Here is a 115,343-nt window from a genome sequence, read left to right on the forward strand (position 1 = left end):
CACCGTGGTCGCTCTGGGCGAGCGCGACTGCTCTCTGCAACGCCGCAACCAGAAAGTGGTAGAAGAAACGCCCGCTCCCTGTTTGCCCGCTGCAACCCGCGATGCGCTGCTCGCCTCGGCAGTCCGGTTGGGCGAGGTGGTCAATTACCGCAGCGCGGGCACCGTCGAATACATTTACGATGCGCAGCAGGACGCCTTCTATTTCCTGGAGGTCAATACCCGCCTGCAGGTTGAACATCCGGTCACCGAATGCGTCACGGGTCTTGACCTGGTCGAGTGCATGTTGCGCGTGGCTGCCGATGAAGCGATCGACTGGCCGCGCCTGCAGCAGGCACCTCAGGGCGCCTCGATCGAAGTCCGGCTCTACGCTGAAGATCCGCTTAAACATTTTCAGCCTTGTCCCGGTGTCTTAACCCATGTGCACTTTCCCGAGGATGTGCGCGTCGATAGTGGAATCAGCACCGGTAGCGACGTATCGAGCTACTACGATCCCATGATCGCCAAGCTGATCGTTCATGCTGAAACCCGGGACGCCGCGCTGACCAAACTGCAACGCGCGCTTAATGCCACTCAACTGCACGGCATCGCAACCAATCTTGATTACCTGCGGCAGGTCATCGCCACCGACGCCTTCCAGAGCGGCAACGTCTGGACTGGTTTTCTGGATGATTTCACACCGTCGGCCGCGGTGGTGGAAGTTCTGCAGCCCGGCACCTTTAGCTCCGTGCAGGACGTTCCGGGCCGCCTTGGCTACTGGGATATCGGCGTACCGCCCTCCGGCCCCATGGACGACTATGCTTTCCGGCTGGCTAACCGTATCGTCGGCAATCATGAGGCCGCAGCAGGACTGGAATTTACCTTACAGGGCCCGACGCTGCGTTTTCATTGTGCGACGACAATTGCCCTGACCGGCGCTGACTGCGCCGCCATGCTGGATGGTGAACCCGTTGCAAACTGGCAGCCTGTCACGGTCAATGCGGGACAAACGCTCACGCTGGGCCGCGCGCTGCAAGGCTGTCGCTGTTACCTGGCCATCCGTAATGGGTTTGACGTACCGGAATACCTCGGCAGCCGCTCCACTTTCTCGCTCGGTCAGTTTGGCGGGCACGCGGGGCGGACGCTGCGGGTTGCCGATATGCTGCCGGTTTCCCAGCCGCTGCTGGCCGCCTGCACCACACCGGCCCCGATCAGCGCGCCCCAGGCGCTCAGCCCGGCGCTGATACCGACCTACACGAACGAATGGCACATTGGCGTGCTGTACGGGCCGCACGGCGCACCTGACTTCTTCACCCAGGCCGCCATCGACGACTTTTTTGCCAGCGACTGGCAGGTACACTACAACTCAAACCGCCTTGGCGTACGCCTGGTCGGGCCAAAACCGAGCTGGGCTCGCGCTAACGGCGGTGAGGCCGGTCTGCATCCTTCCAACGTACATGACTGCGAGTATGCTATCGGCGCAGTCAACTTTACCGGTGATTTCCCGGTGATCCTCACCCACGACGGCCCCAGCCTTGGCGGCTTTGTCTGCCCGGTAACGATAGCCAAAGCCGAGCTGTGGAAAGTCGGTCAGGTTAAACCTGGTGACAGCATCCGTTTTCACCCCATCAGCGTAGAGGAAGCGACCGCGCGGGAACAGGCTCAGAAGCAGGTGATTGCCACACTGCGGCCCCACTCTGCGCCCGCGTTTGACGTCCCCTCGCTGGCTGAAAACCGCTTTGGTTCCGGCACCCTGCTCGCCGCTGTCGCCGCCACGGAAACCTCCCCCAGGGCGGTCTATCGCCAGGCCGGTGATAAATACATCCTCATCGAATATGGCGACAACGTCCTCGATCTGGCATTGCGTCTGCGTGTGCATTTGTTAATGGAGTCGCTGCGTGCTCAGCCTGTTACCGGGATCGAAGAGCTCTCTCCCGGCGTACGCTCGCTGCAAATTCGCTACGACAGCCTGGTCCTGAGCCAGTCGCAGTTAATGAACGTGCTGCTGGAACGGGAAGCGATGCTCGGCAATGTCAGTCACCTGAAAGTTCCGTCACGCATCGTCTGGCTGCCGATGGCCTTTGAAGACAGCGCGACGCTCGGTGCGGTGGAACGCTATAAAGAAACCGTGCGTGCCAGCGCGCCCTGGCTGCCAAATAATGTCGATTTTATTCAGCGCATTAACGGATTAACCAGCCGCGACCAGGTCCGCGACACGATCTTTGAGGCCAGCTATCTGATTTTAGGGCTGGGGGATGTGTACCTTGGCGCGCCCTGCGCCGTGCCTGTCGATCCCCGTCACCGCCTGCTGAGTTCCAAATACAGCCCGGCCCGTACCTTTACGGCAGAAGGCACCGTCGGCATCGGCGGGATGTATATGTGCATTTACGGCATGGACTCGCCCGGCGGCTATCAGCTGGTGGGCCGTACCTTACCTATCTGGAACAAGTTCCTCAAAAATGCGCAGTTTACTGCAGGCGAACCCTGGCTGCTGCGCTTCTTCGATCAGGTGCGCTTTTATCCCGTAACGGAAGAGGCGCTGACGCAGTTACGTGACGATTTCCGCGAAGGTCGCGCCGCGCTGCGTATTGACGAAACTGAATTTGACTTTGCCGCTCACCAACAATTCCTGGCGGATAACGCTCAGGACATCACGGCGTTTCGCCAGCGTCAGGCAGCGGCTTTCGAGCAGGAAGTCACACGCTGGTCGCAGGAGGAACAGGAGATCGCCTCTCCGCCAGATATCACGCCTCATACCGCCGCTGAAGATGACAGCGCGCACGCGGTGCAGGCAGATATGAACGGCAATATCTGGAAAGTGCTGGTACAGCCCGGGGATGACGTCAGCGCGGGTCAGACGCTGGTGATTGTTGAGGCAATGAAAATGGAGCTGGCGATTGCAGCCCCCTGCGCCGGTCGGGTGAAACGCATCGCCTGTCAGGCAGGGCGCGCCGTCAGCCCTGGCGATACGCTGCTGTGGCTGGAATAAGGAGAGCCGATGACAACCCGTTTACCCCGTAATAAAGCGCGTCCGGAAGCCCTGGCGGAACGTGTTTACCAGACGCTGAAAAACGACATTTTTGAGTTTCGCCTGATGCCCGGTGACCGCTTCAGCGAGAGTGAAATTGCTGAACGTATGGCGGTCAGCCGCACGCCAGTCCGGCAGGCACTGTTCTGGCTGGAGCGTGAAGGCTATGTCGATGTGTGGTTTCGCAGCGGATGGCAGGTCAAAACCTTCGATTTTGCCTATTTCGAAGAGCTGTACGATCTGCGCACGGTACTGGAGTGCGAAGCCGTGAAGCGTCTGTGCGAACTGCCCTCGGCGCAGTGCGCCGCCCGGCTGCGCGAGCTTTATCAGTTCTGGTGTGAGGCCGCCCGGCTGGATGACGGCAAGAAAGTGTCGCAGCACGATGAGGCCTTTCATATGACGCTGGTCGCCGCCGCAGGCAACAGTGAGATCGCGCGTATTCACGCTGAACTGACCGAGAAGATCCGCATTATTCGTCGTCTCGATTTTACCCGCGAAGACAGGATCGCGGCGACGTATCGCGAGCACGCGCAAATTTTACAGGCCATTTTTTTGCAGCAGACCGGCAAAGCCCAGCAGATGCTGAGCGAACACATTGCCGCCAGTAAGGCTGAGGTCAGGAAGATCACGATCCATATGTTACAGCAGGCCAGGCTCCAACCCATCGAATAACGCATCCATCTAACCAGGGGTTTAACATTGATGAAAAGACGTTCATTGCTCAAGGCTTTTGCACTCTCCGCTACCGTTGCAGGTATGGGATTCTCATGGAACGCCCAGGCGGCTGACACCATCAAAGTGGGTATTATGCACTCGCTTTCCGGCACTATGGCGATTTCCGAAACGCCACTGAAAGATGTCGCCCTGATGACCATTGATGAAATCAATGCGAAAGGTGGCGTGCTGGGTAAAAAGCTCGAACCGGTGGTGGTGGATCCCGCCTCAAACTGGCCGCTCTTTGCCGAAAAGGCGCGCCAGCTGCTGACCCAGGACAAAACTGCGGTGGTGTTTGGCTGCTGGACCTCGGTATCACGAAAATCCGTGCTGCCGGTCTTCGAAGAGCTGAACGGCCTGCTCTTCTACCCGGTACAGTATGAAGGTGAAGAGATGTCACCGAACGTCTTCTACACCGGGGCAGCCCCTAATCAGCAGGCTATTCCGGCAGTGGAATACCTGATGAGCCAGGATGGCGGCGGCGCGAAACGCTTCTTCCTGTTGGGAACAGATTATGTGTATCCCCGCACGACCAACAAAATTTTGCGGGCTTTCCTGCACACCAAAGGCGTACAGGATAAAGACATCGAAGAAGTTTATACCCCGTTCGGCTACAGCGATTACCAGACCATCGTGTCCAATATCAAGAAGTTCGCCGCAGGCGGGAAAACCGCGGTGGTCTCCACCATCAACGGGGATTCCAACGTGCCGTTTTACAAAGAGCTGGCGAATCAGGGCATCAAAGCCACCGATATACCGGTGGTGGCGTTCTCAGTGGGCGAAGAAGAACTCCGTGGAATTGATACCAAACCGCTGGTCGGCCAGCTCGCCGCCTGGAACTACTTCGAATCGCTGGATAACCCGACCAACGCCAAATTTGTCGCCGATTACCGTGCTTATGCCAAAGCCCATAACCTGCCGAATGCCAGCAGCGTTGTGACGAACGATCCGATGGAGGCGACCTACGTAGGGATCCATATGTGGGCGCAGGCCGTCGAAAAAGCGGGCACCACCGACGTGGATAAGGTGCGCGCCGCAATGGCCGGTCAGACCTTTAAAGCGCCGGATGGCTTTACCCTGACGATGGATCAGACTAACCACCATCTGCATAAACCCGTGATGATTGGCGAAGTGGAAGAAAACGGTCAGTTCAACGTGGTCTGGCAAACCGACAAACCGGTACGCGCCCAACCCTGGAGCCCGTATATCCCCGGTAATGACAAAAAACCCGATCACCCGATGAAAACGTCTCAGTAAGACAGGTGCCGCCCCTGATCCCTCTGTGGGGCGGCAGTAAGGACTTCCTATGATCGCCTATTTGATGAGGCTCTCCCATGACGCTTCGCCTGTGTTTCTTTAGTTTTTTGCTGCTCCTGCCGCTGTTTGCCAGCGCCGGACCGGCGGCCGACTTCGCCGCGGCGAGCCGCGCTCAGCAGGCGGAATTGCTGCAACAGTGGGCCGCTGCGCCAGATGTCAGCCGGTTGCCGCTGCTTCAGGCGCTGAAAGCCGAAACCGTGGTCACGGATCAGGATCGTCATCCTTTTAGCCAAACCGGTAATGGGCTCCAGCCGCTGGATACGTCATCACAGCCGAAGGGCGCGCTAAAAAAACTGTTTATGAATAACCGGTTGCGCGTGCTGGTCGCCAGTGCGCTCGCCGCACATCAACTGGTGAGCAGCGACGCCAGCGTACGCCTGAGTGCGGCACAGCAGTTACAAAATGACGCCGCCGCCGATCTTCTCCCGCTGATTACGCAACGCCTGAGCCTCGAAAAGGATGCGCGCGTGCATGCCGCGCTGGCGATGGCGGCGGCCAGCCTGCAACTGTCCAGCCCTCAACCCATGGTTCGGCTGCGGGCGGTGAAACTGCTGGGCGAGTCCGGCGATCCTAACACCCAGGCCAGCCTGCAACGGCTGACCCAGCCCACAGTGGAGCCCGATGAAACCGTACGCGAGGCGGCAAAAGAAAGCCTGCAACAGATTAAAAGCCGCCTGATGTGGGGCGATCTGTTGGGCCAGGCGTTTAGCGGCCTGTCGCTGGGTTCGATACTGCTGCTTGCCGCCCTGGGCCTGGCGATTACCTACGGCCTGCTGGGCGTGATCAATATGGCGCACGGGGAAATGTTGATGCTGGGTGCCTACGCGACCTGGATGGTGCAAAACCTGTTTCAGCAGTTCGCGCCGCATTACATCGGCTGGTATCCGCTGCTGGCGCTCCCGGTCGCCTTTGGGTTAACGGCGGTTATCGGTATGGCGCTGGAGCGCACCATTATCCGTCACCTGTATGGCCGTCCACTGGAAACCCTGTTAGCCACCTGGGGCATCAGCCTGATGCTGATTCAGCTGGTGCGGATGCTGTTTGGCGCGCAGAACCTTGAGGTTGCGAACCCCGCCTGGCTGTCCGGCGGATTGCAGGTGCTGCCGAATCTGGTTCTGCCCTGGAACCGTATTGCGGTCATTCTGTTCGTGGTGTTTGTGCTGATCCTGACCTGGCTGCTGCTGAACCGCACGCGGCTGGGGATGAACGTGCGGGCGGTAACGCAAAACCGGGCCATGGCCGACTGCTGCGGCGTGCCAACAGGCCGAGTCGATATGCTGGCTTTTGGCCTGGGCTCCGGCATCGCCGGGCTGGGCGGCGTGGCCCTGTCCCAGTTGGGAAATGTCGGACCGGAACTGGGCCAGGGCTACATTATTGACTCTTTCCTGGTGGTGGTGCTCGGCGGTGTGGGGCAACTGGCCGGCACCGTCGTGGCTGCGCTGGGGCTGGGCATTCTCAATAAAGTGCTGGAGCCGCAAATCGGCGCGGTGCTGGGGAAAATCCTGATTCTGGTCATGATCGTGCTGTTTATTCAAAAACGTCCGCAAGGGTTATTTGCGGTGAAAGGAAGGGTGACTGACTAATGACGCAACCCATCTCCTTACGTCTGGCTCGTCAGGCCCCGCGCCTGACGCTGGGTATTGGCGCACTGGTTACGCTGATGCTGCTGATCATGCCATTTCTGGCGCTGCTGCCGGCCACCCATCCGCTGGCGATATCGACCTATACCTTAACCCTGGTGGGTAAAATTCTGTGCTATGCGGTGGTCGCGGTGGCGCTGGATCTGGTCTGGGGTTATGCCGGTTTACTCTCTCTGGGACACGGCCTGTTTTTTGCTCTGGGCGGCTATGCGATGGGCATGTACCTGATGCGCCAGGCGGCGGGCGACGGCGTACCGGCCTTTATGGCCTTTCTCTCCTGGGATCGGCTGCCGTGGTTTTGGGCGGGCACCCAGCATTTTGCCTGGGCGCTGTGCCTGATTGTACTGGTTCCCGGCCTGCTGGCGCTGGTCTTTGGTTTTTTCGCCTTCCGCTCGAAAATCAAAGGGGTTTATTTCTCCATCATGACCCAGGCGCTGACCTATGCCGGCATGCTGCTGTTTTTCCGCAATGAAACCGGCTTTGGTGGCAACAACGGCTTTACCGGCTTCACCACCCTGCTGGGTTTTAATGTTACCGCCACGGGCACGCGCATCGGCCTGTTTGTCGCGACGGTGATATTGCTGTTAGTCAGTTTAGGCCTGGGTTTTGTCCTGGCACGCAGTAAATTCGGCCGGGTGCTGACGGCGGTCCGCGACGCGGAAAACCGTCTGATGTTCTGCGGTTACGATCCCCGTGGCTTTAAGCTGTTCGTCTGGACGCTGTCCGCCGTGTTATGCGGCATGGCGGGCGCACTTTATGTGCCTCAGGTCGGCATTATTAATCCTGGTGAAATGTCCCCCACCAACTCCATCGAAGCCGCTATCTGGGTCGCACTGGGTGGACGCGGCACCTTAATTGGCCCGCTGCTGGGCGCCGCGATTGTTAACGGCGCGAAGAGCCTGTTTACCGTTGCCTTCCCCGAGTACTGGCTGTTCTTTCTGGGGATGATGTTTATTCTGGTCACGCTGTTTCTGCCGCGTGGCGTGATTGGCTTACTCCGCCGGAGAAAAGATGACTGAGCACCCGTATACCCAATCATTTCCCGCCGATCGTCATCGTGTTCAGCGCGATCCGGTGCTGCAACTGGAAGCCGTCACCGTCTCTTTTGATGGCTTTCGCGCCCTGTCCGATCTGTCCTTACAGATAGGCGTGGGCGAACTGCGCTGTGTGATCGGCCCTAACGGCGCTGGAAAAACCACGCTAATGGATGTGATTACCGGTAAAACACGACCGGATAAGGGCCGGGTCATTTACGATCAGGATAATGACCTGACCAGCCACTCCCCCGTTGAGATTGCCCGTCGCGGTATCGGACGCAAATTTCAGAAACCCACGGTGTTTGAAGCGCTGACGGTGTTTGAAAATCTGGAAATTGCCCTGAAAACCACCAAAACCGTTTGGGCCAGCCTGCGCGCACGGCTTAACAGCGAGCAGCGGGATCGGATTGACGAGGTCCTCGTCCTGTTGCGGCTTACGGGTTCGCGTCACCGCCAGGCGGGCCTGTTGTCGCATGGACAGAAACAGTTTCTTGAGATCGGCATGCTGCTGGTGCAGGAGCCGCACCTGCTTCTGCTGGATGAACCTGCGGCCGGCATGACCGATGCGGAAACCGACTATACCGCCGAGCTGTTCCGTAGCCTGGCAGGGAAACACTCACTCATGGTGGTTGAACACGACATGGGCTTTGTGGAAACCATTGCCGACTACGTCACGGTTTTGCATCAAGGCAAGGTGCTGGCGGAAGGTTCGCTGCGCGAGGTTCAGGCCAACGAGCAGGTCATCGACGTTTATTTGGGGCGCTAAATGTTACAGGTATCTGAACTGCATCAGTATTACGGTGGCAGCCATATTCTACGCGGCCTGTCTTTTGAGGTAAAAACAGGCGAAATCACCTGCCTGCTGGGCCGTAACGGCGTGGGCAAAACCACGCTGCTGAAATGCCTGATGGGATTGATTCCGGCCAAATCGGGTGAGGTACGCTGGCAGGACAAGCCGATCGGGACGCGCAAGCCGCATCAGCGCGTGCAGTCCGGCATCGCTTACGTGCCACAGGGCCGCGAAATTTTCCCCCGTCTCACGGTTGAGGAGAATCTGCTAATGGGCCTGTCCCGCTTCTCCGCCTCACAGGCCAAACAGGTGCCTGATGAGATCTATCAGCTGTTTCCCGTGCTGTTCGACATGAAGTCGCGGCGCGGAGGCGACCTGTCCGGGGGACAACAGCAGCAGTTAGCGATTGGTCGCGCGCTGGCAAGTCGTCCGCAGTTGCTGATCCTCGACGAGCCGACGGAAGGGATCCAGCCGTCGGTGATCAAAGAGATTGGCATGGTGATCCGTCAGTTGGCGCAGCGCGGCGATATGGCGATTCTGCTGGTTGAGCAATTCTATGATTTCGCCGCTGAGTTGGCCGACAGCTATCTGGTGATGTCGCGCGGCGAGATTATCCAGCGCGGTCGTGGCAGTGACATGGAGGCGGATAACGTGCGCGGTCTGGTTGCCATCTGACATCTCCTCCCCGGCAGGCCAGATCGCCTGGCCTGCCTTCACGTTGTACGTGAAGCGTGTTGAATGTTTCTCCCTCGCCCCGCCCGATACAACCTGCCCGAAAAGGCTTCCCTGACGCACGTTCCACGCGTGTTTACCCCGTTAGCCTGCAATTTCTTTAACAATAACGCAGTAGACATCTTGTAATGATTAACAGTAAAGGCAATAATTCTCATTTGCATTCAATGTAAATAACCTGTTCTTAACACCAATTTTCGCTCCTTTCTTCTGTCGGGAGCGGCGTATCTACCATTTGTAAGGGATAAACAATGAGAATGCCTTTCTGCCGGAAACGGTTAGCGTTGCTGTGTTCCATCGCCATTGCCACACCTGCAGTGACCTTTGCCGCCAACACGCTGGTGGTCACAGCAAAGCCCGAAGAAACGTCGACAACCCCGACAGAAGGCTATACGGCGACCGTCAGTAAAGGCGCAACCAAGACCGATCGTCCGCTGATCACCACCGGGCAGTCAGTCTCGGTGATCACGCGCCAGCAAATGGACGATCAGGGTGCGATGGATGTGAATCAGGCGCTGAATTACACCGCGGGCGCCTTTACGAACTTCGCCGGTGCGGCCACCCGCTACGATACGGTATCGTTGCGCGGTTTCCACGGCGGCGACGTGGATAATATTTTCCTGGACGGCCTGCGGCTGATGAGCGATCCGGGCAGCTACAACGTGCTGCAGGTTGATCCCTGGTTCCTGGAACGCATTGACGTGATCAAAGGCCCCTCTTCTGCCCTGTATGGCCAAACCGTTCCCGGTGGCTTAGTGATGGAGACCTCTAAGCGTCCTCAATACGCGCCTGAAGGACATTTCCGTCTGTCCACCGGCACCCATAACACCAACAGCGCCGCATTTGATTACACCAACGCGATCAACGATCAGTGGGCTTTTCGTCTGACCGGCATCACGCGCAACAGCGATACGCAGTACGATCATACCCGCGAAGAAAAATATGCGATTTCGCCCTCGCTGCTGTGGCAACCGGATGAAGATACGTCACTGCTGTTACGCGCCTATCTGCAGAAGGATCCTTCCGGTGGCTATCACAGCGCCGTGCCGGGTGATGGCAGCATAACCGAGCATAACGGACGTAAGCTCAGCACCGGTTTTTATGACGGCGACAGCACACTGGATCAGTTCAAACGTCGCGAGCAAATTTACAGCGCGGAGTTCGCTCACCGCTTTAATGAAACCTGGGCCTTCCGCTCCAATGCCAGCTATTCCCACTCTAATGTCGATTTGGATCAGGTTTATCAGGCTGGCTGGGATTCACCGCAGTCTGAACTGCTTAATCGCTACTATTCCGGTTCACGTTCTTCACTGAATGCGTACGCGATCGATAATCAACTGGAAGCCGATTTTGCCACGGGTCCGGTAGATCATAAGGTCGTACTGGGCGCGGAATATCATCAGTACACCAATGATTTGCGTGATGCCAGTGGCTTAGCTAGTCAGCTTAATGCGCTGACAGGCAAGGCCGTGGGGACGAATCCGGCTTACGTATTCCAGAACTCACAGCGCCGTTACTACCAAACCGGTATGTATCTGCAGGATGAGATGAAATGGGACAAGTGGCATCTGGATCTCTCCGGCCGCTACGATCGGATCGTGTCTGAAAACAGACAGTACAGCACGGATACGCAATATCGTCGTCAAGACGATCACGTCAGCGGTCGCGCGGCGCTGCTCTATGCATTTGATAACGGTATCTCTCCGTATGCCAGCTACAGTCAGGCCATTACGCCGCAATCGCTTTCCGGACAGGACGGCAACCTGCTGAAGCCGACCACGTCTGAGCAGTACGAGGCCGGGATTAAATACCAGCCCGTGGGCACGTCCGATCTCTACTCAGCAGCCGTGTACGACCTGACGCAAAACGATGTGGGTAACCGCGTGGTGGTAGGCTCTTATTACGAACCGGCCGGGAAAGTGCACTCTCAGGGCCTCGAACTGGAAGCCCATAATCAGCTCACTCCGCGCCTGAGCACGCTGGCGAGCTTTACGCTCAACCACGTGCGCTTCAAAGATTCTATCGACGGTAACAACGGTCATACGCCTTACGTGACGCCCAACTCGATGGCTTCCGCGTGGGCGAAATACCAGTTTGATGCCGGGATCAGCGTAGGTGCAGGCGTCCGTTACATTGGTCGGCAGTGGGCAGACAATGAAAACACCACTCGTCTGCCTTCCGCCACGCTGTTTGATGCCTCGGTACGTGCCGATTTAGGCGTCTGGAACCGCAGCCTGAAAGGGGCTTTTGTGCAGGTTAACGCAAATAACCTGACCGATCGCGACTATGTCTCCGCCTGCTATGGCACCGGCTTCTGCTACTGGGGGGCTGAACGCACCATCGTTGCCACCGTCGGCTACGATTTCTGATCCTTCCCACAGGCGGCACCTGGCCGCCTGTCTCACCTCAGGCCGTTACGGTGCTGTGTCGCCGCTGTTTTTCGCGCAGAAACGACCGCACCAGTGCCAGCCATAACAGCCCGCACAGCAGATTAATCAGGCTGAACCAGGCCGTTCCGCCTCCGAAGTACGCCGCTTTCACCGCCTCAATGCCCAGCGCAAACACCACCATACTGACCATCCCTAACATCGCCGCGACGCTGCCCTTGCCCGCCCGGCTGGAGAACAATGTCAGTCGGTACAGCCCGGCATTCACCATTCCGGTGCCGAATCCGTAAAGGCTCAGGCCCGCCGTCAGCCATGCCGCGTTGCCTGCATTGATAAAGGTGCCAACAGCGGCCACCGTCAAACCCGCCATAATCGGCCAGGCCCCCAGCCGCAGCGGCTGTTCAACCGGCAGACGGCTGGCAAGCCGCCCCAGCAGCAGATTTCCGGCGATCATCGCCAGAAAGACCGGTAACTGGAGCAGCGCATAATCCATGCGGCTCAGTCCCAGATCGTGAATCAGGATAACGGGAGAAAGCGCTACCCAGGCCAGACAGGGAATCGTCACCAGGCCGATGGCCAGTGAACCGCACATCACCTGGCGATCTTTTAACAAGGCGTAATAGCCGGCAGCCAGGGACTTCAGCGACACGGAGGTGTTTCTGTCGCCCGCCGTTTCCGGCATCGAGAGCCACAGGCCCGTCAATGCCAGAGCAGACAGGGCGGCAAAAAACAGAAACAGCGTGCGCCAGTCCGCAACAGCCAGAAACGCCGTGCCCGCCAGCGGCCCGGCCAGCGGTGCCAGCAGCGCCACGTTAGCCATCAGCGCCATCATCTTTACGCTGAGCGCTTCGTCAAATGCCTCCTGAATGGCGGCATAACCGACTGCACCGATGAAACACAGGCTGATGCCCTGAAGAAAGCGCAGCAGGATAAACTGCCCAATGCTCTGCACCCAGTGGGTTGCGAGGCAGGTCAGCATGAAAAAGGCAACGCCTGCCAGCAGCACCGGACGTCGTCCCAGCTTGTCGGATAGCGGGCCCAACAGCCACTGCAGCAGCATGCCGCCCATCAGGTAAGCGGTCAGTGACGTGGAGACCCACTCCGGACCCACGTGAAATGCCTGCGTGACCAGCAGCATGCCTGGCTGAATCATGTCGTGCGCCAGATAGGTGGCAAACTCAAATAACACCAGCGATAAGGGGAACAGGAAATGTCGACGCGTGAGGCGCGAGACCGGTTGAAAAAGAGCCATCGTGTAGAATGTCCAGAAAAACGATAAAAAACGCGGTCGCCTGAGCGACCGCGCTGATGTGAAAGGAGGTCATTATCCCGTTACCGCCATTTGGCGATGGGATTCTCCAGCGTACCGGCAAACTTGAGGTTTTCTGCAGGATCGGACAGGTTAATCATCTGCTGATTGTTCGCCAGTTGCAGGCGATTCAGGCAAGAGCGGGTGAATTCGGGCGCAAACATATCGTAGCGGGCGAACTTACTGGCAAGCTGCGGATGGGCCTGCTGATAGTCCTTGACGCACTGCGCCACCCGCTGCCAGAACTGGGTTTCCGACAAGGTATCAGACTGATGCAAAATCGCGCTGATAAAGCGGAAAATGCAGTCGAAGACGTCGGTAAAAATCGACAGCAGCTTCAGATGTTCAGGCACGTCCACCGCCAGCCGCTGCACCTTTTCAGGCAGAACCGCATCCGGATTCATCACCGCAATCTCCTCGCCGATGTCCTTCATGTAGGCGCTGACCGGCACATTGTTTTCCAGCAGCAGAATAAGGTTCTCACCGTGAGGCATAAACACCAGATCGTGTTGATAAAAGCAATGCAGCAGCGGGCTGAGATAACAGTTCAGGTAACGGTCAATCCACTGTTCCGCTGGCAGCCCCGAATCGGCGATCAGCGCCGGTAATAACGGCTGCTGCTGATGATCGACATGCAGAAACGCCGCCATGGTCATTAAACGCTGGCCAGGCTGCAGGTCAGTGACCGGATTATCACGCCACAGGGCCGCAAACATTTTCTTGTAGGCAGAGTCGCCTTTGATCGCGCGTTCGTAATGTCGGTTGTGATAGCCCACTGCGGCCACTTCACGCAGGATGCGGAAATCACAGCGCTGGAGCCAGCTATCGTTTGCCACCAGCGTTTCCAGCCATTCGTTAATCGCGGGCGTGGTCGCCATATAGTAAGGCGAAAGACCGCGCATAAAGCCCATGTTCAGCACCGACAGCGCCGTTTTCACATAGCGTTTCTGCGGCTGGCTGCGGTTAAAGAAGGTGCGAATCGACTGTTGAGCCTGATAGTGGTCCTCACCGATTCCGAGATAAATAATGTCCTGGTTAGCAATATCCGCAGCAAACACCGTCAGCAGTTTATTCTGCCACTGCCAGGGATGGACCGGCATCAGGATATAGTCTTCGGCGACGACGTCTTTGCTCGCCAGTTGAGCGGCGAACTGGTCGAGGGCAGCCTGTCCTAACTCCTCCTGCAACAGCCGCGCATAGCTCAGTTCACTGATGCTGGAGAAGTGAGCATTACGTCGATGCACGGCGACCCAGATCAATCTCACCGGCGTCGCCGCCTCAGGCGCATAAGCGAGATAATCGCGTGCATCAAAACCAATACGGCCGTTATTGGCGACAAAGCAGGGATGCCCTTCCGTCATCGACGACTCCAGGGTCTGGAAGTCCGCCTTCACCAGCGCCTGGCTGTCTGGATTGTTCTTCTGCAGTTTAAACACGCTACTGCACAACGTGCTGCTGATCTCTTCCATATAGGTCGCCAACAGCGCCTGAGGGATGCCGATTTGGGCATTGAACTCTTCAATAAACTGCAGCGCATCCAGCGGTAAACGCTGGCCGTTTTCCTGTTTTTGCAGGGAAGCCACATCGATTTCCCAGTGGTCCAGCGCCAGCCGTTGTGCGGAAAAAACATAGTCTGATTCGCCATTCGGCACGGCCAGCTGGTAACGGCCACTGCCGACATCAACAGGGGTGATCAGCTTCTCGTGCGCGAATTCGGCAATGGCTTTGCGAATCAGTAAACGGTTGGCCTGCAGCCAGTCTTGTCCGGTGAGGTGTGAACCGTTCAACAGCGGTGTGGTGTTATTCATAAGTGAATCCTGCAGTAGGGCCTGCTGATAATCATCGCGCTGGCAGAAAGCCAACCAGGCCGTTTTATGTCCCATATCAATGGTGTGCTGATAGCGAAAACCCGCACGTTTATTCAGGCGATGGATTTTGTCATTGCGCACGTCCGGCTCGACCACCACGCGGTTAACCTCGGGGCGGCTGAACATGTAGTCCATGACCGTGCTGAACACCTGCCAGCTAAACTGGCTGACCGGTGTCACCGCGGGCGCGATCAGAATATGCATGCCGTAGTCGTCTGGCTGGGCGGGATAATGCCTGCCGACCTCATCCTCACTGGCACGATAACATTCGATAAGAAACGCCGGTTCGCCATCGCAGCAGCCGATTAACGCCGCATGGGGATCTTTTGCCGTCAGCTGTTGATAGAATTCGGCGACCTGCTCTGGCGCGTGATCCTGCATTCCCCAGAAGCGGGCGTAGTCGCGCGTGACCCAGCGGTGAATAAGCCTCACATCAGCGGGCAGCAGGGGACGAAGGGTAAACTGACCCGCTGGACGGGCCGCAGTGAAAAGTGTGGACTGTGACATATTAGTGTTCCGTTTGGGCCGGGAAAGTCTGGAAGGCGATTTGACGCTCAACGGGATAAACTTCCCGCCCGGTGAGTTCACGCAGGAGCACCGAGTTGCGATAGCAGGCCATGCCAAGATCCGGCGTCACAAAACCATGCGTATGCAGCTCCGCGTTCTGGACGAAGACCTGGTTGTGCAGGTCGATACTGTAATTGCGCTGGACGTCGTAACGGCCCTTTTCATCCCAGCGCAGACGCTGGCTGATGCCTTCGATAAACATCGGCGGGCGATACTGATAACCCGTTGCCATGACCAGGCCCTGAGTACGACGCGTGTAAGCACAATCCTGTTCCTGATGATGCAGCGCGAGTTCACATTCACCGCCTGGCAACCAGCGCATACCGGTAAGTTCAGAATGGGTGAACAGGTTAACGTCTAGCGCGCCATCCAGTTGCTTGACGTACATCAGGTCGTAGATGTCGTTGATTAACGTGCTGTTAATGCCTTTGTAGAGATTTTTGTGGCGCGCGTTCAGCGCATCGCGCTTCTCGCCCGGCAGCGCGTGGAAGTAGTCGACCCATTCTGGCGAAGTCATCTCCAGGGTCAGTTTGGTGTATTCCAGCGGATAAAAACGCGGTGCGCGGGTGATCCAGTTCAGCTGATAGCCAAACCGATCGATGTCCGTCAGCAGATCGTAATAGATCTCTGCAGCGCTCTGCCCGCTTCCCAGCACGGTGAGGGTGCTTTTTTTCTGCAATTCCGCTTTGTCTGCCAGATACTGGCTGGAATGGGTGAAACGCGACTGGTGCGGTCGGCTGCACGCCGGCAGCCAGGCGGTGGGTCCGGTGCCCAGCACCAGCTTACGGGCCAGCCACTCTTGCTGCTGACCCGTGAGCGTATCCACCGAGCGAACGCAGTAGCACTGTCGGGCATCGTCGTAGCTTACATAGTCTACGCGCGTGTTCCAGCGTAAATTACTCAGCTGTGAACAGGCCCACTGACAGTACTGGTTGTACTCTTTTCGCATCAGGAAGAAGTCTTCGCGAATGTAAAACGAATAAATTTTCCCTTTCTGTTTCATATAATTGAGCAGGCTGTAGGGATTGGTGGGATCGGCCAGCGTCACCAGGTCAGCCATAAAGGGCGTTTGCAGATGCGCACTCTCCAGCATCATGCCGGTGTGCCAGTCGAATCCCGAATTTTGATCCAGAAAAATCCCCTTCAGCCCCTCAACCGGTTCGCTCAGACAGGCCAGGCTGAGATTAAAAGGACCGATACCAATACCGATAAAGTCATACATCTGGTTGTTCATTGCACCGTTCTCACTGGTTAGCCACGGGTAATGTCACGTCACGCGCCTGTTCTCGACCGTAATGGGCGATCAGGGCGATCACATCTTCAATGTCAGCCACCGAGGTGGTGGGATTCAGCAGAGTAAATTTCAGGTACTGCCGCCCCTCCACTTTGGTCCCGGCAATCACCGCATTACCGGATCGGAACAGCGCCTTGCGGATACCGGCGTTGATGGCATCCAGCTGTGCGGGATTCATGCCAGGGCGTGGCACGAAGCGGAAGATTTGGGTGGTCAGTTCAGGCGCATGCAGAACCTCAATCGCCGGATGGGCGTTCAGCCGCTGATGGGTTGCCTGAGTCAGCGTCAGAATGGTATCTAATGCCTCACCCAGTGCAGACGGCCCCATAATGCGTAAGGTCAGCCACATTTTCAGCGCGTCAAACCGACGCGTGGTCTGAATACTTTTATTGACCAGGTTTGGCGTCCCTTCCTGCTGGGCGCTAAGCGGATTGAGGTAATCAGCATGGTGCGTCACATGGCTAAGGTGCTGTTTCTCGCGCACAAAGAACGCGCCACAGCTTACGGTCTGGAAGAATGACTTGTGGTAATCCACCGTCACCGAGTCGGCTTTTTCAATGCCGTTGAGGCGCTGGCGATGCTGTTCGGAAACCAGGAGGCCGCAGCCGTATGCCGCGTCGACGTGCATCCAGATGCCGTGCTGCTGACAAAGTTTCGCGATGCTTTCCAGCGGATCGATACTGCCGAAATCGGTGGTGCCGCTGGTGGCAACGACGGCGATGGGGATCAGGCCCTGCTCATGACAGCGCTGAATCTCCTGCTCAAGCTGCACGCTGTCCATGCGGTAATGGTCGTCATACGCTACCGGGATGACCGCATCGTAGCCCAGGCCGAGAATGGCCATCGATTTCTGGATGCTGAAGTGGCTCAGTCTGGAGGTCAACACGCGCCATTTTGCCGCATCGGCAGGCAGGCCCTGATGTTTGATCAGGTGGCCCGGATGATGTGCGGCGCACCAGCTGTCGCGCGCCAGCAGCATCGCCATCAGGTTCGACTGCGTCCCGCCGCTGGTAAAGATGCCGTCTGCGCTCGCAGGCAGACCGATGCGGCCCAGCGTCCAGTCAATCACCTTCTGTTCTATCAGCGTTCCGCCCGCACTCTGGTCCCACGTATCCACGGAGCTGTTGACTGCCGCCATGATCTGCTCGGCCAGCAGAGACGGCAGTACAACCGGGCAGTTAAGGTGCGCCACGTATTTGGGATGGTGGAACCAGACGGCATCGCGCAGATAAAGCGTCCGCAGCTCTTCCAGCGCGGCCTCGTTATTTCCCAGCGGCTGGTCAAGATCGACAGCGCTGAAAGCCGGAGCCAGCTCGTGGGGCAGAATACCGCTGAAGGGCTTTTCAACGCGCTGAACGGTGCTGGAGATCAGCGCCAGCGCCTCTTGCGTTTGCTGATGCCACGCAGGGATTTGCGCGTCGTTAAAGATAAAGTCCTGAGCAGTCAGGACCTCATCAGGCAGATGTCGGCGAGGCACCGACAGATTTTGCTTACGTAACACCATATCCTGTTCCTTTGTTAAAGACGTAGGCCGCCCGGCCACCGTGAAAACAGGGCAGCAGCATGCGCCAGACCGCGCGAGTCAGTTCAGATTCAGTAACCTTTAGCCGAGCTGGCTAACCCATGAGATCAAGAAAATTAAGAATTTATGTTTAAAAAAATCATTAAAAACTACATTTTATGTGGTTAATTTGCATTAAATATGCGCTTTTTAACGATAATGACAACATTAATAATAATCATTATCATTCAACTTTTAAAAGGGTAAGCATTCTCATAAAGGTGGCTAATGTCTTTTTATGTGATCTTGATCACATAAAACAGCTTATATTCGGCGCTGGAAGAGGAAGAGATGGCGAAAATCACCTCCATCGGTGCGAAAACAAAAGAAGAAGGGCTCTCAGCCGGGCAAAAAACAGGAGGCGTGACGGCGGGGTTCTGATATGACGCGGCATATCGGTGTGTTTATCCGGTCTGAAGAGGCTGGCTTCAGTAAGAAGCCAGCGCGAACGAAGATACCGACAGGCTTATCCAGCGCGTTTCGCCACAGGGATTATCCGGGGCGCATGACGCTCCCGGAATCCCTGGGGAAAAAGACGATGCGGTAACAACAGCCTGTTTCACCCGGTAAGGTTGCGACCCTGAAGCGTCGCCTTACGGGTTTTACAGCAGACCGGTTTCGACCTGAAAATGGCGCTGCTCGCCGGGCATCAGCACGATTAACGTTCCGGCGCGCGTTGCCGCAGCAAAGCCTTCGGGACGGCAGGTGGCAGGCAGCACATGGGCAGCAACCTGTTGATCCGCGTTATGCAGTATCCAGCGCGTGGCATGTGGGAACTGCGCAGTAGAAAAGCGGGTCATCAGGGCGTAACCGTCCGGAGAATGGAGTTCAAACTGAACGTTCTCACCGTACTGCGCCAGATGATCGGCAAAGAAGACAATCTCTGGATCGTACATCTCGGGTTGATCCAACCGGCGTAAAGCTGCGGGATCGCTGGCAAGGGAAGCGGTAAAAGCGGTCCATTGCGGCGTGGGCCGCACATGTGCCGGTAGGGAGCGGCGCAGCTGAAATGCCTCATCCGGTATCGTCTGCCTGAACTGCCCCTGCGCCACCCACGCGCTGTTGATGTGGCACATGTACTGCAACGGCATCGGCGCGCCAGCCAGGTTGGTGACGCTCATCTCCAGCACCAGTCGTGCCTGACTGGCCCCTAATCTTACCGCCGGAGCCGCCCGATAGTGGTGACCAAACCCCTTGATGTATTCGGTTTCGCCCTCCACCGAAAGTCTGTCGCCCTCCAGCACAATCCATGCTGTATCCATGCGTGCGCAGGCCATTTCGCCGTGCAGCGCGTGCGTGTCTTCCGCTGCAGGGCAGCCATTCGCCAGCAGGCCAGAGTGAAAGGCAAAGCAGCCATAGGTATCGATAATCGAATCACCCGGCAGCGGCTGTTTAAAGCGATGTCCCATGGTTAATGCGCGGCCGTCAAAATTCACGTCCCACACCATCTGGCCCAGAAACGGCAACACAATTACCGTGCCCCGTCGGTTGTGAATGCGAATGGCTTCAATGCCCGCAGGATAACGAAACAGCTCGACGCTGAAGTCCTCGCTCTCCAGCAGCAGGCAAGGCGTGTAGGTGAACTGTTCGCGACAAAGCGGTAAACGGGTTTTCATCGCCCCTCCTCCGCCAGGTTTCCGCTAAGGCGAGGCTGCTTTTTGTGGCGCAGCTCGCCCCAAAAATAGAACCCAACCCATGCGAAACACAGCAGCGATACGCCGAATGCCAGCTGCATCGATCCCAGGTGATCGGAAACAAAGCCCTGCAGCGCGGGCACAAAGGCCGCACCCACAATGGACATCACAATAAATGCTCCCGCGACTTCGGTGTATTTACTGTCAACGGTCGCGAGCGTCCCGGCATAGATCGTCGCCCAGCACGGGCCAAACAGCACGCTGACAAACACCGCGGCGTAGACTGCTGTGAAATTGGGCACCAGCATCACGTAGCCCAGCGTTGCGATGCCAAGGAGTGAAAAGGCGATAAGCACTTTCTCTGGCCGGAAACGCGTCATTAAAATGTTGGCGACAAACTTGCCAATAAAGAAACAGATAAAGCTGTAAATCATAAAGCTGGATGCCTCGCGCTCATTGGCAGCTCCCAACGTAAGCGCCAGACGGATGGTAAAGGACCACACCGCCACCTGCATACCGACGTACAAAAACTGCGCCAGAATACCGCGTTTAAAATGGCGATTTTTAGCCAGATAGCGAAAGGTTTCCCCCAGCGTTGGCAGCGATTTTTCGTTGCTTTGCGGCTTGCAGCGTGGATAGCGGGTGAACATAAACAGCAGCATGACAACCACCAGCACCATCACCAGATATTTATAGGGTTCCAGGGTATGTTCCAGCATGGACAGGCGGAAAGCATGCGCCTGCGCCGCCGTCATGTTTGCCATTTGCGTTTCCAGGCTTTCTCCATCCTGAAACACCAGATATTTTCCCAGCACAATGCCCATCAGCGCCCCCACCGGATAAAACGTCTGACTGATGTTAAGACGCAGCGTGGCATGCTGACGCTGTCCGATCATTGAGCTGTAGGTGTTCGCCGCCGTCTCCAGAAAGCTTAACCCAATGGCAATGGCAAAAATCGCCGCCAGAAACATGGTGTAGGTTGCCATATGCGAGGCGGGATAAAACAGCAGGCAGCCCAGGATGTACAACGCCAGACCGGCTAATATAGCCAGCTTGTAACTGGTTTTACGGATCACCAGCGAGGCAGGAATCGCAATCAGAAAATAGCCGCCGTAAAAGGCGCTCTGCACCAGGGCGCTGGCAAAATCGCTCAGGGCGAAAACGCTTTTAAACTGCGTAATCAGAATGTCATTCAGGCTTGCCGCACAGCCCCACAAGGGGAACAGGCAGGAAAGCAGAATGAACTGGAACAGCGGAGTCTTATTTAGATAACCGTCATTTTGCTGAACAATGTTCTGGTGCATGGCTGTACCTCACTGAAGGTCAAGAAAGCGCTGAAATTCCGCTGTATCAGGATAAGAACGTTGTGTGCCGCGCGCCGTCACGCTACAGGCCGCGTAGGCGGAGGCTTTGGCCATCGCCGCAGGAATATCGCCCGTTTTCACCAGTTCATGAGCGAAGCAGCCGATAAACGCATCACCCGCACCGCTGGTATCCACTGCCTTAACCGGCACAGGCGCAACCTGGTGCTGTGTCTCTCCGGTCATCCACAACGATCCGCGACTGCCCAGCGTAACGATCAGGTTTTTCAGGCCACGTTTCAGCAAGGATGCACCGGCCAGCCTGACGTCATCATCCGTCCCCACCGGCATCCCGGTAAGAATTTCCAGCTCCGTCTCATTGGGCATAAAAAAGTCGCACTGGCAGGCATAGCGGATATCCAGGTCTGCCACGGCGGGCGCAGGGTTGAGGATGACGCGAATATCATGCTGACGGGCAAAATCGATAGCGTAGTACACCGTTTCCAGCGGAATTTCGAGCTGAAGAATGATCAACCGACAGCGTTTCAACGCATCACCCGCAGCATCAATATCCGCCGGCTTGAGGTGCTGATTCGCGCCTTTGATAATTAAAATGCGGTTTTGCGACTGATCATCAACAAAAATGGGGGCCACGCCGCTGGAAACCCCTTTTTCGGTTGTGACATAACGCGTATCCACGCCCTGCTGTTGCAAATTAGCCAACGTGGTGGGCGCAAACAGGTCATCGCCGACTTTACTGACCAGCATCACCTCGCCACCCAGTTTTGCTGCCGCCACAGCCTGATTGGCCCCTTTTCCCCCACAGCCAATCGCAAAATCGGGTGCCTCAAGCGTCTCTCCAGCTTTAGGAAAGCTGTTGGTATAGGTGATTAAATCCACCATGTTTGAACCAATAACGGCGATATCCATTTTTCCCCCGGTAATGAACAGCTAAAATGTTATAAAAATAACACTATCAATTCAACGGCGTTTAATATGTGATAAATTTCACATTTAACGTGACAAGATTCCGCGATATATCGGATTTCTCGCCCTCAAGATGTTACTATTATAACAAAGCAAGCTATCTGAACGGCGCGTTATTCTTAGCTTTAGTGCAGGTTTGCGGGGTAATAACATTGCGGGTAAGATGAAAAATCTTACCCGGTGAGCACGCAACACCTTATATTTTTTGAAATTTGTCACAGCCTCAATAAAACCACGGCGATTTCAGGTAAATTTAATTGCGCGATAACAATGTGACAGGCACTGACGTATGACGTCTTCTTCAAGGAATACAGGTTCAGAAATGACAATGGAAACCCGCCGCGACGAACGCATTCGCAAACTGGCTCTGGCACTTAAGCGCACCGATAAATTACATCTGAAAGATGCCGCACAGCTGCTGGACGTCTCCGAAATGACCGTGCGTCGGGACTTAAGTGAACCGACATCGAGCGTGGTATTGTTGGGCGGTTATATTGTGAGCGATCCCCGAAACCACGCCGGACACTATTTCATCTCCGATCAACATGGCCAAAATGCGGCCCGCAAGCAGCGGCTCGCTCAGGCAGCAGCCAGCCTGATTAGTGAAAACGACACGGTGTTTTTCGACTGCGGCACCACCCTGCCCTATGTCGTGGATGCGATTCCGGATGAGCTGCCCTTTACCGCCATCTGCTGTGCCATGAATACCTTTCTGGCGCTGAAAGAAAAACCCGCCTGCAACGTGATCCTGAGCGGCGGGGAATTTCATGCAGACAATGCCTTATTCACGCCCGTCGGCGGCCATTCCATTCTGGATGACCTGTGTCCCAGCCTGGCGTTTATCTCTGCGGCTGGCGTAGATCGGGATCAGGGAGCGACCTGCTACAACCTCAACGAGCTGCCGATGAAACACCATGCCATGCTGCGCGCCCGCCAACGTATTTTGGTTGCCGACAGCAGCAAATATGGCAAAGTGCTGCCCGCGCGCATTGGCGAGCTCGCCCGCTTTGATTTACTGGTCAGCGACAGCGCGCCCGAACCCGCCCTGCGTGAGTGGTTAACCCAACAGCACATTCCCGTCCGCCTTCCCTGACGCTTTTCTGTCACGCGGCGGCAACAGGCTGTTGCTAAATTCTCGTCGCGGACAGCAGACGCGCTGCGCTAAGGCGGCCGTTTGCTGCTCCGTCTGACAGCGGACACAAATCAAACAGTTACGCCCGACTGCGCGACTGCGCGGAATTATCCCGGCCCATCGGCTGTGAATAGGCGGCGAAAAAGGCTAAACTTCGACATCATCCAAACGACAAACAGACCCAGAGGCTCAATACAACGTGGCTCAATTCGTCTATAGCATGCATCGCGTCGGCAAAGTAGTTCCGCCCAAGCGACATATTCTCAAGAACATCTCCCTTAGCTTTTTCCCCGGCGCGAAAATTGGCGTACTCGGCCTGAACGGTGCGGGTAAATCTACGCTGCTGCGCATCATGGCCGGTATTGATAAAGATATCGAAGGTGAAGCTCGCCCACAGCCCGGTATTAAAATCGGCTACCTGCCACAGGAACCGCAGCTTAACCTTGAGCACACCGTGCGCGAGTCCGTTGAAGAAGCCCTGTCCGAAGTGGTCGGTGCGCTGAAACGTCTTGATGAGGTTTATGCCTTATACGCTGAAGAAGATGCGGATTTCGATAAGCTGGCTGCCGAGCAGGGACGTCTGGAAGAGATCATTCAGGCACATGATGGCCATAACCTGAACACGCAGCTGGAACGCGCCGCCGATGCCCTGCGCCTGCCGGACTGGGACGCAAAAGTCGCAAACCTGTCTGGTGGTGAACGTCGCCGTGTCGCGCTGTGCCGCCTGCTGTTGGAAAAGCCCGACATGCTGCTGCTGGACGAACCGACGAACCACCTGGATGCCGAATCTGTCGCCTGGCTGGAGCGCTTCCTGCACGACTTCGAAGGGACCGTGGTAGCGATTACGCACGACCGCTACTTCCTGGATAACGTTGCTGGCTGGATTCTGGAACTGGACCGCGGCGAAGGTATTCCGTGGGAAGGTAACTACTCCTCATGGCTGGAGCAGAAAGATGCCCGTCTGGCACAGGAAGCCTCTTCCGAAGCCGCACGTCGTAAATCCATCGAGAAAGAGCTGGAGTGGGTACGTAAAGGGCCAAAAGGCCAGCAGTCTAAAGGCAAAGCCCGTCTGGCTCGCTTTGAAGAACTGAACAACACCGACTACCAGAAACGTAACGAAACCAACGAGCTGTTTATTCCGCCGGGTGCCCGCCTGGGTGACAAAGTGCTGGAAGTCAGCAACCTGCGTAAATCCTACGGTGACCGCGTCCTGATTGACGGCCTGTCGTTCTCCGTACCGAAAGGCGCCATCGTCGGCATCATCGGCCCGAACGGCGCCGGTAAATCAACGCTGTTCCGCATGATGTCCGGTCAGGAACAGCCGGACTCCGGCGAGATTGTGCTGGGTGAAACCGTGAAGCTGGCTTCTGTCGATCAGTTCCGTGACAGCATGGATAATGCCAAAACCGTATGGGAAGAAGTCTCCGGCGGTCAGGACATTATGCGCATCGGCAACACTGAAATGCCAAGCCGTGCCTATGTCGGACGCTTTAACTTTAAAGGCGTGGATCAGGGCAAACGTGTCGGCGAGCTGTCCGGTGGTGAGCGTGGTCGTCTGCATCTGGCAAAACTGCTGCAGGTTGGCGGCAACATGCTGCTGCTCGATGAGCCAACCAACGACCTGGACATTGAAACCCTGCGCGCGCTGGAAAACGCCCTGCTTGAGTTCCCTGGCTGCGCCATGGTGATCTCGCATGACCGTTGGTTCCTTGACCGTATCGCGACCCACATTCTGGATTACCAGGATGAAGGCAAGATCGAGTTCTTCGAAGGTAACTTTACCGAATACGAAGAGTACAAGAAACGCACGCTGGGCGCGGATGCGCTGGAGCCGAAGCGTATTAAGTACAAGCGTATTATTAAGTAACACAGGGGCGGCAGCGATGCCGCCCTTCTCTTTTCTTCAGTGGTAGAATTCGCGAAACACTGGCGACTGCAACGCAAATTCAATGTACTTCATCAGCGCAGGTGAGTTCAGTTTTCGGCTGGGATACACCAGCCACAGTTCATTCCCCTCCATTTCCCATTCCGGCAAGACCTGCACCAGGCGCGCATCATGCATCTCTCCGTCGATTAAAAAGCGCGGCAGAAGCGTAATACCGGCAGTGCCTAACGCCGATTCGCGTGCGTACAGTAAATTGTCGGTGAGGTGTGCAGGCGGGAGCAGCCAACGGTGATACTGATCGTGCCGTTTTAGCACCCACTCGTTCCAGGCCCGGTGCGCAATGCAACGGTGCGCGGCCAACTGCTGAGGATGGGTCACCGGAGGATGCTGATCGAGATAGGCTTGCGCGGCCACCAGCGAGCGCTGGCAGTAGCCAACGCGCCGACCAATCAGAGACGACTCCTGCGGCTGGCCGGTGCGCAAGGCCAGATCAAAACCGTCCTGCACCAGATCGCGGATATCATCCGAAATGGAAATATCCAGCGTCACATCCGGATAGCGCCGTAAAAACGCGGCGTTGCAGCGGGCCAGTAAGGTTGCGCCAATACCCGCCGGGCTGGTAATGCGCAGGCGACCGCTGGGATTTTCCCGCAGACTGGCAATAGCCTGCTCAGCACGTTCGCTGGCCTGCATCATCTCCTGGCAATGCAGCAGGTAGCGTTCGCCCGCAAACGTCAGGTTTAACTGGCGCGTGGTGCGGTTTAACAGGCGAATGCCCAGCCGCTGTTCAAGCTGGCTGATGCGCTGACTGACGCTGGATTTGGGTAAGCCCGCCCGTTCTGCCGCGGCGGTAAAACTGCCACACTCTGCCACTAACGCAAACAGCGCCATATCCTGCCACTGACGAAACGCCATTGTTCACCTCAGACGAACACGCTAATAACGATTGTCCATCTTATCAGTATCGCCTCAGGGTTCTACACTTGAGAAAACACTACAGGAGATAAACCATGTCTGTTCGCGCGATTGCCGTCGATCCCGAAAACCCAAAAAACTTCGTCGAAATTTTTCCAGAAACCCTCACGCCTGGCGAATATGACCTGCGCGTCCAGGTGAAAGCCGCCTCGGTCAACCCGGTGGATACCAAAGTCCACAAAGGGGCGATCAAAAATGGTTTACAGGTGCCGCGTATTCTTGGCTGGGATGCCAGCGGTGTGGTACTGGAAACCGGCAGCAAAGTCAGCGGCTTTAAGCCAGGCGATGAGGTTTACTACGCGGGCGATATTACCCGCCCGGGCAGCAACAGTACGGAGCAGTTGGTCGATTCACGCATCACCGGCCACAAACCGAAAACCCTCGACTGGGCGGCTTCTGCCGCTATTCCCCTGACGGCGCTGACCGCATGGGAAGGCCTGTTTGAACGGCTGGATATGGCCGCCGCACGTGAAGATCAAACACTGCTTGTCGTGGGCGGCGCTGGCGGCGTCGGTTCGCTGGCCATTCCGCTGGCAAAAATGCGCAGCAAAGCCAAAGTGATTGCCACCGCCTCACGGGAAGATTCCGCCCAGTGGTGCCGCGATCGCGGGGCAGACCTTGTCATTAACTACAAAGACATGGTTGGGGAGCTGGAAAAGCACGGTATCAAACAGGTCGATTATATTTTCTGCCTTAACGACACCGACGGCCATTGGGAAACCATGAGCCAGCTCATCGCCCCTCAGGGCCATATCTGCACCATCGTCGAGAATGAACATCCGCTGTCGATGGATCAACTGAAGTTAAAAAGCGCCGCACTGCATTTTGAGTTCATGTATACGCGCAGCATGTACAACACGCCAGACATGGCGCAGCAGGGTGAAATCCTCAATACCGTCGCCAGCCTGCTGGACGAAGGCAAGCTGCAAAGTACACTCAACGAAACGCTTCATGGCCTGAGTGTGGAAACGCTTGAGACCGCTCACCAGCGCGTGCTGGAAGGCCATATGCGCGGCAAGGTTGTCATGGTTTACTGATCACTCGCGGGTGCCAGACAATAGGGGCACCCGCGTACGGTTATTTTACGGGGAAGCCGAAGCCTGGCTCAACGTTGCCGTGAAAACCTGAGGATTCCCCTGATCGTCCAGCGCGGTAAAGTTAAGGCTGCCCTCACCTGTGGCTAAAGGCGGCGCATCACCCATGAGGGGATACGCTTTATGGGTGAAAGGTGCCAGCGTTTTATCCCCGTCCAGATAAACGGGATAACGTTTCCCCCCTGCCGTCACCGTCATTTTTCCCGGCGTAAAAAAGTAACGGCTATGATTCATGGCCTGAATAAAAAACTGTCCCTGCTTTTTTCTTACCTGAAAGGTGACCGCGTTTACCCGTGCCGCAAAGGGCGTAATGTCCGTGAACGGCCGGTTAATCACTTTAAGCTGAGTGTTCAGCGCCATGCTGATCTTGTCGTTGCCCGCCCGTAGCGTGCTTTTTTTCACTGCGCTGATCTCGTAAAGATTGAGCCAGTACAGGGATTCCCGATCCTTTGGCAGCTGTGCGGCCAGCTCGGTGCGCAGAACCGCAATCTGCTTTTTTTCATCTTTATTCAGCGTAAAAACGCCGGGAAGCGCAACAAAGGGAAAGGCTTTACTGCCGGGTGATCGTTCCGGTGAACCGCCGTCTATCCAGGTCTGGATCAGTACAGGCGCGTCACCACTGTTGACCAACAGCAACGGAATTTGTACCTCGCCAGGATGAAAGATGAGCCGGCTTTGCTGTGGAATCACTGCGGCATGGGCATGAATCGCGACAGACATAACTAACCAAAAAAACGTTTTCATGTTATTGCAGCCGAATAAGGATGGATGCGGTCGCATCAACACGGCCCGCCGTCACTGTTTGACCGGGAATCTTTGCAAGACGGGCACTGAACGTACGCTGGTACAGCTTTTCGTCACTCTGCTGGCCACCGCTGATGACCTGCGCATCCTCCAGTACCGGCCGCCAGCCCGCATTACTGCTGAAGCTGCTCCAGCTCAAAAAGGAGACAGGCTGACCACTGGACGTCTGTAACTGAATGCCGACGCCTTTTGCCAGTGAAGGATCGCTGTCATAGCGATCGGACACCAGGTAGCGCGAAAGCCCGTCTCCCGTCGTCAAACTCAGTTGCTCGGCCTGCAGCCAAGCCGCGTAACTTGGCTGGAAGCCCAGAGAGAGCTGGCCTGAGTTAATACCCGAGATGTTCTCGGTCCCGTTTGCACAGGCCAGGGTAATGCTGAGCGGCGCTGTCACGGCCTGGCCTTCATTAAGCCCGTTGATGCTGATGCCAGGGAAAATGACGTTTGCGGTATAATTTTCCACCCGGCAGCCCTGGGTCATATTTTGCGTCAGGGTGGCGACCGGCGCGGTATTCATCCCAAAGGCCATGTAACGTCCGGAACCCCAGGTTTCAAAATGGTTCCAGCTGTCCTGACCCGCTTCGGGCACATTCATTCCCGGCCCCATAAACACCACATAGCCATTGGGCTGATTACAACTGTATGCGCCGGTATAATTATCGGCTGCCGCCCAGGGGCAGCCCCATGACGCGTAACCGGGCGTGCGGTTGTTGCTGTCGGTACGAATGAGCTCCGCGCTGATGGGGCTGAAATCGCGCCCCCTGATCTTGATTTTGTTCCCGTCTATCTCATACTGCGTGAGCGGCACTTTTTGCCAGATACGGGTAAAAGGCTTACCACTGCGCACGTGAACCAGCTTTAATGCGGTAAAAGGAAAATAGGTCTGGAAATAGTTGTTCCCCATGTCCCAGGCACCGCCAACGTTGCTGTCACCGTTGGTGGCGAAGACTTCAAACAGTTGGTCTTTATCAGCAAGGTCACACTCGTACAACACGCGATCGGGATTATTGTTAGCCACAGACGGCACCACCCGAAACACCGAACGGGCCAGCACGGTGCCGGCGGGCTGATAGCGAAGATTCATTAACCCGATATTGCCGAAATTCAGGGGCGCACCACAGGCATCACAGCCTTGATCGACCGGCTGTATACGCGTGCAGGTCGCGTGAGCCGGGAGCCACACCGTCCAAAAAAATACTGTTATTACCGCTAAAATGCGCTTCATCATTTATACCTCAGATTCTAAAACGACAGACGGCATCCGCGTAGGTGATCACCGCGTCGGGCTTGGGTTTCGGGATGCGGTAATCAATTAAACAGGTTGACTGTGCGCCCTCTCCCCAGACGGCCTTCAGTTGCCCCTGAGTTTTAGCCACCCGCAACCAGGCATTGCCGCCCTGACCAAATGTCCCCACCCGATTGCCCGACTCGTCCAGCAGATCTGCGCCCATCGGCACCGTGTTATCGCGATTGGTGCGGGTCTTTAACATGAGCGGATAACCGCGTAAGGTTCTGAACGACACCTTCACCATCGCACCGGCATAGGGCGCGACGATTTTCTCGCTGTCCTGTATCTCAACATGGCTATCGCTGCCGCCGGCTCCCAACGAAATCCGGTTGTAGTGATAGGGGTTAAGCGACGGCACCAGGGCATAGCCGAAGCGGTCGATCTCGGTACCCTGGCTGTTGAGAACGTGGGCGTTCCTGGCGCCTTTCGCTTCGACAAGGGCGAAGGTGTCGCCGAGATAATTGCCCAGCGTCACGCCGCCGCTGTGGATCACTGCTGCGCCCATCGCGTTAACGGACATCTGGTTAAACCGCGAAGAGGTCGATGCGGTACCGGTCACGCTGGCTTCTGAAAACTTTTTGCCCAGGCTGCCACTTAACGTCGTATCACGTTGCTGCTGATCGCGATTCACATTCACGCTATAGCTGGTGCCGCTCTCGCCGCTCAGTCCGCTGAGCGACGCGTTGTAGTTACTGCCGTTCTGGCTTCCCCGCGTGCCGCCCAGAGCCAGATAGGGTGAGGTGGCGTCCGAGCCCAACGGCACAGAGAGGCTGACCTGCAACTGGGTATCTTTATAAAAGGTATCGTCTGCATGCTGGGCCATCACCGCCATGCGCGGATCGGTTGAGTAGGCTCTGCGCGAATACTGGCGGGAGAGCGAAATATTCAGCGCGATATTTTTGGGCAGCACCGTGCCATAGCCGACCTGAAACTGCGTCGTCCGGGAGCGTCCATCATAGTAATTTTGCTTCGAGCCAGAGAGATAGACATTGCCCCACTGCCCCAGCGTTTGATTAAGGGTCATTTGCAGGCGGTTACGCTGCATATATTCGCTGTTGATAAGGTTGCGGCCAGGCGTTTCTGCATTATTCAGTGCAATCACGTCGTTAAGGTCCCGGTAACCCTGAGTGGAATACTGGTATCCGGCAAAGGTCAGTGTGGTATTGGTAGGCTGAAAGGTTCGACTGTAACTCAGTGCGTAACGCCATCCCTGGGTCGACTCACCGCCGTTCAGATCGGCTTCAGAATACGCGCTGTTAAATCCCACTGCGCCGATGTCAGAGGCCCAGACGCCGCCGGCCAGCAAAGCATGATAGCGTTGGCCCAGCCGTACGCCGCCATTAAGGGTGATGGCGTTGGTCAGTCCGTGCTTAACGGTTAATTCGGTAAAGGCGTTGTATTTACTGTAATCCCTGACTTTACCGGCAGCAAAGTTGTAGTCCGTCCGGCCAGGACGCAGCGACTGCGGTAACACCGCATAAGGCACGCTAAATCGATGAAGGCTGCCGTCAGACTCCTGAACCTCAACGCTGAGATCGCCGCCATAGCTCACCGGACTCAGGTCATTGATGATATACGGACCCGGCGGCACGGTTGTCTGGTATATCCGCTGCTTGCCCTGCCAGATTGTTACCCGTGCATTACTGTTTGCCACGCCGCGCACCACCGGGGCATAACCCCGAACAGAATCCGGCAGCATACGATCGTCAGAGTCCAGACTGACGCCGTTAAAACTGACAGCAGTAAATAAGTCACCGTTACTGAAAAGTTCCCCTATCCCCGCCTCACTTCGTAAAGTGGGCAGCGCACGTTGCACCCAGGCCCGGGCGCTTTGCCAGCGATTGCCGAACTCGTCATGGGTGAAATTCCCCTGCTGACGGAAACGCCACATCCCGACGTTCATACCACTGTTAATGCCCAGATAGGTGGATTCAAAACGCTGCGCATTTTTATAATCGGAATAAAACTGGTTAAGGTTGTAATTCACGAAAGCCATGGTATCGCCCGCCGTCAGGTTTTCGGGCGCGATATAGCCTACGGGCCGCTGGACCAGCATCGCCTGAGGAATGGTCACATCCACGCGTAAGCTTGCCGTATTCACGTTGACGGTCGCGCCGGGCAAAAATGCCTCAGGCCGTGCGCAGTCTTCCGCCTTCAGGGCTGACAGATAAGGGGTTTTGACGCCAAACGCCCGATAAAACGGCGAGGTAAGACACACGGAGAGCGGCCCCTCGGCGCGCACGATTTGCAGAGCCGTGGATTGCTGGAACTTACCATTGAGGTAAAGATCGACATCGTAACGGCCAGGCTGAAACCAGGCATCCTGTGAATCAACGGGCATCGCAACCTGTCCCGGCATCATTTCACGGATTAAAGCAGGATCAAACGTATAGTCATTTTGCGCATCAGCCGCCTGACTTGCCCAGGCTGCAATCAGGCTTGAAGCGAAGAATAACAATAATGTGGCTTTATTCATTTCTGCTATTTTTCGTTTACGTTGATTTTTTCGTCGGCGCCAAAATCATTAATCAGGACGGCATTAAGCGCATATCCAGAGAGGGGTGAATGGCTTTTCAGCGTAATGCGCTGTTCACTAAAAGGTGCCAGCGTGACGGCATCGTCCCAGGGAAGCGTGTGATTACCTTTTACCAGGACAAACGAGCGAATATTGGCGTAAAAGGGAGACGCATTTTTAAGGAGGATTGTGTGCCCCTGGATACGCCAGGAAAGTGCCTGTCTGACTTTATCCACAGAGAAATCGAGATCCCCGGGACGAACGATGACTTTCACCCTGTTCTTGATAATCAGATAAAGTTTATTTTTATCTTCATCGCCCTTTTTAACAGAGGGGAGCTCCGTGTAGTCCAGATAAAACAGCGACTCTCTGTCCTGCGGCAAATTTTTTTCAGTGACGTTGACTTTCACCGTTTGACCGGCGACCGGTGCTATACGAAAAATTTGCGGCAGCGCCACAAAGGGCGGCGTTGAATTTGCATCAGGATTCACTGCCTGAATTTGAATAAGCGCAGGCTGATCGCCTGCGTTAGTAAACTGGATGGTCTTTTCATTTTTCGAACCATCAATAATTATCCGGGTGCCGTTTAGTACCACACTCGCCTGACACAGAGTGGCTGACAGCATCAGCAACAAAATAACGCTAGATTTAAACACAGGTTTCTCCTGCCCTCTTAAATAAAGAGGGCCTGATAGTTATGGATAGCTGACAGAATATTGGACGCTACTCAAAACTGTACCTGCACCAGCGCTTCCAGAGTCGCTGTAATATTCGACCGAAAAATTTTGTGATGCACTGGTACTTCCGCTCGCCAGCGTCATGCCGCTGACCGTCGCCGCACCGCCAGATAAATCGATCGCTTTATCACTACTATCCAGCAAACGCAGTGCCACGTTTTTCGCTGTTCCGGTATTCAGTAAATCACCAGTCGATGAAATATTGTTGCCGACCAGATTGATATTAATTGCCTGCGTTGATCCTGATGCCGGTGCAACACAACCGGTTAAGTTAATGGTAAAAGGCGTTTTTCCGGCGGTTGATTTTGCCGTACTCAGCGCGGTAGTGGAAACCGTTGGCAGCAGAATAATCGGGCTACCGGTTGCATCATTGACATTAACGTTACAGGTTTGTGCATTGACCTCGCCCTGAAAGCGAATGGTATTTTGTGATGCGGAAAAAGCATTAAAAGAAATAAAACTTGCACCGCATAAGGCAATTGTCATGCCGAGTGATAAAGACCTGGCTTTCATTGGTTCCCTCTTGTGATTCTGATTAATAAACATGCTCATTGGCGGCGAGAATCATAAGGGGCATGGGAGAGAAACTGTGTGTGAAGTGTTCTGACCTTATGTGAAGAAGGCTTTAGAAAACAAAAAATATATTTAAATTCAATATGATAATGTTAACCCTGTGTTGCTAAAAAGAGACATTTCATAAGATAACAACAGGCCAGGCCGTGCGCGCGACGACAGCGAACGCCACATTGACGACATCACTTTTCGCAAAGGTAAAGCGGTACCGGCCCAGAATAGAATACCCACGTCTGCAGGCCTATCCTTTTAATGACAAACGGAAATGTCGCCCCGACGGTAATGAAAAATGCCGGCAGCCACTTTTGTTGCTCCTCTAAAGACATTTGATTATCCGGTGAGGGTTCTATTAATGTTGATCGCGCAAGATACAGATCACCCTCGCGCTGATAAGTAAAACGGATAATTTTACTCAGGCTGATAACCTTATGCGCGCTATCGGTGAGTCGGCCCGTAATCGCAATAATACCCTGACCGTTTCGCATATCGTGAGAGGCGATCACTGAAAATGTCTCACCGCCTCTGATGTAATTAATGTTTGCTATACAATGGACAGAATCCTGTCGAAACATAAATACGACAATGCCTGCTGCTGTCATCACGATTACAGCTAACAGAAAGGTTAACTTCACCACTGACTCCTTATATAATAATACGAAACACAGTCCGGGGAGCCGAAAAGTGAAAGGGTATTTTTACACTGTAAAACTGAAATTCTTTCACCATTGGTGAACGCTGTAATAAAAATTTTTCGTCGCTCCGTACAACCGACTTTAATATCGACAGCGACTCGTGCCACCAGACTGTTATCCGCTTTTTCATTGCCATATATTTCGCATCCATTCATATCAAAGCGTTTAACAAAATCCATTTCCTGGCGGTAAAGTGAAAAGACCATGATGGCAAAACCACAAATCAGTATCGTCAACCCCGTCAGCCCTGTCACAAACAGATGACGGGGGGAAATCGCATAGCGATTTGCGCTTTTTCTGAGTGTTAATATAGCAGATTCAGGATCGCCGATCGGTTTTTTTGATTTTGGTTCAGAATGCGGCATGTCATTAATGAGGTTTTCTGAAATATTCTCATCATCCTGAATAACGGGCTGCGTCGTATTTGGCAAAACCTCATCTTCACTGGCCGAAGGTGAGAGCGGAATGCGCTGTTCTTCTTCCTGGGCACATTTACCAGCCACTGCTTCCTCATCAGAAATACGCTTTTCAGGCGCAGTCGTCGATTCCTCAATGAGGATTGCGTTTGAAAGCATAAAGCCGCGACGCGGAATTGTTCTGATCACGTCCTGGCGGATATCGCATGCCAGCAGCGCTTTTCTGATCAGGGAAATACTTTGATATAAGGCATTGGCACTGACTTCCATACCGAACCGGCGCCAGGCATATTGATAAAATGCTTCATGATCGACAATTTCGCCCTGGCGCGCGATCAGCAATTCAAAACAATAGGAGGCCGATGAGTGCAACTTCACCGTCTGATCATGACTAATAATTTCCCTTTTCCCAGGATAAAAAACCACATCGCTACCAATACCAATCTTTTTCATCTTATTACATCCGGGTATATCATTATTTCTATCTTAAGAACATTCCCTCAATATAAACCAGTTAAAAATATTGAACTTACATTTAACAGCAACACACAGAAGAAATGAAATAATATCAGTTTTTAAATACGTAATAATGTTACCTGAGAATTCAAAATCTCTTTTTTTGTTTTCTAATGTTACGCGCGTTATTTGGCTGCACGTGGTTTTTCACGAGCCATTATTTCTCATGTTCAGGTTAGAGAGGGCGCAAATAATATGAATAAAAAATAGCCATTAAAGGGGCGACGTCTTGTTCCTTCCCCGCCCTGGTATGAAGGTAAAAGCCTTAGAGCGGGCTCTGTTCGCCCAGCATTCCTTTCACAAGTTCAATACAGCGCAGGAAACGCGTATCGTAGTCTTCTTCCTGCACATGAACGAAATCGATGTGGTTTTCACCCAGCATCGAGATCAGCATGCTCTGGAACTCACGGCGATCCACAGAGCTGCCCAGGCTGCGCAATCCGTCCGCCACCCAGGGCACGTTATTCTCCAGCAAAATGACCAGGTCAAAGCGATACTCATCAATCATTGCCTGAACAAAAGGATGCTCGCGTCCCTCATACTTTTTGCAAAAGGCCTGGGTGGTGACAAAGTCGGTATCGATAAACGCCACTTTATTGGCATATTTCACCGCAAAATCGATGTACTGTGCATGGCCCAGCGCGATCTTATCGTAGTCAGAATACTGCAGTGCCATCTCATCGCCGCCCAGATGGGAAAAAACATAGTCACGGCCATATTCCCACGCACTGGACGTATTAAAGATGTTCGCCAGCTTGTTCACCAGCATCGACTTTCCGCTCGACTCACCGCCCAGAATGGCCACGGTGCGTACAAAGAAAGGCTTCACTTCGGTGGGAATATACTCCCAGAAGCGGAAGGGATCCTGACGAATCTGCGCGCCGCTGATATTCATAAACGATCGTTTTGGATCGATCAGTATCGTCTCAATGCCCAGGTGCTGTTGATACATTTCGGCATCGGGTGCTTCACTGGTATAGATGCAGTCTGCGGCAATTCCCTGCTCGTCCAGGAAGGTTTTCACCCCTGCACTCCACACATCCCAGCCGTGTGGATAGGGTTCAATGCCCTCTTCATCGAAGGCATGAATGCGAATATTTTTCTGGTACTTGAAGGTTTGCAGTAACCAACGCAGACGATCGCTAACGGTAGGCTGCTGCGACATGGCGCTGTTTTCAAACAGGCTCAGATCGCGCGGCTCGTCGTAGCCCATAATGATATGCAGCTCATCGACCTGACTACAGGCACGCTGGATCAGATAGATATGGCCGGTATGTAGCGGATAAAACTTACCAAATATCACCCCAATTTTTTTGTCGCGACGTGGAAACTCCAGACCGAGAAAACGGTGCAGGGCTTCCAGCTTTTGTGCACTGGGGCTTTTAATTTTCGCGTTAAGCAGTTGGCTTAAGTACCCTTTGGTCATGCCACTGGCATCGGCCACCTGTTGTAGCGTGTGGCCCTGCTGGCGAATGGCCGTTTTTAAATAATCAAACGCCGACATGTGGTGCCTCCTGCAAAAAATGATCAACGACGTGAGGACAGTTGTCCCTCACCGGCCCTTTTGCGCTACGGCAAAAGGGCATTGGGGAAAGCTTAAAGATCATCGAGAATCGCCAGCGCATCCGCCAACTTTTTCGCGCTGTAGACGCGCATGCCCTCAATCGGCTTTTTCGGCGCGTTACCGGCAGGCACAATCGCCCGTTTGAAGCCATGTTTAGCCGCTTCTGAAATCCGTTCCTGGCCGCTGGGCACCGGGCGAATTTCGCCGGCCAGCCCGACTTCGCCAAAGATAACCAGATCCTGCGGCAAAGGGCGATCGCGCAGGCTGGAAACCATTGACAGCATCAGCGCCAGGTCGGCGCTGGTTTCTGTGACTTTCACGCCGCCCACGACGTTGACGAACACATCCTGATCCGCCATTTGCAATCCACCGTGACGATGCAGTACCGCCAGCAGAATCGCCAGGCGGTTTTGTTCAAGCCCGACGGCAACACGACGGGGATTCCCCATCATCGAATGGTCCACCAGCGCCTGAATCTCGACCAGCAATGGCCGGGTTCCTTCCCACAGCACCATGACCGAACTGCCCGACGTAATCTCTTCACCGCGCGACAGGAAAATGGCGGAAGGATTGCTCACCTCACGCATGCCCTGCTCCGTCATGGCAAAAACCCCCAGTTCATTCACGGCACCAAAACGGTTTTTATGGCTGCGCAAGGTGCGGAAGCGCGAATCGGCATCGCCATCCAGCAGCACCGAACAGTCGATACAGTGCTCAAGGACCTTCGGCCCGGCCAGCGATCCGTCTTTGGTGACATGGCCCACCATGATAATCGCCACGCCGCGGGTTTTGGCAAAGCGCGTCAGATAAGCGGCGGTTTCGCGCACCTGGGCGACGCTGCCGGGTGAAGACTGGATATCGGCCATGTGCATCACCTGGATGGAGTCGATGACCATGATTTGCGGCGCTTCCTGCTCGGCGATCAGGCAGATCTGTTCGATGCTGGTTTCCGACAGCATGTTCAGGTTTTCAGTCGGCAAACCCAGCCGATGGGCGCGCATTGCCACCTGCTGTAAAGATTCTTCGCCGGTGACATACAGCGTTTTCATGTTCTGCGCTAAGCGGCACATGACCTGCAGCAACAAAGTGGATTTACCGGCCCCGGGATTACCACCAATCAAAATGGCACTGCCGGGCACCACGCCACCGCCCAGCACACGGTCAAACTCTTTAAAGCTGGTCGAGAAACGGGGCAAGGCTTCCAGGCTGATTTCGGACAGCTTTTGCACCCGACTGGTCCCGGCACTGCCCGCATAACCGCTGAGGCGCTCATTGCGCGCTGCAGCGGGTGAGGCGGCAATCCGTACCTCGGTAATGGTGTTCCAGGCGTGACAGGCGCTGCATTGCCCCTGCCAGCGCGGATAATCTGCGCCACACTCGTTACAAACAAATGCGCGTTTTGCCGCTTTGGCCAAAACAACTCCTCAGTTAACGCTCTTCGTGAATCAGGCTTCCGGTCAGGATGCAAAACACGCCCATTAAATCGGCATGGCGAATGGTGACGGCCGTTTGCTCATTGACCTTCGGTTTGGCGTGGTAAGCAATGCCCAGCGCCGAGGCTTTGATCATCGGCAAATCATTCGCCCCGTCACCCACGGCGACGGTTTGTTCTGGCGCAATCCCGAACCGCTTCGCCAGTTTTTTTAACGTCTCGGCTTTGTACTGGGCATCCACAATCTGGCCCAGCACTTCACCCGTGAGTTTACCGTCGCGGATTTCCAGTTCGTTAGCCGCGATGGACGACAGATGCAGCTTGTCGCGCAGGAACTCCGCAAAATAGGTAAAGCCGCCAGAGGCGATAGCCACCTGCCAGCCCAGCGCCTGCAATTTTTTGGTCAGCGTGGTTAAGCCTGGCATTAACGGCAGCTCATCGCGTACCTGTTTAAGAATATTGGCGTCGGCATCTTTCAGCTTGCCCACGCGCTGGCGCAGGCTGGCGGTAAAATCCAGCTCGCCGCGCATCGCCCGCTCGGTGACCTCTGCCACCTGCTCGCCGCAGCCCGCCAGTCTGGCTATCTCGTCGATACATTCGATTTGGATCGCGGTGGAGTCCATGTCCATGACCAGCAGGCCCGGCGTTTTCAGATGCGGGATTTTCCCGAGCGGTGCCACATCCAGCGCCAGATCGTGCGCCAGTTTGCTGGCAAACGGCGTCAGGGAACCTGCCAGACGAATCACCTGGTAGTCGTCTACGTTCCAGGCACTGACGATCACCATCGCGGCACCAAGCTGGTGCTGATAATCGGTCAAACGCTGTTTATCCAGGCCGCGACCATAGAGTAACCAGCCGGTTCGACCCGCACGATAGTCCAGCGGCATGACTTCGTCACCGCTGAGTGAAAGGGGCAACCCCGGCCAGAGAGAGACATCAGCAGGCAGATCGCACCAGGTAAGATGATTTGACATCAGGGCTCCTGTAGGAACAACAAAACCACGCAAGAGGCTACCTTGTCTGCGCTGCTTCTGGCAACATAATATCCAGGCTTTCTGTCGTAACGTGATTCGGATAATTAATGGCTAAAACCGCACTGAAATTTCGCTTACATCGCACGGTGATCGTTTTGATTTCGCTGGCGCTGTTAGTGGTGCTTATGCAAGGCGCATCCTGGTTTAGCCTTGGCCATCAAATGGCGCGTTCTGAACAGGCAGAAGAGCTGGCTCAAACGCTGACCCGCCAGGTGGCGTTCAGTCTTAAGCCCCTGATGGATAACAGCGAAGACAACCGCAGTCAGATTGAAGCCATTATTAATCAGATGACCGAAAACAGCCGTATTCTGGATGCGTCCGTCTATGCAGGCGATGGCAGCCTGGTGGCGCACAGCGGCGAAAATATTAACGTGCGCGATCGGCTGGCGCTGGATGGCAAACGCGCGGGAAGCTACTTCAATCACCAAATCGTTCAACCGCTCACCGGCGGCAACGGCCCCGCAGGGTTTCTGCGGGTGACGCTGGATACGCACGTGCTGGTCACCGAATCGCGTCAGGTGGATAACACCACGAATATTCTGCGCCTGATGATGCTGCTGGCGCTGGCGATTGGCATCATCCTCAGCCGTACGTTACTGCGTGACCGCCGCACGCGCTGGCAGCAGTCTCCGTTCCTGCTCACGGCCAGTACGCCTGTGAAAGAGGATGATGATGAGGACGAGAAAAAGGACGATACCGCAAACCCCTCGGTCTGACGCGACGGCCCGGCGCGGTTTACTTTACCGCCTGCCAGACATTGCTCTCATGCCTCACCAACCCACTCGATGAAAAAAGGCCCGTCTTAAGGGCCTTTTGCTTTCCAGATCCGCGTAACGCGCCAGGATCAGCCTTTTAGCAGCGCTTCCAGCTCGGATAACGTATTCACCCGCCAGTCCGGTTTGATCGATTCGGGCAGCGGGCGCGAGCCGTGGTCGATCCAGCAGGTTTTAACGCCCGCATTCATGCCGCCGAGGATGTCTGATTCTGGCGTATCGCCAACCATCAACACGCGATCGCGTTGCGGATGTCCCATCTGTTCGAGCGCATAGTCAAAAATCCTGGCGTCAGGTTTAGGCACGCCCACTTCTTCTGACACCACCAGTGCAGAGAAGTACTCGAGAAAGCCGGTACGCTCCAGACGACGCTGCTGCAGCGCGGTAAAGCCGTTGGTGATGATGCCCATTTTGACGCGGCCGTGCAGCAGCGTCATCAGGCTGACTGCACCCTCGAGCGGCAGACAAATTTCCGCCATGGCTGACAAAAAGCCATCGTTAAGGATCGCCGGTGCCACGCTGAGTTTCTGCCCCCAGCCGACAAAACGGCGGGTCTGGAGCTCCAGTGCAGACAGCTGGCCATTTTGATACTCCACCCAGAGTGGCTTGTTGACCGCCTGGTAATCCGCAAAATCCTGGTCGGTGAACTGCACATCGTATCCGGCAAACAGACGTTGCAGGCCGGCAAACGAGTCAAAGTGAAACAGCGTGTCATCCGCATCAAACAGGATGCAATCCCAGTTATCTAACATCAAAACTCCTCAGAAACGGCTACAGCGTGAGCGCCATGATCAGTGCATCTTCACGGCCGCTGGCGGTGGGATAATAGTGGGGACGGCGGCTGACCTGGTTGAAATCCAGCTGTTCGTACAGCGCGATGGCGGGTGCATTTGACGCACGCACCTCCAGCCACAATGTCATGACATCGCGCGCAATCAGTTGATCGATTAAATGCTGCAGCAGCGCCCGGCCAAGGCCGCGCCGCTGATAAGCCGGGTCGACAGCAATATTAAACAGCGACGCTTCATCCAGAACCACCTGGGTGATCGCGAAGGCGGCCATCTGGTTATCGACATCCAACCGCAGATTCAGAAAACGTTCGCCCTGATTGCTGTTAAAGGTCTCTTCGCGCCAGGGGAATGCATGGCTGCGACATTCAATAGCAAAGGCCTCGGGAATCGCGTCAGGCGTGAGGAAAGAAATGGCTGTCATGTTCACACATCTGTTGCCAGAGCGCGCGCCGGGCGGCACCGCTGCTAAGCAGTTCATTAAAAGAAGCGCTGGTTAAGGCAACGCCATTAAAGGTTTGTTCGCTCTCAACGCCCAATAGCCAGCCCGCGCAGTTGAGCGTTTCCGGCAGCATTTGCAGCTGGTCAGGCGTCACAGTCATCACCTGCGTCGGTTTAAGACTGAGCGTGTGCAGGACATCACGCAGGATGGGTTCCTGCAAACCTGGCGGATTCTCCGCCACAATAATCAGCTGCGTATCCGGCAAAAGCCGTACGGCGATCTCGCCCTGGAGCACGCGCGGGCGGCGCAGTTGATACTGCGTAATCCCCATTTGCTGTAAAAGCCAGTCGCGCCTGGACGTCATGATATACCTGCTTTGCTCGCTGAATGCGACGCTATGCTAGCAAACCCATCGAACATGCGCCAACAAACCACTATAATCTCCGCTCAGATCTTACAGGAGCCCTACATGTCTGCTTTTACCCCGGCCAGCGAAGTCATTCTGCGCCACAGTGATGAATTTACCGCCCGCCACGTTTTATTTGCTGGCGATCTGCAGGATGACCTGCCCGCACAGCTTGAGACCGCCTCTTCACGCGTGCACACTCAGCAATATCATCACTGGCAAAACCTGAGCCGTCGTATGGGGGAACAGGCGCGTTATGGACTGGTCGCTCAGGCAGAGGATGTTCAGGGCTGCGATACGCTGGTTTACTTCTGGACCAAGAACAAACCGGAAGTGCAATTCCAGTTACAAAATCTGCTGTCTCTGCTGCCGGTTGGCTGCGATGTCTTTGTGGTAGGTGAAAACCGCAGCGGCGTGCGCAGTGCGGAAGGGATGCTGGAGCAGTGGGTGCCCCTGGAAAAAATCGACAGTGCACGCCGCTGTGGTCTTTATCATGGTCGTCTGGAGAAGCAGCCTGCCTTTGATGCCTCGGCCTTTGGTAACAGCTACCAGCTGGATGATCTGACCGTTCATACGTTACCCGGCGTATTCAGCCGCGACGGTCTGGATGCGGGCAGCGCATTACTGCTATCCACGTTCACGCCGCACACCAAAGGGAAAGTGTTGGATATCGGCTGCGGCGCAGGCGTGATCGCCGCGTCGTTACCGGCGCATTCACCTAAAGTGCGCCTGTGGCTGTGTGACGTACATGCCGCCGCCATCGAGGCCAGTAAAGCCACGCTGTCCGCTAACGGCCTGGAAGGCGAAGTCTTTGCCAGTAACGTCTTTTCCGACGTGACCGGGCGCTTTGACATGATTATCTCTAACCCGCCGTTCCATGAAGGCACGCAGACCAGCCTGGATGCCGCCCAAACGCTGATCCGGGGTGCCGTTAAGCACCTGAACAGCGGTGGAGAGCTGCGCATTGTCGCGAACGCCTTCCTGCCTTATCCCCAGGTGCTGGACGAAGCCTTTGGCAATCACGAAGTGCTGGCGCAAACCGGCCGCTTTAAAGTTTATCGTGCGGTTTACGGTCGCGGTGCCAAAGCCCGTTAATACCTTTTCTCTGCCTTTTTCGCCGTTTTAGCGCGTCGCCAGGCTGAAAACGTTGCTTTTTGCAGCGATCGTTTCCGTCTGGCGAAATATGTGTTGACGCATTGAGTAAAATCTCTAAAATGCGCCTCCGTGGTTGTAATACGGTAACGTATTGCGGGTATGCGAAGGTGGCGGAATTGGTAGACGCGCTAGCTTCAGGTGTTAGTGTCCTAACGGACGTGAGGGTTCAAGTCCCTCTCTTCGCACCAAAATCACATATTTCATATCGCGAGCACTGCGCGAAGGTGGCGGAATTGGTAGACGCGCTAGCTTCAGGTGTTAGTGTCTTAACGGACGTGAGGGTTCAAGTCCCTCTCTTCGCACCATTGCGGTGATATGAAAAGACAACTCGATGCGAAGGTGGCGGAATTGGTAGACGCGCTAGCTTCAGGTGTTAGTGTCTTAACGGACGTGAGGGTTCAAGTCCCTCTCTTCGCACCAACGTTGTCATTCCCACTCTATTATCCCTGCATTTTCCTTTCCCTTGCGTTACCCGTTTCACTCCCCGGACAGACTACAGCCCGCTGAATTTGAAGCCTGTTGCCGCAATGCCGCCTGCCAGCGCGAGACAGGAAGGCAGCAATACATAGTGCCGCATGCGCTGATTAAACAACATAAGCAGGGTGAGCAATAACGCGATTAACATCACGATGCGCCACTGCTCAAAGGTAGGCTGCCATGCTGTTATTACCGGTATTGCCGCACATGCCAGCATACTTCCCCATGCACTATCCAGTTTGATACCGCGCATTACCTTCCCCCTGACCACCTGTGAGCCGTTTTAGTCAATCCGATATGATAACCATTCCCATTAGCATATGATAATAATTCTCAACTTTCAGCTTGTTTTTTTACAGGCGGGCGGGAAGATGACAGCTAAACAAGAAAATGTTAAATTGCAACCGATTACACTTTTTATAACAGCAATATAATGCCTGTCGACCGGCTGAAATCCTGCGCCGGTTTTTGCTTTGTTATTTCAGGGCCGTCACGAGTATGAATAATGAAAATAGAATCTTATGATGAATTGAAACACAGCAAATACCGCCTCTCGTTGATGCTCTTTTTGTTTTTAAACGCATCCGTTTCGCTATTTTGTCTGCTCCCTTTGGCCGAAAATAATGAAACACAAATCACCGTGCCGGTGATGATGGTGGCGTTCTTTAGCCTGACCATGCTGAGCACGTGTTTAATAAAAACTAAACTAAAATTACCGCTGTTAAATCCCGTCGCGCTCATCCTGGGCGGGCTATGGGCATGGCATATTCAGTATCGCTATCATTCTGTTTTAATTGACGATGGCGGTTTTTTGATTGTCAGTCTGCTGTGCGTTTTTTTTATCAGCGCCATTGCACTGAGCGATTATTTGGTCGCGTTTTGCCTGCACATAACCCCTTCCATGTTAACAGTGCTCATGCTGGATCACGGGCAACATCTGCCGTTGATTTTATTGACGATTGCCTTACCCTTGATTGGCTTTTCATTGCAACATCTGATGCGACGCCGTTCGGAAGACTTTACGCTGCGCTTAATGTATCAATTGTATGAAGAAAAAGAGTCATTCAGCGATCTCAGTATGCTCGATCCCTTAACAGGCTTATATAACCGACGCGGACTGAAAAATCGCCTTGATAACATTCTGGATAATCATGTCGGCAGTCATTATGTGTTGCTGTTAGATATCGATCACTTTAAGGCTTACAACGATAATTATGGTCATGCGATGGGTGATCAGGCGCTGGCACGCGTTTCGGTTGCCATTCGCGATGCGGTACGCTCACGCGATGTGGTAACACGTTACGGCGGAGAAGAGTTTTTAGTATTAATGACCAACGTCAATGCATCAATCGCTATGAAGCTGGCGGAAAGAATTCGCCAATATGTGGTGAATCTGGAAATTCCCCATTTGTTTAATGAGCGCGTTTCGACGCATGTCACCATTAGTGCAGGTATTGCGCCGATTTACGACAATGAATTTGATCAGGCCGTTGCCAATGCTGATCGCGCATTATACGTCGCAAAAAATCGGGGGCGAAATACGATTCTGGCCTGGGAAGATCTGCCCGGTGTTCCCAGCCCCGCGACGAGTGACGTCATATAAGTGCGTGCCGGATAGCCATGTTATCCGGCGGCACTTAGTGAAAACAGGAAGAGATAAAACCGTGCCAGCCCCTTAGCGCCCTCTCGTTTTGCCTCCGCCCTTCCCCAGCCCTCTCGCCGCTATGCATTCTGTTACCTATTCTTTCTCTCTCTCGTTTACACCGCTGCGGGCTTGTGGCAATTTTTACGCCTTCAATTAGCATGGAGAGAAAAATGAGCCTGGAGTCTGTACGCCAGTTTTTTGCCGAGCGTGCGCCGGAAATCGACATCATTGAGATGCCTTACAGTACGGCAACGGTAGAAATGGCGGCTCGCGTTCACGGTGTGGCGCCGGGACAAATCGCCAAAACCCTTTCCCTCAAGGTCAAGAATGAGGTGATCCTGGTGGTGACCCGTGGCGATGCGCGGCTAGACAACCGCAAACTCAAAGCCGTCCTGGGTGCCAAAGCGCGGATGTTAAGCGTGGACGAAGTGATCAACTGGACCGGGCATCCGGTTGGCGGGGTTTGCCCTTTTGGCCTGGAAAATCCGGTCACGGTATATTGTGATATCTCGTTAAAAAGCTTTGATGAAGTGTTGCCCGCCGCGGGCGCGGTTCACAGTGCCGTACGCATTTCGCCGCAGCAGATGGCTGAACTTACTGCGGCAAAATGGGTAGACGTCTGTGAAACGCGTTAATGTGTCTGCTTTGCCATCGCGCCGGAAATTTTAATTCCGCGCGTTTCGCGGCCAAAGGCGACAAAAACACAAATCAATACGGCCACGGTTCCCGCTACGATGGCCATACCGAGCCCGTAGTTGCCACCGTGCGCTTCAGCAATACGTGACTGCAGCGTCGCGTTGACGGACGCAATGAGATTACCTAACTGATAAACAAAGCCGGGCAATACCGCTCTTGCATTCCCCGGCACCAGTTCGTTCAGGTAAGTCGGTATCACGCCCCATGCGCCCTGCACCATAAACTGCATCAAAAAGGCACCAAGACCAATAGCCCATGAACCGCTGGAAAAGGCCCACAGCGGCAGCACCGGCAGCGTCAGCAATGCGGCGATAATAATGGCTTTCTTGCGGCCAATACGTTCAGACAGCGTGCCGAAGAAGATGCCACCCAGCATAGCGGCAATGTTATAGCTGATGGCAATAATACTCACGGTGTGGGCATCAAACTGGTGCTGCACTTTCAGGAAAGTCGGGTAAAGATCCTGCGTACCATGACTAAAGAAGTTAAAGCAGGCCATTAACAGCACCATGTAGATGCAGATTTTCCAGTGCTGGCGCAGTATCGGCATCAGTGCGCTGCTCTCTTTGCGCTCACGTGCCGCCAGCCACACGGGCGATTCAGGGACGTTGAAATAGATAAAGGGTAACAGCAGAATCGGAACAGCCCCGATGAGGAACATGCCGCGCCAGCCCACCGCATCAAAAAATAAACCAAAGACGATGGATGCAAGCAGGTAACCGCACGGATAGCCGGCCTGGAAAAGTCCCGACATCAGACCGCGGGAGCGATCGGGAATGGTTTCCATTGCCAGCGAAGAGGCTACGCCCCAAATGCCGCCCATGGCTATACCATAGAAAATGCGGAAAGCCAGAAATGCAGCGAAGGTCGGTGACCAGGCAGACAGCAGTTCGAACACGGAGAAAAAGACAATGTTCAGCATTAAGATCGGCTTACGGCCATATTTCTCCGCCATCCGCCCAAACAGTAGCGCGCCAATCGGGCGCACCGCCAGCGTTAGCATAATGGCGACGGACACATCGGTGACAGAATTGTGGAAGTACTGAGCAAGGTTACTCAGTACAAACACCAGAATAAAAAAATCGAATGCGTCCAACGTCCAACTGGCAAAACAGGCGAAAGCAACGTTGCGCTGGGTCGATGTCCAGTCAAGCATACACGTCTCCTCTGTGAGACACTCTGGCGCATCGCCCATAACGTTCCTGGCCGCTGTCGGAGAGTGATGTAATTGTTAATCAAATGTATACATCATGTTCTAGAGGAGAGCGTACCGCGCAATTGTCAGGCAGTGGATCAGGCTGTAAGAAAGCGTGTCTGACGGCAGAGAATCCAGGCGACGAATCGCCTGGGTTTTACTCGGGAAGGTGGTTAAAGGCCTGCTCAATGATTGACAGCAGGAGCGCGTTATCCACACTGTGCAACACATGCACCAGCGCGCCGGCGTCAGGCGGAATACCCACGTCCAGACGCAGTGGTTGCCGATAGCGCCAGGTTTTACCGCGCGTCGCGCCCGGACGAAGCTCAATATCAACACGGTAGTCCGTTCCCCATGCCACGCGCTGATTAAGCAGCCAGGCGACGACCAGCGCATCATGGATCCAGCATCCGGCCAAGCGACGGGTTTGCATTGAGTAGTCGATCCAGGGCTGCAAGGTGTCATGCACAAAGCGCGTCAGCGGATGTTCGCGACAGGTCATGCGCGTCAGATCGTCCTGAGTCAGCAGCGTTTGCGTGGTGACATCCATGGGGACCAGCGTAATGGCGGCGCCGCTGTGTAATACCTGATGAGCAGCTTCCGGATCGATGCCGAAATTGGTGTCTTTGATGTAATCATCCAGCGCAAAAACGCCGCCCATAATCACTATCTCTGCCACCGATTCCGCCATGTCCGGAAAACGCTGCATGGCCAGCGCCACATTGGTGAGTGGGCCAATCGCAATCAGCGTGATTTCGCCGGGGTTATCGCAGATGAGTTGCCCCATCGCCTGCGCGGCATCCGTTGCATCAGCCTCTAACATGGCAGGCTGAGGAACGCCCTGCCAGAGTGACAGCAGATTGAGCTGTTCAACCCGCTTGTCCAGCACAGCGCGCCAGGGGCCGGGATCTTCACACAATGCCTGACGGGCACCCTGCACGACAGGCACGGCACAGCCCAGCCGTGTCACCAAATCTTTGGCGACCCGCGCACCGACATCACTCGGCGTATTCCCTGCTACGGTGGTAATTAATTCTAACGACAGCCCTGGTGAGGCTAATGCCAGAGAAAGTGCAAGGCCGTCATCCGTGTTCGCCCCTGCAATACCATTCCCCGGATCACAATCAATAATCAGTCTTTTCATTATTTGGTTTATTTACTCTGGCCTGTGATGGCCGACAGCCACAAGATTCACCAATTTCAAGATGGTGTGGAAACGATTCAATGCGTGCCTCGCCATTCCACTGTTTCAACATATGGATAGCGCAGCGTGCCATCTCTTTTACCGGCTGACGCACGGTCGTTAATGCCGGAACGTGATAGGCAGACTGTTCTGTGCCATTAAAGCAGACCAGCGCGACATCTTTCGGCACGCGAATGCCGTGCTGACTCAAGGCGCGGATACAGCCAATGGCCTGGCCTTCGTTACTGGCAAACAGCGCGCGGGGCAGCTTCTGGCTGGCTATCATGCGTAGCGTTGCCTGATAACCGCCCTCACGGGTATAGGTAGTGGGGAAAATCAGTGATTCATCTATCTGTACATTGTGCGCCTGCATCGCGTCACGCCAGCCCTGAATACGATCCTGGGCATTGAGCATATCCAGCGGTCCGCTAATCATGCCGACCTGCTGATAACCATGGCTCAGCAAATGTGCGCACACCTGAAAGGCGGCTTGTCGCTCATCCACCCGTAACATGCTGACCCCGGGCTGCGCTTCAACCCGATCAAGCATAACCAGCGGTGTCCCGCTGGCTGTGATGATATCAATGAAAGGATGGCGATCCACGCTGTTATAAAACAGGCCGTCGACCTGACGATTCAGTAGCCCCTGAATCAGCTCCAGCTCCCGTTTGCGATCGTCGCCTGCATCACCAAGCAGCATTACATGCCCGTGATTGAGCGACTCCTGCAGCAGCATGTGCGCCATCGACGCGACAAAGGGGTTGCTGATATTCGGCACCACCAGCCCAAAGGTTTTGGTGTGGCCTGACGCCAGGGCGCGGGCGGCGGCATTCGGGCGATAGCCGGTTTGCTTGATGGCGGCAAGCACCCGCTGACGGGTGGCATCCGCGACCGGGCGTGGTCCGTTATTAATGACGTAACTGACCACGGCAACCGAGGTCCCTGCGGCTTTTGCCACGTCGTTGCGCGTGACCGTCGTTTTTACCGGTTTCGCCACTTCGCCCTCCTCATCTAATGCCGCTTGCCATGTAACTTCATCGTATTCAGATGGCGTCCTCTGGCAGATTAAGATCGCGCCCGCGCGTTTCCGGTGCCACAAAGGTAGTCAGGAAACCAATGGAAGCCATCGCAGAGAAATAGATCGCAATGGACCACCAGTGCCCGGTGTACGACAGCATCGCCGCCGCCACCAAAGGTGCAGTGCCACCTGAAATAATCGAGCCCAGCTCTTTGGCCACGGCCATCTTAGTATAACGGTGGTTCACGCCAAACAGTTCCACGCCCCAGGCCGCCTGAACGCCAAAGATGCCCAGAGAAGCCAGCGCCATTCCCACCACGATAACCGGGATAACAATCGCAGGTTCGCGCGTATCCAGCAGCGTAAAGGCTGGCCAGGCATAAATCATCAGCAACAGGCAAAAAACCCGATAAACGACCCGGCGACCGAAGCGGTCTGACAGCCAGCCGGCCAGGGGAATAATCAGGAAGCCGAGCAGCGAGGCAATAAAGACCGCCGTGGTCGGCACGGATTTATCGACCATCAGGACCTTAGCGACATACCCGACGATAAAACCCTGCGCCAGATAAGAGGGACCGTTTTCGCCAATACGTAAGCCGACCATGGTCCAGAAAGCACGGGTACGCTGAAAGAAGGGGCGCGTATCAACCGTCTGATGCTGCGTGGCGATAAGGTTCGCCCGCTCCGCTTCCAGTTGCGCTTTCTTGCGCTCGAACACCGGGGTTTCCCGCAGGTTGCGGCGGATCCACAGTGCCACAAGGGCAATGACGGCGCTGCTCAGGAAGGGAATACGCCATCCCCATTCCAGCAGGCTTTGTTTATCCATCTGCACCACCAGCAGCCAGACAAGCGATGCCAGCAGCGTGCCGCTGTTAGAGCCGAGGGCGATAACGGAAGACACCAGGCCACGCCGCTTAACCGGCGCATATTCTCCCAGCATCACGGTTCCGCCGGAAAGCTCAGCGCCTGCGCCAAACCCCTGACTGAAACGTAGCAGAACCAGACAGGCAGGCGCCCAGATGCCAATGGAGGCGTAGCTGGGAATCAAGCCGATTAGGGTTGTGGATGCGCCCATCAGAATAATGGTGGTTACCATGACGACTTTGCGACCTTTTCGATCGCCCAGCCAGCCAAAAAATAACGCGCCGATGGGGCGGGCAACAAATCCAACCGACCAGGTTGCAAAACTGGCAAGCAGCGCCATGGCGGGGGTTTGTTCAGGAAAGAAAACATCACCGAAGATAATGCCGGCGGCGAGGCCATAGAGTGCGAAATCCGCGTACTCCATTGCCGTCCCTAACCAGCATGAAACCGTCGCGCGCCAAAAATCTTTGCGGCCGGCTGGGGTAGTAAACCGCTCATCAGCGGCAGAGGTGGAAGGCTGTGCTGCCTGCTGCGTAACGGAGTGCTGTGCCGTCATAAACGCTGTCCCTTGAAAATATGCAGATCGATAAATGCCATTCCGAGAGACGGTTCCCTGACTACGAGCAGAACGCCCCGGTGGCGACATTCAGTTGGCTAACCATGATGAAAGGAAAGTTAAAGATTCCCTGGTGTTGGAATCCGCAGTATCGCGAGCTTCGCCGCTGTATATTTCAGCGGTCGTATTAATCTGGCGAATGTAACTTGATCCTCGATCGGCCTACCGTGCATCGAGCACCGTGAGCAATCACTGGAAGCTAGTGTATCTACGCGCGTAGATAAATCAATAGCCTTTGAGAAAATTTGTTAGATTTCCTTCACTATCAAGCTTCATTAATATGCCATTTTAAGCGCAAAATCAGGCGGTTAATCCCGACCCGGCGCACAAAAAAACAGCATACACCGGAACCAGAGGCACTTTTCTTTTAACATTAAGCCAAACTGGCTGTCTGACCCTTTCATCGCTCTGATGTTGTCGCACATTGGTGTGACTGCCTGATGACAGCACAGGCAGCGATTGCCACATACCGCATCCTCAGATATACCTGACTGGCGCATAAACCGGAGAACGCCGTTAAATCATTATGACCATTATCCTAATGCGACATGGTAAACCTGACCACCCTTTTGCCGGACGTTTAAGCGCACAGGGGCTGGCAGACTGGTGTGAAGCCTATGATCTGTCACTGGTGAGCGATGGCCCGCCCGATCGCAGCATCAGCATCGCCAGAAAAGCGGCGGTTGTGGTCTGCAGTCCTCTGCCCCGCGCCCACTCTTCGCTGGAGCGCCTCGGACTGCATCCCCATCACGTTGATGCGCTGTTCAGTGAAGTCGGTATTCCTTTGCTCCGGGCTGATCGCATTCAGTTACCCACCTTTGTCTGGCAGGCCATCCTGCGCGCCATGTGGTTTTGTGGCTATGCCGGGGAGACCGAGTCGCTGCAGCATGCGCGCGCCCGCGCCTCGCGTGCCGCCGATCGCCTGATCGCCCTGTCGCAGCAGGGTACGGTTTTGCTGCTGGGGCACGGCATTATGAACAAGATGATTGCCCGTGAATTGCGTAAGCGCGGCTGGCAGGCGGAAAAACACGCCAGCAGCCGCCACTGGAGTTCGGCCATCTACCATCGCCCCTTTATTTAACCAATTTGAAAGTAGCTCAGCGTTTCGTAGCCAGCCCCCACCTCGGTTGTCGCAAGAACGGTTTTCTGTACCAGATCAATGACGCTCAGCGTCCGGTTATCATCATGGGTGATCAACAGCCGTTTCTTGTCCGGACTGAAACAGCCATCCAGCGGCTGGTGAGTCAGCGCTATATGCCCCAAAGGATTCAGTAATTCATCAAAAAGCGTGACGATGGGTTCCTGGTGCCCGATCGCCATCAGATACTCGCCATCCGGACTAAAGCGAACCTTCTGACAGGGCTGTTGATGGCCAGGAAGCGCCAGCCGCTGGCGGATTCGATGGCTCTGGCGATCGACGACATAGAGCAGCGGCACATCGGCGGCGCTGGCGATGAGATAGGGATGCCTGGGTGATGCAGTAAGGCCTGAAACCGGGCCGGGCATCAGGATGGTATCAATGACTCGCCCTTCCGCTTCGCACAGGTCAACGACGGTAATGGTGGCATCCTGCTCATTGTCGGTAAAGAGCTTGCGGCCGCTGGGCGAAAGCGTCAGGCGATGGGTATTATCAAGCGGAATGGGAATCGTCTTTTCAACGCGGTGGGTAAGGGGATCGATCACCACCACGACAGTAGGATTTTCACAGCACAGATACACTTTGCCGTCGCGCCCTAACTGACCGCTGTGCGGCGCTTGTGACGGTGAGAGGTCGATATAGTCATTAATCGCCCGCTGTCGTAAATCAATGACCGCCACTTTATGGCCAGGATGAGGCGCATCGCCTTGCATATCGTCACCGTACAGAGGGAGAAAAGCCTTTTCCCAGGGCGCGAGCATCAAAAGCTCGTGCAGTCGCGTTGGGATAACGTCCACGGCCTGGCTGACGTCAAAGGTGTCAGGATCGAGAAACAGCGCCCGTCTGGTTTGCCTGTCAATCGCCAGTAATCCTCGAGATTCAAACGGCATGTCATCTCCTTTTCGTCTGTATAGCTAAAGCGTAGACAATGACTGTCAGGCTGCGCGCATCTGTAAATTCATTAATCATGCTGAATATTTCACTTATCTCGATTCCGCACTGATGCTCATACTCGCGCACTGTTTATGGGTTTCATGACAGAAAAACGCCCACTCTGTCGATATAAAGATATTGCCATAGCGGAATAAAACATTAGCGTAAATAAATATTTATTTTTATTTCAGGCGAATGCTTATTTCCGTTTTATCCTAAAGTTTCCATCAGGAATAGCGAATTGTTGAATTGTGTTCTATTAAATAAATGAGTCGCGGCCGCTCACGTCACGCTTGTGCACAGAAACTGTCGTGGCTCGCCATCGAACCATCACCAGGGAAATACAATAAAAATTGCGCAGCGCAGCATGTCTGCGTTTATGGCGGTTTATATACGGGATGACAGCTTAAGCCCTTATTTTGCCGACTGGCATAAACACTATAATCAAAATAACAGGTGAAACATGAATTCACACCGCCGTTCCTTGCATCATCTCTGGCGTCAATGGGAAAAACTTGCTTTCACCAGCCGCATGCTGTGGACGATTAAACAACACCGGGCCGTAAGCGCGCCTGAATACGATCCTACGCTGGAACAGGACGTGCTGCTGGAATCCGTACCTAAGACCCTGCCTGCCATTGCTAAAAAAGTCTGGCTGTACTGGCCCGGCGACCGGCTACCTGCTTCCGTTGCCCTTAACGCCAGTAAAATTTGCCGTGATAATCCGGATCATGAGATCCACCTGCTTACCCCTCAGACGCTGGGACAGTGGCTGCCGGATGTGCAATTTGTCTCTTCCGATCTGACTCCGCAGCTAAAAAGCGACATCATCCGGCTGGAGCTATTATTACGCTACGGTGGCATCAGCATCGACTGCAACACGTTGCTGTTCGAGGATCTTGCCTGGGTCCATCAGGCCCAAAGCGACCGCCCCATGGATGTGCTGGGATATTATCGTCAGCAAAACACAGTTAACCCACTCAGACCGATGATTGAAACCGGCTTTATCGCGGCGCCTGCTCAAAACCCCTTTATTCGTGAATGGCTGAAACAACTGGCCCCGGTAAAATACGTGGGGAGACAAAACTATCTGCTGGAGTTAATGAAACGCAGTGATTTCCCTGCAGTGCAACAGAATCTTAGCAACCCCGGTGACGAACTCACGGCGCTGGCACATCAGTTGGCTATGGATGAGCATCGTCGGGTTAATACCAGGTTACGTAAAGCGGAAGCCAGCGTCGGCTATTATCAGCAGGTGCATGCTGGCAGCAACGATGCCTGTGTGCGCTCTGTTCTGTTTCAGCAGCGTCCGCTCACGCCGCCGCCGGTCATCCGGCTCAGTGACAGTGCGCGCGCGCACCTCGATTTTAACCTGCGGTTACGCTTTTACAATCGTGCCAGCCTGGTCGGGGAAGCGATGCACGACAGCCCATCCTCTCCCGCCAGACTTTCAGCGCCGCAGGAACAACGCGCGTAATCCGCCCCTGCCCGGCCGTTTCATTAGAAATCGCCGGGCACTTCGCCCCTGTTTAACGTGGAATTGACTGTACTGTGAGTCTGCAGCCAAATCTGCGCAGAGATGTTGCAGCCTGATGACAGCCACTATAGATTGAGTCAAAAATCCATGGAATGTCCCCCTGTTGATAAGAGACATATTCATACGATAAGAGGATTTGACGTTGTCTGAATTCGTGTCAGTGATACTTTTTCTGACCGCGATTGCTGTTTATTCCTGTAAAGCAGGCCGAAGCAGAATCTGGTTTTCCCTCACCTTGTGCTTGTTAATGCTGTTCGTGCTGCTCAACGCCACGCTGTTCGCCAGTAATTATTTTACCGGCGACGGCATTACTGACGCAGTAGTGTATACCTTAACGAACAGCCTGACCGGTGCGGGCCTGAGTAAATACGTTGTGCCCGCCCTTGGGCTGGTCATCGTGCTGTTTTTACTGTTTTGTGCCCTGTCATGGCTGCTGCGCCGCCGTGAGCGGCCCTTTCATTCAGGCTGGAGCCTGGTGGCTTTTGCCTGTGCCGCCGGCGCGGTACATACAACGCCAGCCTTTCAGCAAGTGAGTTCTCTCATTACCTCGCACTCACTGCGCGAAAACTCCGACTTTGCCACCGTCTATAAAGTCCCGAAAAAGCGCATTGCGCAGCCCGCACTTAACGTGGTGTATATTTATGCTGAAAGCCTGGAGCGGACCTACTTCGACCCGATTGCCTTCCCTGGACTGGCCCCCGAACTCAGCCGGGAAAAAGAGCAAAGCATCGACTTCACCCAGACCGAGCAGCTTCCCGGCACGGATTACACCATTGCCGGTATGGTCGCATCGATGTGCGGTATCCCGCTTTTTGCCCCTTTCGACGGAAATGCTTCCGCCTCCCTTTCCAGTTTTTACCCACAGAACGTTTGCCTGGGCGATATTTTAAAAAATTCCGGTTATGAAAACTGGTTTATTCAGGGCGCTGACCTGCGCTTTGCGGGTAAAGATGTCTTTTTACGTTCTCACGGCTTTGACCCTGCGCGCCTGTTCGGTTCGCAGGAACTCAAAGACAAGGTTAGCGATCCGACCTACCGCAACAACTGGGGTTATTACGACGATACCGTGTTGGACGAGGTGTTTGAAACCTATGAGGCACTTTCGCGCCAGCAGAAACGTTTTGCGCTGTTTGCGCTCACGGTGGATACGCATCATCCTGATGGGTTTATTTCCCGAAGTTGCCAGCGCAAAAGTTACAGCTATGCGGGCAAGCCAAATCAGTCGTTCAGCGCCGTATCCTGCTCGCAGGAGCATATCGCACGCCTGATTGCCCGTATTAAGGCTTCACCCTGGTTTAAGAATACCGTGATTGTGGTGGCATCCGATCATCTGGCCATGAACAACACGGCGCATCCCTTTCTGATCAAGCGTCCTCGTCACGATCTGTTTATGGTGATCCGTGGCGATCAACCGCAGGCAGAAGTGATAGATATGAAACGCAGTACACTGGATAACGGCGCGACGTTACTGGATATTCTGGGCGGCGACAATGCGATAGGTTTGGGACGTAGCAGCCTGTCCGCAGTGTCGTTGTCGAGCCAGTTTGAGGATATGAAAACCAAAGTGTTGAGCTGGAAAGCCGATATCATTCAGCTGTGGAACTTTCCCAAAAAGATCGACAGCATCACGCTGGATCAGACGAAAAACACGCTCAGCTTTTCCGGGGCCAGCTTTGCCTTGCCCATTCTGCTGCGGGTGACGGAGAAGCATGTAGAGCCACTGCCTGAGGGGGAATATTCGGCGCCTTTACGTTATCAGCTGGCCGACTTTACCTCGGCGGAAAAGTTTGTCTGGGTCGATCGCTGCTTTAAAATTGCCCGTATCTGGCAACCGGCGCTGGCCCTGTCCAGCGACTGGTGCCTGGCAATGGGCCAGCTCGCGGGCCATCCCTCCGTCATGCGTATGGATACCCCCCTGTGGAAAGGAAAGGTGCAGTTCCCGGCAGGCCCCCAGAACGATGCAAACTATCAACATGCCGTGGCGCAGCTGCGCATCGACGATAATGCGATTCGTTATGATGCCGACAGCTTTCTGTTCGCGGTTCCCGGCGCACCCGCAAGCGTGAAGCAGTTCAGCGGCCTTTCCCGTACGGAAAACTGGGGCCGCTGGTCAAACGCCAATCTTGCCCCGGAAGTGACCATAGAATTCGTTAACCCTTTGCCCGCCAGATTTGATCTGGTGATTACCGCTCGCGCCTATGGCCCCAATGCGCACCGACCCACAAGGGTGCAGGTAGGCGACACAAAACAGCCCCTGATGCTGGGAGAAGAAGCATCAACCCAGACGCTGCGTTTTGATAACACTCGCGGAAGCCGTCGGTTAACGTTTACCCCACCAGAGCCGCAACTCAGCAATCTTAACAACATCGCAGGTCAGGACCCACGCAAACTCGGCATCGGTCTGATTACGTTAAAGGTTATCCCCGTTCCCTGATGTTTATTCACGATGACGGTTAGCCCCCACCTTTTACACTGCCTGGTAAGCGGGCTGTGTAAAAGAGGCTAACTGACAACGTTTTTTTTGCGGCCCACCCCGCAAAAAGATGAAAACTACGCGTTTAACTAATTGATATAATGGAATTTATTTCGCAATATGTTTTTTATCTTCTGTGACCAGACCGGCTCTCCTGACATGATATTCAAATAACGTGATGAATCGGGAAGGCTCTTGAATGACACTCACCATGATGAATACACACAAAGCGTTTAAACGTTTACAGCGCGCAGGCATCAACGATCGCCAGGCAGAAGCGATGGTGGATATTTTTTCGGCATTAAAGCAGGACAATGCGCTGTCCCGTGCTGATGTCATGCAGGCTTTTCAGCGTCAGAATCAGCATATCTTTTCGCTAAGCACGCAACTGAAGAAAACGGAGTCGTGCCTCAGAACCGATGTGGATGAACTCAAGGCAGACGTCAGCGTACTCAAAACGGACGTTGCCGTGCTCAAGACCGATGTCAGCGTACTCAAGACCGACGTCGCCGAGCTCAAAACGGATGTCAGCGTACTCAAGACCGACGTCGGGAGTTTAAAAAACGATATGCGTTGGGTACAGCGTCTGCTGATGATCATGACCACCACGTTGCTTATGGCGACCATTAAATATGTGCTTGCCTGAGCCGTTACCCGCGCTTCAGGCCTTAACCTCGCAGAGTTTCCAGCTTTTCACGCTGTCGCCCGTCGGCTGTAAAGTTAGCCTCTGCCAGCCAGCGTTCCAGCCCATTTTTAACAGCTGGCCATTCACTGTCGATGATTGAGAACCAGCTTGTATCGCGCGTGCGGCCTTTATAAACGCGGGCCTGACGAAATTCACCTTCAAAGCGAAATCCCAGCCGAAGCGCGGCCCGACGCGAAGGCAGATTACAGCTGTCACATTTCCATTCATAACGCCGGTAGCCCAGTTGCTCAAAGGCATAACGCATCAGAAGAAAATGCGCTTCGGTCGCCATTCTTGTTTGCTTTAGCAATCGTGAAAAGGTGACGTATCCCACTTCCATCACCCCATTTTGCGCATCAACACGCATCAGCGATAGCGTTCCGACGGCCTTACCGGTTTCAACATCAATGACGCTGAAATGCAACGGATCCTGACTCGCCTCCATCGTAGCAGCATGGGGGAGCCAGGCGGCTTCATCATTAAACGGCCCCTCAGAAAGATAGGTCCAGTCACGGCCATCTTCTGCCAGCGACCAGGCCTGCCAGAGTGCTTCAGCATGCGAAGCCACGCTAAAGGGCTCCAGACGGCAAACCTGACCTTGAAGCACCTCACGCTGAGGTAAGGGACGTGGCTGCCAGTCGGGCATGGATTGCCCTACAGGTTGACCATACTGATTGACGTGTTGCGACATCATGCCTTCTCCATTGCAGTAAATAAAAACACGTTGCCATGTTGCAAACACGTTGAGAAGTCATCACTGATAAAAAAGACAGAAATAGAAAACAGCCGCTTAACGCGGCCGTTGAAAGAAGAGATAACTAACAAAGCGCCGCAGGACTATCCGCGGAAGAAGATATCGCCGGATTTACCCATAACGATCTTACCGGTGTCGTTAGTAATCAGAATGTAATTGGCATTGATATAAGCCCAGTGGGTATCTGGCTGAGGCGCAGGCAAATTACGTTTCTGCCACTCTGTGATGGTGTAAGTCTTGCTGCGGTACTTATCAGGCACGGTATCACCGATTTTATGCTCTTTATAATCAATGATAATGGTGCTGAGATCGTAATTTGGCTTACCTGGATTGCCTGCTGACTGCGAAGGCGTTGTTGGGGTAATACCGTCGTTAGAGTCAGAACTCATCGGCGCCTGCGGCTGGGCATGTGCTGCAGCACCGGGCTGCGCGTTGTTATCGCCAGGTTGAGCGGTTGGATTGGCCGGTTGAATCTGCGGCGGCGGTGGCACATTGTCGGTGGTTTCACCCGCAGCCTGAGCGGCGGGGATCAGGCTCAGCGAGCCGAACAGTAAACCAGCTGAAATAAAAGCAATTTGAGTCCTGCGCATAATAATTTCCACATTGAATTGATTTTAATAACAGTAGACTACTCTGAAGACAATCTAAACAGGGCTGCGGTTCCGTCACTCATAAAGGTAAGTGTAAGGAATCACGACTCATTCTGGACCCAACCTACACCTTACCTGTCTTTCTCTGCCAGGTTAAGCAACAATGTGATACCAAGATAGTTGCTCCAGTTAAACGCGTTTTGCAGTACCACGATGGCATTGCCTGCCTGCTTGTCAAAACCGATAAAAGCGGAATAACCACCAATATAGCCGACCTGATAGGTAATGTTCCTTCCTGCCAGCCTGTCTGTAACCCAGGCGATATTCTGCGTCTGTGCGCCCTGCTGATACACGCCTTTATTGATCTCAGCAAAGGCACGATTACGCGCCGGATCGCTGCCCGCAGTGAGATGTGCACGCAGATAGACGCTCAGATCCCGTGCGTTGCTGTAAAGACTGCCCGCCGCGACCATATTACGCTGGAAACGCCAGTCCGGGGTGAGATCACCGCGCGGGATAAGCTTTGGCTGATCGCCAGCATGCCCTAACGCCCGTGTGGAAAAACCGCTTAAACGCTCAGGCACAAAGCTGGTGTTGTTCATTCCCAGCGGTCGGAAAATCCGTTGGTGGGCAAGCGTTTCAATATCACTATGGCAGCGTTCACGCAAAATATAGCCCAGCAGCGCATAGCCAAGGTTAGAGTATTGCGCTCCCCGCTGACGCGGCGCAGAAAAATCCGCCAGGTATTCCAGAACGTCATCACTATCCAGGTTGCCATAAAAGTTCTGACCGCTGCGCAGATAGCCCATAAACTGCATAAACATCGGCAAATCCATATCCTGACGCGGCAAACCCGAGGTATGGGTCACTAACTGTAATAGCGTGATTTGACGTGCATCCTGGCTCAATCTGACGTCAGAGGGCAACAAATCGGCCAGCGTGTCACTCCAGTGCAGTTGGCCTTCGTTAACCAACTCAATAATCACCTCTGCGGTTACGCCTTTACTCAGTGAGCCGAGCGCAAATAAGGTTTCAGGCGTAATCGGATAGCGATGTACGTCATCGGTGACACCCGCGCTGTAAAACAAGGTGGGATTAAGATGATGGATAATTGCAATACTGATGCCGGACACCTGTTTACGCTGCATATAATGGCGCACCAGATCGTCCAGGTTGTCATGAAAATCGCTGTGCGTCAGATAAAGCTTGTCGCCTGCTGGCGCAGAGGTCTGCGACAGCGTGCCGCAGGCAGCCAATAACAGCGCGCTTATCATCAGAACTGCACTGCGTCTAAACAGGTGCCCGCATCCGCTCAACAGGCGGTGTAACCTCTGGGGTGAATACTCTTTTCTGGTCACGTCCTCGCGCCCATTTTATTGTTGTTATCAGGCACTGACGAACGTTCATATCAGCATCATGCCGGGGGATTATTCCGCTGTGCCTATATCGACACAGATTAGCCAAATCTTTATGCTTCTGGTCATCGTTTCCTACTGAAGGATGTCACCCCTGGCAGGACACACGTAAGGGAAACGAAGCAGGTTGGCGCCTGATATAGCCACGATCGTGCAGGAAAACGTATTGCAGGCCGCGAAGAGTAACATAGCAGGCCTGGTAATGCCTCTGCTGAGTCCGCTGCCGTTCAGGGCAACCCGACGACACTGCCATCAGCGCAATAAGCGTGTACACTGCGCGTTTTTACACGCAGTAAATTTTCTGCTGCACCAGACACGTTCGGAGATATCCCATGAAAGAAGGCCCGTTAAGCGAAAAAGAGCTGCAATGGCTCGAAGATATGCTGGAAAAATACGGTAGTGAAGCGTCGATTCTTGATGTTTCAGAACTGGATGGCCTGCTTACTGCCGTGCTTTCAGGTCCGACGACGGTAGAGCCAAGCCGCTGGCTGGTCGCGCTCTGGGGCGGCGAAAAGCATATTCCCAAATGGAGTAATGAGCGCGAAATGACGCGCTTTATGGAACTCAGTTTCCAGCACATGAATGACATTGCTGACCGCCTGTCTGAGTTTCCAGAACAGTTTGAACCCCTGTTTGGCGTGCGCGAAATGGAAGGTCTGGAATTTACCGTCGTTGAAGAGTGGTGCTACGGCTATATGCGCGGCGTGGCCTTAACCGACTGGTCTGCACTCCCTGCTGAACTCCAGGACTCACTGGACGCCATAGCCCTGCACGGCACAGAAGAGAATCTGGAAAAGGTTGATGCGCTCACGCCTGAAGAAATGGAAAGCAGCATTGATGCTATCCGCCCTGCCGCCCTGGCGCTTCATGATTACTGGATCTCACAGCCCGAAGCGATTCCTCAGGTGCAGCAGCCGGTCACTGCGGAAAAACAGCCGGGCCGCAACGATCCCTGCCCCTGCGGCAGCGGAAGAAAATACAAGCAGTGCTGCCTGCATTGATTGAAGAGGGAGCCCGGTCCACTGGCTCCCTTGTTTATTCTGCCACCGTTAACTTCACCACTCACGTCGGAAGAGCCCTATGGCTAACCTGCCGCTTCGCCCTCATTTCTTACAGAATGCTGGATCGCTACGTGCTCATGACCCAGACCAGCGCGTTACTGGCGATAAAACGGACCAGCAGAGCAATGGCAATAAGAAGCCTGTCACGGTGAATCCTGTTTTCCTCAGCCTGCAGAAGGGGGTGGCTTTTTTCGCGTTCCCGCAGCGCGAAACAGCCTATTCCCCCTCTTCTTTTTTAATCATATCGATGGCGACCACGTTATGTTTCATCGCCTCATTCAGCACCTGTACCGCCGAGGACGCATCGCGGTTTTTAATCGCCATAAAGACTTTGATGTGCGCCTCAACACTTTCAAGCGTAATGCCCAGTGAGCGATTCAGTTCTTCAAGATAATAGTAATAAATATCTTTGATTGACTTCATCACGTTGTAAAACACGCTGTTATGAGAGGCACGGATAATCGCCAGATGAAATTCGTAATCCGCTTCCGAATATTTCTTATAATCGCCTTTATTAATAAGCATGTTATTGAGCGCCTGCTCCAGCAGGCCAATATCCTCTTCTGTGGCATGTTCCACTGCCAGCTCAACACATTTAAACTCGACGGTCTGGCGAAAAACCATCATGTCGTTAAAGGCTTCCCGGCTCAGATGCATTAACGGTCTGGCATTGTGATTAAGCATCTGTGGCGAAAAGTCTTCACACACGTAACTGCCGCTGCCCTGACGGGTAATCACGATACCCAGATCGCGCAGGCGCTGCACCGCGCTGCGTATACTGACCCTGCTGACATTGAAAGAGTGCGTCAGCTCCGCTTCAGAAGGTAAACGCGTGCCTGCGGACCAGCTACCGTCCAGTAGCTTCGCCTTAATTTGCTCGAACACTTCGTTAACGACGTTCTGTTTCTGAATGGATTTTATGCTCACAACACCTTCTCATATGATGTCCTACATGACGCCATTCTATCTTATCCTTTCCAGCAAAGTCCTGCGCTAACGCAGTGACAGACAGGGTTCAACCTTGCCTTACTCGCCGCTTCCTGCCCGGATCGAGGGGGCAACAGGATGACAACCATCCGGCACGCCGCCCGAGGCATCGGCCTCTGCGGTAAGATCCCGATCCACCACCTCTGGCATTATCAGTGAAGCCAGCAGGCCGATACAGGAATAGCCGATCAGCATGATCGCAATCGGATACCAGGTGCCCGTGAGCTGGCAGAAAATACCGGCCAGGAGCGGCCCTAAGCCAGTGGCAAACAGCCCACCGATCTCCTTAGAGATGGCCATTTGCGCGAAACGGTTTCTGGAACCAAACATCTCTGCCATGGTGATCCCTTCAATCGCCGCCTGGCCCAACACTGCGATATTGTGAATGACGATCAGGCAAACCATGATGGTACTCACCGCCTGCGCGTTATCGACGATGAGTGAAATCATCGGATAAGCCAGAATAATCGAGCCCAGCGTCAGAATGCGGTAAGGAATACGGCGCCCTATCCGGTCTGAGAGCCAGCCGATAAGAGGAATTGTCATAAATCCTATTACCGAGCTCACCATGATGGCATCGGTGGGAACCGCCTTATTGAACAACAGCGTCTGAACCATATAACCCGCCAGAAAGGTCTGGATGATGCCCGAGTTACCCGCCTGACCAAATCGCAGCCCGGTAGCAATCCAGAAGGCTTTGCCTTTGATTAACTGGAAAACAGACTGTGCCGGCTGATCGTGGGGCTTGACGGTGGCAGATTCGGCAACGTTTTCAAACACCGGACTTTCTTTCAGGTTGAAGCGCAGCCAGATAGCAAATCCCATCACGACGAAACTGGCCAGGAAAGGAATACGCCATGCCCAGGCAATGACTTCGTCATTGGTGAAGAAAAAGAACATAGCCGCCCAGATGGCGGTTGCACTTAACGTGCCGCAGTTGGTGCCCATGGCAACCAGCGAGGCAATAATGCCCTTTTTCCCTTTGGGCGCATATTCAGCCAGCATAGTGCTGGCACCCGATATTTCTGCACCGGCGCCTAATCCCTGAATAATACGCAGCGCCACCAGCAGCAAGGGCGCTAAAATACCCACCTGCTGGTAAGTGGGTAATACGCCAATTAAGGTGGTACAAACGCCCATTAAGGCGATAGTGATAAACAGGACTTTTTTTCGGCCAACACGGTCGCCCATTTTCCCAAAAAAAACGGCGCCGACGATTCGCGCGATATAACCTGCACCGTAGGTTCCCATTGCCAGAATCAGCGCCATCGCACCCGACTGTTCGGGAAAAAAGACTTCATGAAAAACTAACGCCGCACCAAGAGAATAGAGCTGGAAATCCATAAATTCTAACGTTGTACCCAGCCATCCTGATACGGATGCCCGGACCAGATCAGAGGTATTACGTTCTGTGGTGTTGGTATTTAAATGACTCATGTTTTCACCCTGAGGTCGACGATGCGTTAACAGGCGACTAAATGACAGGCGAGTGCCGCTTACGCGGAGCGTGAGGATCTCTTCACCCGCGACAATCACCGATGTTTTAAGCCAGAGTAATAACTACAGGTTCTGAGATATTTTATGAAAACTGAACTAATACTTTTGAATGTTCTGTTTTATCACTGGCCGCCTTTAATGCCGCTTCAATATCGTGATAGGCATAATTGCCGGAAAGAATCGGACGCGGATCGATAATGCCTTTTTCCAGCCATTTCACCGCCACATCAAATTCATCGATAAAACGGAAGGAGCCTTTCCAGCTAATTTCTTTTACCAGCATCTGCGCTACCGGGAAATTAAGCGGACTTTTTCCCATCCCAATTTGAACCACAACGCCGCCCGGCCGCGTAACCAGAATACTGGATTCAATCGCCGCTTCGGCTCCGCTGGCTTCCAGCGTAACGTCGAAATATCCCCGATTTTCACCGTAGCGGGCAACGGCGGCACGATCGCTCGCATCTACTGCCGCATCAGCCCCCATTTCTACCGCGATGCGGCGGCAGCGCTCGCTCGGATCGAACGCCACGATCTCTGCCGCGCCGGAAGCGCTTGCCGCGGCAATCGCTAAGGCGCCGATGGGGCCCGCGCCCATCACCAGCACCCTTTTCCCGACGATGCTGCCTGCCACGTTGAGCGCATGGATCACGACGGCGGTAGGCTCAGCAACGGCCATGACGCTGGCCGGAACCTGCTCATCATAAGCCACGCACTGCTTCGCAGGCACCACGACATATTGTGCAAATCCACCATTCACGTGCGGAGTGAACTGGGCGCTCCCCATAAAGCGCATGGTGGCGCAGGCATTCTGTTTACCTGCCCGACAATACTCACACTGACCACATGGCTGTGATGGATTAATCGCGACTTTTTGTCCCGGTTCTAACCCTGATGCTGCCGGCGCCTGGAAAATCCGCCCCACAAATTCGTGACCTATCACCAGTGGTTGCTTAATCACGGATAATCCGGCACGTCCTTCATGGTAATAATGAATATCCGAGCCGCAGATGCCGCCGCACTCCACTTGAACAACGACATCATCATCCGAATACTTCAGTTCGCGCTGCTCAACCGCGATCTCTTTTTTACCCTTTGCCACGCAGGCATGCGTCATTATGCTGTGCACATGTTTTTCCTCTTCCGGGTCAATAACGCTTACAGCACGGCCAGCCAGCCGCCATCCACGTAGATAATCTGACCATTGATATAATCTGAGGCAGGCGATGAAAGAAAAACGGCCGTACCGGCCACTTCTTCTGGCCGTCCCCAGCGCTGCGAAGGGTTACTGCTTTTCACCCAACTGTCGAACCGGGCATCGTCCACCAGCGCACTGTTCATGTCCGTCAGGATATATCCCGGCCCAATCGCATTGGTCTGGATATTAAACTGCGCCCATTCGGCCGCCATTGAGCAGGTCAGCATCTTAATGCCGCCCTTGGCAGCGGTATAAGGTGCAACGGTTGGCCTGGCCGCCTGGCTGGTCAACGAACCGACATTGATGATTTTGCCGCCCCGATCGCGGGCAATCATGCGTTTGGCTGCCGCGCGCGAAACCAGAAAGGCGCTGGTGAGGTTGGTATCAATCACCTTTTGCCAGTTTTCCAGTTCCAGCTCCAGCATGGGTTTGCGGTACTGGATCCCGGCATTATTTATTACGATATCGACTGCGATGCCCTGCTCATCCAGACTGGCGAACACCTGCTCTATCGCGCTTTCACAGGTCACATCAAACACCCGGCCGGAGACGCGATAGCCTTTATTTTTAAGCTGTTCAACGGCCTCGTTCAGCACCGCTTCACGCGTGCCGTTCAAAATAACCTCTGCCCCGGCAGCGGCTAATGCTTCGGCGTAGGCAAACCCCAGGCCGCGGGAGGACCCCGTTATCAAAGCCGTTTTACCAGTCAGATCGAACATTGCAGTCATAATCCACCTTTAAATATGTATGACAACTATCTTATTAAGGTGAATTTGCCGACAGATTAAATCAATACACAAAGCGTATTTATGAGGCACATATCACAAATGCTTAACAGAAAAAACCATCAAATCATTGTATTTAATAGACATAAAAACAATGCATTTAGCCTGAGACGTTTCATTAGATCGCCGTCACAAAAATAGCAGTGCAGAATTCAAGCCGGATAAATTTATGATAGAAAGGAAATATTGTATGACAACATACCATTAAACCCTGCGTAGCAGCGATGAGTACGGTGCGGTTAATGTTCTGAATAATAAGGAGCTAGTGTGAGCAATCTGTTCATCACCAATGTAAAAACAATTTTGACTGCGCCGGGCGGCATCGATCTGGTGGTGGTTAAAATTGAAACTAATGAGCCCGGACTGTACGGTTTGGGTTGCGCCACCTTTACCCAGCGCATTTACGCCGTACAAAGTGCCATTGATGAGTACCTTGCCCCGTTTCTGATTGGCAAAGATCCCGCCAGAATAGAAGATATATGGCAGTCCGCCACAGTGAGTGGCTACTGGCGCAATGGTCCGGTAATGAATAATGCCCTTTCCGGCATTGATATGGCGCTATGGGATATCAAAGGTAAACAGGCTGGCCTGCCGGTTTATGAACTGCTGGGTGGGAAATGTCGCGACGGTATTGCGCTCTATGTGCACACCGATGGCGCCGATGAAGTTGAAGTGGAAGACAGCGCTCGCGCCAAAATGGAAGAAGGCTACCAGTATATTCGCTGCCAGATGGGCATGTACGGCGGTGCCGGTACTGATGACCTGCGACTGATTGCCAATCGCATGGTGAAAGCGAAAAATATTCAACCCAAGCGCTCGCCTCGCACCAAAGCCCCGGGGATCTATTTTGATCCGGAAGCCTATGCGAAAAGCATTCCGCGTCTGTTTGATCATCTGCGCAATAAACTGGGTTTCAGCGTGGAGCTACTCCATGATGCCCATGAACGTATTACGCCGATTAATGCCATTCATATGGCTAAAGCGCTGGAGCCTTATCAGCTTTTCTTCCTTGAAGATCCGGTTGCTCCCGAGAATACGGAGTGGCTGAAAATGTTGCGCCAGCAGTCTTCCACGCCGATTGCAATGGGCGAGCTGTTCGTTAACGTGAATGAGTGGAAGCCGTTGATCGACAATAAGCTGATTGATTATATCCGCTGTCATATCAGCTCGATTGGCGGTATCACACCGGCGAAAAAAATCGCTATCTACAGTGAATTAAACGGTGTTCGCACCGCCTGGCACAGCCCTGGGGATATCTCCCCGATTGGGGTTTGCGCAAACATGCATCTGGATCTGAGCTCGCCTAATTTCGGCATTCAGGAATACACGCCAATGAATGATGCGCTACGTGAAGTCTTCCCGGGCTGTCCTGAAGTGGATCAGGGCTATGCTTACGTCAATGACAAGCCGGGGTTAGGGATTGATATCAACGAAGCGCTGGCGGCGAAATTCCCCTGCGAGGGCGGCAATCCGACCTGGACGATGGCCAGGACTCCGGATGGCACAGTCTGGCGTCCCTGAGTCATCAGGTCTTTTTGCAGAGGCTCAGCAATGGGCCTTTTTGCTTTTCCCTGGCATTGTTGGCCTGGCCGGCCTGGACCACAACAGGCCGTTCAGGTCGACTTTACTGTGTTCAGGGACAGATAAATAGCCAACAAGAACACGCTTCTCTGCTTTTTTAAGCCTGGTCTGCACGCTGTTTAAACCTCCCGTCCCCTCGCGAACATTCCCTCTGTTATGGCGATTATTCTTCGGGTTTATTCACGATATTATTGTCCTCATCCATCTGGTAAGGCATATCCGCTTCTATTCCTCCCTTTCCGGTTTTAGCGACCACGTTAGTGTAGCGCTTTCCATCCCAGCAGCGAAAAATCAGAACTGAGTTTTCCCCGGCGGTCAGGGTTGAACCATTGCTTCCTATCAGCTTGCTACGGCATCCGGCGGTGAGAATGCTGTTGATGCCCGCCGTCAGCTTGCTTCGGTCTCCCGCCATGAGGATGCAGTCATTGCCTGCCGTGAGTTTGCTGCGATCGCCAGCGGTGAGGTAGCTGTTGTTGCCTGCCAGAAGCTTGCTGCGATCCCCGGCGGTTTGGGTGCTGTCCGCTCCGGCAATCAGCTTGCCGCGCTCTCCGGCCATTTGCACGCTGTCTGCCCCGGAGATCAATGTGCTGCGATAACCCGCCGTTTGTGAGCTGCCCTTTCCCGCAATCAGCATGCTGCGGTTGCCGGTGATCTGGGTGCTTTCCGGGCCAGCAATCAACGAGCTTCGGTGGCTGGCGATCTGATTACTGCCATATCCCGCCGTCAGGCTACTGCGTCTGCCCGAAATCAGGCTGCTTCCGTAACCGGCGGTGAGTACGCTGCGAAGTCCGCTGATCAACGAACTGCCATAACCCGCCGTCAGGAAGCTGCGAATACCGCTGGTCAGCGAACTGCCGTAGCCTGCGATCAGGGAGCTGTCGGCGCCCGCCGTTGCGGTACTGCCGTAACCTGCCGTTAGCGTACTACTGTGCTCGGCCGTTTGCGTGCTGCCGTAACCGGCTGTCAGCGTACTTTGATAACCCGCCGTCTGGGTACTGCCGTAACCGGCAATCAATGAGCTGTCATAACCGGCCATTGAGGTACTGCCGTATCCGGCAGTCAACGAACTCTGTTCTCTGGCCGTCTGCGAACTCCCGTAACCAGCCATCAACGTACTTTTAAAACTGGCGGTCTGGGTGCTGCCGTAGCCTGCGATCAGTGAACTCTCATAACCTGCCGTAGAAGTACTGCCGTAGCCGGTCGTCAGATCGCTATTCTCCTGCGCCGTCTGGGTGCTGCCGTAACCGGCCGTCAGAATACTGTTGTAACCGGCGGTCTGCGTGCTGCCGTAGCCCGCGATCAGGGAACTGTCGGGGCCTGCCGTCGAGGTACTGCCGTAGCCGGTGGTCAGATCGCTGCGCTCCTGCGCCGTCTGGGTGCTGCCGTAACCGGCCGTCAGAATACTGTGATAACCGGCGGTCTGCGTGCTGCCGTAGCCCGCGATTAACGAGCTGTCGTAACCCGCCGTCGAGGTACTGCCGTAGCCCGTGGTCAGATCGCTATTCTCCTGCGCCGTCTGGGTGCTGCCGTAACCGGCCGTCAGGATGCTGTTGTAACCCGCTGTCTGCGTGCTGCCATAGCCCGCAATCAGAGAGCTGTCGGCACCGGCGGTTGAGGTGCTGCCGTAGCCGGTCGTCAGCACACTCTGTTCGCGCGCCGTCTGCGTACTGCCGTAACCCGCCGTCAGACTACTGTGATAGCTGGCGGTCTGGGTGCTGCCGTAGCCCGCGATCAGGGAGCTGTCGGCGCCGGCGGTTGAGGTGCTGCCATAACCTGCGGTGAGATCGCTGCCCTCCTGCGCCGTCTGGGTGCTGCCGTAACCGGCCGTCAGAATACTGTTGTAACCGGCGGTCTGCGTGCTGCCATAGCCCGCGATCAGGGAACTGTCGGCGCCGGCGGTTGAGGTGCTGCCGTAACCGGTCGTCAGCACACTCTGTTCGCGCGCCGTCTGCGTACTGCCGTAGCCCGCCGTCAGGCTACTGTGATAACTGGCGGTCTGGGTGCTGCCGTAACCTGCAATGATTGAGCTGTCCGAGCCTGCCGTGCCGGTGCTGCCGTACCCGGCAGTGAGGTCACTGCCTTCTCTCGCCGTCTGGGTACTGCCGTAGCCCGCCGTTAGCACACTGTTGTAGCTGGCTGTCTGCGTGCTGCCATAGCCTGCGATCAGTGAACTATTTGCCCCGGCTGTAGACGTACTGCCATAGCCGGTGATGAGATCGCTTTCGTTCTGCGCGGTCTGCGTACTGCCGTAACCCGCTGTCAGCGTGCTACCGTAACCCGCTGTCTGGGTACTGCCATAGCCCGCGATCAATGAACTTTCATAGCCTGCCGTAGAGGTACTGCCATAACCTGCAGTAAGATCGCTGCCCTTCTGCGCGGTCTGGGTACTGCCGTAACCGGCTGTCAGCGAGCTGTCTTCGCCCGCCGTCTGGGTACTGCCGTAACCGGCGATCAGGGAGCTGTCGTCACCCGCCGTACCGGTACTGCCGTAACCGGCTGTCAGCGAGCTGTCTTCGCCCGCCGTCTGGGTACTGCCGTAACCGGCGATCAGGGAGCTGTCGTCACCCGCCGTACCGGTACTGCCGTAACCGGCTGTCAGCGAGCTGTCTTCGCCCGCCGTCTGGGTACTGCCGTAACCGGCGATCAGGGAGCTGTCGTCACCCGCCGTACCGGTACTGCCGTAACCGGCTGTCAGCGAGCTGTCTTCGCCCGCCGTCTGGGTACTGCCGTAACCGGCGATCAGGGAGCTGTCGTCACCCGCCGTACCGGTACTGCCGTAACCGGCTGTCAGCGAGCTGTCTTCGCCCGCCGTCTGGGTACTGCCGTAACCGGCGATCAGGGAGCTGTCGTCACCCGCCGTACCGGTACTGCCGTAACCGGCTGTCAGCGAGCTGTCTTCGCCCGCCGTCTGGGTACTGCCGTAACCGGCGATCAGGGAGCTGTCGGCGCCCGCCGTGCCGGTACTGCCGTAACCGGCGGTGAGATCGCTGCCTTTCATGCCGGTCTGCGTGCTGCCGTAACCCGCCATCTGGCTGCTCTCTTCACCTGCGGTTTGGGTACTGCCGTAGCCCGCGACTAATGTGCTGTCTGATCCCGCTGTACCGGTGCTACCATAACCGGCAATTAATGTGCTGCTATCACCCGCCGTCTCAGTACTGCCATATCCGGCAATCAGCTGACTCTGATGCGTGCCGCTGAGCGTACTGCCATAGGTTGCGATTTCAATCGTTTGTGTCGGCTGCGTACTGCCTGATTCAATGGTCGCATCAATATCATCTGTTACAGGCAGCGATCGATCGCCTGCCTTTACCTCTGAAGTGACATCAGGCGCTCCAGGCCCGGCCTGCATTTCCGTACAGGTAACGTAATCAGCCCGATGGTGCAGGATAAATTGCATCGCACTGGTTTTCGTTCCAACGTGAAGAACCTCAGCACGGGGAAATTTAATCCAGCCATGAGTTTCAATAGCGATACACTCATCGGCAGCCACTTCAGCGACAACCCACCTGGCATCAGCGTGCAGGCTCAGCGGTGAATCCGATCCTTTTCCCCAGATTAGCCCCGTTAGTCCGTTCTCAAAGCCTTTAACCGGCTTCCAGTATTTACACTCTACGATACCGCTTAACGGCCAGATGATTCCGCCGTGATCGGCCATATTATTAGCACAGGTACGTAATATTAAAACCTTGTCTTCTTTCATGTCTAAACCTTCATTTCATTAGGGCATGAAAACAGTCTTACTCCTCTGGTTCTAAAAGAACCTAATCCTAATTGTTTAACCATCGCCCAACTCACAAACATTAATGAGATCACGAAATATTAATAAATAATAAATTACCGCCACTTAATTTTCAGAAACCATAAAATTAACAAATAAAACAGAATTAAATATTCACCAATAATCAATTCACCCCAAAATAATAAGAGAAAAAAACACGAACAAGCCAGTTAAACAACTGGCTTTCAATGTGCAGGCAATGAATTATAGTTATCAAATACCACAATAAACCATTTACCTCTGAGGAATAAGAACAGTGTAAACCGCGTTTATTTATCTTTCAGAAAGGATTATTGCCTTGAGAATCTTTCAGGCACCATCCCGTGCAGAGTAACGGGATGGTGTAAGGGATAGCGCAACGTTTTGCTGAGCGAGCAGAATTAAAACTCAACGTCTTCCAGACTAAAATATTCGGTCTGATCGTTATAAGAGAAGATCTCTGCATAGCGGCCCCAGTTGATCACGCTGTCCAGCGTCTCTTTGGCGGCGCTGTCAGCCAGTGAGTCTTCCAGCTCCTGCTCGAAACGCATGCGTGGCGCACGATGACCGGGACGTTCATCCAGCACGGTTTTAATCAAGGCGGCCAGCGGCACATAGCGCAGCAGATGATCGGCAAACATGACTTTGCGCTGCTGGGTATCCGATTCGGCAAAAACCCGGGCAGGTGGCGTCAGGAAAATATCCCCTTCCCTGACGTCGGCAAAGCCCAGTGACTGTAGCACTTCGGCTATCGGGAACAGCTCATCGACCTCCAGATGCAGCGAACGCGCAACATCCGGCATGTCTGCACGACCGTGATAGGGCGCGGCCGCCAGGGTTTCAATCAGGCCGGCCATCAGATTAGTTGATACCTGCGGCAGGTGCGTGCCCAGCCTGAGGCTCTTTTTCACATTATCGCTGGTTGGCCTGGCGGTCATCTGCGTGTACACATCATCAACCAGACGACGGAATGCGGGATCAAGGCGATTGCGGGGATGGCCAAAGGGCACTTTGATTTCAGCCACCACGCGTCCGGGATTCGACGACAGCACCAGAATGCGGTCGCACATAAACACGGCTTCTTCGATATTGTGAGTGACAATCAGCACCGACTTCATCGGCATCTGCCCTTCGTTCCACAAATCGAGTAAATCCGTACGCAGCGTTTCGGCGGTTAATACGTCCAGTGCAGAGAAAGGCTCATCCATTAATAAGAGAGTGGGATCGACCACCAGCGCGCGAGCAAAACCGACACGCTGACGCATTCCGCCTGACAACTCGCGTGGGTAGGCGTTTTCAAAACCGTCCAGGCCGATCAGGTCGATGGCTGCCAGGGCGCGTTTTCTGCGCTCCGCTTTTTCCACGCCCAGCGCCTCCAGGCCAGCTTCCACGTTTTGCAGTACCGTCAGCCAGGGAAACAGCGCAAAGGTCTGGAACACCATCGCCACGCCTTTGGCCGGCCCGTTAAGCGGCTTGCCCAGATACTCAACCGCGCCCGAACCTGGCGTGATCAGGCCAGAAATGATGCGTAACAACGTGGATTTCCCTGAGCCTGAGCGGCCCAGCAGACCGACAATTTCCCCTTCCTGCAGGGTGAGATTAACGTCATCCAGAATCAGTACTTCACCATGCGTTTTATCATAACCGTGCTTAATGTCTTTCACCGTCAGGACCGCTTTGCGCCCTTCTGGTTTCCTGTTCGACACGTCTGGGTTCAGTGTGGGTGGATTATTTAACATCAGGTGTCCCTTAATTGGCACGGAATTTTGATTCGGCGTACACGTACAGCGGTCGCCACAACAGACGGTTGAACAGGGTGACAAACAGCGACATCACCGCGATACCGAGAATGATTTTGGGGAAATCCCCGGCGGCGGTGGTTTGTGCGATGTAGGCACCTAAACCGTGCGCCGTGACCTGCGTATTCCCCCACTGCACAAATTCAGACACGATGCTGGCGTTCCACGCGCCTCCGGAAGCGGTAATCGCGCCCGTAATGTAATAAGGAAAAATGCCGGGCAACATCACCTGGCGCCACCATTGCCAGCCGCGGATATGAAAGTTCGCTGCAGCCTCTTTGTAGTCATTCGGAAACGCAGTAGTCCCTGCCACAACGTTAAACAGAATGTACCACTGGGTGCCAAGCACAATGAGCGGTGACAGCCAGATATCGGGATTAAGATGAAAATGCACAATCATAATCACGAAAACCGGGAACATCAGGTTTGCCGGGAAGGCTGCCAGAAACTGAGCCACGGGCTGAATCTTGCCCGCCAGAGCAGGCCGCAGGCCAATCATTACGCCTAACGGCACCCATATCAGCGACGAAATCAGAATCAGCACCGTCACGCGCAATAAGGTAATCAGCCCCAGCGTGAAAACGTGTTTCACCTCATCCAGCGTCACGCCGATCTGAACGTAAGTAATGACCCGGTACACCACATACAGGGTCAGTAAAATGACGAACGCGCCCCAGACAATGTCACCCAGCCTTGAAGCGCGGCGAGTATTGTTCTCGAAACGCACGGTTGCCGCTGTCGGCCAGCGCCATGAGATACGCGCCAGCGCGGACAGCAGCAGCCGTAACGGCGTGAAGATCTGATGAATCAGACGGGTTCGACGCATCAAATCACGCACCCAGGAGGTTGGCGCATTGCCTGAGCGGGTGTTTTCCATGCGGAACTTATCTGCCCAGGCGACCAGCGGTCTGAACAGCAACTGGTCGTAAGCCAGAATCACAATCACCATGGTGAGTAACACCCAGCCTACCGCGTGGATATCTTTATGCAGAATAGCCTGCGCCAGATAGCCTCCGACACCGGGCAAGGTAAAGGTGTTATTGCCGACCGTGATCGCTTCAGAGGCGACAATAAAGAACCAGCCGCCTGACATCGACATCATCATGTTCCATACCAGCCCCGGCACAGCAAAAGGCGCATCCAGCTTCCAGAAACGTTGCCATCCGGTCAGATGAAATCCGCGCGAGACTTCCACCAAATCGGCTGGCACGGTGCGCAACGACTGATAGAAGCTAAAGGTCATGTTCCACGCCTGGCTGGTGAACAGGGCAAAGATGGCCGCCAGTTCTACGCCCAGCACCTGCCCCGGAAAAAGCGCAATAAAGAAGGTGACGGTAAAGGAGATGTATCCCAGCACCGGCACAGACTGCAGGATATCCAGAATTGGCACCAGCACCTTTTCAGCACGGCGGCTTTTGGCGGCCAGCGTGCCGTAAATCAGGCTGAACACCAGGGAAGCCAGCATTGCCACCAGCATGCGCAGCGTGGTGCGCATGGCATATTCCGGCAGATTAGTGGGATCGAGCGAGATAGCCTGGGTTTTTAAACTGTCTATCGGCATCAACGTTTGATGAAAGCCGACCGCGACCATAGCAATCAGACAAATGATCAAGGGAAAAGCCACGGCATCCCAGACGTTAGGCAATAACCGTCTGTTGGCCGCCAGCATGGTGAATCGGAAGTTCATGAACCCTCTCTTCTTTTCATCACGGGAGCGACTGAATTATTTCAGGTGAGGGATTATCAGGCAGGATTGTTAAACGTATGCTCACCTGATGACCGGGTTTTTATTAATTTTTTGTGAAAGCAATACTGGGCGCTTATCGCCCATCCTGAAATGCATTAATTTCCCATGAAAAACCGGATCTCCAATGTCGTCAGGACGCTTCAAACCCCAGATGGTTAGTGAATCACAGATTAGCTTTATCACTATGATTAACCCGTTACAAGAGTGTTAATGACACCCGAGGATTCATCATATCCTGCTACATCACCCCTGATGGATGAATGCCGCGTCAGGCCTTATTCAGGTGATAACAATCAGGGAGGTGCCGACATAAAATATTAGAAAAATTGAAGCAGAGATTGCTTGCCTGCGTGTTGATAAATATGGCGCTAAATCAGGCTTAAAATCTTACCTTAAAAAATGAGGCCTGTTCACTTTTGTAAGATCCACGCCTTGCGACGGGATGACAACACTGGAGGCCATAAACTTCCCGCTCAAGTAATGCAGGCGATTTCCACATTGATGTTCAAATGAAGACCGAGTCTTAAACGTTACGATGTGTAAACCTGATGAAAAGAACCCGCTTTAAAGGCAGGACGCAACGAGATAAAGGCTTTCTTGAAATAACGCTGGATATAAAACGGATATTCCCTGTCCGACGGACAGACAGGGAAACGCTTTTTAGTTATGTACTTTGACGGGTGTACATTTTGGCACGGTAACAACGGGTTCCTGCCCCAGGATCCCGGGGATCATCTGAGACTGACAGTCAAAAATGCGACCTTTATCTGTAGTGGCGCGATAAGAGAGCATTTGAGAGCCCAAGGTATCTGGTTTAGTCGCGGATACATTAGTTACAGTGATTTCATCGGAAGAGCTCAGACCCAGCATTTTTGCTGTCTCAGCCTGAAGGGGAGGAATGGCTTCATTAGATGACATCGTGCTACAGCCACTCAGCGCAAGCAGAGAAAAAGCAACAAGTACCCTGTTTTTCATGATTTTGTTTATCCCAAACATAGTAAAAGGAGAGGTTAAAAAAACTCAAGCATTTGATTAATTCCTGCACGATAGTTTTAAACCTTTCTGCCACATTAAAGCAACATATTATGTAGGCCGGGTTTGACCCGTTTGGCTGAAAAAAGGCGTTTAACCGAGCGCCCTGTAAACAAGTCGCCGCCTGGACATGCTGGATTGTCATGAAATGTAAAGCCGGATTAATCACTTGATAAGCAACAGACTTCTGACAGAGGGATGACTGACAAGGACGGGGGCAGTAACACATTGATGGCTCTAATGGATCATTAAGACTATTCTTAATTAATTCGTTTCCGCTGCGCTTTACCCTTGACGCTTCGCAATCCGGTTTTCATCAGCAAGGAGTGAGCTAATGGCCTTACCAGGACAGTCTTCAAACAACCTTCCTGACTACAATATCGCACGACGTCTGGGCATGGTGTCCGCAGATGACATTGATTTCAATGCTCTGGCAAATCGTTTAGATTGCACGCGGGACTTCAGTCAGGTCGGCATTATTTACTCTGATGGTCTTGCACAATGGCTTGTTCGCCCTTCGCGCCGCTACGCTTCGTCGAACCAAAGTAATGTAAGTCATGTGGTGATTACAAAGGTCAATGCCACTACGCCGCAGGTAGCAACAAAGTCACTTACGGATACGCTGAGCAAGCCCTCTTTAGCGAATGAGATTACATCGACGGCGATGTCCTGCGGTGCAGCTGTGGTAACAGGTATTCTTGCTTTAACCTCAACCATGTCAGTGCCATTAACAGCAGGAGCAACAGGTGTTATAGCCGGTGTGATCACTGCGGGAACAGTTGCCACGACTTTTCAATGCGTAATTGGTATAGGAAGATTAGTGACCATATCAGAAGGCAATGAAGATACCGTTGCATGGTTAGATACTCAAGACTGGTATGTGGCAACAACGACTGCGCTTGATGTTGTTTCTCTTGCTGGTGCCGGTGCTGGTTTGAAAAGCACTATTGAGACTTATAAATTGATGAAAAGTACATCTTCGTCAGGTGTTTTAAAGTGGTTAAAAACATTAAGTCGTTCAGAACGCAAAAGAATTACGCAGGAAATCATCCGTGCTCAAAATCCAGGTATATCTAATGGCGGTATAAAAGCCGCAATACAAATGGGCGGATATCCTAAGCGTTTCCCTACAGAAGCAATACAAAAATCATTACAACGCGAGTTAACAAATGCACTCATTAATACCTCCGCATTTGCTGGTAGTGCATTAACAGGGACTATAAGAAACCCACAAAACGTTAAGCAAACATATAATTATGTTGTGGGCATTATTCAGTCTATATCTCTTTAAGGAAAAAAATGTTTCGTCAATTAAATAAGACATTGCAACTAAGCTTTATCACTGATATGAAAATAAAAAAAAGTGATAATGAAAAGTTAGAAGAAATTAAAGAAGCAATGATGAATGAGATGGATACTCCTATTGGATGGCATACTATGGGCATTCCTCTAATAATAAGCGCAATACTCACAGTAGTTAGTTTCTCTCTGCCTCAAATTTCTATTTGGCATGGAATTTCAAAATGGATGGACTGGTCAAAAAACGCTTTTTTCATCGGCGCTATGATCACGGACTTAGTGGGTTGCATTATTATCATTCCATTAATGGCGGTCGTTGGTAAAGGGCAATATCTTGCGCTAAAAAGCTATGTTTACATAGCCTTTAGCACTGCTACATTAGCAATATCCTTCCTAATATATACGATATTAGGAACATTACTTGGTGCAGACATAAAAACCACACACTTAATAGTTTCAATCATTGGCGTCATTCTGATAATACTAAGTTTTATGTGTATTAATAGTTTAGTTTTTTATCGTATGATTGCTTACTGCTTGCATAATCGCGCTTGGCGTAAACAAATTGAAATGCAAAGAGAAAAACCACATCTCTAAAAGAGAGGAATTTATAGCCTCGCTTCGAGGCTTTTCCGTTGAAGCATACTTAAAAATTAAAAACATGGTGACCCTATTTTATTAAATAAACACATCCTGTATTGATAAAAAACCAAGGAAGTTTTTGATAATCATGTTTTATAATCTGAAAAGTTCATTAGAGCTTAGCAAAAAGGTCACTGCACAAATTAGTAAAGCTAATGATGAACAACTTGAATCCATTAAAGATGAGATGACAGATAAGATGGAAGTGCCAATTGGATGGCATATTATGGGTATCCCTTTAAGCTCAAGTCTAATATGCTCACTGTTTTCTTGTGCGATGTCTCTGATGCCATTAGGCATTAAAATGATCGATAACTTCAATTGGCCTAAATATCCTACATTGACAGGCGTATTTATCACTTCGATTATTTATTGCCTGTTCGTCTACATCTCTGCATTTTCCATAGTCAGGGGCTTCTATCACGCTATAAAGATATACCTTGCTATTTATGTTTTTACAACAACACTGGCAAGCCTCAATTTTATATTTGATATAGTCGCAATTTATCAGGCCCGAATGCACAGTGCATGGCTAATTAGCTCTTCTGTTATCAGCATGCTCCTCATTATTTTTTGCATTAGATCCCTTAATAGCAGGATGTTTTACAAATCTGTTGCATATTATTTGTTTGCACGCGCCTGGCGTAAAAAGCTGTATCGGCAAAAGTATAAACCCTGAGCGTTAAATATATTTTCTGACTATAAAATCTTTACATAATACTATTTATAACGAACGTGTTATTAAGATTATAAATTCTTTCAAAATTTGGTAAATCAATGTCACTTTAAAAGTATCAAGAAAATCCTCAAGAAGTATTAACAAAAACAAATCAACATTAACAACCATCTAATAATATAAATATTAAAAAAACTGATAAAAATCATAAATTAATAAAGCTCACATGCATTTCACTTTATAATTAACAAATTAAATTACATGAACACCTCACATCCCATAAAAAAACCAGAGCCATCTCACCAATTCAATTTAAAAATAAAACATTGTTTCAATTTTAATTGAAAAGAGATTTTTTGCCGAATAGGATGCACAAAAATGAATTCATGCTGCTTTAATTCATTACTGAATAAATTTACTTGCACCACTAACGGGAGGTTAACGTGGAAGTCAGACAAAGCATTCATAGCGCCCACGCCAACGCGCTGGATACACAAGGATTACGCGATGAATTCTTGATTGAGAAGATCTTTGTGCCCGATGAGTTCACCATGGTGTACAGCCATATCGACCGTATCATTGTTGGCGGCGTGATGCCGGTCGGCCAGGCTGTCGCGATAGGTAACGATGTGGGTAAGCAACTTGGCGTCAGCTATTTTCTGGAGCGTCGCGAACTCGGCATGATTAATATCGGCGGGCCCGGTCAGGTCACCATTGATGGCGAAGACTATGAGATCGGTCATCGTGAAGCGCTGTATATCGGCAAAGGTGCCCGAGAAGTCCTGTTCAGCAGCCTGGCCCCCCATCGTCCCGCGAAGTTTTATTACAACTGCGCACCGGCGCATAAAACATTGCCCATCCGCAAAGTGACGGCTGGCGATGCCGCTGCCGTCACGCTCGGCGATAACCTCACGAGCAATCGCCGCACGATCAACAAGTATCTGGTTCCTGACGTCCTGGAAACCTGCCAGCTCAGTATGGGGTTAACGCAGCTTGAACCCGGCAACCTCTGGAATACCATGCCGTGTCATACCCACGAACGCCGTATGGAAGTCTATCTCTATTTCGATATGGATGATGATGCCTGCGTTTTTCATATGATGGGTGAGCCGCAGGAAACGCGTCATCTTCTTGTCCATAACGAACAGGCGGTCATTTCACCGGCCTGGTCGATCCATTCAGGTGTCGGTACGAAAGCCTATACCTTTATCTGGGGAACGGTAGGTGAAAACCAGGTGTTTGATGATATGGACCACGTATCGGTCAAGGATCTGCGCTAATCCTAACCAATGCGCCGCCTGTCAGAAGCAGGTAGCGCGTGAATAAGGAGTCCACATGATACTGAATGCGTTTTCTCTTCAGGACAAAATCGCGGTGGTTTCGGGCTGCAATACCGGCCTGGGTCAGGCTATGGCATTGGGACTGGCTGAAGCCGGTTGCAATATTGTTGGTATTAATCAGGTTGAACCCGACGAAACGATTAAACAGGTGACCGCGCTGGGACGTCGCTTCCTTAGCCTGAAAGCTGATTTGCGTAACATTGATGCTATCCCTGCCCTGCTGGACAGCGCCATCGCCTGCTTTGACCGCATTGATATTCTGGTGAATAACGCGGGCATGATTCGCCGTGAGGATGCCATCAACTTCAGCGAACAGGACTGGGATGATGTGATGGATCTGAATATTAAGAGCCTGTTCTTTATGTCGCAGGCCGCCGCCCGACATTTTATTGCCCAAGGGGATGGGGGCAAGATCATCAACATCGCCTCAATGCTCTCTTTTCAGGGCGGGATCCGCGTGCCTTCTTACACCGCGTCTAAAAGTGGCGTAATGGGCATAACCCGCTTGCTGGCCAACGAGTGGGCGAAGCACCGTATTAATGTCAACGCAATTGCCCCGGGCTATATGGCAACCGATAACACGCAGCAACTGCGCGCTGATGCACAGCGAAGTGCCGAAATCCTCGATCGCATTCCCGCCGGTCGCTGGGGAAAACCAGAGGACCTGATGGGGCCGGTGGTATTTCTTGCCTCACGGGCTTCTGACTATATGAATGGCTATACGATTGCCGTCGATGGCGGCTGGCTCGCGCGTTAAGGCTGAGCATTAAGCCTTTACGTCTGCCCGGGCGAGCCTGTCGTTATACGTAAATAATGATGGCAGGCAGCCCGATTAATCAGGCAGGCAATCGCATCATTAAAGCCGGTTTTACTCTCTTATGAGAAAGAATAATGATTGAGGCCAGAATAGTGACCCTGAACGCCAACCGTATGAATAAGTCAACATATCTGGTTAATGTAAAACTGGCTTCTTAAGGCCAGCCGATAATGATGACGTCATGGGATTTCATTTCCCAGAGAAACTTATGGATAACCGTTATTCCCGCCTGTCGAGGCGAATAAGGACGTCAAGGTTACAGTGAATAATCACAGAAATATAAAAAACGAGTAAGGATTTATACAGCATTGAGGGAAATATAATGGAATTATTATCAACAGCCCGCCAACTTGATCTGTTACTGAATGGATTTACACAGCTAAAAGACGAAGGGAAATTTAACGAACCCAATATGGATGGCACAGCGGGGGATTACATCTCATTTGCTCACTGGGAATGGCCGCAGGGCGTTGGCCTGTTTGGTCTGGTGAGATTATGGGAGTTGACCCGTCGCGACGATATTTACCAAATCATTGAAAACTGGTTTCAGCAAAATATTCAAAAAGGCCTGCCCCCGTTAAATATTAATACCACCGCCCCCATGCTGCCGTTATCTCTGTTGTGGGCACATAACCGGGCACCACATTATCAAGCGGTGCTGGATAGCTGGGCCGACAGGGTGATGACAGAGCTGCCGCGTACCCCGGAACAAGGCTTCCAGCACGTGGTGTCCGACGGCATTAACCCCATGGAGATATGGGATGACACGCTGTTTATGGTGGTGCTGTTTCTCGGCCATTACGGTGTGGCTTCCGGACGACAGGTGCTGGTCGATGAGGCCGTACGCCAGTTTTTACTGCATGCCCGTTATCTTAACGATCCGCAGACCGGTTTATGGTTTCACGGCTGGAGCTTTGCCGAGAAGAGCCATTTTGCTCAGGCCCGCTGGGCGCGGGGAAATGCCTGGATAACCGTCGGCATTATTGAGTTTCTGGAACTGACCCAGCTTCGCGGCGGGGTCCGTGACTATTTACTCGAATGCCTGAAAACGCAAATTAATACATTAATCACGCTGCAATCTGAGAGCGGTGCATGGCACACGCTGCTCGACCATCCAGACAGCTATGAAGAAATATCGGCTACCGCCGGATTTGGCTATGGCTTATTAAAAGGCGTTCGTCTTGGCTATGGCGATGAACGTTGGTTGCAGGCAGGTTTAAAAGCCCTGGGCGCGGTACAGCGAAATATTGACAGCAGCGGCACAGTCCACAACGTCTCTTATGGCACCCGCATGGGAAGAACCCTGCAGTTCTATAAAGACATTCCGCTACAGCCAACCGGTTATGGCCAGGCGCTGGCTATTTTATGCCTGACCGAAGGGTTAAGACATTTAAAAAAATAACAGGACGTCGACACCAGGAGAATATCATCATGGACCAGAACCATTATTGTTACTTCCCCCTTAACCAGAATGAAGCCGTTCGCTACTGGCAGTTATCCGCGATTTCTTCACAGCGCTATGATGTGCCCAATGCGCCGATGTCCGGTGAAATGGATCCGTTTTTCTTTCTGAGCCAACATAAAAACTTTATTCCCCATACCTATCCCCGTCGTACGCAGTTTCAGCAACACTATGCCGGAAAAAAGCCCACTCCTTTCGGCGATACTACCCTGAAAAACTGGTGGTTCCCTTTTGGTTCCGATCGGGTCGATTTATCAGGTTTCTGGTTCCGGGCCACGAGCATCGGCGCTCAGGCAGAAACCTGCCTTGTTGCGGAACAACGTGGCCTGTACCGTTTTCGGCTGACCACCTGCGGTGCCGCCTGTATTACGCTGAACGGCGGTGATGTGGCATGGCAGGCAGACTATCAGCGTAATCTGGAAAGCACCGTTGAGTTCGCGCTCATGCTGGATGCCGGGGTGAACGCTATCGCGGTCTGGTTCGATGACCTGGCCGAACGCGATGTGCGCTTCTTTTTTCAACTGGACTATGTTGAAGGTGCGCCGCTGCAGGTGGCACTGGCAACACCGATTGAGGCAGATCGGGTGCGGCAAATGGAAGCCCTGCTCGAAGGCATGGCGTTTGAACAGCCGACCTACACAGGCGGCACCGTTCGCCTGTGCTTCCCAATCCCAGCCCCGGAAACGCTGAACCTGAATATCCGCGTGCAGGGCGACTTTATTTCGCTAGACCAGCCCGTACTGATCAACGCGGTTTTACATCAAGGCGAAACGGTGGCAGAGATTGCCGAAAGCGACGCGTTGCCGGCTGATTTTCGTCATTTCGTTATCAGCATGGAAAAAGACAACTTTCATATCAGGCGCACCCTGGGCGTGGAGATCTGCCATGCAGAGCAACAGGCGCAGGTGCCGAAAACGGCAGACGCGCGTGCAGACGAAGCGCTGATGCATGTTGCCCTGCACGGCGAATACAGCAGCGTAAAAGCGCTGGCCCGGCTAGCCTGCGGGATGGATGACACCGAAACCCAGAACATGCTGGAGGGCGTTTTAACACCGGTTGAAGATTGCCATGACTGCGCCGACTTTACGCTTGTACCGCTGCTGTGGTGTCGGATCCAGTGGGCGGATCGCATTGCCGCTCCCGTTCGCGAGAAAATGGATCGGGCGATTTTAGCCTTTCGTTACTGGATGGATGAGCCGGGAAATGACGTGCAGTGGTATTTTTCTGAAAACCATGCGCTGTTGTTTCATACCGCCGCCTACCTGGCGGGAAGCACCTTTCCGGATAAAACCTTTGTACGATCCGGCCGCCTGGGCGGCGATCAGGCAGAGGCAGGCCGTCAGCGCGTGCTGGCATGGCTGGATCACTTTGAACAATGCGAGATGGCCGAATGGAATTCCGCGCCTTACTTCCCTATCGACCTCAAAGGATTAACCGCCCTCGCCGCCCTGGCACCGGATGCCGATATCGTTGCCCGTAGCCAGCGCGCTATCCTTCGCCTGCTGGAACAGATAGCACGCTCTTCCCACCAGGGCATGCTCACCGCATCGCAAGGTCGTTCATACGAGCACACGCTGCGCGCAGGTCGCTCGCTGGAGCTGTCCGCTATCTCGCGCCTGTTGTGGGGCAAAGGCAACGTTGGCTGTCGCTTTCATGCCTTACCGCAGCTGGCGCTACTGTTAAAGCAGGGCAAACTGACGCACTCACCTGAACTGGCAAAGGTGGCGGTATGGCGAGGTGACAGCGCGCTGGAATGGTATTTCGCTCAGGGGCTTAACCGCATTGCGCGCCTTTACCACTATAAAACCCGCGACGTGGCAATGGGTTCCCTTGCCGGATACCGCTGGGGCGAATGGGGCTATCAGGAAACCCCGATTCATCTGAGGATCGGCGAGACGCCGGAGGCGCAGATCTGGATCAACCATCCAGGTGAACGCCTGCACAGTGGCTTCGGGCGGCCTTCCTACTGGGGAGGATGTGGCACGCTACCGCGCGTGCAGCAGTATCGCGGCCTGGCGATCGTTCTGTTTCGTGTTCATGAAGGGCAGCCTGATTTTTCTCACGCCTGGCTGCCGCAGCGCTATTTTGATGACGTGCGTTGCTACGATAAACGCATTCTGCTGCGCAGTGGTAAAGGTATGGTACAGATCTCCGGCAACCGCGCGTTCCAGCGGATCGCTCATGGCCCGACACAGCACTGTGAAGTCCGCTTGCCGGGGCAGGAAACCTGCTGGCTGATTCGCCTGAATGACGATCCGCGGCTGGATAACCTGGCGGATTTTGAGGCGCGATTTGCACAGCTCACCGTTGAGCGGCGCGAAGACGGCACCTTTTACGTCAACGATCCGCAATATGGCGAGGTGTTTTTCCAGCCAAACGGCTGTGTTTTCGGGCAGGGGAGGTTACTGGATCCTGACAGCTGGACAATTTCCGGCGACAGCCACGAACTCCCCTTGTAATTCTGCCGTGCCAATCCCTGGCATCAGGTTTTACGGATATCGCCAGCCCGGCTGACGTCGGGCTTTATCCGTGCAGTGATGACGGGCGTTATGCGACGCGTGCAGCATTCAGCAAAATCATCCCGTTACCGCCCTGTCCTGTGCCCGGCAGCGGCCTATCCCTGCAGTTTTTTCAGGCAGCGATCCATCGCGCTGACTACCCAGTCGATATCATGCGTCTGGAAGCACAGCGGCGGCCGAATCTTCAGCACGTTGCCGTAAGGTCCGGCGACAGACGTCAGCACACACTCTTCGCGCAGCGCCTCGACCAAATCGAGCGCCAGCCGTTTGTCAGGCTGCTTCGTCTCTCTGTCCGTGACCAGCTCAAAGCCAATAAACAGGCCTGCGCCGCGCACGTCGCCTACGCAGGCATAGGTATCCTGAAGGGACTGCAGAGCCGCTAACAAAGCTTGCCCGGTTTTCAGGCTGTGCGCCTGAAGCGATTCCTGCTCGATCACATCCATCACTGCATGCGCCGCCGCCATCGACACCGGATTACCACCAAAGGTATTAAAATACGGGAGCGAGTCGCTGAAGGCCGCCATAACCGGGGCTTTCGCCATCAGACCGGATACGGGAATACCGTTGCCCATCGGTTTACCCGTGGTCACCACGTCGGGCACCACGCCGTGGCGCGCAAATCCCCAGAATGATTCCCCTGTACGGGCAAAGCCGGGCTGAACTTCATCGGCAATAAAAATTCCGCCGTTTTGATGGACGACGTCGATAGCCTGCTTTAAAAAGCCCGGCTGGCCGGGCAATACGCCGTCCGAAGAGAAAATGGAATCCGCCAGAAAGCCCGCAAACTTGATGCCGTGCGCGGCCATATCATCGATCTGTTTCTGAATTTCGTGGGCAAACCAGGCCCCCTGATCGGCGGGCTGAATGCGGTAAAAATCTGGCGATGCCACCAGCCGGGTATGCGATGACAGCGGCTGGCCGCTGCCCAGTGCCGGTGATACGCCGGACGTCAGCGCGCTGGTGCCGTGATAGGCCTCTTTCGAAACGATAATGCCCGTGCCGCCGCTCCACGCATGCGCCATACGAATCGCCAGATCGTTTGCCTCGGACCCTGTGCACATGTACATGGCCCGATCGATGGCCGCCGGCATCGTTGCCAAAATGCGCTCGCTGTAGTCCAGAATAGACTCATGCAGATAACGGGTGTGCGTATTCAGCCGCATCATCTGCTGGTGCACGGCTTCCACGACCGCCGGATGACAGTGGCCGATGCTGGCGACGTTGTTATACATATCCAGGTACTGTTTGCCCGCCTGGTCCCAGAGATACTGCCCCTGCCCGCGCACCAGATGCACGGGGTTACGGTAAAACAGCCGATATGACTCGCCCAGCACCTTGCTGCGTTTGTCGGTTAACTGGCGAATCGCCGGGGCCAGCGCTTCCGCGTTTTCTGCACGAAAGCTGTTGGTATCCATAATGGTTGAACGTACCGTCATCATCACTCCTCGGATTCAATACTGTCGCTGCCGTACATCAGTGCGCGGCAGCGTCTGTCTGCGTTAGTCGATCTCCGCCGCGACAGAGGTTTGCGCGATCGTGCCGCGCCGGGACTGGGTCGTCAGGAAATAGAGGTAACCCACGACCATAAAGGCCATAAACAGCGCACCAATCTCCGGGTTAAACCACAGCATCGCCGCCAGGCAGATCAGCGATCCGCACAGGGCAATGGCAGGGATCACCGGATAACCCGGCGCACGGTAACTGCGCTCCAGCGTGGGAGCGGTACGACGCAGCTTAAACAGGCTCAGCATGCTCATGATGTACATCACAATGGCGCCAAACACCGACATCGTGATCATGGCGGCGGTCAGGCTCATGCCCTGAAAGCTGATCCCGTCAGAGAAAATGGCCAGAATGCCCACTACACCACCGGCCAGAATGGCGCGGTGCGGTGTGTTAAAGCGTGAAAGCTTCGCCAGGGCGGGCGGCAGATACCCTTCGCGGGCCAGCGCAAAGAACTGGCGGGAATAGCCCATGATGATGCCATGAAAACTGGCGATCAGGCCGAATAAGCCAATCCACACCAGCATGTGCATCCAGCGCGAGTCATTCCCGACCAGCATTTTCATCGCCTGAGGCAGCGGATCGTTAATGCCCGATAACGTACGCCAGTCGCCTGCTCCACCGGCAAACACCATCACGCCAATCGCCAGCACCACCAGCGTTAAAATACCGCTGATATAGGCGCGGGGAATGGTGCGGCGGGGATCTTTTGCCTCTTCTGCCGCCATCGCGACGCCTTCAATCGCCAGAAAAAACCAGATGGCAAAGGGGATCGCAGCGAACATACCGGACACGGAAGCCAGCGAGAAGGTTCCCTGGCCCGCCCAGCCGTTCGCGACGAAATTCGCCAGGCTAAAGCCGGGCGCCACAACGCCCATAAACACCAGTAACTCAATCACGGCAAGCAGCGTAACCAGCAGTTCAAAGGTCGCGGCGATGCTCACGCCGATGATATTCAGCCCCATAAACACCAGATAGGCGCACACGGCGATAAGCTTGGGATTAATTTCAGGAAACTGCACGTTGAGATAGGCGCCAATGGCCATCGCGATAGCGGGAGGCGCAAACACAAACTCAATCAGCGTGGCGATTCCGGCAATCAGCCCGCCGGTGTCGCCGAACGCCCGGCGGCTATAGGCGAACGGGCCGCCCGCCTGAGGAATAGCCGTTGTCAGTTCGGTAAAGCTGAAGATAAAACAGGTATACATGACGGCAACAAAAAACGTCGTGACCAGAAAGCCCAGCGTGCCCGCTGCGCCCCAGCCGTAGCTCCAGCCGAAATACTCACCCGATATCACCAGCCCCACGGCAATGCCCCAAAGTCGCAGGGTGCCCAGGGTGGGTTTCAGTTTCTCTTTCATCACTGCGTTCCCCGTCTGTTTTAATTGAAAAATGCTGCACAAAAGCTGTCGGGTAGATGATGGACACAGTGGGAAGGGAAAAACTTGACCGCAGAAAACAGAACGCCGTGATTTAAGGTCAACTTGCCCCTGGCCTGGCTGCCAGGTGCCTGCCAAAGTCAATTTTCCCCTGCTTTCAGGTCAAGCGTGCAGGCAGGGTTCAGCGCCATGCTGGCCCTACACGCAGAAACCCGGGAGCCGGACATGAGCCATAAACAGTACGATACGCTGAGTAACGACACCATCCTTCAGCTTGCCCACCGGGCATTAGTGAACTATCCCGCCTGTGCACAGGCTGAGGTCAGGCTGCTGTGTCGCTCAGAAAACGCGACGTTATCTGTCAGCACGCCGCAGGGCCGATACGCGCTGCGCATTCACCGGGGCGATTACCACGCGAAGCAGGATATTGAAAGTGAGCTGCTCTGGCTGGACGCGCTTCAGGCGGCGGACATCAGCGTCCCCGCTGCCGTAGAAGATCGTCAGGGTGAACGCATTCAGGTCCTGCCGCTGCCCGATGGCGGCGAACGCTATGCGGTGCTGTTTCACTGGATAGAGGGCGATATGCTGACCGACAGCGTCGATCCGGCTGCGTTTCGTCAGCTCGGTGCCATTACTGCCCGTCTGCACCATCACAGCCGGAAATGGCAGAAGCCGCAGGGGTTTCGCCGCATCATCTGGGATCATCATACGATGGTGTCTCCGGCAGGCCACTGGGGCGACTGGCGGGACGTTGCGGGGTTACCCACCGCTGAACACGCGGTGGTAGAAGAAACGCTGGAACACGTGCGCCGCCAGATGCTGGACTTCGGACAGTCACCTGAACGCTATGGGCTGATTCATGCCGACCTGCGCCTGACCAACCTGCTGGTGCATAAAGGCGAAACCCGGGTGATCGACTTTGATGACTGCGGCATGGGCTGGTACCTGCACGATCTTGCCGCAGCCATCAGTTTTGTTGAGCATCATCCGAGTGCGCCGCAGTGGGTGGAAAACTGGTTACGCGGTTACGAACAGGTCGCACACATCAGCGATCGGGAACTGGCTATGATCCCCGCCATGCTGATCCAGCGGCGTATCCAGTTGACGGCCTGGGTGGCTTCCCACCGCGAGACCGAGATGGCGCGCAGCCTGGGCGATCGCTGGGCCAGCCACACCGTCCGGCTGTGTCAGCGCTATCTTGAAGGTGCCGCGCTGCCGATTGGCGTTTAACGCACCGCCGCAGTGCCTGATCGCGGTGCAACACGGAAAGCGAATCGGGTAAGCGATTGTTATCGCGTGGTTTCCAGCTGGTACGTTTTTTGCAGAACCTTGAGATGTTCACTTTTTGCGGAAAACAAGATGACCAGCAGAGTTCCAGAGGCCGCGTTAACGGCCATCTCCGGCGCAGGCGGCCATCGCGGTGTGTTGTCTGCCGCCGCAACGGGCTTAGGCGAATTTATCAATGCACAGGGCGGCGATGTCGATCGCATTTTCGGGATCAGCGGGATCGATCCCGATATGCTCGCCTGCCCAACGCTGAGCCTGGACCTGGTCAGCTATTGCCGGGTGCTGGAGGAAGCCGCAAGCCAGGCAGGCGTGGACAACTTTGGTCTGCAATACGGTCATCAGTTCCGACCCCAGTCACTGGGGCTGATCGGCTATATTGGCTTGTGTTCAGCCACGCTGGAACAGGCGCTGCGGAACGTCGTCAATGCCTTTCCCTTTCATCAACACAACACCTGCATCCGGCTGACCGAACGCGGCGACTGCTGGCAACTGGATTATCAGGTTCGCCATGGCGTGATCCTGATGCGCCGCCAGGATGCCGAGTTAACGCTGGGCATGTTCCTCAACCTGATCCGCCATGCCGCAGGTCGGCTCTGGGCGCCGCGGGAAGTGCATTTTGAGCATCCGCGCCCTGAGCACTGGCACGAACACTGTAAGGTGTTTGATGCCCCGGTTTACTTCGATCAACCCTTTAACTCGATGATCATCGCGAAAGCAGATCTGAACCGGAAAATGCCGGATCATGATCCGATGCTGCTGCTGGTTATGCAGGATGCCATCCGTCGGCTCAGCCCGCCCGTGGTGCGTCAGGACACCGTTAACCAAACCCGAACGGACATTCATCTGCAACTGCTGAACGGCGAACCTTCACTGGAAATCATCGCGGAAAAACAGGGGTTATCCGCCTGGTCATTGCAACGGCGCTTACGTGATGAGCAAACCAGCTTCTCGGCGCTGGTGGACAGCGTACGCAAAGAAATGGCCACGCATTATCTCAAACAGCATCATCTTTCTGTTTCCGAGATGGCGCTGCTGCTGGGCTACTCTGAAGTCAGCGCTTTTTCACGCGCCTTTCGCCGCTGGTTCGGCTGCAGCCCGCGCGATTGCCGTAAATCACAGGAGGGGCTGTTCTTGTAGTTAAGCTATCCAGCCAGAACAGCATTCGTTACGCTGCGTGCTTCAACAACCGGCTGTAGGCTTTAACCCTCTCAGCCAGTAATAAGACAGTGAGCAAATTTACGATCAGAATAAATCAAAACGAGCAGGCAGCGACGTTAAGAATAAAAGCGTCGTCAGGTAATGGCATCAAAAGAAAAGGCTTTAAAAAGATAGCCCTGAAATGCGGCAGCATGGGGTTTAGCAAACTGGAAGTAGGTGTCCTTTTCTACGCCTTCGACAATGATAAACTGGCAGTAGTCTTTAATTTGCGTCAGCGTCTCTTTCCAGAGTGGACGATTATGATGTTCCCAGAAAAAGTGCTTATCGATTTTAACCGCCTCATATAATCCCTCCTGCAAACAGGGAAAATGAGAAGATGCACTGCCAAAATCATCCAGCCATAAAGTGTAATTATTATATAACTTTCGCAACAGAGGATTATTAAGCCCCTCAGCCAGGTTGGGAAAGTCTTCTGAAACCTCGATGCGAAGAAAAGAATGCGCTGTGGCGAGCTCGTAAATATCCCGTTCTTCCAGCAGCGCAAAAGCCATCTCTACATCTACATTGACAGAACACAGCAACTGGTTACGTTCAAAGAAATGTCTTTTTCTATCAATTAAGAACAGTTGCTCTTTTAAGAGCTTTATTTTCTGTCCTTTATTCATTCTGTTTATATGAAAAAAAGGCGTCCCTGGTGCGGCAAATCGGGTTAAGACTTCAACGGCAATACGTTCGGATTTCAGGTTTACGATGGGTTCAGCAATGAACCGCCAGGCACGGTTATTATTATCAAGATTCTGGATTTCCATTCCCAAGCTCTGATTAACGATGTTGAAGTGGATTGATTATTGATCGCCTTTAGCTATCAATCAAATGAATTTTAACGGATTAAACTATGATTAAACCTATCAAATCCCAAAAATCGATCGTTAAACCCTTGTTATTTAATGATGAATGGCAAACTATAAAACTCCAGTTTTTCATGGACCGCATTTTTTGCCGGTCATCCCTGTGAGGCAATGTGTCCCAATTAATTCCTTTCAGAGTACAGGGGGAATGGGAACAGGGCTGGGTTCAATCGTCCCGGCGGCCTTAAGGCCAGCGTTAAACAGAAGAAATTGACAGACAGATGACAACCGGATGCCAGCCAAATGAAAAAAAGCGGGTTAAAAACCGCTTCCGGGAAATACAGAGGTCACCCCAAATATTGGCGACTTGAAATACCGCGGTCCAGACGATAATGTGTCCAACTTCACCGTCATGTTATACAGAACGACCATGTCTCTTTCCTTTTTTAAACTTGAACCCCGGCACCTTAAAGAAATATATGAAATACGCTTTTCCGTTACGGAAAACCGGCTTCATGCGCATCAAATTCACTATTTACAGCGTGAGCAAGCGCTGGAGGATATATGTCAGGGCGGCGGCTGGATTTGCCAGTTCGGGGATGATTATGCAGGTTATGGATTGGGGATCTATGCGCCCGAACCGCTAATTGGCGGACTGTTTGTTAAACCTGAATATCAAAAACAGGGCATCGGGACGCACCTGCTGAACGCGATCGTCCAGTGGTTTAGCGATCGGGGCGCAGAGACGATTATGCTGACCACCGATCCCGGCTCGAACGCGGAGGGGTTTTATCAGGCAAATGGTTGGGTCGCAGAAGGCAGTGATGCGTTTGGGCAGCGGGTGATGCGTAAGCGCTTACCGCGTGGCTGACATGACGCAATCCGCCGCCAACGAAACAGCAGCGTTCCCGCCGCGTTGGGGAGAATGCGCACAGGATGCCCTGCTCATCCTGTGCGCGGTCAGCGTTGAAGCCAGAATTAGTGCGACTGTGGTTTAAACAGCTGCTGCACAAACTCCACATACGCAGGTCGCCAGACGTCCATCTCATGTCCCAGCCCCGGATACTGGGTGTAATGGAACTTCACGCCCTGCTTTTCCAGCTCGGTTTTCAGTCCGGCAATGTCTTTGCCTGTCACGATATCTTTATCGCCCACCACCAGCGTAAAGTTTTTCAGCTGTTTATCCACGGTCTGCGGCTGGCTCAGCTGACGCGTCACGACCTCATTAGGCACTGTACTGGTGGTCACGCCGCTAAAACTGGCCAGCCAGGCAAAGTCGTTCAGGTGCGTCATGCCGGACACCAGCGCCTGATAGCCGCCCTGGGATAGCCCGGCTATCGCCCTGTCAGCCGGTTTGCGACTCACGGTAAAGCGTTTTTCCACCAGCGGGATAATGTCCTGCATTAACTCTTTATCCGCAGCAGCGGCATTCAGCGGATAAAAGTCCTTGCGGCGATCGGCTGGCGGGAAGTTTTCGGGAATAGCCTGCACGATGTCGGTTTCGGTATCGGGCACCACCACCAGCATCGGCTTAATTTTGCCTTCTGCCAGCAGGTTATCCATGATCTGCGGCAGGCGGAGCTGAGAGATGGCCGACAGCCCGGTATCGCCAAAGCCATGGTAGAAGTAGAGCACCGGGAGCGGCTTGCTATCGACCTTGTAACCCGGCGGCGCCCAGACAAACACCTGACGTTCAGACTTCAGGGCGGTGGAGTGATAGGTCAGGGTCAGCACATCGCCGTGTGGCACGTTGCGCTCATCCAGAATACTGCCCGGCACCAGAATCATACTGGTGTTCACCTGGCGCTGCGGTTTCGGGAAACGGCTGCCGGTATCCGGCGTGCGGAAACCGCCTACGTCAAAATAGTACTCATACAGGTTGGGCTTCAACGGCTCGCTGGTCCATGACCAGATCCCCGTGCTGTCCTTTTTCATGTCATGCGACTGCTGGCTCAGCGGCGTGGCGCCGGTCACCACAGCAACCTGCTTCGCGGCAGGGACAAAAAGACGAAAGGTAATGGAGTGATCCGGATTCAGCGCCGTAATGTAGCGGCTTACCGGGATGCTCGTGTCTGGCGTTAACGGCAAAGGGGCGGCAATCAGTGCAGGTGCATATCCCGTAAGCAGGCTGCCTGCCAGGAATGAAAAACAGGCTAAAGTTCTTTTCATCGTGGGTTCCGGTTTTGTGTATGCCGAGGTAGTTATTGCATCTTTACGTTCAGGAAGAGAGCAAAGGGATACGCAAAAAACGCAGGGTGTGATGGGGTTCAAAAAATTCAGGCCCTCTCTGGCATGAAAAGTCCGTCGCTTTTTCTGCAACAGTCGCGCAACGACTCGTATTTTTTTATCCGCCCGCCTCGCATTCGCGTTATCGTCGCAGCATGAACACTTTTCCCCCTTGATAAGGACTGAGTATTGATGCGTAAACTTCCCTTTCTGCTGGTCACGCTGGGCCTTTTGATGTCGGTTACCTCTCAGGCGCAGGCTGAAGGCTGCCTGAAAGGCGCGCTGGTGGGCGGCGTAGCGGGTCATCTTAAACATCATGCGGTTGCCGGTGCCGTGGCGGGTTGCGCAGCAGGCCATTACCTGGCGAAGAAGCATAAAGAAGAAGACAGCAAACAGAGTCACTAAACAATCAGGGCTGCCCGGTGAGAACGTGGCCAGCCCTTTATGCCAGCCGCCGCAGAGTGGTCGCGCTCAACTCAAACGGCGTCGGCGTGCAGACCGCCAGACTCAGGCCGCCCACCTGCAGCGCGCTGACCGACAACGCAGACGGGGCCGTACTGTCAATGCTGGCCATCTGCCAGGCGCTCTCACCGCGCTGCTTGATTATCGCCTCTTTTATCGTCCAGATGCGCCAAAAGACCGCTAACTGCTGCACCCCCGGTTGTGCGGCGATCAGGGCCTGTTCACCCGGACTGAACAGCTTTTCTGCCAGGCGCGGCCAGTTTGGTCGCGGTCGCAGGACTTCAATATCACAGCCCACGTCCCTTTCGTCACTGAACAGCAGGGCAATGTCATCCCCGCTGTGGCTCAGACTAAAGCCGCGTTGCACCTCGGGGGGAAACGCGGGCTTGCCATTTACCCCGTACTGCATCGCGGGCACCGGCGCGATAGCAGCAGAGAGCATGACGCGCCCGGCAAGCCAACTGGCACGCCGCGCGCCCGAAGGTGCCCGATCTTTCAACTCGGGTGCTAACGCGCCAGCACTGAGTCGGGAAATCTTTCCCAGAAAGATCTGATACATATCAGTGCCAGCGTTTGATGATGATGGAGGTGTTAATGCCGCCAAACGCGAAGTTATTGCTCTGCAAAAACTCACAATCGATAGGGCGTGCCTGGCCCATGATGTAGTCCAGTTCGCCGCAGTTGGCGTCCGGTTGCGTCAGATTCAGCGTAGGAGCGAACCAGCCCTCGCGCATCATTTGCAGGCTCATCCAGGCTTCCAGCGCGCCGCAGGCCCCTAATGTGTGGCCGAAATAGCTTTTCAGGGACGAAATGGGCACCTGATTGCCGTAAATCGCCGCCGTCGCCTGGCTTTCCGCCAGATCGCCGCGATCGGTGGCGGTGCCGTGCGCCGAAATATAGCCGATGTCCTGCGGGCTTAATCCCGCCATCGTCAATGCCTTCGCCATGCAAATCTGCATAGTTTCCCGCTGCGGCTGAGTGATATGGGCAGCGTCACAGTTGGTGTTGAAGCCGACGATCTCGCCATAGATTGTCGCGCCGCGCGCTTTCGCGTGTTCCAGCTCTTCCAGAATCAGCGTGCCAGCGCCCTCGCCAATCACCAGACCGTCCCGTTTTTCATCAAAGGGCGAAGGCGTGGTGGTCGGCGCATCGTTGCGCTGGCTGGTGGCGAAAAGCGTGTCAAACACCGCCGCTTCCGAGGGACACAGCTCTTCTGCGCCACCGGCCACCATCACCGTCTGATAACCGTGGCGGATCGCCTCCCACGCGTAGCCAATCGCCTGGCTACCCGAGGTACAGGCGCTGGAGGTGGGGATAACCCGACCGCGCAGGCCGAAAAACAGCCCGGTATTCACGGCGGTGGTGTGCGGCATCATCTGTACATAGGTGGTGCCGGTAATATTATTGGTGTGCTTTTCCGTCAGCATGGTCGCGAATTCGCTTACCGGTCCGGTGCTGCCAGTCGAGGAGCCGTAAGCAATGCCGGTTTCACCATTGGTGAGCACAAGATCGCCGATCAATCCCGCGTCCACCAGCGCCAGTTCGCTGGCGCGGGTCGACATTAATGAAACGCGCCCCATGGCGCGAATACGTTTGCGGGTGTAGTGTTCCGGCAAACTGAAATTATCAATCGGGGCGCCCAGTAAGGTATGCAGCCCGTCGTAAACCTGCCACTCCGGCATTCTGCGTACGGCATTTTCATACGCCAGCAGCCTGGCTGAAACGTCCTGCCAGTTTTCGCCAAAGGCGGTGACGCCGCCCATACCGGTAATGACCACGCGCCGTGTCATAACATGCCTCCGTTGATGGAAATCACCTGGCGCGTCACATAACCTGCGATATCCGACATCAGGTAACGGGCAAGCCCGGCCACTTCCTCGGTTTGTCCCATGCGTTTCATGGGGATCAGGGACATCGCCTCTTTCAGCGCCGTCTCTTCCATCTCGATCATTCCTGTATCGATCAGCCCCGGCGCAATACAGTTAACGGTAATTTTGCGTTTGGCCAGCTCAATCGCCAGCGCTTTGGTGGCGCCAATAATGCCTGCTTTCGCGGCACTGTAGTTCACCTGACCGCGATTGCCCATCAGGCCCGACACCGAGGAAAGCGTAATAATGCGTCCGCCCTGGCGGGCGCTGATCATTGGCATAATGCAGGGCTGAATCACGTTGTAAAAACTGTCCAGATTGGTATGAATCACCTTATCCCAGTCGTCGTCGCTCAACGCAGGAAAGGCCGCATCGCGGGCAATGCCGGCATTGCTGACCACGCCGTACCAGGCTCCGTGTGCGTCGATATCCTGCTCCAGCACCTCGCGGCACTGCTGACGGTTCGCCACATCAAACTGCAGCAGGCGGCCCGTGCCCCCTGCCGCCAGAATGGCATCCAGGGTTTGCTGCGCCCCGGCAGCATCATGGTGATAATGCACGCCAAGGGTGAAGCCGTCTGCCGCCAGCTGGCAGGCGATGGCGCGACCAATGCCTTTGCTGGCACCGGTAACCAATACTGAACGGCTCATGAGGTCGCTCCTTGTTGAAATAATGAATGAAGTTCTTCGGCGGTGGGCTGAAAGGTATTTACCCGGCCGGTTGCCAGCGTAGCGCTCCCCGCCTCGATGGCGCACTCAAAGCTGCCAAAGCGTTCATCCTGCATCAGCAGTTTGACCTTGACGATCAGCGTGGCATCCGCCGGTAGAATCCCTGCGCTACACACTAATTCGCGCGCACCCAGCACCATGCCTAACGAGATACTGGCCTGTCCCTGCTGATGCCGATGCCAGCCCGACCAGACGCCGACCGTCTGCGCCATTAACTCCAGGACATACCAGCCCGGCAGGTTGCCATCGGAATCGAGAAACGGGGCCAGCACGCCCTGCGGCGATACCGTGACGCAGCAGGTCGCGCTGTCGGCCGTCACGTCGCTGACCTTTTCCAGTAACAGCATCGGCGCATCGTGCGGCAGATAGTCCGTGGGGGATAAATAGTGGCTCATAAGATCTTCCCAAGCAGAATACTGGCGTTGTTACCGCCGAAGGCAAACGAGTTTGACAGAATCACCGGGCGCGCCAGCGGCTGAGGCCGGTCAATGATGCCACAGGGCGGCAAATCCGCATCGCGCGGCGACAGGCTAAAATCCTGCGGCGGCAGCGGCAGGTTGCGTTGCAGGATCAGCATGCTGAGCGCCGCTTCGGTAATGCCCGCCGCGCCCAACGTGTGCCCGGTCAGGTGTTTCGTTGAACTGCAGGGCACCTGCTCGCCAAACATGGCGTTTACCACGCTGGATTCAATCTGATCGTTGAGCGTGGTTGCGGTGCCATGCAGGTTGATATAGCCCACCGCCTCAGGCGCAATACCGGCTTCGTTCAGGGCCTGATGGATGGCGCGAATCGCCCCTTCCCCCTCTGGATGCGGGGCTGAGATATGGTAGGCATCGCTGGATTCGCCCACGCCCAGTAGCGCAATCGGCTGCGGCTCACGGGTTAACAGCATCAGCGCGGCACCTTCACCGATGGTAATGCCGCTGCGATCGCGGGCGAACGGCTGACACAGGGTGGGAGAAAGCGACTCCAGGCTGTGAAAGCCGTTGACCGGCATCCGGCTGAGCGTGTCTGCTCCACCAACGATCGCCACATCCGCCAGCCCCGCCTCAATCAGGCGACGTCCGCTTATCATCGCACGGGCGCTGGAGGAGCAGGCGGTGGACAGCGTAAACGCCGGACCGTCAAGTGCCAGCCAGTGGCTGAGAAAGCGCGAGGGATCGCCCAACTCCTGCTGCGGATAGCGCCATGCCGTGCTTGATTGCTGATTCAGCGACAGGCGGACGTGCATATCCCCTTCGTCCAGCCCGGATGTGCTGGTACCCAGCACGATGGCGACACGATCGCGGCCATACTGCGCAATCGCCTGATCCACGTCGGGCTGAATCTGGGCCAGCGCGGCCAGCAGCAGTCGATTATTGCGCGAACGATGCGCGCTGAAGGCGTCAGGGATCGCCGGCAGCGCCCCTTCCACGCCCGCCAGCACGGCGTGCGGATGCGCCTGCAACCAGCCGCTGCGGGCGCGCATACCAGGGGCCACGCCACGCACCAGGTTGAGAGCGACCTCATCGTTATCCTTGCCCAGCGCGTTAATCATGCCAACGGCAGAAACGTAGATCATCTCAGTCATCCAGATATTGAATGGTGATGTGGTATTTAAACGCGTGCTGCTCAATGCTGATGGGTTCGCGCTTACCCTGGCGGTTCAGATAAGTGATTTCCGTCACCAGCTTGCCGCTGGCATTACGCAGCTCGCGCTTATCCCCACGGTCTTTCAGCGTCCAGCCCTCTGGCAACTGGGGCAGCCAGGCGCTGATGGGCCAGTGGCTGAGCATCACGTCGGCCAGCACCTGACTGGCCGGTGGCAGCTGCGGCAGCACAATCGACTGTTCGGTGTGCAATCCCTGGCGATCGTAGGTCACCAGGAACAGACGAATCCCCACCGACGACAGCCCTGCCAGAGAGATTTTTTTATCATCCGCGTTGAGCATCACCAGCAGCGACTGGGTTTTGCCGTGAAAACGACCGGTCAGAAGCTGCTGGGAACGGATTGACGGCGCAATGCCCGGCGCAGGCAGCGTCACGCGTGCGCCCGGTGCCAGCCAGGCCTGCGGACGCTGCTGCGGGCTGTGCGTGGAATGACTGCACCCGGCCAGCAGCAGCGTGGCGGCAATAATCAAACAGCCTCCAGCGGACACGCGGCGACCGCGTAGCGGCACCGATCTGGCTCGCCATCGCGCCAGGCAATATTTCAGCATGCGTAAAGTCTGGTTGATCATCGTGTTTTTTTCTCTCTTTTCGTCGGCATCGCCAGCGGTGCCAGCAGCCAGGCGGTGAAAATACCGCTGATCAGTACGATACCAAAGCTGCTAATGGCCTGGGTGGTGCTGAAAACCAGCATGCCCAGCGTCAGCAGCGTTGTCATCATTGCCAGTGTGATGGCCAGCATGGAGGTGAGCGGCGTACCGCGTGGATTACTGAAAAACAGCGTGTAGTTGATGCCGATACCGAGCACCAGTACCAGCGCCAGCAGGGAAAACAGGTTGACCGCATGGCCGGTAAAGGCCAGCACCGCCAGGCCGCAGCCCAGAGACAGCACAGATGGCACCAGGCTGAGCGCGCCTTTGCGCCAGCCAAGCCGCATGACGGCACCGCAGGCAATCACGGCCAGAGCAACAAGCAGCAGGCCGGTCAGGATATGGCGATACAAGGCAAACAGCCCGTCAAACGTCGTTTTGCGATCCACCCAGGCGACGCCGGGATAGCCTTTACTTAGCGCATCAAGCGCGGCGCTGTGTGTTACGCCGTCTACCGGCACCAGCACGCCGCTCTCACCGCTCTTCAGCGTCAGCCACAGCAGGCGCCAGCCTTCGCTGGCCGGGCTGGCAAGCCAGGCCGCAACGCTGACCGGCATAGGATTGAGATCCGGCTTCAATGTCGTTACGCCCGCCTCGCTGAGCGCGCGCGTGACGGCAGGCACGGCATTTTTCAACAGCGCCACATCCTGTGCCTGACGCGCCAGCGAGTTCAGGGGAAGCGTTCGATAACCGCCGATCAGCCCTTGCGCTTTGGCCCGTTCCAGCGCGGGCGTGAAGGCTTCCAGCCGCGTCAGCGTCTGCTGCGCACTGTTGCCGTATACCACAAACCATTTCTGATCGACGCTCTGCCCGGTCAGCGCAGTAATGGCTTTTTCCTGCGCCAGAAGGTGCTGCGGCAGCGCCTGAAGCTGTGAGATATCATCGTCCACGCGCAAGGTGGCGAGGCCTGCCAGCGAGAACAGCGCCAGCGCGACCGGCAGCCCCACCGACAGGGCTTTGTTACGCCGCCACGCGGCAAGCCAGCGCAGCATCAGCACCATGGCGGGAACCGGACGCACAGGCAAGCCGCGGCACAGCCACGGATGCCAGAACACGACCGTCAGGCAGGCGGCGCTCAGGCCCACCGCCGCAAAGAGCGCCATCTGGCGAATGCCCGGAAACGGTGCCAGCATCATGATCAGATAGGCGGCCACCGTGGTCAGCAGGGCCAGCAACAGCGCATTGCGGACTTTCGCCAGGCTCTGCCAGGGCGAGGTATCGCCGCCATGCACCATGCGCTCGGTGAGGTAATAGAGCGTGTAATCGGCGGAGATACCGATGATGCTCATGCTCATCACCAGCGTCATCAGGTGCAGCTCGCCAAACACCAGCAACGTCACAACGGTGCCCGCCAGCGCGCCAATGGCAATTGAGAGCAGACATAACAGGATTGGCCGTACCGAACGGAACACCACCAGAATCAGCAGTAGCACGCCCAGCACGGTTGCCAGCCCCAGCGTGGACACATCATGCTTCGCCTGCTGGCTGGCGTAATCGCTGTAAAACACCGTGCCGCGCGCGAGCAGCCTGGCCTGCGGGTACTGCACCTTGAACGTTTTTTCCAGCGCGCCCAGCGTGGTGACCAGTTTGTGCGTCTGCTGCATATCAAACGACGATCCGGCAAGTTCGCCGTGCAGCAAATACCAGTAATTCCCCTGGCTGTCCTGCGTCACCAGCCAGCCGTCCATCAGGCGCAGCCGCTGACCGTTTTTCGCCATCGCCAGCTGCGATCCGCGCGTCAGCATCAGCGGATCGTTCTGTAATTCTTTGCCACTGACGCCGGAAAAGGCGGAGTAGAGCTGAGAGAGGATCCACTGCGCCTGCGCCTCGCCGCCGTTTTGCAGCCGCTGCCGCGTTTCGCTGTCGATCATGCCGTTACGGTGCTGCCAGAAAAACGTGCCCCACGCCTGCTGGCTGCGGGCATCCATCGGCCCTTTTACCTCGGCCAGCGCCCCGGATCGCTGTAACCGTGTCAGCCAGTCGCGCGCCACCTGGGGTTCGGCCTGCTTACCGGGGCTCACCAGCCAGACCAGTTGCCGATCGAGCCGCTGCATAAAGCCGTCGTTCAGGGCGGGGGGAATCGCGCCCAGCGCCTGCTTTGGCAGCATCGCCAGCACGCTGCTGTTCAGCCGGGCCTGCGGCAGCAGCGTAAGCAGCACCAACAGCATGAGCAGGCAGACCAGCCCCCACAGCAGCGCGGGCCGTTTACGGGGCGGCAAAGCGTTGGCGTTCGTCATTAGTCAGTTGTGCTGGCGTCAGTTGATGTTGCGAAAGGGTAATGTCCGTGCGATCGCCCTGCTTATCGTTGAGTTGGATCTGCTCCAGATAGGTTTTGCCCGCCAGATCGATGCTGGAGAAGATCTTATCCAGCGGCGTGGTGATCGGCGTCAGGCGCAGCGTCCAGCGGCCTTCGCCCTTGTCGGCAAAGTCGACGCGAAAATTCTGCTCCAGCACCTTGCGATCCGCCTGAAACAGCGCGCGCAGCAGGTGATTAAACTGGAACATCTGCGGATTGTTTTCGGCGGTAATGGTCTGCGGTGGCTGGCCGTTGATCACCTGCACCATGCGTTTATCATCCAGCAGCAGCTGCATCGGGAACGGACGGGTTTGATCCCACAGCAGGCCCTTGTCGCGGGCGATCAGCATCGTGCCCTGCGATTTTAGCGGCTGCGGCATATCCTTAATGGTGCGCACCTGATCGAAGTGCGCACGGATCACCGGCTGAGCGGTGAAGCGCTGCTGCAGATCGTCGAGCGTCAGCGCGCTGACAAACGGGCTGATCAACAGCGCCAGGAATAGCAGGCCTCTCATGGCGTCACTCCCATACGTTCAAACAGAATGTCCGGGCAGACAAAGCACATCTCGCGACTTTGCTCTTCCACCGCCACCTGAATGGTATAGCCCGTGGTGGCGCGCTGGCCGCTGTCGGCATCGAAAATTTCATACCCAATGCGCAGACGGTTTTCACACTCTTCAATGCGCGCCCGCACGCGAATGCGTTGCTCAAAGGTGAGCGGATGGCGGTACTTTACCCGCGTATCCACTACCGGCCAGACGTAGCCAGAGGCCTTCATCTGCCGGTAGCCATAGTCAAACTGGTTCAGTAACGCCTCGCGGGCGATTTCGAAATAGCGAAAATAGTTACCGTGCCAGACCACGCCCATCACATCGACATCATGAAAGGGAATGGTCAGGTCTACGTCGACCGTAAAACGGGGATCGTTAAGCACCCTTTACTCCTTGTCTTTGCTATCCGGCAGTTGCCAGAAATCGAAAAAGTTAAACCAGTCGAGCGGCGACTGGAGCGCATAGTGCTCAAGGCGTTCAGCATAGCGATCAATTGTCTGCTGCAGGGCTTGCTGACGCTCGGCACGCGGCAACAGCAGCGGATCGGCGAACGGCTCGCAATGAATGTGCAGTTTTCCCTGCTGGCGCAGCGCGAAGATCAGGTGAACCGGGCAGCGCAGGATCGACGCCAGAATAAACGGCCCCTGCGGAAAGGGAGCAGGCTGGCCCATAAAGCGGCTCCAGCAAATACGCCATTCCCCACCGCGCTGCGGATTAACGGCAATGCGATCGCCCACAATCGCGATCCACTCGCCGCGATCCAGCTTTTCTTTCAGCAACATGGCGGTGTCCGGACCGATATCCGTTACCGGCATCAGGTTTAGCCCGGCCTGCGGGGCCATCTCTTCCATAATCTGCTTAAAGCGCTGGGCGTTATCGCTAAACACCAGAGCATTAATGGTTTTACTGCCGCTGCGCTGCACCAGCGCCCGGCAGGCCTCCACATCGCCCAGGTGCGAGGCCAGCAGCAGCCTGCCCTGCGGATGACTGAGGTCCAGCATCGCCTCCGCGCCCGGTGCAAAGACCACGTCGCTGCCGAAATGCAGCTCACCGCGCCAGCTGGCGATTTTGTCCAGCATGACGTTGCCAAAGCGCAGAAAATGCCGGTAGCTGGTCAGGTTATTCGGCACCGGCTGCTGGCGTATCCGCAGCTGCTCACGCACGCGGGTTATCCAGTTCTGCGAGGCTTTTCGTGCCGTTGCGGCTGTCAGCCAGTACGCGCCGACCACCGGATACAGCAAAAGAGAAAAGGCTTTACGGCCCAGCAGGCGCCACACCAGCAGCATCAGGCGCATGCCCCACAGCCCTTTGACCTCTTTCTGCCGCGCCCAGTGCTGGGGCGAGCGGCGAAACAGTAAAGAAGGGATACGCGGCAACATGCCAAAAAACAGCCGCGTGTGCATCAGGGAGATGCGCACGTTGTCTTTGACCGCGTCGAAATGCGAGAGGCCGTCCTGCGGATAGGTTACCCGGGTCGGCACAAAGTAGCTGTTGTTACCCTGCCAGTAGAGCCGCACCATCACTTCGGTATCAAAGTCCATGCGCCTGCCGATGGTGGCACGCTGTGCCAGCTGTAAGGTTGGCGCGATGGGATAGACGCGAAAGCCGCACATGCTGTCTTTCAGCTGCAATGACAGGGTTTCGATCCACACCCAGACGTGGGTGATCCAGCGCCCGTAAAGCCGCGAGCGGGGAATGGAGTCGTCATAAATGGGCTGGCCGGAAATCAGCGCATCGGGATGCTGCTGCGCCAGCGCCAGCAGCGCGGGAATATCTTCAATAGCATGCTGGCCGTCGGCATCGACCTGCACCGCATGGGTAAAACCAGCCTGCGCCGCCACCTGCATACCGCGCAGCACCGCCGCACCTTTTCCGGCGTTTTGCGCCAGCCGCACCAGCGTCAGCGTGCTGTTTTCTGCTGCCAGCCGATCCAGTACCGCCTGGGTAGCGGCATCGCTGCCGTCATCAACGACAATGCACGGCAGACCAAACGGCATCAGGCGCGCCAGCACCGCTGCCATCATGGCACCGTGGTTATAACAGGGGATCAGCACGCAGGGGGAAAAGGCTAGTGACATAACCGAATCTTACCGCTGCTGGCGACATGACGTGCCTCACCGTCGTGGCGCTGGTAGCTAAAGCTCAGCATCTGGCGCGCTTCCTGCCAGTTCAGCGTTAACGTAACGGTAGTGTCCGGCAGCAGCGGAGCCTGAAACTTCACGTTCTGAATGCTGTGAAAACGCCAGCCGGGTGCCAGCAGCGTCGTCGCGTACTGCATCACCCAGTCAAGTTGCGCCACGCCGGGCAGCAGCGGTTGAACGGCAAAATGCCCTTTGAACCAGAACAGCGACGGATCAAGGTGTAAAACCATCTCAGCCTGATCGGGCTGCGACTGATGGCGCTCAATTTCATGGGGTTTCATGAAACCACTCCTGTAACTGCGCATAAACACGCTTGTTCATACTGTTAACCGGGATCGCATCGATCACCCGCCAGTAACGCGGCACGGCGACAGGTTCCAGCCACGGCAACAACGCACGTCGCCAGGCCAGCTCTTGCTGTTTACCGCCGTGTTCCTGCCAGCGTTGCCGTGCTGCATCGTCCAACACCAGCAGAACGCCAATGCTCTGTCGGCCGCGACGTAAAACCGGCACCGCCGCCACCTCGCTGATCCCGTCCAGCGCCAGCAGCCGCTGTTCGACTTCGCTTAACGAAATACGCTTCTCTTCAATTTTAACCACTCTGCCCCGACGGCCCACCAGCCGGAACTGGCCGTTTTCTTCGATATGCAGAATATCGTCGAGCAACAAACCCTCTCTGTCGGCGATCAGCGGTGAAAACACACGCAACGTATCGCTTTCCTGATGAAAACGGACGCCGTCAAAGGGTTGCCAGGTGATATCTTCTTCCTGACGATAGCGCCAGGCGAGGATACCGGTTTCCGTGCTGCCATAAATTTCATCTGGCCAGATATGCATCCAGTCCGCCGCCTGAGAAACATCCTGCCAGGGTAACATGCCGCCGGCGGAAAAGACCATCGCGACCGGCGGTGCGGTGAGCTGGCGATCGAGGCGTTTCAGAAACGCCGGGCTGCTGATAAAAACATACTGATAATCGTGGCTTAAGGCGGCGAGCTGTTCGGCATACCAGAGCATCGCCGCATGCAGCGGTAATCCCAGCGCCATCGGCAGAATAATACGAAAGGTCAGACCGTACTGGTGCTGCGGCACAACAGAGGCCACGACCCGACAACCGGCCAGCCGCCCGGCAAAGCGGTCGGCCAGCAGGGCCGCTTCATGATCCAGGGACTGAACGGCCTTCACCACCCGCTTCGGCTGACCGGTGGAGCCGGAGGTAAACAGTTCGATGCTGGCCTCGTCAGGTATGGCCGGAAAAGACGGAGCAAAGGCGGCGAGGGTCATCGCACTGCTGACCACCAGCAGCGGCCCCTGCCAGCTCAGCGTTTTTTCACTCAGCACGCCGTCAAACAGGGCGTGTTGTTCGTTGAGCAAGGAAACACGACAGTGACCGGGGACAACCGGTGTTTTGCCCGCGTGCAGCGTTGCCAGCAGGGCCACGGTAAACAGGTAGCTGTCCTCAAAGCACAAGGCCCAGCGTTGGCCTGCCTGCTGCTGCAGTAAGGCGATTAAGCAGGCCACATCCTGCCGCAGATGTCCCAGCGTCCAGGTGCGGTCGTCCAGCCAGGCCACAGGCACGTCAGCCGGTCGCGGTGCAGTGAGCCACTGGGTCAGTGTAAGCGTCTGCTTCATCATGAATCTCGTTGTTTTATTTTCCGGCGTACCAGCCACTCGCCCGCCATCAGCGTGCCCATCAGCAGATAGGCAATCATTCCATTCCAGGCGGTCCACAGCGCCATATCGCCATACAGCGCGGTAAAGAGCGCCATGCTGCCGTTGAGGATGAAAAAGACGCACCAGATTTGCGTCACCCGGCGGGTATAACGCACGCCCTTTTCAGGCAGATCCGGCTCACTGACTCTGGCCAGCCGTTCGACAATGGGCATGGCTGACCACAGGGAGCCACCAAACACCGCCAGCATGACGCCATTGACCACGACCGGGTAAAAAAGCAGGAGCTGGTGGGTTTTCAGCAGGTAGCTGGCCGCGCACAGGGCAATGCCGGCCACCGCCACCACCTGAGTGATGACACGCATCGGCCCCGTTTTGCGCCGGGTCTGGCGAAGACGGAGTAAAAGAACAAGCGCCATCAGTGGCAACAGCCAGTGCAGGCTGTTATGCGCCAGGCCGACGCTGATCAAAAAGGGCCACGCCACCAGCAGCAAGCCTGTCAGCAACGTAAGAACGGGCCGCGTGCGTTTGCCGGACATCGCGACTTACGCTTCTTTCAGCAGCCGTTCTACCGCATCGACAACGTCCTGCACGGTACGCACGGCTTTGAACTCTTCCGGCTTGATTTTCTTGCCGGTTTTCTTTTGCAGATGCACGATCATGTCGACCGCATCGATGCTGTCCAGCTCCAGATCCTCATACAGCCGCGCCTGTGGGGAGATATCCTGCGGGTCGATCTCAAACAGCTTAACCAACAGCGCGGTGACCTCTTCATAAATAGCGTTTTGTTCTGTCATGACGGACGCTCCTCAGGCACGTTGCGCGTGGATGAACGCTGCCAGCGTGGCAACGGAGAAAAAGTGCTGGCGCATCTCTTCGCTTTCCGACGAGAGAACCACACCGTAGGCATTTTTTACCGCCAGCCCCAGCTCAAGCGCGTCGATGGAGTCCAGTCCTAAGCCGTCGCCAAACAGCGGCGCATCGCTATCAATATCGTCGGCCGACAGTTCGTCGAGATTCAGCGTCGTTATAATGAGATTTTTGATTTCAAGGTAAAGCGCTTGCATCATTAATTCCTGAAAAAGGTGAAGAACCTGGTTGTAATTGAAGCAAAAGATGCCGGTTCAACTGTCTTGCCGCCAGTGCCGGTTCTTGTATGTCTGCATCGTAAAACTGATCGATAGATATCCGCTCCCGCACCTCAACGCTGAACAGCGGTTTGGCGGGCGGCACGTTATACCATTTGCTCTGCTTGTCCAGCAGATGCTCGCTACAGTGAATGATCACTACGCGTAAATCACTGCCACAGCGCACAGCAATATTGGCCGCACCGCGTTGTAGCGTCATGGGTTCACCGGGCCGGGTTCGGGTGCCTTCCGGAAAAATCAAAATCGTGTCGCCCTGTGCCAGCCGCTGTCGGCAGGCAGGCAGAAGTGCATCGGCCTGGCTGTTAATCAGATAATCGGCTGCCCGGATAACGCCGCTGACGAACGGGTTTTTCAGGAGCGCCCCCTTTACCAGACAGTCGCTTTCCGGCATCACAGAGGCCAACAGCACATAATCGATGAGCGTCGGATGATTGGCGACCACCAGACAGCCGCGATCCTGACGCAGGTGCTCAAGCCCGCGCATCCGGTAATCCAGTACGCCAACGCCTTTTGCCACCCTTAAGAAGAAGCGGAAACTGGCGGCGATACTGCGCCTGGCGATGCGGCGGCGGCGGCCTTTATCCCATACCGCGAGTAACAACAGGTTAAACCACACCATAGATAACAGCAGTCCGCCGATACCGAACAGGGCAAAACAAAAGCCGGTCATCGCGCATCGCCATGCCCGGTTGAGGCGCGAAACTATCCTGCTCATCCGCGGCTCCAGTGCCATTCCACTCTTTCCCCACTTAAGACAAAGGTGGCAGCATCTTGCAGGTAGTGCTGCAAAAACAGTAGGCTTTGCGGCAGCGCGGGCGCTTTCGCGGTGTGCTGCGACCGGGTTTCACACTGCAAGGTATCACCGGCTTCAATCACCAGCGCGACCGCGAACGGCCACATCGGGGTTTCTGATGTGAGATGCGAGTGATAAAACGCCGGCATCGCCCCGTCAAAATCGACCATTAACACGCGCTGATAGCCCGCCTGGAGCAGACACAACACCTCACACAGCCCCTGCTGAAAGGTGTCTTTACCGGCAGAAAGCGACGAGGAGACGATCGGCTTCTTCGCGGCTATCGTCAGGCTGCCAACGGCGGAGTTGTGCACTGACAGGGCAAAATCGGTTGGTGAAAGCGCCTGGTCTGTCGCCAGCGCCTGCAGAATGCGGAAATTGCGTTCCAGCTCCCCGTGACGGCTGGTGTAAAGCACGGCATCGATTTCATGCTGACGCAGCATCGCCAGCCCGCACTCAACGGCCAGCTTACTGCCGGCACTAAGGCGGCGCGCGGTCATCATCGGCAGTTCGGTCAGCTTTGCCTGCGGTGCCGCAGGATCGATGGCGTGCGACAGCCGAGCCCATTCCAGCCACTGTGCCGTTTCGCTTAATCCTGGGGCCCTGGCCTGCCAGTCAACAATGTTTAATGCAAATTTCATCAACGCGCGTCCGCGATATTCAGGTGATACTCAGGGCGCTTATCGCCGTGTTGTTATGGTTTCTTCTGGCACTGCAATAATGTATGCCCAACGCCCGGGCCGTCGTGGCGCTCATCGCTCTGGAACCCTGCCTTGTCCAGATAGTGATAAAACGTCTCTATGCAGTAGAAACGGCTGTTGCCGTTAGCCATACAGGTAAAATAAAGCGAAGACGCATTGAGACTAAATGAGGCCGCTTCAATGTTCTGCGCATCCCAGAACGGTTCCATGATGAACAGCTTCGCGCCGGGTTTTATCACGTCGGCAACAGGGTCCAGCATCGTGACGACTTGTTCAGGCGAAAAGCCGTCCAGAAACTGACTCATCCAACCGACATCGGCTTCTGCGGGTAAAGGCAGGTCGCCAAGCATATCGACTTCATGGCAGGCGATGCGATGAGAAAAGCCTGCATTTTCGATATTTTCCCGCGTCAGCGCAATCCGGGGCGGCAAATCTGACAGGCCACCGCCATTGCGTGGTCATACTGGCAGCAGCGTATGGCACATTTTCCGGTGTGATGGCTGAGAAAACCTGCTAAGTCATAAGCGGTTTATCGGGCCATCACTGGCCCGACTTTAGGCATAATTACAATTTTGTGCCTGCCGAGAGATTGGCCTGAATATCTTTATCCAGGTTTTCCACCCAGCGGTTGTAGGTTTTATGAATCTGCCCGCCCGATGCCAGCAGATTGGTGCTGTGGTCGTAGACGATATCGTAGCCTGTCGACGAGTAGTTGATTCGCACTTCAGCCATGTGATCACGAACCTGCTGACGCGCTTTAATCTCGCCCGGAGCCACCTGCGTCATCATCCACTGACGCTGAACACCGGCTCTTAAAATGGCATTTTTAACCTGATCCTGGGTATAACCCGCCGCGACGATAGTATGAATTTTCTCAACCGGGGCGGTACGCGCACAGCCTGCCAACGCCCCAACGACCGCGAGGGCGGCAAACCATTTCATAAACTTTTTCATTCAACATACCTGTCTGTGTGAAGTAAATAAGGACAACAATAATTAGCGTGAAAATGATTATTGAGATCATCATGCAGGGCTTATTTGCGTTAATTTAAACGCGGTGCCTCGTCTGTGATGCCATGATAAACGGCCGCAATGTTGTTATATTTTCTCTTTCAGTTCAACAGAATTTAATTAAAACGATTTATTGGCGGGAAGAGGAAAAACGATAATTACGCGCCGGGCAAAGAGGTTAACCCGAATAGAAAGAACGATGACAGACGGAGAAAACGCCCCCGTCTGGATGAATCATTTTCTTTAAGGGCAATCGATGCGCCGATAATCCTGAACCGGCGTTATCCCCACCCTGCTCTGCCGATTACCGCGTTAAACCCTTTCGTACTGGTATATCTCACGACAGCCCTCTTTAACAGAAGGTAAACCCTGTCTGCGATAACCGTCAGCGTGGGCTGCCATCTGGTACAACCCCGGCTGGCCGCCAGGGTTGGGCTTGTTAGCTTGCCTGTAGCGGCTTGCGCACAAACAGGCCGTAGCTCAGCGCGCCCAGCATCAGGAGCGCTGCACCAAGCAAAAACACATTGGTGAATTTACCGGTGGTATCCAGAATAATGCCGGTAACGATCGGTGCCATTGCCGCCCCCAGGAAACCGCCAAAGTTCTGAATGGCGCCCAGCGAGGCCACCTGCGACTTCGGCGCGATGTCACTGGCCAGCGTCCAGAGCGCCCCCTGCGGCATCTGCGAGAAGAAATAACCCAGCGCCAGCAGGCCAATGGCCAGCGGGGTGCTGTTTACAAACGGAATCGGCGCCACGAAGCAGGCTGCCAGGGCCGCCCCCGATACGATTGGCACCTTACGCGCGGTGATGGCTCTGACGCCCCGGCGCACCAGGTTGTCTGAAAGCATCCCACCCACCAGCACGCCCAGAATACCGGCCAGAAACGGAATGGAGGCAATCCAGCCGGTGGCTTTGAGGCTAAAGCCCAGCGATTTTTCCAGATAGCCCGGCAGCCAGGTCAGATAGACCCAGATCGTGAACATAATGGAGAAGTTGCCGATCACCATAAACCAGGTGGTGCTGTGTCGGAACAGCGCACGCCAGCGCACCTCGCCCTTCTCTTGCGGCACTGCGACGCTGGGTTGTCCGGCATGCAGCAGCGCATCTTCCCGGGCATTGGGATCGCGATAAAACTTCCACCACGCCAGCAGCAGGGGAAGCCCCATTACGCCGATCGCCACAAACATGCCGCGCCAGCCTAAGGTCAACAACAGCACGGTCAGAATGGGCGGCGCAATGGCGTTGGCAATTTGCGAACCGGTATTAATAATCGCAGTGGGTAAACCGCGTTCACTGTCGCCAAACCAGCGATGGGTGATTTTAATTCCCGAGGTAAAGAACGGGGATTCGGACACGCCCAGCAGCATACGCAGACCGTAGAAATAGCTGTAGCTGTTGGCAAACGCCGTCAGCACGGTAAAGCCCGACCACAGCCCCAGCGCCCAGGAGAACATCTTTTTGGGGCCTAACTTGTCCACCAGCCAGCCTGCGGGCAGGTTAGCCAGCGCATAGGGCCAGAGAAACGCCGACAACAGCAACCCCATTTCGGTTTGCGAAAAGCCAAATTCCGCCGCAATGGTGGTGTTGGCAATACTCAGGTTGGCGCGGTCCAGGTAATTCACTATCGCCGCCAGCAACAGCAGCGTGACAATGCCCCAGCGCAGCTTCCCTTTCAGCGTGCCCTGCCCGCTCACCGTTGTTTCTGACATCGCCGCAGAGGGTTTCATGATGCCTCCCGCCCGGCAAACAGATCGAGATGGATTTTAATCACTGCTTTACGGATAGTCTGCGCCACCGGCGACGCACAGCCAGGGCGATGAATATCGTGAGGGAAAAACAGCGCAAACTGCCCCGGCGTCAGCGCGATGCTGTACTCATCCGTGATGTCCTGATAAAACACCACGTCATTTTCCTCCCGCCGGTCTTCCGCTATCACATGCTGCGGATGGGCACGCGTCACGCCGATGGTTTCGCGTCCGGCCAGCAGGTACTGAATATCGACATAGCGAAAATGGGATTCGGCCCGGCGGGCGCTGGCGGGCTCGGTCGTCATTTCCTGAAGCAGGCAGAACATCTGGTTGTCGGGCAGTAAATCGTATTTCCCCGTTTCCATCTGGCTGAAATCGCTGGCCGCTATCCAGCGAATCGCCTGGTCAACGATGGGATGAAACGCGTGACGCTCACGCGCCCAGTCAAGTTGATCGCATACAATCATGGTGTTTTCCCTTGTGGTAAAACGGTGCAGGAACAGACGGTGTCCGATTTTTTTATGAAAGACGGTGTTGCCACAGCGCACTGCCATCACGAATCTGGTCAAGCAACACGCCAAGCCCCCAGAACTTCTCCAGCACGTTGTCCCGGTTAACGCGGCAGTGCTCGCTGGCGAAGGTGCCGAGGCGCTGGTGATAAATTTTGGCGTTTTTGGGATAGCCAAGGGTTTCGGTAACGGCGCTCAGCGACAGGAACAGCGACAGCTCATGGGCTTTCTCAGGCTGCTGGGCGCCCTGGTGATAAAGCCAGACGTAGAGGTTCGGATGAAAGTTCGTGAACACGCCGCTGAAGCCGCGCGCGCCCGCCTGGATGGCCGGCCACGCAATGGCCGCATTGGCGTTAATCACCGCCAGCGGCGTGCCTTTCGCCAGCCTGACGCGGCGTTGCACCGTGGGCAGATCGCAGCTCACGTCTTTCAGCACCACAAAGCGGCCGCTGTTGGCACAGAAGCTGAACTCGTCGTCGCTCAGCAGACGACGATACGGCGCCGGGCACTCGTAGAGTCCTAGCGGCAGCCCGGCAGGTAGCGCGTCCAGAATGTGATTCAGGTGGGCATAAAAGGTCTCGCTTCCCTGATTGTGTGGATCGAGGTGATTGGTCACCAGCACCAGCGCATCGATGCCCGTTCCGGCCATCGCCTGCAATTCCTGAGTCTGCTCGCTTAACTCATCGCTGATGTGGCCGGAGGCAATCACCGGCACCCGGCCCTGCACCTTCTCCACCACAAAACGCGCCAGCGCAACGCGCTCGTCTAGGCTTAGAGACTGCATTTCGCTGGACTGGCACACGGCGAACAGCGCATCCACGCCCTGCGCCAGATACCAGTCGATCAGGCGTGACAGGCCGGGGTAATCGATCTGATTCTCTGCGGTGAATGGGGTCAGCATGACCGGGACAATACCTTCAATCTTTTTCATGGTTTCTCCTGCCAGCGCCAGCGCGCGGCTGTTGCGTTACGTCGGATTATCGTTGGTTAAGTCGGGTGATGACCTGATGCCGCTTGGGCATATTGCTTGCGCCTTCCCGCTCTACGGCCAGGGACGCAAAGGCCGATGCCCATGTGGCGGCCTGCAGTAACGGCTGCCCCTGCGCTAGCGCGGCGGCCAGCGCGCCGTTAAAGGCATCGCCCGCGCCGGTGGTGTCCACGCTGAGCGCAGGAAAGGCGGGAATGACGTGACAATGCGGCGCGTCGAACAGCAGCGCGCCGCGCGCGCCCATGGTGATGATCACTCGCTGCGCCCCCTGCGCCACAATCGCCTGCGCCGCCTTACGCGCACTCGCCATGTCACAGATTTCAATGCCCGAGAGCCGCGAGGCCTCGGTTTCGTTGGGCGTCAGCACATCGATCATCGGCAGAACGTTCACGACCTCAGACGAGAACGGCGCCGGGTTCATGATGATGCGGACGCCCAGTGCGTGTGCCAGCCGGATAGCGCTGCGCGTGGCCTCGACGTTGTTTTCCAGCTGCAGTAACAACACATCCGCATCGGTGAGTTCATGGGTCAGCTCGGCAATTTCGGCATCCGTCAGGGTTTTATTGGCACCGGGGTAGATGGCAATCATGTTCTCGCCGTTTTCCTGCGAGACATAAATGATGGCGCTGCCTGTGGGTTCGGTATCCGTCTGGTATAAACGGAAAGAGTGAATGTCCGATGACGAAAGGTGATCAAACGCAAACTGGCTGAACCGATCGGTTCCGACCTTGGCAACAAAATGGACGCGCGCTCCGGCCCGGCTGGCGGCCATGGCCTGATTGGCCCCCTTGCCGCCGGGCCCGAGTGTGCAGCCTTGCGCCATCAGCGATTCACCACTTTGCGGAAAACGCGCCACCCTGGCGACGATATCAACATTGAATGCGCCAAAGATGCAGACTTTTCCCTGCCTGCTGGTGGTCTTTACGGTGGTTTTACGCGCCTGCAACCGCTTGAGTAAAACATCAAAATGGCCACTTTCGCTGATGAGCTTTTCCTGCAGATTACGGCGTTGCACTATGGCACCGCCGTAGCAGCGCTGAACCAGCCCCTGCTCTGCCAGCGCACGCAGATCGGTGCGAATCGTCTCCCGAGTAACACGCAACTGGCTCGCCAGCCCGTTAACGGTGACGCGTTCATGTTCGTCCAGCCATTGCAAAATTTGATTGCGTCGTTCTTCCAGAAACATCATCCCCCCTCCTGCCTGGCCGTTAAGCGTAAGGGAGCGCACGCAGCGTGAAAGTGATGCAGATCTCAGCACCTGGGGAAAAACGGAAGTAAACGGAAGTGAAGGGTTGTGTCGCTAAAGCGTTATCAAAGCGGGCATTGTGATGGCTGAAAAGCAGAAAATGTGAGTCGTGAAGGGCGCGAAACAAATGGTCTGTGGACGGTAAAGGCGCGTTGAATGCGGATGATCACCTTCAGGAAAGGCGTGGCTTATCCCGCTGAGCATCTGTCGTGCGTTCCCGCCAGGCACCTGAGCGCGGGCTAACGTTTTCGCTTTCTATATCCCCACGAGGCCAGGACAGCCAGCACGAGAGACAGTACGAACTTCACCACGATGAACGTAAACGAATAGCTGTTCATCGCCTCTTCGCCATCGCCTTCGATAGTGATATGGCTCATGAATAACGTGTTGATCCAGCTATCCGGGATCAGCACAAAAGCCGCCAGCAACACAATAATAAATATCGCAATTTTCATCTCACACCACACCGACTAAAATCTGGAATGCCGCGCACATCAAGGCGGCCATAAGCCATCAGGTCTTTCCCGCCGGGCACTTTTATCTTAGGTATCCGCAGCAAAGCATTTCTGAGGGTTTCAAAATCCGATGAACTGTACAGCGTTACGCAGCCCCACGAAACCCCGGTGCCGTCGCTGTTCAATGGGTGAAGCCGAAAGCTGCCCCGACGTGTGCCATTGACGTAAGCATGATCACTCATGGTTTCTGCGTTATATAAACCAAACCATTCGGAATGATGATTTCTGTACAAATGATACGCATCAATCACTTCTGCACGCAGTTGATTTAGCACGCTTCCTTTCGGGCGGTCGACTATCCAGTATGTGCCCGGCGGGATCGCGGCCTTTTCTCTATCTGAACAGTCTGGGTTATTGAGATAACGGTCAATTCCTGACAAAACATCAAATGAGCCGATGCCGTAACAGTCAAGCTTGACCCTTTTTCCGTCTGGCGAGAGACGAGCATAGTCCATCGTACAGATTTGCATCTCACATCCTTTGCGGGTGGCACAGGGTGAAAATAATACTGAATCCCTGTTCAACATCAAACGACGACCTTTTAAGATTCCTCTTATAAAGTTGCAACCTATTCCTTCACGCTCGTATTTCCATGAACGATTAACATCGCCATCATTTCTTTTTTTTTAGCAGGAATAAACGCTCCGCACCGGCAGCGTAAACGAACAAAAGAGAAAAGCGTCTGAGTAAAAAATATTTATAAAAGCGCGATCTTATTTACGTTAAAAACGACAGGCTGCCTTATTGACCATCAGGCATCCAACCCGCTGTGGTGATTAACATCACGTCTGAATCAGTCGAAATAAAAACGCACCTCGCCTCTCAACCTGCAAGGGACATGCCCTTATGCACGCCAGCAAGTGGCTTCAGGCATAAAGATTTGGTTGCAACGTCTTAGTGTTAACCTGATTCCAGGCCATCTTGCCGCTATTTAATCTTTTTACCTGTGTGGGTTACGTTGATCACATTATTTACCAAAAGTGATTTTCACGGCATTAAACAATGCGCCTCATCACACCACGCGATTCCGTGTTTATTGCAAAATCGCTTACCTAATAATAACAAGGTGCAATCACGAGATTTACTAACACTCAATTAATTAACCTGTCTCAAATTTAAAAATCATGTCACCTGTTTAGCAAAGTCATAAGGAAAAGGTAACAATGAGGGAGCAATCATGAAAACAATCAAACATTACCGATGGCACATGATATTACTGGTGTGCTTTATTACGATTATTAATTACCTCGATCGCACTGCGTTGGGCGTTGCCGCCCCGACAATTATGAAGGAGCTGGATATTACCAAGGAGCAATATTCCTGGGTCGTCAGCGCCTTTCAGCTGGCTTATACCATCGGCCAGCCCGTGATGGGTTATTTCATTGATACCATTGGCCTGAAGCTGGGCTTTTTTATCTGCGCCATCGTCTGGGGACTGGCCACCTTAGCGCACTCACTGACCGGTTCCTGGCAGGGCCTGGCGTTTATGCGCGCCATCATGGGCTTTAGTGAAGCCTCGGCGATTCCGGCCGGGGTGAAAACCGCTGCCACCTGGTTTCCGGCGAAGGAGCGCGGCATTGCCACTGGCGTCTTTAATATGGGCACCTCTTTTGGTGCCATGCTGGCACCGCCGCTGATCGCCTGGTGCATACTGTTTCACAGCTGGCAGTTTGCGTTTCTGGTGGCCGGTGGCCTGGCTATTGTGGCGGCCTTTATCTGGCTCATCTTTTATAAAGATCCCAAAGAGGCCAAACGGCTGTCGGCGGAAGAGCGCGCCTATATTGAGGGCGGTCAGGAAAAACACCTTCATACCGAGCAGAAAGAGAAGACCTCTAAATTAGCCATCCTCAAACAGCGTAATTTCTGGGGCATTGGCCTCTCACGTTTTCTGGCCGATCCGGCCTGGGGCACCATCAATTTCTGGGTGCCGATCTTCTTTGTGGAAACCCTGCACTTCAGCCTGAAAGAGATTGCGATGTTTGTCTGGCTGCCGTTCCTGATGGCCGATCTGGGCTGCCTGGCCAGCGGCTTTGTGGCGAAGTTCCTGAACGATCGCGGCATCGGCCTGATCAATTCGCGCCGTATTACCTTTACGCTCGGGGCGGTGCTGATGACCACCATCGGCCTGGTCAGCATTGTTCAAAACCCCTATGTCGCCGTGTTGCTGATCAGCATTGGTGGCTTCTCGCACCAGTTGCTTTCTACCGTGGCCGCCACGCTGGGCGCAGACCTGTTCAGGAAGGATGAGGTCGCGACTGCCGTCGGCATGGCTGGCGCCTGTGCCTGGTCCGGTCAGTTGATCTTTAACCTGTTTATTGGCGCGTTTGTCAGCATCATCGGCTTTGGTCCGTTCTTTGTTGCGCTGGCGGTGTTTGACCTTATCGGTGCGGCGGCTCTGTGGATTCTGATCAAAGAACCAAAGGAACCTGGAGAACCGGATGCCGGGTTAGCGGTATCGCAGTAGTGTTGTCGCGGAATGTGTCCCGGGGCACGTG

At 54.7% G+C, this 115,343-nt stretch carries 99 protein-coding genes, 3 tRNA genes and 1 pseudogene (1 of these 103 cut by a window edge); 37 read left to right on the top strand and 66 right to left on the bottom strand.

Going from position 1 to position 115,343, the window contains the following annotated elements; all coding sequences use genetic code 11:
* The 8 genes from uca to NXS97_RS09920 all read left to right on the top strand — a co-directional run.
* Positions 1-2,965, top strand: partial view of an urea carboxylase gene (uca, locus tag NXS97_RS09885; protein WP_116220014.1) — the 3' portion only. It extends 653 nt beyond the left edge of the window; 2,965 of the gene's 3,618 nt are visible here — the last part of the coding sequence; its start codon lies off the left edge, out of view; it ends in the stop codon at positions 2,963-2,965.
* A gap of 9 nt (positions 2,966-2,974) precedes the next feature.
* On the top strand, positions 2,975-3,676 hold the full coding sequence (locus tag NXS97_RS09890) for a GntR family transcriptional regulator (protein ID WP_013024540.1): 702 nt from the start codon (positions 2,975-2,977) through the stop codon (positions 3,674-3,676).
* Positions 3,677-3,706: 30 nt separating this feature from the next.
* On the top strand, positions 3,707-4,975 hold the full coding sequence (urtA, locus tag NXS97_RS09895) for an urea ABC transporter substrate-binding protein (RefSeq protein ID WP_064373188.1): 1,269 nt from the start codon (positions 3,707-3,709) through the stop codon (positions 4,973-4,975).
* A gap of 77 nt (positions 4,976-5,052) precedes the next feature.
* A complete protein-coding gene (urtB, locus tag NXS97_RS09900) occupies positions 5,053-6,618 on the top strand; it encodes an urea ABC transporter permease subunit UrtB (protein ID WP_013024538.1) in 1,566 nt (521 codons plus the stop codon).
* Positions 6,618-7,694: an urea ABC transporter permease subunit UrtC gene (urtC, locus tag NXS97_RS09905; RefSeq protein WP_013024537.1), complete on the top strand. Its 1,077-nt coding sequence runs from the start codon at positions 6,618-6,620 to the stop codon at positions 7,692-7,694. The genes urtB and urtC overlap by 1 nt, the downstream gene beginning before the upstream one ends.
* Positions 7,687-8,478, top strand: a complete 792-nt coding sequence (gene urtD / locus NXS97_RS09910) for an urea ABC transporter ATP-binding protein UrtD (RefSeq protein ID WP_014595297.1) — start codon at positions 7,687-7,689, stop codon at positions 8,476-8,478. The genes urtC and urtD overlap by 8 nt, the downstream gene beginning before the upstream one ends.
* Entirely contained in the window at positions 8,479-9,177 is a 699-nt protein-coding gene (urtE, locus tag NXS97_RS09915; protein WP_029568447.1) for an urea ABC transporter ATP-binding subunit UrtE, read from the top strand.
* 308 nt (positions 9,178-9,485) lie between these two features.
* Positions 9,486-11,603, top strand: a complete 2,118-nt coding sequence (locus tag NXS97_RS09920) for a TonB-dependent siderophore receptor (protein ID WP_116220013.1) — start codon at positions 9,486-9,488, stop codon at positions 11,601-11,603.
* 37 nt (positions 11,604-11,640) lie between these two features.
* On the opposite strand, the gene NXS97_RS09925 is transcribed toward NXS97_RS09920, so the two are convergent.
* The 7 genes from NXS97_RS09925 to rbsK (NXS97_RS09955) all read right to left on the bottom strand — a co-directional run bounded on the left by NXS97_RS09925 (position 11,641) and on the right by rbsK (NXS97_RS09955) (position 22,085).
* On the bottom strand, positions 11,641-12,873 hold the full coding sequence (locus tag NXS97_RS09925; protein ID WP_015700995.1) for an MFS transporter: 1,233 nt from the start codon (positions 12,871-12,873) through the stop codon (positions 11,641-11,643).
* 80 nt (positions 12,874-12,953) lie between these two features.
* A complete protein-coding gene (locus NXS97_RS09930; RefSeq protein WP_116220012.1) occupies positions 12,954-15,305 on the bottom strand; it encodes a GNAT family N-acetyltransferase in 2,352 nt (783 codons plus the stop codon).
* A gap of 1 nt (position 15,306) precedes the next feature.
* Complete coding sequence (locus NXS97_RS09935) at positions 15,307-16,599, bottom strand: lysine N(6)-hydroxylase/L-ornithine N(5)-oxygenase family protein (RefSeq protein WP_014606631.1); 1,293 nt, start codon at positions 16,597-16,599, stop codon at positions 15,307-15,309.
* Between the two features lie 10 nt (positions 16,600-16,609).
* Complete coding sequence (locus NXS97_RS09940; protein WP_019106388.1) at positions 16,610-18,163, bottom strand: aspartate aminotransferase family protein; 1,554 nt, start codon at positions 18,161-18,163, stop codon at positions 16,610-16,612.
* A 659-nt stretch (positions 18,164-18,822) separates the two neighbouring features.
* Positions 18,823-19,836, bottom strand: coding sequence for an aldose 1-epimerase family protein (locus tag NXS97_RS09945; RefSeq protein ID WP_029570990.1), 1,014 nt, complete (start codon positions 19,834-19,836; stop codon positions 18,823-18,825).
* Positions 19,833-21,158 carry an L-fucose:H+ symporter permease gene (fucP, locus tag NXS97_RS09950; protein WP_013024528.1) on the bottom strand — a complete coding sequence of 442 codons (1,326 nt, stop codon included), beginning with the start codon at positions 21,156-21,158 and terminating at the stop codon, positions 19,833-19,835. Before fucP ends, NXS97_RS09945 begins: the two co-directional genes overlap by 4 nt.
* Positions 21,159-21,167: 9 nt before the next feature.
* Entirely contained in the window at positions 21,168-22,085 is a 918-nt protein-coding gene (rbsK, locus tag NXS97_RS09955) for a ribokinase (protein ID WP_013024527.1), read from the bottom strand.
* A 385-nt stretch (positions 22,086-22,470) separates the two neighbouring features.
* Between rbsK (NXS97_RS09955) and deoR the strand changes: the two genes are divergently transcribed.
* The gene (gene deoR, locus NXS97_RS09960; RefSeq protein ID WP_024472311.1) at positions 22,471-23,235 is read left to right on the top strand and encodes a DNA-binding transcriptional repressor DeoR; all 765 of its coding nucleotides are present in this window, start codon (positions 22,471-22,473) and stop codon (positions 23,233-23,235) included.
* A 238-nt stretch (positions 23,236-23,473) separates the two neighbouring features.
* Positions 23,474-25,141 (top strand): energy-dependent translational throttle protein EttA, encoded by a 1,668-nt coding sequence (gene ettA, locus NXS97_RS09965; RefSeq protein ID WP_013024525.1) that lies wholly within the window; start codon positions 23,474-23,476, stop codon positions 25,139-25,141.
* 36 nt (positions 25,142-25,177) lie between these two features.
* Here the strand turns inward: ettA and NXS97_RS09970 are convergent, their stop codons facing one another.
* Positions 25,178-26,074: a LysR family transcriptional regulator gene (locus NXS97_RS09970; protein WP_029570989.1), complete on the bottom strand. Its 897-nt coding sequence runs from the start codon at positions 26,072-26,074 to the stop codon at positions 25,178-25,180.
* Between the two features lie 95 nt (positions 26,075-26,169).
* Here NXS97_RS09970 and NXS97_RS09975 point away from each other — a divergent pair, with 95 nt between their 5' ends.
* Positions 26,170-27,171 carry a zinc-binding alcohol dehydrogenase family protein gene (locus tag NXS97_RS09975; RefSeq protein ID WP_014606636.1) on the top strand — a complete coding sequence of 334 codons (1,002 nt, stop codon included), beginning with the start codon at positions 26,170-26,172 and terminating at the stop codon, positions 27,169-27,171.
* A 45-nt stretch (positions 27,172-27,216) separates the two neighbouring features.
* On the opposite strand, the gene NXS97_RS09980 is transcribed toward NXS97_RS09975, so the two are convergent.
* From NXS97_RS09980 to serB, 10 genes are all read right to left on the bottom strand, one after another.
* On the bottom strand, positions 27,217-27,972 hold the full coding sequence (locus NXS97_RS09980) for a molecular chaperone (RefSeq protein WP_029570988.1): 756 nt from the start codon (positions 27,970-27,972) through the stop codon (positions 27,217-27,219).
* 1 nt (position 27,973) lies between these two features.
* Positions 27,974-29,257, bottom strand: coding sequence for a fimbrial protein (locus tag NXS97_RS09985; protein ID WP_029570987.1), 1,284 nt, complete (start codon positions 29,255-29,257; stop codon positions 27,974-27,976).
* 7 nt (positions 29,258-29,264) lie between these two features.
* Positions 29,265-31,793 (bottom strand): fimbria/pilus outer membrane usher protein, encoded by a 2,529-nt coding sequence (locus NXS97_RS09990; RefSeq protein ID WP_033776867.1) that lies wholly within the window; start codon positions 31,791-31,793, stop codon positions 29,265-29,267.
* A 5-nt stretch (positions 31,794-31,798) separates the two neighbouring features.
* On the bottom strand, positions 31,799-32,488 hold the full coding sequence (locus tag NXS97_RS09995; RefSeq protein ID WP_019106382.1) for a molecular chaperone: 690 nt from the start codon (positions 32,486-32,488) through the stop codon (positions 31,799-31,801).
* A 39-nt stretch (positions 32,489-32,527) separates the two neighbouring features.
* Positions 32,528-33,082 carry a fimbrial protein gene (locus NXS97_RS10000; protein WP_014606641.1) on the bottom strand — a complete coding sequence of 185 codons (555 nt, stop codon included), beginning with the start codon at positions 33,080-33,082 and terminating at the stop codon, positions 32,528-32,530.
* 242 nt (positions 33,083-33,324) lie between these two features.
* Positions 33,325-33,774: a hypothetical protein gene (locus NXS97_RS10005; protein ID WP_029570985.1), complete on the bottom strand. Its 450-nt coding sequence runs from the start codon at positions 33,772-33,774 to the stop codon at positions 33,325-33,327.
* Positions 33,771-34,703, bottom strand: coding sequence for a winged helix-turn-helix domain-containing protein (locus tag NXS97_RS10010; protein WP_029570984.1), 933 nt, complete (start codon positions 34,701-34,703; stop codon positions 33,771-33,773). The genes NXS97_RS10005 and NXS97_RS10010 overlap by 4 nt, the downstream gene beginning before the upstream one ends.
* A 328-nt stretch (positions 34,704-35,031) precedes the next feature.
* Positions 35,032-36,270: a multifunctional transcriptional regulator/nicotinamide-nucleotide adenylyltransferase/ribosylnicotinamide kinase NadR gene (gene nadR, locus NXS97_RS10015; RefSeq protein ID WP_014606644.1), complete on the bottom strand. Its 1,239-nt coding sequence runs from the start codon at positions 36,268-36,270 to the stop codon at positions 35,032-35,034.
* A gap of 92 nt (positions 36,271-36,362) precedes the next feature.
* Complete coding sequence (gene radA / locus NXS97_RS10020) at positions 36,363-37,745, bottom strand: DNA repair protein RadA (RefSeq protein ID WP_013024514.1); 1,383 nt, start codon at positions 37,743-37,745, stop codon at positions 36,363-36,365.
* A 13-nt stretch (positions 37,746-37,758) separates the two neighbouring features.
* Positions 37,759-38,736 (bottom strand): phosphoserine phosphatase, encoded by a 978-nt coding sequence (gene serB / locus NXS97_RS10025; RefSeq protein WP_022622281.1) that lies wholly within the window; start codon positions 38,734-38,736, stop codon positions 37,759-37,761.
* A gap of 107 nt (positions 38,737-38,843) precedes the next feature.
* Here serB and NXS97_RS10030 point away from each other — a divergent pair, with 107 nt between their 5' ends.
* Positions 38,844-39,512 carry a YtjB family periplasmic protein gene (locus tag NXS97_RS10030; protein WP_013024512.1) on the top strand — a complete coding sequence of 223 codons (669 nt, stop codon included), beginning with the start codon at positions 38,844-38,846 and terminating at the stop codon, positions 39,510-39,512.
* 128 nt (positions 39,513-39,640) lie between these two features.
* Here NXS97_RS10030 and yjjG read toward each other — a convergent pair whose 3' ends face one another.
* The 3 genes from yjjG to NXS97_RS10045 are packed head-to-tail and all read right to left on the bottom strand — an operon-like array spanning position 39,641 to position 41,163.
* A complete protein-coding gene (yjjG, locus tag NXS97_RS10035; protein ID WP_014606646.1) occupies positions 39,641-40,321 on the bottom strand; it encodes a pyrimidine 5'-nucleotidase in 681 nt (226 codons plus the stop codon).
* A 19-nt stretch (positions 40,322-40,340) separates the two neighbouring features.
* A complete protein-coding gene (gene rimI / locus NXS97_RS10040; protein WP_014606647.1) occupies positions 40,341-40,781 on the bottom strand; it encodes a ribosomal protein S18-alanine N-acetyltransferase in 441 nt (146 codons plus the stop codon).
* Positions 40,753-41,163: a DNA polymerase III subunit psi gene (locus NXS97_RS10045; RefSeq protein WP_013024509.1), complete on the bottom strand. Its 411-nt coding sequence runs from the start codon at positions 41,161-41,163 to the stop codon at positions 40,753-40,755. Before NXS97_RS10045 ends, rimI begins: the two co-directional genes overlap by 29 nt.
* A 105-nt stretch (positions 41,164-41,268) precedes the next feature.
* On the opposite strand from NXS97_RS10045, the gene rsmC reads away from it, so the two are divergent.
* The 4 genes from rsmC to NXS97_RS10065 all read left to right on the top strand — a co-directional run bounded on the left by rsmC (position 41,269) and on the right by NXS97_RS10065 (position 42,780).
* Entirely contained in the window at positions 41,269-42,300 is a 1,032-nt protein-coding gene (gene rsmC / locus NXS97_RS10050) for a 16S rRNA (guanine(1207)-N(2))-methyltransferase RsmC (protein WP_116220011.1), read from the top strand.
* Between the two features lie 161 nt (positions 42,301-42,461).
* Positions 42,462-42,548 (top strand) — tRNA-Leu (locus NXS97_RS10055).
* A 30-nt stretch (positions 42,549-42,578) separates the two neighbouring features.
* Positions 42,579-42,665 (top strand) — tRNA-Leu (locus tag NXS97_RS10060).
* Positions 42,666-42,693: 28 nt separating this feature from the next.
* Positions 42,694-42,780: transfer RNA gene (locus tag NXS97_RS10065), tRNA-Leu, on the top strand.
* A 73-nt stretch (positions 42,781-42,853) separates the two neighbouring features.
* Here the strand turns inward: NXS97_RS10065 and NXS97_RS10070 are convergent.
* Entirely contained in the window at positions 42,854-43,090 is a 237-nt protein-coding gene (locus NXS97_RS10070) for a DUF1435 family protein (RefSeq protein ID WP_014606649.1), read from the bottom strand.
* Between the two features lie 252 nt (positions 43,091-43,342).
* Here NXS97_RS10070 and NXS97_RS10075 point away from each other — a divergent pair, with 252 nt between their 5' ends.
* Positions 43,343-44,440: a diguanylate cyclase gene (locus NXS97_RS10075; protein ID WP_029570980.1), complete on the top strand. Its 1,098-nt coding sequence runs from the start codon at positions 43,343-43,345 to the stop codon at positions 44,438-44,440.
* 212 nt (positions 44,441-44,652) lie between these two features.
* Positions 44,653-45,117, top strand: a complete 465-nt coding sequence (locus tag NXS97_RS10080; protein ID WP_014606651.1) for a YbaK/EbsC family protein — start codon at positions 44,653-44,655, stop codon at positions 45,115-45,117.
* Here NXS97_RS10080 and NXS97_RS10085 read toward each other — a convergent pair.
* The 4 genes from NXS97_RS10085 to NXS97_RS10100 all read right to left on the bottom strand — a co-directional run bounded on the left by NXS97_RS10085 (position 45,114) and on the right by NXS97_RS10100 (position 49,994).
* The gene (locus NXS97_RS10085; protein WP_014606652.1) at positions 45,114-46,334 is read right to left on the bottom strand and encodes an MFS transporter; all 1,221 of its coding nucleotides are present in this window, start codon (positions 46,332-46,334) and stop codon (positions 45,114-45,116) included. The two genes, NXS97_RS10080 and NXS97_RS10085, sit on opposite strands and share 4 nt — an antisense overlap.
* A 196-nt stretch (positions 46,335-46,530) precedes the next feature.
* Positions 46,531-47,517, bottom strand: coding sequence for a nucleoside hydrolase (locus NXS97_RS10090; protein ID WP_116220010.1), 987 nt, complete (start codon positions 47,515-47,517; stop codon positions 46,531-46,533).
* Positions 47,498-48,553, bottom strand: coding sequence for a LacI family DNA-binding transcriptional regulator (locus tag NXS97_RS10095; RefSeq protein WP_116220009.1), 1,056 nt, complete (start codon positions 48,551-48,553; stop codon positions 47,498-47,500). The genes NXS97_RS10090 and NXS97_RS10095 overlap by 20 nt, the downstream gene beginning before the upstream one ends.
* A gap of 46 nt (positions 48,554-48,599) precedes the next feature.
* A complete protein-coding gene (locus NXS97_RS10100; RefSeq protein WP_015701011.1) occupies positions 48,600-49,994 on the bottom strand; it encodes an MFS transporter in 1,395 nt (464 codons plus the stop codon).
* Positions 49,995-50,580: 586 nt separating this feature from the next.
* On the opposite strand from NXS97_RS10100, the gene NXS97_RS10105 reads away from it, so the two are divergent.
* A complete protein-coding gene (locus NXS97_RS10105) occupies positions 50,581-51,135 on the top strand; it encodes a histidine phosphatase family protein (RefSeq protein WP_014595273.1) in 555 nt (184 codons plus the stop codon).
* Here NXS97_RS10105 and NXS97_RS10110 read toward each other — a convergent pair.
* On the bottom strand, positions 51,132-52,082 hold the full coding sequence (locus tag NXS97_RS10110) for a YncE family protein (protein WP_014595272.1): 951 nt from the start codon (positions 52,080-52,082) through the stop codon (positions 51,132-51,134). The two genes, NXS97_RS10105 and NXS97_RS10110, sit on opposite strands and share 4 nt — an antisense overlap.
* Positions 52,083-52,588: 506 nt before the next feature.
* Here NXS97_RS10110 and NXS97_RS10115 point away from each other — a divergent pair.
* From NXS97_RS10115 to NXS97_RS10125, 3 genes are all read left to right on the top strand, one after another.
* Positions 52,589-53,602 (top strand): glycosyltransferase family 32 protein, encoded by a 1,014-nt coding sequence (locus NXS97_RS10115; RefSeq protein ID WP_013024498.1) that lies wholly within the window; start codon positions 52,589-52,591, stop codon positions 53,600-53,602.
* A 202-nt stretch (positions 53,603-53,804) separates the two neighbouring features.
* Entirely contained in the window at positions 53,805-56,096 is a 2,292-nt protein-coding gene (opgB, locus tag NXS97_RS10120; protein WP_078828904.1) for a phosphatidylglycerol--membrane-oligosaccharide glycerophosphotransferase, read from the top strand.
* Positions 56,097-56,334: 238 nt separating this feature from the next.
* Positions 56,335-56,781, top strand: coding sequence for a coiled-coil domain-containing protein (locus tag NXS97_RS10125; protein WP_013024496.1), 447 nt, complete (start codon positions 56,335-56,337; stop codon positions 56,779-56,781).
* Positions 56,782-56,803: 22 nt separating this feature from the next.
* On the opposite strand, the gene NXS97_RS10130 is transcribed toward NXS97_RS10125, so the two are convergent.
* The 3 genes from NXS97_RS10130 to NXS97_RS10140 all read right to left on the bottom strand — a co-directional run bounded on the left by NXS97_RS10130 (position 56,804) and on the right by NXS97_RS10140 (position 59,438).
* Positions 56,804-57,511, bottom strand: a complete 708-nt coding sequence (locus tag NXS97_RS10130) for a GNAT family N-acetyltransferase (RefSeq protein WP_041931038.1) — start codon at positions 57,509-57,511, stop codon at positions 56,804-56,806.
* Between the two features lie 146 nt (positions 57,512-57,657).
* Positions 57,658-58,164, bottom strand: a complete 507-nt coding sequence (locus tag NXS97_RS10135) for an RcnB family protein (protein WP_116220008.1) — start codon at positions 58,162-58,164, stop codon at positions 57,658-57,660.
* Between the two features lie 131 nt (positions 58,165-58,295).
* On the bottom strand, positions 58,296-59,438 hold the full coding sequence (locus NXS97_RS10140; protein WP_024472366.1) for a serine hydrolase: 1,143 nt from the start codon (positions 59,436-59,438) through the stop codon (positions 58,296-58,298).
* 473 nt (positions 59,439-59,911) lie between these two features.
* Here NXS97_RS10140 and NXS97_RS10145 point away from each other — a divergent pair, with 473 nt between their 5' ends.
* The gene (locus tag NXS97_RS10145; protein ID WP_014606658.1) at positions 59,912-60,580 is read left to right on the top strand and encodes a YecA family protein; all 669 of its coding nucleotides are present in this window, start codon (positions 59,912-59,914) and stop codon (positions 60,578-60,580) included.
* Positions 60,581-60,856: 276 nt separating this feature from the next.
* On the opposite strand, the gene NXS97_RS10150 is transcribed toward NXS97_RS10145, so the two are convergent.
* From NXS97_RS10150 to NXS97_RS10165, 4 genes are all read right to left on the bottom strand, one after another.
* The gene (locus NXS97_RS10150; protein ID WP_013024491.1) at positions 60,857-61,567 is read right to left on the bottom strand and encodes a FadR/GntR family transcriptional regulator; all 711 of its coding nucleotides are present in this window, start codon (positions 61,565-61,567) and stop codon (positions 60,857-60,859) included.
* Between the two features lie 99 nt (positions 61,568-61,666).
* Positions 61,667-63,064, bottom strand: a complete 1,398-nt coding sequence (locus tag NXS97_RS10155) for an MFS transporter (RefSeq protein ID WP_014595264.1) — start codon at positions 63,062-63,064, stop codon at positions 61,667-61,669.
* Positions 63,065-63,206: 142 nt separating this feature from the next.
* Complete coding sequence (gene idnD, locus NXS97_RS10160) at positions 63,207-64,238, bottom strand: L-idonate 5-dehydrogenase (protein WP_116220007.1); 1,032 nt, start codon at positions 64,236-64,238, stop codon at positions 63,207-63,209.
* 41 nt (positions 64,239-64,279) lie between these two features.
* Entirely contained in the window at positions 64,280-65,047 is a 768-nt protein-coding gene (locus tag NXS97_RS10165) for an SDR family oxidoreductase (RefSeq protein ID WP_014595262.1), read from the bottom strand.
* A gap of 324 nt (positions 65,048-65,371) precedes the next feature.
* On the opposite strand from NXS97_RS10165, the gene NXS97_RS10170 reads away from it, so the two are divergent.
* Positions 65,372-66,625: an enolase C-terminal domain-like protein gene (locus NXS97_RS10170; RefSeq protein ID WP_109706979.1), complete on the top strand. Its 1,254-nt coding sequence runs from the start codon at positions 65,372-65,374 to the stop codon at positions 66,623-66,625.
* A gap of 223 nt (positions 66,626-66,848) precedes the next feature.
* Here NXS97_RS10170 and NXS97_RS10175 read toward each other — a convergent pair whose 3' ends face one another.
* From NXS97_RS10175 to NXS97_RS10185, 3 genes are all read right to left on the bottom strand, one after another.
* Complete coding sequence (locus NXS97_RS10175) at positions 66,849-70,385, bottom strand: Ice nucleation protein (protein WP_259232043.1); 3,537 nt, start codon at positions 70,383-70,385, stop codon at positions 66,849-66,851.
* A 458-nt stretch (positions 70,386-70,843) separates the two neighbouring features.
* On the bottom strand, positions 70,844-72,181 hold the full coding sequence (locus NXS97_RS10180; RefSeq protein WP_014595259.1) for an AAA-associated domain-containing protein: 1,338 nt from the start codon (positions 72,179-72,181) through the stop codon (positions 70,844-70,846).
* 10 nt (positions 72,182-72,191) lie between these two features.
* Complete coding sequence (locus NXS97_RS10185) at positions 72,192-73,928, bottom strand: ABC transporter permease subunit (RefSeq protein WP_022622292.1); 1,737 nt, start codon at positions 73,926-73,928, stop codon at positions 72,192-72,194.
* Positions 73,929-74,886: 958 nt separating this feature from the next.
* Between NXS97_RS10185 and NXS97_RS10190 the strand changes: the two genes are divergently transcribed.
* The 8 genes from NXS97_RS10190 to NXS97_RS10225 all read left to right on the top strand — a co-directional run bounded on the left by NXS97_RS10190 (position 74,887) and on the right by NXS97_RS10225 (position 83,715).
* On the top strand, positions 74,887-75,024 hold the full coding sequence (locus NXS97_RS10190) for a hypothetical protein (RefSeq protein ID WP_019105056.1): 138 nt from the start codon (positions 74,887-74,889) through the stop codon (positions 75,022-75,024).
* 330 nt (positions 75,025-75,354) lie between these two features.
* Positions 75,355-76,311 (top strand): hypothetical protein, encoded by a 957-nt coding sequence (locus NXS97_RS10195; protein ID WP_200286679.1) that lies wholly within the window; start codon positions 75,355-75,357, stop codon positions 76,309-76,311.
* Positions 76,312-76,319: 8 nt separating this feature from the next.
* The gene (locus NXS97_RS10200) at positions 76,320-76,916 is read left to right on the top strand and encodes a hypothetical protein (RefSeq protein ID WP_234033804.1); all 597 of its coding nucleotides are present in this window, start codon (positions 76,320-76,322) and stop codon (positions 76,914-76,916) included.
* Positions 76,917-77,049: 133 nt separating this feature from the next.
* Positions 77,050-77,640, top strand: coding sequence for a hypothetical protein (locus NXS97_RS10205; RefSeq protein ID WP_024472321.1), 591 nt, complete (start codon positions 77,050-77,052; stop codon positions 77,638-77,640).
* A gap of 440 nt (positions 77,641-78,080) precedes the next feature.
* Positions 78,081-78,917 carry a 5-dehydro-4-deoxy-D-glucuronate isomerase gene (kduI, locus tag NXS97_RS10210; RefSeq protein WP_019105053.1) on the top strand — a complete coding sequence of 279 codons (837 nt, stop codon included), beginning with the start codon at positions 78,081-78,083 and terminating at the stop codon, positions 78,915-78,917.
* A 55-nt stretch (positions 78,918-78,972) separates the two neighbouring features.
* A complete protein-coding gene (kduD, locus tag NXS97_RS10215; protein ID WP_014606664.1) occupies positions 78,973-79,734 on the top strand; it encodes a 2-dehydro-3-deoxy-D-gluconate 5-dehydrogenase KduD in 762 nt (253 codons plus the stop codon).
* Positions 79,735-80,116: 382 nt separating this feature from the next.
* Positions 80,117-81,196, top strand: coding sequence for a glycoside hydrolase family 105 protein (locus NXS97_RS10220; RefSeq protein WP_105077100.1), 1,080 nt, complete (start codon positions 80,117-80,119; stop codon positions 81,194-81,196).
* A 29-nt stretch (positions 81,197-81,225) separates the two neighbouring features.
* The gene (locus tag NXS97_RS10225) at positions 81,226-83,715 is read left to right on the top strand and encodes a hypothetical protein (protein ID WP_116220005.1); all 2,490 of its coding nucleotides are present in this window, start codon (positions 81,226-81,228) and stop codon (positions 83,713-83,715) included.
* A 155-nt stretch (positions 83,716-83,870) separates the two neighbouring features.
* On the opposite strand, the gene NXS97_RS10230 is transcribed toward NXS97_RS10225, so the two are convergent.
* Positions 83,871-85,211 (bottom strand): aspartate aminotransferase family protein, encoded by a 1,341-nt coding sequence (locus NXS97_RS10230; protein WP_014606667.1) that lies wholly within the window; start codon positions 85,209-85,211, stop codon positions 83,871-83,873.
* Positions 85,212-85,274: 63 nt separating this feature from the next.
* The gene (eat, locus tag NXS97_RS10235; protein WP_014595250.1) at positions 85,275-86,639 is read right to left on the bottom strand and encodes an ethanolamine permease; all 1,365 of its coding nucleotides are present in this window, start codon (positions 86,637-86,639) and stop codon (positions 85,275-85,277) included.
* 243 nt (positions 86,640-86,882) lie between these two features.
* Between eat and NXS97_RS10240 the strand changes: the two genes are divergently transcribed.
* Positions 86,883-87,887 carry a phosphotransferase enzyme family protein gene (locus NXS97_RS10240; RefSeq protein WP_014606668.1) on the top strand — a complete coding sequence of 335 codons (1,005 nt, stop codon included), beginning with the start codon at positions 86,883-86,885 and terminating at the stop codon, positions 87,885-87,887.
* A 129-nt stretch (positions 87,888-88,016) separates the two neighbouring features.
* Positions 88,017-89,081: an AraC family transcriptional regulator gene (locus tag NXS97_RS10245; RefSeq protein WP_112900249.1), complete on the top strand. Its 1,065-nt coding sequence runs from the start codon at positions 88,017-88,019 to the stop codon at positions 89,079-89,081.
* Between the two features lie 155 nt (positions 89,082-89,236).
* Here NXS97_RS10245 and NXS97_RS10250 read toward each other — a convergent pair whose 3' ends face one another.
* Positions 89,237-89,911 (bottom strand): EAL domain-containing protein, encoded by a 675-nt coding sequence (locus NXS97_RS10250; RefSeq protein WP_231858591.1) that lies wholly within the window; start codon positions 89,909-89,911, stop codon positions 89,237-89,239.
* A 469-nt stretch (positions 89,912-90,380) separates the two neighbouring features.
* Between NXS97_RS10250 and NXS97_RS10255 the strand changes: the two genes are divergently transcribed.
* Complete coding sequence (locus tag NXS97_RS10255) at positions 90,381-90,821, top strand: GNAT family N-acetyltransferase (RefSeq protein ID WP_116220003.1); 441 nt, start codon at positions 90,381-90,383, stop codon at positions 90,819-90,821.
* 107 nt (positions 90,822-90,928) lie between these two features.
* On the opposite strand, the gene NXS97_RS10260 is transcribed toward NXS97_RS10255, so the two are convergent.
* The gene (locus NXS97_RS10260) at positions 90,929-92,119 is read right to left on the bottom strand and encodes an alpha/beta hydrolase-fold protein (RefSeq protein WP_112900251.1); all 1,191 of its coding nucleotides are present in this window, start codon (positions 92,117-92,119) and stop codon (positions 90,929-90,931) included.
* Between the two features lie 249 nt (positions 92,120-92,368).
* Between NXS97_RS10260 and NXS97_RS10265 the strand changes: the two genes are divergently transcribed.
* Positions 92,369-92,581, top strand: a complete 213-nt coding sequence (locus NXS97_RS10265; RefSeq protein ID WP_014606673.1) for a hypothetical protein — start codon at positions 92,369-92,371, stop codon at positions 92,579-92,581.
* A 37-nt stretch (positions 92,582-92,618) separates the two neighbouring features.
* On the opposite strand, the gene acpT is transcribed toward NXS97_RS10265, so the two are convergent.
* The 25 genes and pseudogenes from acpT to NXS97_RS10390 all read right to left on the bottom strand — a co-directional run bounded on the left by acpT (position 92,619) and on the right by NXS97_RS10390 (position 113,318).
* Positions 92,619-93,197 (bottom strand): 4'-phosphopantetheinyl transferase AcpT, encoded by a 579-nt coding sequence (gene acpT, locus NXS97_RS10270; protein ID WP_014595240.1) that lies wholly within the window; start codon positions 93,195-93,197, stop codon positions 92,619-92,621.
* A 1-nt stretch (position 93,198) separates the two neighbouring features.
* Entirely contained in the window at positions 93,199-94,428 is a 1,230-nt protein-coding gene (locus tag NXS97_RS10275) for a beta-ketoacyl-ACP synthase (RefSeq protein ID WP_024472332.1), read from the bottom strand.
* A complete protein-coding gene (locus tag NXS97_RS10280) occupies positions 94,425-95,156 on the bottom strand; it encodes a 3-ketoacyl-ACP reductase FabG2 (protein WP_013024458.1) in 732 nt (243 codons plus the stop codon). Before NXS97_RS10280 ends, NXS97_RS10275 begins: the two co-directional genes overlap by 4 nt.
* Positions 95,153-95,629, bottom strand: a complete 477-nt coding sequence (locus tag NXS97_RS10285) for a 3-hydroxy-fatty acyl-ACP dehydratase (protein WP_013024457.1) — start codon at positions 95,627-95,629, stop codon at positions 95,153-95,155. The genes NXS97_RS10280 and NXS97_RS10285 overlap by 4 nt, the downstream gene beginning before the upstream one ends.
* Positions 95,626-96,795, bottom strand: a complete 1,170-nt coding sequence (locus NXS97_RS10290; RefSeq protein WP_112900252.1) for a beta-ketoacyl-[acyl-carrier-protein] synthase family protein — start codon at positions 96,793-96,795, stop codon at positions 95,626-95,628. Before NXS97_RS10290 ends, NXS97_RS10285 begins: the two co-directional genes overlap by 4 nt.
* Position 96,796: 1 nt before the next feature.
* Positions 96,797-97,453 carry a DUF3261 domain-containing protein gene (locus NXS97_RS10295; protein WP_246872034.1) on the bottom strand — a complete coding sequence of 219 codons (657 nt, stop codon included), beginning with the start codon at positions 97,451-97,453 and terminating at the stop codon, positions 96,797-96,799.
* On the bottom strand, positions 97,450-99,768 hold the full coding sequence (locus tag NXS97_RS10300; protein WP_112900253.1) for an MMPL family transporter: 2,319 nt from the start codon (positions 99,766-99,768) through the stop codon (positions 97,450-97,452). Before NXS97_RS10300 ends, NXS97_RS10295 begins: the two co-directional genes overlap by 4 nt.
* Positions 99,737-100,342, bottom strand: a complete 606-nt coding sequence (locus tag NXS97_RS10305) for an outer membrane lipoprotein carrier protein LolA (RefSeq protein ID WP_022622297.1) — start codon at positions 100,340-100,342, stop codon at positions 99,737-99,739. Before NXS97_RS10305 ends, NXS97_RS10300 begins: the two co-directional genes overlap by 32 nt.
* Positions 100,339-100,761, bottom strand: a complete 423-nt coding sequence (locus NXS97_RS10310) for a thioesterase family protein (protein WP_019105042.1) — start codon at positions 100,759-100,761, stop codon at positions 100,339-100,341. Before NXS97_RS10310 ends, NXS97_RS10305 begins: the two co-directional genes overlap by 4 nt.
* A 3-nt stretch (positions 100,762-100,764) precedes the next feature.
* Complete coding sequence (locus NXS97_RS10315) at positions 100,765-102,456, bottom strand: glycosyltransferase (protein ID WP_013024451.1); 1,692 nt, start codon at positions 102,454-102,456, stop codon at positions 100,765-100,767.
* Positions 102,447-102,800, bottom strand: coding sequence for a hydroxymyristoyl-ACP dehydratase (locus NXS97_RS10320; protein WP_022622298.1), 354 nt, complete (start codon positions 102,798-102,800; stop codon positions 102,447-102,449). Before NXS97_RS10320 ends, NXS97_RS10315 begins: the two co-directional genes overlap by 10 nt.
* Positions 102,787-104,148 carry an AMP-binding protein gene (locus tag NXS97_RS10325; protein WP_031283435.1) on the bottom strand — a complete coding sequence of 454 codons (1,362 nt, stop codon included), beginning with the start codon at positions 104,146-104,148 and terminating at the stop codon, positions 102,787-102,789. Before NXS97_RS10325 ends, NXS97_RS10320 begins: the two co-directional genes overlap by 14 nt.
* On the bottom strand, positions 104,148-104,726 hold the full coding sequence (locus NXS97_RS10330; protein WP_014595234.1) for a hypothetical protein: 579 nt from the start codon (positions 104,724-104,726) through the stop codon (positions 104,148-104,150). Before NXS97_RS10330 ends, NXS97_RS10325 begins: the two co-directional genes overlap by 1 nt.
* 6 nt (positions 104,727-104,732) lie before the next feature.
* Positions 104,733-104,984 (bottom strand): acyl carrier protein, encoded by a 252-nt coding sequence (locus NXS97_RS10335; protein ID WP_019105037.1) that lies wholly within the window; start codon positions 104,982-104,984, stop codon positions 104,733-104,735.
* 12 nt (positions 104,985-104,996) lie between these two features.
* A complete protein-coding gene (locus NXS97_RS10340; protein WP_019105036.1) occupies positions 104,997-105,254 on the bottom strand; it encodes a phosphopantetheine-binding protein in 258 nt (85 codons plus the stop codon).
* Entirely contained in the window at positions 105,235-106,068 is an 834-nt protein-coding gene (locus NXS97_RS10345; protein ID WP_031283437.1) for a 1-acyl-sn-glycerol-3-phosphate acyltransferase, read from the bottom strand. The genes NXS97_RS10340 and NXS97_RS10345 overlap by 20 nt, the downstream gene beginning before the upstream one ends.
* Positions 106,047-106,769: a beta-ketoacyl synthase chain length factor gene (locus tag NXS97_RS10350; protein WP_022622301.1), complete on the bottom strand. Its 723-nt coding sequence runs from the start codon at positions 106,767-106,769 to the stop codon at positions 106,047-106,049. Before NXS97_RS10350 ends, NXS97_RS10345 begins: the two co-directional genes overlap by 22 nt.
* A 53-nt stretch (positions 106,770-106,822) precedes the next feature.
* A pseudogene (locus NXS97_RS10355) lies at positions 106,823-107,358 on the bottom strand (methyltransferase); the annotation flags it as partial.
* A 35-nt stretch (positions 107,359-107,393) separates the two neighbouring features.
* Positions 107,394-107,783 (bottom strand): hypothetical protein, encoded by a 390-nt coding sequence (locus NXS97_RS10360; RefSeq protein ID WP_116220002.1) that lies wholly within the window; start codon positions 107,781-107,783, stop codon positions 107,394-107,396.
* A gap of 496 nt (positions 107,784-108,279) precedes the next feature.
* The gene (locus tag NXS97_RS10365) at positions 108,280-109,569 is read right to left on the bottom strand and encodes an MFS transporter (protein WP_014595230.1); all 1,290 of its coding nucleotides are present in this window, start codon (positions 109,567-109,569) and stop codon (positions 108,280-108,282) included.
* Positions 109,566-110,057 (bottom strand): YhcH/YjgK/YiaL family protein, encoded by a 492-nt coding sequence (locus NXS97_RS10370; RefSeq protein WP_015701037.1) that lies wholly within the window; start codon positions 110,055-110,057, stop codon positions 109,566-109,568. The genes NXS97_RS10365 and NXS97_RS10370 overlap by 4 nt, the downstream gene beginning before the upstream one ends.
* Before the next feature lie 52 nt (positions 110,058-110,109).
* Positions 110,110-111,030, bottom strand: a complete 921-nt coding sequence (locus NXS97_RS10375) for a dihydrodipicolinate synthase family protein (protein ID WP_024472336.1) — start codon at positions 111,028-111,030, stop codon at positions 110,110-110,112.
* A 46-nt stretch (positions 111,031-111,076) separates the two neighbouring features.
* Positions 111,077-112,273 (bottom strand): ribokinase, encoded by a 1,197-nt coding sequence (gene rbsK, locus NXS97_RS10380; RefSeq protein WP_028716009.1) that lies wholly within the window; start codon positions 112,271-112,273, stop codon positions 111,077-111,079.
* A gap of 299 nt (positions 112,274-112,572) precedes the next feature.
* Positions 112,573-112,788 (bottom strand): hypothetical protein, encoded by a 216-nt coding sequence (locus NXS97_RS10385; protein ID WP_014606679.1) that lies wholly within the window; start codon positions 112,786-112,788, stop codon positions 112,573-112,575.
* Positions 112,785-113,318 (bottom strand): DUF2778 domain-containing protein, encoded by a 534-nt coding sequence (locus NXS97_RS10390; RefSeq protein ID WP_024472337.1) that lies wholly within the window; start codon positions 113,316-113,318, stop codon positions 112,785-112,787. The genes NXS97_RS10385 and NXS97_RS10390 overlap by 4 nt, the downstream gene beginning before the upstream one ends.
* Positions 113,319-114,025: 707 nt before the next feature.
* Here NXS97_RS10390 and NXS97_RS10395 point away from each other — a divergent pair.
* Positions 114,026-115,312, top strand: coding sequence for an MFS transporter (locus NXS97_RS10395; protein ID WP_029568417.1), 1,287 nt, complete (start codon positions 114,026-114,028; stop codon positions 115,310-115,312).
* The last annotated feature ends 31 nt before the right edge of the window (positions 115,313-115,343 follow it).

The organism is Pantoea sp. B623 (assembly GCF_024814475.1).
GTDB lineage: Bacteria > Pseudomonadota > Gammaproteobacteria > Enterobacterales > Enterobacteriaceae > Pantoea > Pantoea ananatis.

Excerpts from the sequence above, each read along its gene's own strand:
- NXS97_RS09890 (WP_013024540.1), top strand. The coding sequence starts at position 2,975 with ATGACAACCCGTTTACCCCGTAATAAAGCGCGTCCGGAAGCCCTGGCG.
- urtA (WP_064373188.1), top strand. The coding sequence starts at position 3,707 with ATGAAAAGACGTTCATTGCTCAAGGCTTTTGCACTCTCCGCTACCGTT.
- urtB (WP_013024538.1), top strand. The coding sequence starts at position 5,053 with ATGACGCTTCGCCTGTGTTTCTTTAGTTTTTTGCTGCTCCTGCCGCTG.
- urtC (WP_013024537.1), top strand. The coding sequence starts at position 6,618 with ATGACGCAACCCATCTCCTTACGTCTGGCTCGTCAGGCCCCGCGCCTG.
- urtD (WP_014595297.1), top strand. The coding sequence starts at position 7,687 with ATGACTGAGCACCCGTATACCCAATCATTTCCCGCCGATCGTCATCGT.
- urtE (WP_029568447.1), top strand. The coding sequence starts at position 8,479 with ATGTTACAGGTATCTGAACTGCATCAGTATTACGGTGGCAGCCATATT.
- NXS97_RS09920 (WP_116220013.1), top strand. The coding sequence starts at position 9,486 with ATGAGAATGCCTTTCTGCCGGAAACGGTTAGCGTTGCTGTGTTCCATC.
- NXS97_RS09925 (WP_015700995.1), bottom strand. The coding sequence starts at position 12,873 with ATGGCTCTTTTTCAACCGGTCTCGCGCCTCACGCGTCGACATTTCCTG.
- NXS97_RS09930 (WP_116220012.1), bottom strand. The coding sequence starts at position 15,305 with ATGTCACAGTCCACACTTTTCACTGCGGCCCGTCCAGCGGGTCAGTTT.
- NXS97_RS09935 (WP_014606631.1), bottom strand. The coding sequence starts at position 16,599 with ATGAACAACCAGATGTATGACTTTATCGGTATTGGTATCGGTCCTTTT.
- NXS97_RS09940 (WP_019106388.1), bottom strand. The coding sequence starts at position 18,163 with ATGGTGTTACGTAAGCAAAATCTGTCGGTGCCTCGCCGACATCTGCCT.
- NXS97_RS09945 (WP_029570990.1), bottom strand. The coding sequence starts at position 19,836 with ATGAAAACCCGTTTACCGCTTTGTCGCGAACAGTTCACCTACACGCCT.
- fucP (WP_013024528.1), bottom strand. The coding sequence starts at position 21,158 with ATGCACCAGAACATTGTTCAGCAAAATGACGGTTATCTAAATAAGACT.
- rbsK (WP_013024527.1), bottom strand. The coding sequence starts at position 22,085 with ATGGATATCGCCGTTATTGGTTCAAACATGGTGGATTTAATCACCTAT.
- deoR (WP_024472311.1), top strand. The coding sequence starts at position 22,471 with ATGGAAACCCGCCGCGACGAACGCATTCGCAAACTGGCTCTGGCACTT.
- NXS97_RS09970 (WP_029570989.1), bottom strand. The coding sequence starts at position 26,074 with ATGGCGTTTCGTCAGTGGCAGGATATGGCGCTGTTTGCGTTAGTGGCA.
- NXS97_RS09975 (WP_014606636.1), top strand. The coding sequence starts at position 26,170 with ATGTCTGTTCGCGCGATTGCCGTCGATCCCGAAAACCCAAAAAACTTC.
- NXS97_RS09980 (WP_029570988.1), bottom strand. The coding sequence starts at position 27,972 with ATGAAAACGTTTTTTTGGTTAGTTATGTCTGTCGCGATTCATGCCCAT.
- NXS97_RS09985 (WP_029570987.1), bottom strand. The coding sequence starts at position 29,257 with ATGATGAAGCGCATTTTAGCGGTAATAACAGTATTTTTTTGGACGGTG.
- NXS97_RS09990 (WP_033776867.1), bottom strand. The coding sequence starts at position 31,793 with ATGAATAAAGCCACATTATTGTTATTCTTCGCTTCAAGCCTGATTGCA.
- NXS97_RS10000 (WP_014606641.1), bottom strand. The coding sequence starts at position 33,082 with ATGAAAGCCAGGTCTTTATCACTCGGCATGACAATTGCCTTATGCGGT.
- NXS97_RS10010 (WP_029570984.1), bottom strand. The coding sequence starts at position 34,703 with ATGAAAAAGATTGGTATTGGTAGCGATGTGGTTTTTTATCCTGGGAAA.
- nadR (WP_014606644.1), bottom strand. The coding sequence starts at position 36,270 with ATGTCGGCGTTTGATTATTTAAAAACGGCCATTCGCCAGCAGGGCCAC.
- serB (WP_022622281.1), bottom strand. The coding sequence starts at position 38,736 with ATGTCAAATCATCTTACCTGGTGCGATCTGCCTGCTGATGTCTCTCTC.
- NXS97_RS10030 (WP_013024512.1), top strand. The coding sequence starts at position 38,844 with ATGGCTAAAACCGCACTGAAATTTCGCTTACATCGCACGGTGATCGTT.
- yjjG (WP_014606646.1), bottom strand. The coding sequence starts at position 40,321 with ATGTTAGATAACTGGGATTGCATCCTGTTTGATGCGGATGACACGCTG.
- rimI (WP_014606647.1), bottom strand. The coding sequence starts at position 40,781 with ATGACAGCCATTTCTTTCCTCACGCCTGACGCGATTCCCGAGGCCTTT.
- NXS97_RS10045 (WP_013024509.1), bottom strand. The coding sequence starts at position 41,163 with ATGACGTCCAGGCGCGACTGGCTTTTACAGCAAATGGGGATTACGCAG.
- rsmC (WP_116220011.1), top strand. The coding sequence starts at position 41,269 with ATGTCTGCTTTTACCCCGGCCAGCGAAGTCATTCTGCGCCACAGTGAT.
- NXS97_RS10070 (WP_014606649.1), bottom strand. The coding sequence starts at position 43,090 with ATGCGCGGTATCAAACTGGATAGTGCATGGGGAAGTATGCTGGCATGT.
- NXS97_RS10075 (WP_029570980.1), top strand. The coding sequence starts at position 43,343 with ATGAAAATAGAATCTTATGATGAATTGAAACACAGCAAATACCGCCTC.
- NXS97_RS10080 (WP_014606651.1), top strand. The coding sequence starts at position 44,653 with ATGAGCCTGGAGTCTGTACGCCAGTTTTTTGCCGAGCGTGCGCCGGAA.
- NXS97_RS10085 (WP_014606652.1), bottom strand. The coding sequence starts at position 46,334 with ATGCTTGACTGGACATCGACCCAGCGCAACGTTGCTTTCGCCTGTTTT.
- NXS97_RS10090 (WP_116220010.1), bottom strand. The coding sequence starts at position 47,517 with ATGAAAAGACTGATTATTGATTGTGATCCGGGGAATGGTATTGCAGGG.
- NXS97_RS10100 (WP_015701011.1), bottom strand. The coding sequence starts at position 49,994 with ATGACGGCACAGCACTCCGTTACGCAGCAGGCAGCACAGCCTTCCACC.
- NXS97_RS10105 (WP_014595273.1), top strand. The coding sequence starts at position 50,581 with ATGACCATTATCCTAATGCGACATGGTAAACCTGACCACCCTTTTGCC.
- NXS97_RS10110 (WP_014595272.1), bottom strand. The coding sequence starts at position 52,082 with ATGCCGTTTGAATCTCGAGGATTACTGGCGATTGACAGGCAAACCAGA.
- NXS97_RS10115 (WP_013024498.1), top strand. The coding sequence starts at position 52,589 with ATGAATTCACACCGCCGTTCCTTGCATCATCTCTGGCGTCAATGGGAA.
- NXS97_RS10125 (WP_013024496.1), top strand. The coding sequence starts at position 56,335 with ATGACACTCACCATGATGAATACACACAAAGCGTTTAAACGTTTACAG.
- NXS97_RS10130 (WP_041931038.1), bottom strand. The coding sequence starts at position 57,511 with ATGTCGCAACACGTCAATCAGTATGGTCAACCTGTAGGGCAATCCATG.
- NXS97_RS10135 (WP_116220008.1), bottom strand. The coding sequence starts at position 58,164 with ATGCGCAGGACTCAAATTGCTTTTATTTCAGCTGGTTTACTGTTCGGC.
- NXS97_RS10140 (WP_024472366.1), bottom strand. The coding sequence starts at position 59,438 with ATGATAAGCGCGCTGTTATTGGCTGCCTGCGGCACGCTGTCGCAGACC.
- NXS97_RS10145 (WP_014606658.1), top strand. The coding sequence starts at position 59,912 with ATGAAAGAAGGCCCGTTAAGCGAAAAAGAGCTGCAATGGCTCGAAGAT.
- NXS97_RS10155 (WP_014595264.1), bottom strand. The coding sequence starts at position 63,064 with ATGAGTCATTTAAATACCAACACCACAGAACGTAATACCTCTGATCTG.
- idnD (WP_116220007.1), bottom strand. The coding sequence starts at position 64,238 with ATGACGCATGCCTGCGTGGCAAAGGGTAAAAAAGAGATCGCGGTTGAG.
- NXS97_RS10165 (WP_014595262.1), bottom strand. The coding sequence starts at position 65,047 with ATGACTGCAATGTTCGATCTGACTGGTAAAACGGCTTTGATAACGGGG.
- NXS97_RS10175 (WP_259232043.1), bottom strand. The coding sequence starts at position 70,385 with ATGAAAGAAGACAAGGTTTTAATATTACGTACCTGTGCTAATAATATG.
- NXS97_RS10180 (WP_014595259.1), bottom strand. The coding sequence starts at position 72,181 with ATGTTAAATAATCCACCCACACTGAACCCAGACGTGTCGAACAGGAAA.
- NXS97_RS10185 (WP_022622292.1), bottom strand. The coding sequence starts at position 73,928 with ATGAACTTCCGATTCACCATGCTGGCGGCCAACAGACGGTTATTGCCT.
- NXS97_RS10190 (WP_019105056.1), top strand. The coding sequence starts at position 74,887 with ATGGCTTCATTAGATGACATCGTGCTACAGCCACTCAGCGCAAGCAGA.
- NXS97_RS10195 (WP_200286679.1), top strand. The coding sequence starts at position 75,355 with ATGGCCTTACCAGGACAGTCTTCAAACAACCTTCCTGACTACAATATC.
- NXS97_RS10200 (WP_234033804.1), top strand. The coding sequence starts at position 76,320 with ATGTTTCGTCAATTAAATAAGACATTGCAACTAAGCTTTATCACTGAT.
- NXS97_RS10205 (WP_024472321.1), top strand. The coding sequence starts at position 77,050 with ATGTTTTATAATCTGAAAAGTTCATTAGAGCTTAGCAAAAAGGTCACT.
- kduD (WP_014606664.1), top strand. The coding sequence starts at position 78,973 with ATGATACTGAATGCGTTTTCTCTTCAGGACAAAATCGCGGTGGTTTCG.
- NXS97_RS10220 (WP_105077100.1), top strand. The coding sequence starts at position 80,117 with ATGGAATTATTATCAACAGCCCGCCAACTTGATCTGTTACTGAATGGA.
- NXS97_RS10225 (WP_116220005.1), top strand. The coding sequence starts at position 81,226 with ATGGACCAGAACCATTATTGTTACTTCCCCCTTAACCAGAATGAAGCC.
- NXS97_RS10230 (WP_014606667.1), bottom strand. The coding sequence starts at position 85,211 with ATGACGGTACGTTCAACCATTATGGATACCAACAGCTTTCGTGCAGAA.
- eat (WP_014595250.1), bottom strand. The coding sequence starts at position 86,639 with ATGAAAGAGAAACTGAAACCCACCCTGGGCACCCTGCGACTTTGGGGC.
- NXS97_RS10240 (WP_014606668.1), top strand. The coding sequence starts at position 86,883 with ATGAGCCATAAACAGTACGATACGCTGAGTAACGACACCATCCTTCAG.
- NXS97_RS10245 (WP_112900249.1), top strand. The coding sequence starts at position 88,017 with ATGACCAGCAGAGTTCCAGAGGCCGCGTTAACGGCCATCTCCGGCGCA.
- NXS97_RS10250 (WP_231858591.1), bottom strand. The coding sequence starts at position 89,911 with ATGGAAATCCAGAATCTTGATAATAATAACCGTGCCTGGCGGTTCATT.
- NXS97_RS10255 (WP_116220003.1), top strand. The coding sequence starts at position 90,381 with ATGTCTCTTTCCTTTTTTAAACTTGAACCCCGGCACCTTAAAGAAATA.
- NXS97_RS10260 (WP_112900251.1), bottom strand. The coding sequence starts at position 92,119 with ATGAAAAGAACTTTAGCCTGTTTTTCATTCCTGGCAGGCAGCCTGCTT.
- NXS97_RS10265 (WP_014606673.1), top strand. The coding sequence starts at position 92,369 with ATGCGTAAACTTCCCTTTCTGCTGGTCACGCTGGGCCTTTTGATGTCG.
- acpT (WP_014595240.1), bottom strand. The coding sequence starts at position 93,197 with ATGTATCAGATCTTTCTGGGAAAGATTTCCCGACTCAGTGCTGGCGCG.
- NXS97_RS10275 (WP_024472332.1), bottom strand. The coding sequence starts at position 94,428 with ATGACACGGCGCGTGGTCATTACCGGTATGGGCGGCGTCACCGCCTTT.
- NXS97_RS10280 (WP_013024458.1), bottom strand. The coding sequence starts at position 95,156 with ATGAGCCGTTCAGTATTGGTTACCGGTGCCAGCAAAGGCATTGGTCGC.
- NXS97_RS10285 (WP_013024457.1), bottom strand. The coding sequence starts at position 95,629 with ATGAGCCACTATTTATCCCCCACGGACTATCTGCCGCACGATGCGCCG.
- NXS97_RS10290 (WP_112900252.1), bottom strand. The coding sequence starts at position 96,795 with ATGATCTACGTTTCTGCCGTTGGCATGATTAACGCGCTGGGCAAGGAT.
- NXS97_RS10295 (WP_246872034.1), bottom strand. The coding sequence starts at position 97,453 with ATGATCAACCAGACTTTACGCATGCTGAAATATTGCCTGGCGCGATGG.
- NXS97_RS10300 (WP_112900253.1), bottom strand. The coding sequence starts at position 99,768 with ATGACGAACGCCAACGCTTTGCCGCCCCGTAAACGGCCCGCGCTGCTG.
- NXS97_RS10305 (WP_022622297.1), bottom strand. The coding sequence starts at position 100,342 with ATGAGAGGCCTGCTATTCCTGGCGCTGTTGATCAGCCCGTTTGTCAGC.
- NXS97_RS10315 (WP_013024451.1), bottom strand. The coding sequence starts at position 102,456 with ATGTCACTAGCCTTTTCCCCCTGCGTGCTGATCCCCTGTTATAACCAC.
- NXS97_RS10320 (WP_022622298.1), bottom strand. The coding sequence starts at position 102,800 with ATGAAACCCCATGAAATTGAGCGCCATCAGTCGCAGCCCGATCAGGCT.
- NXS97_RS10325 (WP_031283435.1), bottom strand. The coding sequence starts at position 104,148 with ATGAAGCAGACGCTTACACTGACCCAGTGGCTCACTGCACCGCGACCG.
- NXS97_RS10330 (WP_014595234.1), bottom strand. The coding sequence starts at position 104,726 with ATGTCCGGCAAACGCACGCGGCCCGTTCTTACGTTGCTGACAGGCTTG.
- NXS97_RS10335 (WP_019105037.1), bottom strand. The coding sequence starts at position 104,984 with ATGACAGAACAAAACGCTATTTATGAAGAGGTCACCGCGCTGTTGGTT.
- NXS97_RS10340 (WP_019105036.1), bottom strand. The coding sequence starts at position 105,254 with ATGCAAGCGCTTTACCTTGAAATCAAAAATCTCATTATAACGACGCTG.
- NXS97_RS10345 (WP_031283437.1), bottom strand. The coding sequence starts at position 106,068 with ATGGCACTGGAGCCGCGGATGAGCAGGATAGTTTCGCGCCTCAACCGG.
- NXS97_RS10350 (WP_022622301.1), bottom strand. The coding sequence starts at position 106,769 with ATGAAATTTGCATTAAACATTGTTGACTGGCAGGCCAGGGCCCCAGGA.
- NXS97_RS10360 (WP_116220002.1), bottom strand. The coding sequence starts at position 107,783 with ATGAAAAAGTTTATGAAATGGTTTGCCGCCCTCGCGGTCGTTGGGGCG.
- NXS97_RS10365 (WP_014595230.1), bottom strand. The coding sequence starts at position 109,569 with ATGAAACCCTCTGCGGCGATGTCAGAAACAACGGTGAGCGGGCAGGGC.
- NXS97_RS10370 (WP_015701037.1), bottom strand. The coding sequence starts at position 110,057 with ATGATTGTATGCGATCAACTTGACTGGGCGCGTGAGCGTCACGCGTTT.
- NXS97_RS10375 (WP_024472336.1), bottom strand. The coding sequence starts at position 111,030 with ATGAAAAAGATTGAAGGTATTGTCCCGGTCATGCTGACCCCATTCACC.
- rbsK (WP_028716009.1), bottom strand. The coding sequence starts at position 112,273 with ATGTTTCTGGAAGAACGACGCAATCAAATTTTGCAATGGCTGGACGAA.
- NXS97_RS10385 (WP_014606679.1), bottom strand. The coding sequence starts at position 112,788 with ATGAAAATTGCGATATTTATTATTGTGTTGCTGGCGGCTTTTGTGCTG.
- NXS97_RS10390 (WP_024472337.1), bottom strand. The coding sequence starts at position 113,318 with ATGCAAATCTGTACGATGGACTATGCTCGTCTCTCGCCAGACGGAAAA.
- NXS97_RS10395 (WP_029568417.1), top strand. The coding sequence starts at position 114,026 with ATGAAAACAATCAAACATTACCGATGGCACATGATATTACTGGTGTGC.